Raw genomic sequence first — 115,343 nt, 5'->3', positions numbered from 1 at the left:
ATCTCAAAAATTAATATCTTTTTGTCCCAGCCTCTTTATCTATGATATCAGTCCTATTTGAGGAGACCTCTTTGACTAAGTTGGATAAGTTTATCGTTTTCGAATAGGAGGTTAATATGACTTCCTTGAGCATTTGCTTTTAAGCCGCTGATCCATACAGCTTGTCGTTGTATTTTGTCGCTAGAACTCGCATGAGTATAATCATCTGGCTCTGTCAATATTCTTGTCACTTGGTTATAGGTCATGCCTTTTTGAAGTTTGTTGTAGTCTTTTAGAGAAATTTTAGGTTTTCTATTAAAGGCAAAATTGGCAATAGATTTGACAATGGTAGAGTTTTGATACATATTTGCTTGAATAGTGACCTTATCAAATGTCCAAGTGTAATGATCAAGGGTAACATTACCAGCAGGTTTTTTTTCATGTTTACTTGGGCTTCCAAACAAGTTAGTTAAATCTTCAATAGAGGATCCTCCTTTGAATTCTTGATCAGCACTAGCAATGTGAATGTTTTCAAAAGCGAGTCGCTTGTCTTGATGAGGAGCTGCTTCTTGAGATTTGGCGATTAGAGATGGTTTATCCTTAGATGAAGGTTTACTGTCGGAACTTTTGCCACAGGCCACCATACTAAAGCAAAGGACGGGAAGAAGTGCTGTCAGAATGAATGAACGTTTTTTCATAGTTTAAATTATTTCTCCGTTAATAAAGTCACTGTTATAAGATATTTTGATCAAGTTTAAGTTAAGTGATAGTGAAGGTCTAAAAAATAAAACCCTTAGGTAAGGGTTTTAGTAAGTTTTAATGGAGCTGGTGGGAGTCGAACCCACGTCCAAACACCTGCCAACATATTCGTCTACAACCATAGGTTATGTCTTGATTTAACAAGGTAAGGACACATAACTCAAGCCATTACCTTGCGAGTCTAGAAATCTCTTTTTAAGGTAGTAGACAATACCTTAAATGTAGCTTGCTATTTTGAGACTTCTAACAGGACACAAGCAATCTTGTAGAAGTCACGCTAACTGGTTTTTAGGCAGCTAAAGCGTAAGAGTTTGTATTTTTTGCAGTTATATTTAACTGGCATTTTACATCTGCCGATGGGTCGCAGAACATGTCTCATAATGCCTGTCGAATCCGTAACAACCCCTTTGTTAAAAGGGTAAGAAAAACTTACAAGAATTATTATATCAGAAAATGTTTCGTATGGCAAAATTATCTATCTTATGGTATGATAAAAGCATGAAAATCAAGAATCCAAAAGCCTATGCCTTTTTTCAGCAACTATTTAAAGTTTTGGGAATTATAGCTCTCATAGGGTCCTTTGTTTTAGCTTTCTGGTTGTATAAGATGGGTATATTTAATGATAAAAATGTTTTGAAAGATGTTATCAACCAGTATAAATTTTGGGGTCCATTTATCTTTATTATTATCCAAATTTTTCAAATTGTTTTTCCAGTCATTCCTGGTGGTATAACAACTGTTTTTGGATTTCTTATTTTTGGTCCCATCAAAGGTTTCTTGCTCAATTATTTTGGGATATTGATTGGGAGTTACATCTTATTTATATTGGTTAGAATTTATGGGAAAAAGTTTATTCTCCTTTTTCTTGATAAAAAAACCTTCTACAAGTATGAAAAAAAACTGGAGACTCCTGGTTATGAAAAGCTGTTTATTTTTTGTATGGTCTCTCCGATAGCTCCAGCAGATATTATGGTTATGATTACTGCTCTAACCAATATGTCTGTTAAACGCTTTATGACGATTATGATGATTGCAAAGCCGATATCGATCATTGGTTACAGTTACCTTTTCATTTTTGGAAAAGATATCATTAAATTTTTCTTTAACTAATTAAAAAAAGGTTGGGCCAGATGCCCACCTTTTTCGTTTGTAAATGGTTTTAGGATTATTGTAAATTGAGTTTGTATTTCATGATAAAATGGGTTCCGAAATAATAGAGAATGATTTGGAAGAGTCCTTCTAGAGAAGTGACTAAGAAGTAATAATTGGTTGTAAAGTCAATCTCTTGATCAAACTCAAGTCCTAAAATGTTTGTGTTGATGTATGTGAAGATAATGCTGAGAGTAAGTTGGATAATAAAGTATGCCATAAAGGCTTTTAAGCCACGGCGATTTGAAAATAACTGACCGATTGAAATGGCGAAATAGATAGCAAGGATACTAGATAGGGTTGATAATACTATTGTCACGCAAAGAAAGGCGATAAGGTTCATATGTTGCGGAGCAACTTTTAATAGTTGGTTCATGCCATTTAGAAGATCTGATTTATTGAATTGAGGTAGGATTAAAATAGCGAAGGCTGCTACTAAGACCAGAAAGTTAAAGAAACTGCAAGTAACTGAGGATAATAATTTTGCTAGAATTAGTTTATGTTCTGACACAGGTAAGGTCATTGTTAAATAACCTTCGCGGCCATAAATGTTTTTGTTAAACCGATTAATAATAATTAATAAAGTAGCTAGGAGAGAGCCGGCAATTAGAGCTCCAAAAATAAGGATAAGTGAAAAAGGTAAGAATTTTGATAAAAGGCTAACATCAGGATTTTTCTTGATTACTATTTTAATAACCAAGGATAGAATGGCAGCAATTGCAACTATGCCAGCGTTCAATCCAAAGTACCACTTACCTATTGACCTGAATTCATATTTTAATAATTTACCAAACATTGCTTCCTCCTATACTTTATATGTGTTTCTAAAGAGAGTGTCAATGGACATCGCGTGATTTTCTCTCAACTCATCTACTGAACCGGTAATAGCAACCTGTCCATCTTTAAGAAAAATGACTTCATCAAGAATAGGTTCAATATCAGAAATAAGGTGAGTTGAAATAAGAACGGTAGCATCTTCACTGTAGTTATTAATAATTGTTTTCAAAATATAATCACGTGCAGCAGGATCCACGCCACCAATAGGTTCATCAAGAATGTAAAGTTTTGCTTTACGGCTCATCACAAGTATCAATTGTACTTTTTCCTTGTTCCCTTTCGAGAGATTTTTAAGGTGGTCATTTAGGTTTAAATGAAGATCACGAAGTAAGCTATGAGCTTTTGTAGCATCAAAATCTTCGTAAAAATCACTGAAGTAGTCAATGATATCTGAAATTTTCATGTCTTCTCGCAAATAAGAGGTATCAGGTAAATAAGAAATAATTTTCTTTGTATCAATTGAGGGACGGTAGCCATCAATGACAATATCCCCTTTATTAGGCTGGATTAGACCATTAATTAACTTAATCAAAGTTGTTTTTCCTGAGCCATTAGGTCCAAGTAAGCCAACGATTTTTCCAGATGGGATTGTCAGTGTTAGATCATCTATAACCTTTTTCCCTTTGAAAGCTTTTGAAACATGGTGTAGCTGTAAAAGTTGTGACATCTTAAGAACCCTCCTTTAGAAAATTTTCAAGTTCTGGTATAATTTGTGACTTATCAAAGCCAATTTTTACCATATTGCTAACGAAGGACTCAAGTTCGCTTCGAGACAATTCACGACGTTTTTCTGCAATTAATGCTTGATTATCTGTTACAAAACGACCAGCTGTGCGTTGGGAATAAACAATGCCCTCACGTTCTAATTCGGTAAAAGCTCGTTGCATGGTATTAGGGTTAACACCAGCCGTTTCTGCATATTCTCGTACAGTTGGTAATTGTTGCCCAATAGTGATCTCATGACTGACAATTTGCATTTTGATATGTTGTGCAATCTGAGCATAAATCGGCGATTTTTCATCAAAATTCCAAGACATACGGTCTCCTCTCTTCGTGATTAATTATCACTTGTACTATATAAATAGTACAGAAAAAAGTAGTAAAAGTCAACTTATTAATTTCTAAAAAACGAGATTGAGGCAGGGATTGAGGATAAAAAGAAAGCACGAGGGCCATTTTCATAGTATAATAGAAGAAATCATGTAGAGGAGAAGCCATGTTTGTACAATTAGATACCAAAACGGTATATTCATTTATGGATAGTTTAATTGATTTAGATCATTACATCTCAGAAGCTAAAAGGATTGGTTATCAATCAATTGGTATCATGGATAAAGATTGTTTATATGCTGCTTATCATTTTATCCTAAAAGCTCAAAAAGCCGGTTTACAGCCTATTTTAGGATTAGCAATTGAATATCCAATCCAAGGCAAGGAAGAGTCTTTATATCTCCTTGCTAAAAATAATTTAGGCTATCAAAACCTCTTGAAGCTTTCCACTCTGCGGATGTCGGCTGAGTTTACCCCAGAGCACATCAAGGATTTTCTTGATGGCCTTATGGTTATATTACCTTATCAGCCACATTTACACGGTATAGAGCTTGGTTTTCCTTATTTTACTGGTGTTTTTGAGGAGACTAAATTGGTTCAGCCGCTCCCTCTGCAAAATCTAATACCCTTGCGAACTGTGCGGTATTTTTCTGATTCTGAAAGGGAGACCTTGCAAGTATTGCATGCTATCCGAGATAATGTAACGTTGTCAGAAACGAAAGTTGTAGAAGCTGGGCAATATCTGAAAGATCCAAAAGAAATTGCTCAAAAGTTTGAGGAGCTTTATCCAGGTATTAATGACCATTTGGCTGATTTATTAAAAGATATTCGTTACGAGTTTGACCATGAGTTCAAATTACCACGCTTTAATCGCCAAAGAGCAGCTAAGGAAGAGCTGAAGGAATTAACTGAAGATGGTTTAAAGAAAAAAGGACTCTGGCAAGATATTTATCAGGAACGTTTGGAAAAGGAACTTCAAATTATCTCGGATATGGGGTTTGATGACTATTTTTTGATTGTTTGGGATTTACTCCGGTTTGGACGTAGTAAAGGCTATTATATGGGCATGGGCCGTGGCTCAGCTGCTGGTAGTTTGGTTGCTTATGCTTTAAATATTACTGGAATTGATCCTGTTAAGCATAATTTACTTTTTGAGCGTTTTTTAAATAAAGAACGCTATAGTATGCCCGATATTGATATTGATCTACCGGATATTTATCGTTCTGAGTTCTTACACTATGTTCGAAATCGTTATGGTAGTGATCATTCTGCTCAAATTGTCACTTTTTCAACTTTTGGAGCTAAACAGGCTATTAGAGATGTCTTTAAACGGTTTGGGGTTCCAGAATATGAGATTAGCAATCTAAGTAAAAAAATTGCTTTTAAAGACACTTTAACCTCTATCTACGAAAAAAATATTAGTTTCCGCCAAACGATCAATAGCCGTTTAGAATTACAAAAAGCTTTTGAAATAGCTAAGCGAATTGAAGGCAACCCTAGGCAAACGTCCATTCATGCTGCCGGAATAGTCATGAGTGATGATCTTTTGACAGACCATATTCCTTTGAAAGAAGGGATAGAAATGATGGTGACGCAGTATGATGCGCCAGCAGTTGAAGCAAATGGTCTTTTGAAGATGGATTTTCTCGGTTTAAGAAATTTAACATTTGTGCAAAAGATGAAAGAGAAAGTCGCTAAGGACTTTGGTAAAGACATTATCATTGAAGAGATTGACTTGGAAGATCCCAAAACACTCGAACTCTTTGCTAAAGGAGATACTAAGGGCATTTTTCAATTTGAGCAAAGCGGTGCCATTAGTTTACTAAAACGCATTAAACCTAAGCGATTTGAAGAAATTGTTGCGACAACAAGTTTAAATAGGCCAGGGGCTAGCGACTATACTAATAATTTCATTAAGCGGAGAAGAGGGCAAGAAAAAATTGATTTAATTGATCCGGTTATTGCTCCTATTTTAGAGCCAACTTATGGTATTATGCTTTATCAAGAGCAAGTTATGCAAATTGCACAAGTTTTTGCCGGTTTTACCTTAGGTAAAGCCGATCTCTTGCGCAGGGCTATGTCCAAAAAGAACCTAGCAGAAATGAAAAAAATGGAAAATGACTTTCTGGAAGGTGCTGCTAGGCTTGGTCGTTCTGAAGAAACAGCTAGGCTTTTATTTAATAGAATGGAAAAGTTTGCAGGTTACGGTTTTAACAGAAGTCATGCTTTTGCTTATTCTGCTCTTGCTTTTCAGTTGGCCTATTTCAAGGCACATTATCCTGCGGTTTTCTTTGATGTCATTATGAATTACTCCAATAGTGACTACATCAGTGATGCCTTAGAATCAGATTTTAAAGTGGTACCATTGACCATTAATAACATTCCATATAATGATAAAATTGATAGCAACAAGATTTATATGGGCTTAAAAAATATTAAGGGGCTTCCACGTGATTTGGCTTATTGGATTATTGAAAAGCGGCCTTTTTCGAGTATTGAATCCTTTTTAAGTGCCTTACCAACTAAGTATCAGAAAAAAGACTTGCTGGAACCTTTGTTTGCTGTTGGTTTATTTGATCTATTTGAGTCCAATCGTAGGAAAGTTTTAAACAATCTAGATGGATTACTGATTTTTGTTTCAGAACTTGGCTCTCTCTTTGCTGATTCCTCTTTTAGCTGGTCGGACTGTGATGATTTTTCAAATAGGGAAAAGTACCAGTTAGAAGAAAATTATATTGGTATTGGTCTTAGTCCACATCCTTTACTGGAAATTGCTGAAAAAACAGACCAAGCATTTACTCCAATAACAAAACTTCTTAAAGACAGTGAACATACTATCCTTGTTCAAATTGAAAAGGTGAGGATTATCCGCACGAAAAGTAGTGGGCAACAAATGGCTTTCTTAACTGTAACTGATACCAAGAAAAAAATTGATGTCACGGTATTTCCTCAAGAATTTTTGCAGTTTAATTATCTTTTGACAGAGGGTCAGATGGTATTTATCCAAGGAAGGGTAAAGGAACGTGACAATCGTCTACAGATTGTTGCTCAAACGATTACAGTAGCTAATCAAAAGAAATACTGGATTCTCCTTGACACCCATGAAAATGATCAAAGGGTTGCTAAAATTTTAGAGGAGTTTACAGGTCAATACCCTGTTGTTATTCATTACCAAAAAACCAAGGAAACGCTTCAATTAAACCATATTCTTGTAGATGGTAGTTTAGAATTAGAGGAGGCTCTTAAAGAATTAGTCGTGAAAACGGTTTTTCGATAATTTTAGCCCAATAGTGAAGAAATTTGCAAGGGAATATGCTATAATGGGAACGTTAAATTAATTAAAGGAGTACCAAAAAAATGAAACGTATTGCTGTTTTATCAAGTGGTGGTGATGCCCCTGGTATGAACGCTGCTATCCGCGCGGTTGTTCGTAAAGCAATCTCAGAAGGTATGGAAGTTTATGGAGTTAACCATGGTTATGCAGGCTTGGTTGCTGGTGATATTTTCCCTATCAGTTCTAGAGACGTTGGTGACAAAATTTCCCGTGGAGGAACTTTCCTATACTCTGCTCGTTATCCAGAATTTGCGCAATTAGAAGGTCAACTAGCTGGTATTGAACAACTTAAGAAAAATAACATCGAAGGAGTGGTTGTTATTGGTGGAGATGGTTCATATCATGGAGCAATGCGCTTGACAGAACACGGCTTCCCTGCAGTAGGAGTTCCTGGAACAATTGATAATGATATTGCTGGCACTGATTTCACAATTGGTTTTGATACCGCTGTAAATACTGCCGTTGAAGCTATTGACAAATTACGTGATACTTCTTCAAGTCATGGCCGTACATTTGTTGTTGAAGTGATGGGGCGTAACGCAGGGGATATTGCTCTTTGGGCGGGTATCTCAAGTGGTGCTGATCAGATTATTGTACCTGAAGAAGGTTTTGATATTAAACAAGTTGCTGAAACCATTGAGAATGACTTCAAAAAACAAGGTAAAAACCATCATATTATTGTTCTTGCAGAAGGTGTTATGAGTGGTGCTGAATTTGCTGAAAAACTCAAAGCTGCCGGTGATAAGAGCGATTTACGTGTAACAAACCTAGGACATATTTTACGTGGTGGTTCACCAACTGCGCGTGATCGTGTTCTGGCTTCACGATTGGGAGCACATGCTGTGAAACTTCTTAAAGAAGGCCGTGGTGGTTTGGCAGTGGGTATTCACAATGAGGAACTAGTCGAAAGCCCAATCCTTGGAACTGCCGAAGAAGGTGCTTTATTCACTTTAGCTGAAGATGGTAAGATTATTGTTAATAATCCTCATAAAGCACGTCTTGATTTTGCTAAATTAAATCGTTCACTTTCAAGATAAAAGCAATCTGTAAGCTATAGTTAATTTTTGTTAAATGTCGATAGTCGACAAAAAAATAAGGAGTTTCATAATATTATGAGTAAACGTGTAAAAATTGTTGCAACACTTGGTCCTGCGGTAGAAATCCGTGGTGGAAAAAGATTTGGTGAAGATGGCTACTGGGCTGGTCAACTTGACGTTGAAGAGTCAGCAAAAAAAATTGCTGAATTAATCGAAGCTGGTGCAAATGTTTTCCGTTTCAATTTCTCACACGGTGATCATCAAGAACAAGGTGACCGTATGGCAACTGTACGTCGCGCAGAAGAAATTGCGCGCAAAAAAGTTGGTTTCCTTTTAGATACTAAAGGGCCAGAAATGCGTACAGAATTGTTTGAAGAAGATGCTAAAGAATATAGTTACCTAACTGGTGAACGTATTCGTGTTGCTACTGAACAAGGTATAAAGTCTACTCGTGATGTCATCGCTTTGAGTGTAGCCGGTAACTTAGATATCTATGATGAAGTTGAAGTGGGGCATACGATTCTTATTGACGATGGTAAGTTAGGATTGAAAGTCGTTGAAAAAGACATTGCGACACGTCAATTTATCGTTACCGTTGAAAACGATGGCACTATTGCAAAACAAAAAGGTGTTAATATTCCGAACACTAAGATTCCATTCCCTGCTCTAGCTGAGCGTGATAATGCTGATATCCGTTTTGGTTTAGAACAAGGTTTGAACTTTATTGCGATTTCATTTGTGCGTACTGCTAAAGATGTTGAAGAAGTACGTGAGATTTGTCGTGAAACTGGAAATGACCACGTTCAATTATTTGCTAAAATTGAAAACCAACAAGGTATTGATAACCTTGACGAAATCATCGAAGCAGCAGATGGTATCATGATTGCTCGTGGTGACATGGGAATTGAAGTGCCATTTGAAATGGTACCAGTTTTCCAAAAAATGATTATTACAAAAGTAAACGCAGCTGGTAAAGCAGTTATTACAGCGACAAACATGCTTGAAACAATGACTGAAAAACCACGTGCAACACGTTCAGAAGTTTCGGACGTCTTTAATGCAGTTATTGATGGTACTGATGCAACGATGCTTTCAGGTGAATCAGCAAACGGTAAGTATCCTGTAGAAGCAGTACGTACTATGGCGACAATTGATAAAAATGCGCAAACACTTCTTAATGAGTATGGTCGTTTAGACTCTTCTACTTTCCCACGTACTAATAAGACTGATGTTATTGCTTCTGCAGTTAAAGATGCAACGCATTCTATGGACATCAAACTTGTTGTAACAATTACTGAAACTGGTAATACAGCCCGTGCTATCTCAAAATTCCGTCCGGATTCAGATATTTTAGCTGTTACTTTTGATGAAAAAGTGCAAAAAGCTCTTATGATTTATTGGGGAGTAACTCCAATTGTTGCAGATAAACCATCTTCTACCGATGATATGTTTGAAGTAGCTGAAAAATTGGCTCTTAAGTCAGGAATGGTTAGCTCAGGTGATAACATCATTATTGTTGCTGGTGTCCCAGTTGGTTCTGGTGGAACTAATACCATGCGAGTTCGTACTGTTAAATAAAACGTCTAAAAGACTCTGAGACAACAGTCTAAGCTCAAATATAAAAAGCCAACAAAATTAGTTTTCTGATACTCAGAATGCTGTCTTGTTGGCTTTTTATATCTCATTTATTAATTTGTAAAATTGATGATAATGACCCACAAAAATGACTATCTTTTTGTCCATTGAATAGACTTCTTCTAAGTTCTAGTCTTTTGTTATCAAGCATAACATGCTATAATAGACCTAAGATTAGGAGCAAATATGGTAAAAAGAGATTTTATTCGAAATATTATTATTGTTTTAATTGTGGCTATTGTTGCAGCACTTTTAAGTATTTTTGTCTTTTCTACATTTGAAGTTACGAAAGAATCAGAAAATCCTTATCTCAAAGCAGGTGACTTGGTTACCATTAAACACAATGTAGAGCCTCAATATAAAGATTTTGTGGTCTATAAAGTTGATAAAAAAGAATATGTCAGTCGTGTGATTGCGACCGCAGGTCAGAGGGCAACTTATATGGACGATATTTTTTATTTAAATAATCGTATCAAAGACCAACCTTACATTGAAAAGTTGAAAAATGATTACTTAAGACATTCACCTGTGGGAAGTCTTTTTACAGATGATTTTAATATATCTACGATTTCAAAAGGAAAGAGTACGGTTATCCCTAGTGGGAAATATCTTTTGTTAAATGATAATCGGCGTAACCGTGCTGATAGCCGTCAGTTTGGCTTGATTGATAAAAAACAAATTAAAGGTGTTGTCACTTTCCGAGTACTACCTATTGATGAATTTGGGTTTGTAGAGGTTGATTAAAGCAGTGCAAAGCAAGTTCTTATAAATAGACTAAAAGGCATGGTCTCTATTTTTTACTGAGGCTCATGCCTTTTCAAATCTCCCAAAGAGAGGAATAGTCAGGAAAACATTTGAGGTCTACTCTTCTTTGCTTGACAAGGCTTATCTGATATCCCTCTAAATCAGACTATACCAATATAATATTTGACAACAAAAATTCATTATTATATACTAATAACATAGCTTTTCTAATAAGGAAAGCAGACTATACCAATTTAAAAAACAAGAAGAAAGAAGTAAGCTAGCTTACTTGGTGTTTATTTATGTGTGGAATTGTTGGAGTAATAGGGAATCGTAATGCAACAGATATTTTGATGCAAGGACTGGAAAAATTGGAATATCGCGGTTACGACTCAGCTGGTATTTTTGTAGCAAACGGAGAACAATCAAGCCTAGTTAAATCTGTTGGTCGCATTGCTGATCTGCGTGCTAAAATCGGAATTGACGTAGCTGGTAGTACGGGAATTGGTCATACACGTTGGGCGACTCACGGGCAAGCAACGGTTGAGAATGCTCATCCCCATACTTCAGCCACAGGGCGTTTTGTTTTAGTCCACAATGGTGTTATCGAAAACTATCTCCAAATAAAAGAAGAGTTTTTGGCTGATCATAACTTTAAGGGGCAAACAGATACAGAAATTGCTGTTCACCTGATTGGAAAATTTGTGGAAGAAGATCAGCTTACAGTATTGGAAGCCTTTCAAAAAGCTTTGTCAATTATTGAAGGCTCTTATGCCTTTGCTTTGATTGATAGAGAAGATGCAGATACCATTTATGTAGCAAAAAATAAATCTCCCTTACTAATTGGTCTTGGCCAAGGCTACAATATGGTTTGCTCAGATGCTATGGCTATGATCCGTGAAACAAGTGAATTTATGGAAATCCATGACAAAGAGCTTGTTATCTTAACAAAAGACTCCGCTAAAGTTCTTGATTATGAGGGGAATGTTCTTGAACGTGAGTCCTACACTGCTGAACTAGATTTATCTGATATCGGTAAGGGAACTTATCCTTTCTACATGCTAAAAGAAATTGATGAACAGCCAACCGTAATGCGTAAGTTAATTTCAACTTATGCAAGTGAAGATGGTCAAATGGCTATTGATCCAGCAATTGTAAAATCAGTGCAAGAAGCTGACCGCATTTATATTCTTGCAGCGGGAACATCATACAATGCTGGCTTTGCTGCTAAATCAATGATTGAGCAACTTACAGATACTCCAGTTGAATTAGGAGTTGCCTCTGAGTGGGGCTACAATATGCCTTTATTGAGTCAAAAACCCATGTTTATCTTATTGAGTCAATCTGGTGAAACTGCAGATAGCCGTCAAGTATTGGTAAAGGCTAACCAAATGGGAATTCCAAGTTTAACTGTGACAAATGTTCCTGGTTCAACTTTATCTCGTGAAGCAACCTATACTATGCTTTTACATGCAGGTCCTGAAATAGCAGTGGCTTCAACTAAAGCCTATACTGCTCAGGTAGCTGCATTAGCATTCTTGTCGAAAGCGGTTGGTGAAGCAAATGGTAAGAAGGAAGCTATTGAATTTGATTTAGTTCATGAGTTGTCACTTGTTGCCCAATCAATAGAAGCAACCTTATCAGAAAAAGACATGATTGCCTCAAAAGTTGAAAATTTATTAGCAACAACACGCAATGCTTTCTATATTGGTCGCGGTAATGATTACTATGTTGCTATGGAAGCCTCACTTAAATTAAAAGAGATTTCTTACATTCAATGTGAAGGTTTCGCTGCAGGTGAATTAAAACACGGTACGATTTCGCTGATTGAAGATAAAACACCAGTTATTGGCTTGATTTCGTCAAGTGAACTGGTTGCAGCACATACACGTGGGAATATTCAGGAAGTTGCAGCGCGTGGTGCAAGTGTCTTAACGGTCGTTGAAGAAGGACTTGAACGTGAAGGTGATGATATCGTCGTTAACAAGGTTCATCCCTACCTTGCAACAATTGGAATGGTTATTCCAACGCAATTGATTGCTTATTATGCGTCACTACAACGTGGACTAGATGTTGACAAGCCGCGTAATTTGGCAAAAGCTGTAACAGTAGAATAAAAGATTAAAAGATATCTATTTTTTAGATATCTTTTTTTGTCACAAATTCTGTGCCAAAGTTTGAGTTTCCCTGATAGCCCTTACATGATATGATAAAACTGTAAATAAACTAGGAGGCGGTTCTGATGGAACAAAAATCTTCACTTAAAGTTAAAATTCAAAAGTTAGGTACAGCCTTATCTAACATGGTCATGCCTAACATCGGGGCATTTATTGCTTGGGGAATTCTAACGGCTCTCTTTATTCCAACTGGTTGGATGCCAAATAAAGAATTTGGTGCTGCGGTTGGACCAATGATTACCTATTTGTTACCACTACTAATTGGTTATACTGGTGGCTATGTTGTTCATGGGCAACGTGGCGCAGTAGTTGGTGCTATTGCAACCTTTGGTGCTATTGCAGGTTCAACAGTACCAATGTTTATTGGTGCTATGGCTATGGGACCTTTAGGTGGATGGGTTATCAAAAAATTTGATGACACTTTCCAAGAAAAAATTCGTCCTGGCTTTGAGATGTTGGTAAATAACTTTTCTGCCGGTTTAATTGGATTTGGGCTATTATTATTGGCTTTTAAAATTGTAGGACCCTTTGTTGCTGTTTTTACCACTGCGGTTGGTCACGGTGTACAAAGCATTATTGATATGAAACTTTTGCCTTTAGCAAATATTCTTATTGAACCAGCTAAAATTTTGTTCCTTAATAATGCACTTAACCATGGTATCTTTACACCACTTGGAGCGGAACAAGTTGCTAAAACTGGTAAGTCAATTCTTTTCTTACTGGAAGCCAACCCTGGCCCAGGTCTTGGTATTTTATTAGCTTACTTAATATTTGGTAAAGGAGCAGCGAAATCATCTTCTTGGGGTGCTTTAATCATTCATTTCTTTGGCGGGATCCATGAAATTTACTTCCCATATGTGATGATGAAGCCAGCTTTATTCTTAGCTGTTATCGGTGGTGGTGTGACAGGTACATTTACTAACCAATTATTGGGTTCAGGTCTTGGAGGGCCAGCATCACCAGGTTCTATCATTGCTATTTGGGGAATGGTGCCAAAAGGGGATAATTACTTGTATAATTTAAGTTCGGTATTGGCAGGTGTCTTCTCAGCAGCCATTGTTTCCTTCTTAATTGCATCTGTTATCCTGAAAGCAGATAAAACAGAAGATGATGAAAGTGCTTTAGTAGAAGCGCAAGCAGCAAGTAAGTTAGCAAAAGCAGAGGCAAAAGGTCAGTCTGTATCAGATATACAAGAAAGGTTCTCAGGTGATGCTATTCAACAAATCATCTTCGCCTGTGATGCTGGTATGGGAAGCTCTGCTATGGGAGCTTCAATCCTTCGTGATAAGGTCAAAAAGGCCGGACTATCAATCCCAGTAACCAATAAAGCAATCTCTAATTTGACTGATGTGACAAATACCTTGATTGTGACGCAACAAGAGCTTGCTCCACGTGCAGCCCAAAAAACGCCACGTGCTAACCATGTTTCAGTTGATAATTTCTTAGCTACTCCAAAATATGATGAAATAGTGGCACAGCTTGTAAAAAAGCCTCATCCAGAAACTCCTAAGTCTGAGACCAACTTGGTCACAAATCAAGAAGTGATTGATTTACATAATATTGATGAGGTGGTCTTTGCTTACGGTGATGCTAAGGGTTCGGCTACTATGGGACAAGCGACTTTACAAGAAATTTTCAAAGCAAGAACTATTAGTATCCCAGTAACAAAGGTCGAAAATCATAAACTCGCTGACCATAACTCAAGTCATATTCTGATTATTACAAGTATTGATAATCAGGCTCAGGTACAAGAAGTGGCACCAGCTGCGACATTACTTGCTGTGGACAGTTTGGTAACGACTAGTGAATACGATAAAATGGTGGAGAGAATCTCTAAATAAGTTAGAAATGGTGTATAATTAATTTATGCAACTAACAAGACGAGAAGAAGAACTTTTGAAAGCTTTCCTGAACTATGGAAAGCTTTCAATTGATAATATGAGTGATATTCTAAAGGTTTCAAAGCGGACAGTTTATCGGGTTTTAAACGATTTAACCGATAGTTTAGAGCCATTACATATAGTCATCTATAAAGATGACCAAAAATATTATTTAAGCGGTAATTTGGAAGCCTTACAGTCTTTTACTAGCCAGGAATCATTTACTAAATGTGAACGCTTAAATCTGATCACTTATCATTTATTAATCAATGAACAAGGGGTGACAAATGACTATCTACAAGTTATTTTAGGGGTTAGTAATGTCACTGTTATTCAAGATATTGCCTTGATTGAAGAGCGTTTGGCGGATTTTAATATCCCTATCAATCGTCAAAAAGGCTATCAGCTTGGACCAATTCCGATCTCAAGAAGACGTTTTCTAGCCATACTTTTATCTAACACTATTAATCTATCTGATTTTTATCAGTTACAACTGGGCCATTATTCCCTCATTCCCAAGAAAACTTTAGCTAAAGCTTGTCAGATTTTTCAAAGCTACCAGTCTGAATTACCAGAGATGGATTCAAAATTATTTCAGTTTTTTGTCTTCTTATTGGCCTTAAGTAATTGGGGGCAGGTTCCTCAGGAGAAGCAACAAGTCAGTAAACTGTCCCTTGATTTTTCTCAAAAAGTATTTGCTGAGCTTTCAAGGGAATTACAAACTTTTTACCCATTACAAGAAATTTTATATTTTGCTAGAATGCTTGATCAATTAGTGCTCAAGCGGCAAGAAACACCGCTTTTTCAAGAGAATTTTGACAGTGAATTTTTTTACAATGTCACCAATTTGATTGATAAAGTAGCCCTCTATACTAAGATTAATTTTACAAAAGACCCCAAATTATTTAAATTTTTATTTAACCATATTCGTCTTAGCTTAGCTGTACCTCTTATTTTCACTGATAGCCATACTACTGATTTAGCTCATCAAGCTCTAAACCATAGTGACTATCTCCATCGCCTGATCAAATTACTGGTTATGGAAATTTTTCCGCAATTCCTTCGAACTGAAAGTGAGTTGGAGCTCATTACCCTCCACTTCGCGTCAAGTTTGCGGCGTAGTCCACACATTTATCCGATTCGTTTATTGTTGTTGACTGATGAGAGACCATTAGCAACTGAGCTATTAATTACCCGGTTGAAGAACATTGCTCCTTTTATTGAAAGTATCCAAACAAAAGGAACTGACAGTCTTTCAAAGAGTGATTTTGAGGTATTCGATGCTGTTTTATCGACAAAATTACTAGCCAATAACCAGGTTCATTTAGTCTCGACCTTTCCTAGTCCAAATGAACTGATTGACTTAGAAAAGTTTTTTAATCAGGTACAAATTAGTCGAGACTTTAAACCAAGAGACAATATCGTTTTACCGTCTGATCTTTCTTTTAAAGATTATTTCGAGGCCAGTCAGTTTCTCTTAGAAAGCTTTGCAGTCACTTATATCTATAATAGCTCGCGCTTTGAACAAACAATTGTCGAAATTATGGCTGATATCCCTCAGGTAAAGGATAAGGATTATCTAGCTCACAAACTTATTGAGCGATTCCATGAAAGCCCAATGGCAATTCCAGAGACTAATCTTGCTCTTGTTCATACTCAGTCAAGCCAGGTAGAGCATTCGACCTTTATGGTTTTTGAATTGGCCCAGCCAGTAAAGGCCAAGTCTATGAATGGGCAAGATGAGGTGGTTAACCGGATTTTGGTCATGCTGACGCGACTCAATGAAAGTGATGAGATTAGAGATTTAATGACTGCCATAAGCCAATCTTTAATTGAAAACCACCTTTATACAGAAATCTATCGTAAGGGAAATGATGACATTATTTATCAATTATTAAATCACATTTTTACTGAAAAAATTAAAAAATTGGAGAATTAACATGGAATTTCAAAAAGAACTCATAAAACTCAACCAATCTTTTCATAGCTATGAAGAGGCCATTCGTTATTGTGGTCAGATACTCTACCAAAATGGCTATGTTGAAGAGGCTTATATCCAATCAATGCTTGATCGTAACCAAGAACTATCTGTCTATATGGGAAACTTTATTGCTATTCCCCATGGAACAGATGCAGCTAAAACCAAAGTAAAAAAATCAGGTTTAACAGTAGTGCAGGTCCCGGACGGTGTCAACTTTGGAACACAAGAGAATCCTCAAATAGTTACGGTGTTGTTTGGAATTGCAGGCCTTGGTGATGAACATTTGCAATTAATCCAAAAAATTTCAATCTTCTGTGCCGATGTTAATAATGTGGTTAAATTAGCTGATGCTAAAACAGAAGAAGAAATCATTACCTTATTAAATTCAGTTGATTAATGAGCTATTCGTAGTAAAAGGAGTAAGTCATGAAAAAAGCAGTTCATTTTGGAGCAGGAAATATTGGTCGAGGGTTTATTGGGGAAATTTTAGCAGCAAATAATTTTTCCATTCAATTTGTAGATGTTAATGAAGCAATTATTAATGCTTTAAACGATAGACGAGCTTATGAGATTGAGATTGCAGAAGATGGTAAAGGTCGTATTAGGATAGAAAATGTGGCTGGTATTAATAACCAGTTAAATCCCACAGCAGTTGTTGAAGCTATTGCTGATGCTGATATTGTCACAACAGCTATTGGACCTAATATCCTTCCCTTTATTGCAGAACTAATTGCTGATGGTATTCAAAAACGTCAAACAAATGGTGTTCAAACTCCTCTTGATGTGCTAGCATGTGAGAACATGATTGGTGGTTCTCAGTTCTTGCTTGAGGAAGTCAGAAAGTATTTATCAGAAGAAACAGAAGCTTATCTAGATACCTATATAGGTTTTCCCAATACAGCTGTTGATAGAATTGTTCCAGCCCAGACGCATGAAGACCCCTTATTTGTTATTGTTGAACCTTTTAATGAATGGGTAGTTGAAACAAGTCGAATGAAAAATAAAGAATTACGGCTTGCTGGTGTTCACTACGAAGAGGATCTCCAACCTTTTATTGAACGTAAATTATTCTCAGTCAATACTGGTCATGCTACCTCAGCTTACACAGGGGCACACGCAGGTGCTAAGACAATCTTAGAAGCTTTGCAATTACCAGAAGTCAAAGAAATGTTAGAGGCTGTTTTAGCTGAAATTAGATCTCTGTTAGTGGCCAAATGGAATTTTGATTTAGTAGAATTAGAAGCTTATCATGATGTGATCATTAGTCGGTTTGAAAATCCCTATATTGTTGATGATGTGGTTCGGGTAGCTAGAACACCAATTCGTAAACTTGGTTATGACGAACGCTTTATCCGTCCAATTCGTGAGCTTAAAGAGCGCCAACTTCCCTATGACAAGCTTTTAAAAACAGTTGCCTATGTTTTTAACTATAAAGATCCTAACGATGAACAGAGCAATCAACTGCAAGTCATGCTATCAGAAAACAATTTAGAAAAAGTTGTTGCAGACGTAACCTCGCTTGAAGATAGTGAGCTTATTCAAGAAATAGTTACAAGTATTGAGACCAGAGTTTAATTAATTTTTCCCCTCTTATTTGACAGAGGGGCTTTTTCTTTAAAAAATTCATTTTTTAAAACGCATTCAACTTGTCAAATAGGCTTATCTACAGTAGAATAGTTAAAACACAGAATAGTTATACTATAGGAGATAATACGATGTCACTACCAAATTGTTTACAATGTCAATCTGAATATGTTTATGAAGACGGTCTGATGCTCATTTGTCCAATGTGCAGCTTTGAATGGCCAGCAGATCAAACTGATGCCTTAGAAGATGCGGATACTTTAAAAGTACTTGATAGCAATGGAACTCAGCTTCAAGATGGGGATACTGTTACGGTTATTAAGGATCTTAAAGTAAAAGGCGCACCTAAGGATATTAAACAGGGAACGCGTGTGAAAAATATTCGTCTGGTTGAAGGGGATCATAATATTGATTGCAAAATTGACGGTTTTGGAGCTATGAAATTAAAGTCAGAATTTGTTAAAAAATTGTAGTATTTTAGTACTGATTATTTTGTATTTTTATTCAAAGTTCTCCCGAAATTTCAGATAATTTGGTATAATGAGAACAACTATTTTCACTATTGGAGTATAAATGTCATATATTTTACAAGTTCTTCCCAGCTTATTGGATGGTGCTAAGGTTACCTTACAAGTTTTTTTCATTGTTATTATGCTATCCATTCCATTAGGTGCTTTATTGGCATTTTTGATGAAGCTACCTTTTAAGCCCTTACAGTGGCTTCTAACACTCTATGTCTGGATAATGCGAGGCACGCCTTTGCTTTTGCAATTGATCTTTTTCTATTATGTTTTACCCAGTGTAGGTATTACCTTTGATAGAATGCCAGCAGCCATTTTAGCTTTTACCATGAATTACGCAGCTTATTTTGCTGAGATATTCCGTGGTGGTATCGAAGCCATTCCTAAAGGACAATACGAAGCTGCAAAAGTACTGAGACTGAATCATTTGCAAACTATCCGTTACATCATTTTGCCACAAGTTTTTAAAATTGTACTACCAAGTGTTTTTAACGAAGTGATTAATTTGGTTAAAGATTCCTCCTTAGTCTATGTCTTAGGTGTGGGAGACTTGTTACTGGCAAGTAAAACGGCGGCTAATCGTGATGCAACCTTAGCACCCATGTTTATTGCAGGGATGATATATCTTTTGTTAATTGGACTCGTTACTATCTTGTCACGTCATATCGAAAAGAAATTTAACTATTATAAATAAGGAGGCCATATGTTAGAACTTAAAAATATATCCAAACAATTTGGCCATAAACAGATATTTGATCATTTCAGTTTAAGAGTTGCCGACGGTCAAATTCTTTCTTTGGTGGGGCCTTCGGGAGGTGGCAAGACAACTCTTTTAAGGATGTTAGCTGGCCTAGAACCTATTGATTCTGGTGAAATCATTTATAATGGTGAATCAGTTCCTATTGATCATTTAGAAAACCGTCATTTATTGGGTTTTGTGTTTCAGGATTTTCAACTTTTCCCACACTTAAAAGTTTTGGATAATTTGATTTTATCACCAACCCTTACCATGGGCTTAGGAAAAAAGGAAGCAGTAGCAAAGGCTCAGGACATACTGGGACGACTAGGGCTTAAAGATCATCTTGAAGATTATCCCTTCTCTTTATCAGGAGGGCAAAAACAGAGGGTGGCATTAGCAAGAGCCATGATGATTAATCCTCAAATTATTGGTTACGACGAGCCAACTAGTGCTTTAGATCCAGAATTACGTGATGAAGTTGCTAAGTTGATTTTACAAAATCGGGAGATGGGGGTTACGCAAATTGTTGTCACCCATGATCTTCAGTTTGCTGAAACCATCTCAGATCAGATTATAAGGGTTAATCCTAAATAATGAGGGAAAGGTAAGGAATGGATTTATGAAAAAGCTAGTCATAACCTTAACGACAGTAGTAGTCAGTATTTCTTTGGTGGCTTGTGGTAAAAGCCAAGCACCCAAAGGTGATTCCTGGAAGACTTACAAGAAAGAAAAAACAATTACGCTAGGATTTGATAATACCTTTGTCCCAATGGGCTATAAAGATGAATCAGGTAAGAATACTGGCTTTGATGTTGAGTTAGCTAAAGCAGTTTTTGCAGAGTATGGGATTAGGGTTAAATTTCAAGCCATTAATTGGGATTTAAAAGAAACAGAACTAAAAAATGGTAAAATTGATATGATTTGGAATGGTTATTCCGTGACCAAAGAACGCCAAGCTAAGGTTGCTTTTTCAAATCCTTATATGAAAAATGAACAAGTCCTCGTATCAAAAAACGCAGCCCATATCAAGAGTTTTTCGGATATGAAGGGGAAAACATTAGGGGCACAATCAGCTTCTTCTGGTTATGATGCCTTTACGCGTTATCCGAAAGTTTTAAAGGATAGCGTTAAAGGCCAAGATGCAACTCAGTACGAAACCTTCACCCAAGGCTTTATTGATTTGAAAAACAATAGGATAGATGCTTTGTTAATTGATAAAGTGTATGCTAACTATTATCTTAAGCAAGAAGGTGACTTAGAGAAATACCATATGACCAAGAGTGACTATGCAGGGGAGGCCTTTGCCGTCGGTGTTCGTAAAGAGGATAAAACCTTAGTAAAAATGATAAATAAGGGCTTTAAAACCCTTTACAAAAATGGAAAATTTCAAGAGATTTCTAACAAATGGTTCGGCGAGGATGTTGCTACCGACCAAGTAAAATAGTTTTAGTCTAATCATTTTATACTCCTGATCTGTCTGGGAAAATTGGACGAATCAGGAGTATTTTTTTGGATTTCTTAATATTTTAATAATTATAATAAAAATTATTTAAGTCTCATATATATCTGTAGACAAAAAGTAGACCATAGTTAAAATTTTAGATAATTTAAGCATGCTTAATCATTTATTTCAGCCCCCTTTGCTATCACAAAGATAAGTTTGTTTAATAATTCAAAAAATTAGAAAACCGGTCTTTATTCTGCCATTTTAAAATTTAATCTAATAATATGATGATTAGACTAACTTTATAAGCTTCTTCTGTTGCCGTTAGGATACTCAAATTATATTTGACGAAGAAATTGATAAGTAGTATGATACATGCGTAAGTACTTATTAACATATATTGCAATATATCATCAATTTAGAAGAGGAATCACCATGGATATTAAAAAAATACTTTATCTATCAGGTTCAGTTGCAAGTATAGCTTTATTTTCACCAGTTCTTACTACTGTAAGTGCAGATCAAGTTAATGGGGCCCAAAATACAACTGCAGTAACTAGTATCAACACTCAAGAAAAAGCACAACTAGCTAATAGGCTAACTCAGGAGGGTGACCAATTACGTGCTTTGAAAGAAGAAGTTAAGGGAACACCTAGTGAACAAACAGTTAATACAGCCATTACGACTGTGAACAAACTTGAAACATCTCTAGGAGCTAACCCAGTAACTATCTACGATTTAAACTCAATCGGTGTCAGAGTTGAAGCACTTTCTGATGTTGTTCAAGCTATTGTCTTTTCAACAAATCATTTGGCAAATAAAGTAGAACAAGCACATATTGATATGGGGTTTGCCATTACCAAATTGCTTATTCGAATTGCTGATCCATTTGCGTCTGTAGATTCTATAAAAGCGCAAGTAGAAGCACTTAAACAATTAGAAGTAGCTGTTCTCAAATACCCTGATTTAAAACCAACTGACAGAGCTACTATTTATACTAAAGCAAAACTAAACAAGGCTATTTGGCACACACGGATTGTTCGGGATCAAAAAGTTTTGAATGTCAAGAGTTTTGAAGTTTATAAAACCTTGAATAAAGCTATTACTCATGCGGTCGGAGTAGAGCTTAATCCAAGCGTAACAGTAGCACAAGTTGATCAGGAAATTGTAACTTTACAAAAAGCTTTAGATACTGCTTTAAAATAAAAACATTACATTCTATACGATATCGTTTCTTCATAATATTAAAAAGCTGAGTAAGTTGAACCCTAGCTAATAGTTAGGGGGCAATTTACTCAGTCTTTTAGTTTCTTTTAGAAATCTTATACTGCTTTGCTGTTAGTCGGTGTCTTTCTTTAGGTGTGATTTGATGAAAAATCAAGTACCAAAGCTCATTGCGACGCCAAATGCTTGTATGAAGATTGCCCTCAAGTTCGTAGGTAATGAGCTTCGTCTTTTGGCTAATTGATTGCAAATGGAAGTTTTTAAAATTGCTAGGATAAAAAATCGGGTTATCAAGTAGACTTTGTCGATGAAGGAGTTTTCCTGTATGATCAATTAAGGTAAAGTGATCAGCAATATGTTCTTCATAGCCAGGTATTTTTGAAAGAATTATTTTTTCGTTGCGGTAAATTTTTAGGGTAACATTTTCAATCAATTCATCGTCAGGAATTTTTGCTGGTTCGACATGAATATCAATATCATAAACGGAGAACTTTTCACTTAAGAGAGCTTCTACTTGCTCAGTAATAGCGTGACTTTCATATACTGATAAATCGGGATTCATCTCTAAAACGATATCTAGGTAGACATTACTACCGTAGGTGCGGCCTCTTTGGGACTTGACAGCTTTTATTTTTGGAATTTCTAAGATTGCTTCCTCATACTGCTTTAAATGCTTGTTATCAAAGCCATCTGATAAGCTAAAGGCACTTTGCATAAAAATATCATAGGCCGTTTTTAAAATAAAAAAAGTAATGATGATGGCAGCAATCCTATCAACAATTGGCAAATTTAGGGAAGCAGCAATAATTGCAATAGAAGTTCCAATTGATGTTACTGCATCTGACAAATTATCTTTAGAAGCAGCAACTAGAGCACTGGATTTTACTTTTTTTGAGAGGCTCTTGTTGTAGAAATAGACCAGTAGCATGACTATTGCAGAAATAACTCCAACGATTGCACCTAAGGGATCTACAGGAGCTTGCTTACCTAAAATCATATTTTGGATTGTTTGAATAAGCACTTGAAAGCCTACAATAAACATAATAAAAGAGGTTATTAAACTGGATAAGTCTTCAAATTTCCAGTGACCAAATTTATGGTTAGCGTCAGCAGGCTGACTCGCAAGCTGGAGACCAATCAGGAGCGCTACGTTTCCAACAATATCTGATAGATTATTAAAGCCATCGGCAATTAAAGAGTTAGAGTTAAGGAAGTAACCACTTAGCAACTTTGCAATACTAATGATAAAGTAGGCCACAATACTAACAATAGGACCTCGTTTAGCAAGTTTTAGGTTAATAATAGGATCTTGGGTCATTACTTCTCCTTAAATATCAATGGTTTTATTATATCACATTCCAACCTATAGTGGCGTGAGACATGTCTTCAAGTCTTTTGTGTTTATTTTTAAATTTGCTGGGAAAGTGGTATAATTTTAAAGTTAATAGATGTATAGAGTGATGAGGAGTAAAAATGAATCCCTTATTGGATGGAATGAATGATAAACAAACAGAAGCAGTTCAAACAACAGAAGGACCGCTTTTAATTATGGCTGGTGCAGGTTCTGGAAAAACACGGGTCTTAACCCATCGAATAGCTTATTTGATTGATGAAAAATGTATCAACCCTTGGAATATTTTGGCCATTACGTTTACGAATAAAGCGGCACATGAGATGCGAGAAAGAGCACTGGCTTTAAACCCAGCAACACAAGATACCTTAATTGCTACATTTCACTCAATGTGTGTCAGGATTTTGAGGCGAGAAGCTGATCATATAGGTTATAATCGCAATTTTACCATTGTTGACCCCGGTGAGCAGCGCACTCTAATGAAACGTATTTTAAAGTCTTTAAATATTGATTCTAAAAAATGGAGTGAGCGTTCAATCCTGGCTACTATCTCTAATGCTAAAAATGACTTATTAGATGAGAAGGCCTATGAAGCACAAGCTTCTGATATTTATACTCAAATTGTTGCACGTTCTTATAAAGCTTATCAGGAAGAGTTACGACGGAGTGAATCCATGGATTTCGATGATCTAATCATGATGACTCTAAGGCTTTTTGATCAAAATCCAGATGTTTTAGCCTATTACCAGCAACGTTATCAGTATATCCACGTAGATGAGTATCAGGATACCAATCATGCCCAATATCAGTTGGTGAAATTGCTAGCTTCACGATTCCAAAATATCTGTGTAGTTGGTGATGCTGATCAGTCTATTTATGGGTGGCGGGGCGCTGATATGCAGAATATACTAGATTTTGAAAAAGATTACCCCCAGGCAAAAGTCGTCTTATTAGAAGAAAACTATCGTTCGACAAAGACAATTTTGCAAGCTGCTAATGATGTTATTAAGCATAATCAAAATAGACGTGATAAAAAACTATGGACCCAAAATAGCAGTGGTGAACCAATTGTATACTACCGAGCAAATGATGAAAGAGAAGAAGCAGTCTTTATTGCGTCAATGGTCTCAAGTATGTGTATGGAAAGGGGAAAAAGTTTTAAAGATTTTGCAGTTTTATATCGGACAAATGCCCAATCTCGTACAATAGAAGAAGCCTTCCTCAAATCAAATATCCCTTACACAATGGTTGGAGGTACAAAATTCTATAGTCGTAAAGAAATTCGTGATGTGATTTCCTATTTAAATATCGTGGCCAACCCATCTGATAACCTTTCTTTTGAGAGGATTGTCAACGAACCTAAACGTGGTGTAGGCCCTGGTACACTTGAGAAATTAAGGGTGTTTGCTTATGACCAAGGGATGTCATTATTAGAAGCGTCTAGCCATTTATTCCTCTCTCCTTTGAAAGGTAAAGCTGCTCAAGCTATTATGGATTTAGCCAGTCTTCTAAGTGATTTGCGCAATCGTTTAGACCAGTTGACAATTACTGACTTGGCACAAGAATTACTTGATAGATCAGGTTATTTACAGGCTCTAACCATTCAAAATACATTAGAAAGTCAAGCACGGATTGAGAATATTGAAGAATTCTTATCTGTTACTAAAAACTTTGATGAGGCAAGTGCAACTAGTAATGAAGAAAACGGACTTGATAAACTAGGTAGGTTTCTAAATGACCTTGCCTTAATAGCTGACACTGATGATTCCAAGGCAGACGTAGCTGAAGTGACTTTGATGACGCTGCATGCCGCTAAAGGCTTAGAATTTCCAATAGTATTTTTAATCGGGATGGAAGAAGGCGTGTTTCCCTTATCACGATCTAGTGAAGAGCAGAGTGAATTAGAAGAAGAAAGACGATTAGCTTATGTAGGTATTACTAGGGCGGAAGAGGTTCTCTTTTTGACAAATGCTAATACACGAACTTTGTTTGGTAAAACCAACTACAATCAGCCAACTCGTTTTTTACGCGAAATTTCTGATGAATTGCTTACTTACAAGGGCTTAGCGCGCCCGACTAGCACTTCTTTTGGAGTGAAAATGACCCACCAAAACCAGACACACTTTGCCCAAGGGATGAGTTTATCTCAAGCTATTCAAGGGCGTAAGTCGCAGGCTCAACCTCAAGCTATTAAGTCGACTGTTTTACCTTTTGGTAAAAATAAGCCAAGTAGCGAAGTGCAGTGGGAAATTGGGGATATTGCTCAGCACAAAAAGTGGGGGAAGGGTACAGTTCTGGAGGTATCTGGAAGGGGTAAAACGATGGAATTGAAAATTAAATTTCCAGAAGTTGGTTTGAAAAAGTTACTAGCAAGCGTAGCTCCTATTGAAAAAGTAAATTAAGATAAAAGGCTAGAAATCTCATCAGATTGGGATTCCTAGCCTTTTACTATTTCAAAAATAAAAAAATTTAAAAATCCAGTGCTTTTTCCTTGCAATTAAAAACATAAGAGGTATAATAACAATATAAATAAAAAAACGGGTGGTCACTACTAAAAAACCTTTAAATATATGATTTAAATGAATAATTACACTATTATATATTTCTATTTTTAATTATTGACACTTGATTTTAAATTTATGTAGTCACTTATTATTCAACCAAAATTAGTAATAGAGTGATGAAGCATTCTTGCAACAAATACATGGTGCAATGCACTAATAGAAGGAGAAATACTATGGGTATTATTTGGACATTATTAGTTGGAGCCTTGATTGGTTTAATCGCTGGAGCACTTACAAAGGGAGGCTCAATGGGCTGGATTGCTAATATCGTAGCAGGTCTTATAGGGTCTTGGTTAGGTCAAGCATTATTTGGAACATGGGGACCATCACTAGCAGGTATGGCATTATTTCCATCCATTATAGGTGCTGTGATTGTTGTCTTGATTGCTTCCTTTATCCTAAGAAAAGTTCATTAATCTCTCAAGGTGAGGATTGATGAAGTGAAGTAAAATAGTTATCAAATATTAAGGGGAAATAACATGGGACTTATTTGGACATTAATCGTTGGAGGCCTCATTGGTCTAATTGCCGGAGCACTCACAAAAGAAGGTAGCTCAATGGGCTGGATTGCTAATATCGTAGCAGGTCTAATCGGATCTTGGCTAGGTCAGGCATTATTTGGAACATGGGGACCATCACTGGCAGGTATGGCATTGATCCCATCAATTATAGGTGCTGTGATTGTTGTTGCTGTAACATCATTTATGTTACGTAAGATTGGCTAATTACAAAACCTTAGGGTTAGTGAATAGTTAGTTGGATAAAGTAAAAATTGTCTATTATCATTTTCGTAAAGAAGGAGAAAAATTATGGGACTTATTTGGACATTAATCGTTGGAGGCCTTATTGGTCTAATCGCTGGAGCACTTACAAAACGTGGTGGCTCAATGGGCTGGATCGCTAATATTGTGGCAGGTCTTGTTGGTGCATGGGTCGGTCAGGCTTTACTAGGAACATGGGGTCCATCACTAGCAGGTATGGCACTGATTCCGTCAATTATTGGTGCGGTTATTGTAGTTATTGTAACTTCTTTTGTACTAAGTAAACTTAATTAATACATTAACAATTTCAAGAAGTATTAACAAAGCTATTGAAAAGTAAGAAAGAGGTAGGTATGGCAAAGATACTAAAAATATTTTATAGTTTATTTGGCCTTATCCTCCTATCCATCTTTATTATGGTAATGGGAGTGACTCAAGGCTATCTGGAAATGCCTTCAAGTTATGACTGGTTTGGCTGGGATTTAGACAGGGTTCCTGGCTTCCTTAATCCAGGATTGTATTACTATTTTTACTGGGTAGCTGTTGCTTTAGCAGCTTTAACAATTATAGCTATTTTAGTAGTTATTTTTTACCCTCGTACTTATACTGAGGTACGACTTAGTAAAAACCAAGGCTCCTTGCTTCTTAAAAAATCAGCAATTGAATCCTATGTCCGCACTGCCATTCAAAATGCTGGTTTAATGACTAAACCAAATGTCACAGCAACTCTTTACAAGCGGAAGTTTAAAATTGATGTGACGGGACGTTTAGACTCACGGGTAGCTGTGAGTGACCAAATCCGTGGCATAAAAGAAGGTATTGATACTGGTTTTAAAGAATTTTTCGGAATTGATAAGCCAGTCAACTTCAAAGTTTATGTAAAAGACATTGCTCAAACTGAAAAAAAACACGGTAAAGGTAACCGTGTAGAATAGGAGATAAAGATGGAGTTTTTTGAAAAATATAAATATCCCATTATTGGTGGCATTATTGGTTTGATACTTGCTATTTTACTAATGACTTTCGGACTATTTAAAACCCTTCTAGCTCTCATTTTTATTGTATTGGGTGTCTATGGTGGTTTATTCGCAAAGAGAACAGGCATTTTTGACCAATTTATCGGCCGTCGTTGAGAGAAATAGCTTATTATTTCCTCTTAAAACGATTATTTCTAAATAACTTATCTAAAAAAGGAGAATAATTATGACTGACACATTTATCAAAAATACTCAAGTAGCAGACACACCGACTATTCGTGGTGAACTAACTTACGAAAATAAAGTCATTGAAAAAATTGTTGGCTTAGCAGTAGCTCATATTGATGGTCTATTAGCGGTTAGTGGTGGCTATCTTGCTAATATCAAAAATAAATTAGTTAACACCGATACAGTTCGTGAAGGTGTTTCAGTTGAAGTGGGTAAAAAACAAGTAGCTGTTGATTTGGATATTATTGCTGAATACCAAAAACACGTACCAACTATTTTTGATGACATTAAGAAAACCATTGAGACTGAAGTGAAAAAGATGACTGATTTAGATGTTATTGAAGTCAACGTTAACGTTGTTGACATCAAAACTAAAGCTCAACATGAAGCTGATACTGTTAGCCTTCAAGATAAAGTGGCTGATGCAGCACATGCAACAAGCGAATTTACTAGTAAACAAGTGGGAAATGTTAAATCCACAGTAAACGAAAACATGCAAACTGAACCACGTGTTAAATAGTTTAAAAGTATTAAATATGTAGAAGAGGTGTAGATATGTCAGACGAAAAATTAAAAGCAAAAATGGAACAAGTTACTGGATCTGTTAAAGAATCTTTAGGTAAACTTTCTGGAGACAAATCATTGGAAACCGAAGGTAAAGTCAATAAAACCACTGGTAAGGTTGATGAAGTTGCTGCTGATACCAAAGATGCACTTGATGGTCTAGCGAAAGGCCTAAAAAATAAGACTAAAGAGTAGAGGAGAGCTTATGAGTACTAACGATATAAAAAGTACATTAACTTACGATGATAAAGTGATTGAAAAAATTGTTGGGCATGCCCTTGAAAAGGTAGATGGGCTTCTAGCCGTTAGTGGTGGATTTTTCTCAAATCTTAAAAACAATGTTGTAAACACTGATTCAGTGACTGATGGGGTAAATGTAGAGGTCGGTACTGAGGAAGTTGCAGTTGATCTTAACGTGATTGTTGAATATGGTAAAGATATTCCAAAAATTGTTGATCAGATAAAAGCAATTGTGGCGCAAAATGTTGACCTTATGACTCACCTTAAGGTTGTGGAGGTCAATGTCAATGTTGTTGATATTAGAACTAAAGAAGAGCAAAAAGCAGCAGAAGTAACCATCCAAGATCGTGTGGAAAGTGCTGCAAGCTCTACCTCTGAATATGTAAATTCAAAGACAGAGCAAGTTAAAGAAGCCGTTTCTAATAATACTAATACTGAGAAAACAGTTAACTAGTTTTTTAGATGACTCTTAATGGTAAGACAAGAGAGCTGGTTTAAAACCGCTCTCTGTTTTATGTTAGATATTGTAAACGCTATTGAAATCTTTTCTGAAATGTGATTTAATTAGACTGTTTGAGTAAGATAGTAAGGAAGTGAAAAATGACTACAGCTAGTAAAAATGAAGTAACAACTTCAAAGTACCAAAAAATTGCTATCTCTGTTGCTCAGAGAATAGCAAGTGGTGAATATGAAGTTGGAGATAAGTTAAAATCACGGACAACAATAGCATCAACTTTTAACGTATCACCTGAAACTGCAAGAAAAGGCCTTAATATTTTAGCTGATTTAAAAATATTAACCCTCAAGCATGGTAGCGGTGCTATTGTTTTATCTAAAGAAAAAGCTATAGAATTTATTAATCAATATGAGTCAACACATTCTATAGCCGTGATTAAAGAAAAAATTCGGGAAAATATCAAAAAGCAAAATGATGAATTAAATGATTTATCCCTACTAGTCAACGATTTCTTAATGCAGAGTCAAAATATTAGTAAACAATTCCCTTTGGCCCCTTATGAAATTATTGTCAACAAAGATACGGTTCATTTTGGTAAATCAATTGGTGTTTTAAATTTATGGCATCAAACAGGGGCAACAGTTGTTGCTATAGAACATGATGGGAAGTTCCTTATTTCCCCTGGGCCTTATGCTGTTATTGAAAAAGGGGACCATATCTATTTTGTTGGGGATGAAGCAGCCTATTCTAGGATGAAAAATTATTTTAATTTATCAATGGGCCTCTAAAAGAGCTTATCTGTCATGAGTACTTTTTTAAAGGCCTCGTCTGATGATAGTAATGTAGGGTCTCGAGCTATTTTGAAGGAGGTATAAGCCAATGATAACTTTTATCGGTAAACCTGTAACGTTAGCTGGTCAACGGTTTCAAGTCGGGCAGATAGCACCAGACTTTACCTTGATGTCTACGAATTTAGAGAAAAAGTCCTTATCCGACTTTAAGGGGAAAAAAGTCATCAGTGTCGTTCCCTCAATTGATACAGGTATCTGTTCTACCCAGACGCGTACCTTTAATCACGAATTAGCTAAATTGGAAGATACCTATGTGATAACAATCTCTGTTGACTTGCCTTTTGCACAAGCACGTTGGTGTGGTGCAGAAGGTCTTGACAAGGCAATCATGTTATCCGATTATTATGATTATTCATTTGGTAAGTCCTATGGCTTATTGATGGAAGAGTGGCATTTGCTTGCCCGCGCGGTTCTTGTACTGGATAGTAACAATAAAATCGTTTATACACAATATTTAGAAAATGTAAACTCTGAGCCAGATTATATTTCAGCAATCACTGCTCTAAAAGCAATTCAATAGAGCTCACAAAAAGCCAAGAAGAGTCTTTCTTGGCTTTTTGTGAGCTTATATGCCAACAGTTTTCAGAATAATATCTGTTAGTTCTTCGGGCGATTGCTGACCACCTGTTTTTATCCAATAGGAGATGATACTTTCAATGCTGGCTAAGTAGACCTCTAAGGCATATTCAAAGGGAATACCGCCATATTGTTGCCTGACAATCTTTTGGTAATCTTCTAAGGTTAAGAGTACTTTATAGATAAAATCTTTGAGAGTCTCTTTGACATGTAAACTTTGGGACTGTGCAATAGCTGCAATAAAATCAAATTGATCAGCTAAAACGGTTAAGGTTTGAACTAATAACTCTCTAGTATTAGTCGCGATTTCAGGAGCATCTAAAACCTGAAAAAGCTTATCAAAATGTTCCTCTTTGAAGTAGTTAATCATATCATATTTATCTCGAAAATGGAGATAGAAGGTTCCGCGGTTAAGTCCTGCTTTTTTGGTTAAGTCCGCTACCGAAATCGTTTCAAAGTCTTTGTCAGCTAATAAAGCAATTAGAGCCTCTCTTAGATAGTTTAGGGTATCCGTTTGTCTCTTCCTCATTAGATTACCTCCTCTTAAATCAACACTTGCTTCAGTTTTGTTCTTGTTCGCTAATTAGCAACATTATATAATAGAGCTAAAATTAAATCAACAGTCTGTTCAGATAAAAGGAGTATGTCTTTTGGCTTATATTGAAATGATTAAATCTAGTAAGGTTTACCAGATTGGAGACAATACCATAAATGCGAATGATAAGGTAAGTTTTGAGATTGAAAAAGGAGAGTTAGTCGTTATTCTTGGAGCTTCTGGGGCAGGAAAATCCACCGTTTTGAATATCTTGGGCGGAATGGATACCAATGATTCTGGTCAGGTTATCATTGATGGTCAAGATATTTCGCAGTACTCTGCTAAAGAATTAACTCATTACCGGCGTTGCGATATTGGTTTTGTCTTTCAATTTTATAATTTAGTTCCAAATTTGACGGCAAAAGAAAATGTTGAATTAGCCGTTGAAATTGTTGATGAGGCACTTGATCCTAGTCAGGTTCTTTCTGAAGTCGGTCTAGACAAACGAATGGATCATTTTCCCAGTCAGCTATCTGGCGGTGAGCAGCAACGTGTCTCTATTGCACGGGCAATTGCAAAGAAACCTAAGTTGCTACTTTGTGATGAACCAACAGGGGCTTTAGACTATAAAACCGGTAAACAGATATTGCAATTGCTTCAAGATATGGCTCAGACAAAAGGGGCAACAGTTGTTATTGTGACTCATAACTCCGCTTTAGCGGGCATAGCTAATCGCGTCATTTATATGCATGATGCCCAGGTTATTAAGACAGTACTTAATAGGAAGCCTCTACCAATTGATGCTATTGATTATTAGGAGAGGAGACTTGTGAATGAATAAAACCTTATGGAAAGAGCTTTGGCGTACCATTTGGTCAACTAAAACGCGTTTTATCTCACTGTTTTTATTAATGGCTTTAGGTTCTTTTGCTTTGATTGGCCTTAAAGTGACCAGTCCAGACCTAGCTAAGACAGCTAATCATTTCATTGATAAAAACAAGGTGATGGACCTAAGTCTAGTCGCCTCCTATGGTTTTTCGGCTGAGGATCTTAAAGATTTAAGAAGTATTCCGGATATGGACTATGAATTGGGACGGCTTTTAGATGCAGAAATAATAGAGACACAAAAATCTATTCGACTCTTTTCAATACCTAAAAAGATTTCCAAGTTATCTATTACCAAAGGAAGATTACCTCAAAAAGAATCTGAAATTGCGATTTCAAGTTGGCAAGCAAAAAACTATCGTTTAGGACAGATGATAGAAGTGAAAACCTCTAAAAAGAAACTTATAAGGTCTAAGAGCTTAAAAATTGTTGGTTTTGTTAATGCATCAGAGATATGGTCCAAGCAAAATTTGGGAAGTTCACAGGCTGGTGATGGTAATTTAGCCTTATATGGCTTTCTAAGCTCTTCTAACTTTGAAATGGATAATAACATTGCTAGGATAACTTTTAAAGGTTTGAAAGGCTTAGATGCCTTCTCAAAGGCTTACAAATTAAAGTTAGAAGAAAAAGAGAAAAGGCTTGAGCGTGTCTTTGCTGATAATGCTGAGAAAAGACTTTCTTCTCTGAAAGAAGAGTCTTTAAAGAAAATAAGGAGTTCTGAAGAACAGATTGCTAAGGCCCAAAAAGAGATTGCCATTAAAGAAAAATCTTTGCAATCACTACCACAAGTAGGACAAGTTAAGGCCGCCATGAATGAGCTCCTTGTAGCTAAAGCTAAGCTTGAAGAAGAAGGTAAGCAGATTAAAGAAAGTCAAAAAAGCATCAAGCAATTAGCCAAGCCCAGTTATACTATTTATAACAGAGAAACAATACCCGGTGGCGATGGCTATAACATCTATGATACTTCAATGACCAGTATTTCACAGGTAGGTAATATTTTCCCTGTTGTTCTTTATTTAGTAGCTGCTTTGGTAACCTTTACAACGATGACACGTTTTGTTGATGAAGAGAGAACCAACTCAGGACTTTATTTAGCCCTGGGATATAAGAAAAATGCTATTTTCACTAAGTTTCTGACTTATGGATTTTTAGCAAGCTTTTTGGGAACTAGTCTGGGCGTCTTGGGAGGGACTTACTTCCTTTCGTCTATGATTGCTGAGATTGTTACCAAACCGTTGGTCATTGGAAGGGTTCAGATGGATTTCTATTGGACTTATACACTTTTAGCCTATTTATTAGCGTCTTTATCTGCTTTACTTCCAGTTTATATTATTGTTCGCCGTGAACTTTTTCAAAAACCTGCTCAGCTATTGTTACCAAAGCCACCAAGTAAGGGAGGGCAAATCTTTCTGGAGAGAATACCTTTGATTTGGCAAAGACTGTCTTTTACTTACAAAGTCACTGTTAGAAATATTTTCCGCTATAAACTTAGAATGTCCATGACAATTTTCGGTGTTGCTGGTTCTGTAGCTCTTTTATTTTCAGGTCTAGGGATTCAGTCTTCCTTATCAAAAGTAGTTGATCACCAGTTTAGGACACTAACGCCCTATGATATTATGGTGATTGGCAAAACTAGTCAAGAAGGAGCAGATCGTGATCTCAGTCAATCTTTATTGACAGATAAGGAGATAAAGGAGAAAGAAAGGATTACTGTCTTTAGCACTAATCTTGTTATAAAAGGTCAAAGTAGTAAAAGGGCAGTTACTTTAATAGCGACCTCTGATTCAAACTTGTCTCCTCTTATTAATCTGCGCGATAGTAAAACTCAAAAAACACTGAGTCTTCCTAAAGAAGGGGTTATTTTATCAAAAAAACTAGCTTCTTTTTATGGGGTTAGTCCTGGTCATAATCTGTCTTTGAAAACAGAGACAAATCAGACTTATAAAGTTAAGGTAGTCGCGATAGCTGATATGAACGTAGGTCATTACCTGTTTATGTCACAAGCTTATCAGAAAAAACGGTTTAGTCAGGCAGAGTTTCGTCCAGGGTATCTTCTTAGCTTAGATAAAGGAGATGCTTGGTCTGTAAAATCTTACGCGAAAAAACTACTAAATCGATCAACTGTTCAAGCTGTGTCACAAAACACTCTTATTGTAGAAACTGTGAAGTCTGTCGTGTCCTCCCTAAGAGAAGTTATGACATTGTTGGTTGTGCTGTCACTCATGTTGGCTTTGGTTATTTTGTATAATTTGACTGCTATTAATATTGCTGAACGGCTCAGAGAGCTATCAACGGTAAAAGTTCTAGGTTTTTATGATTATGAAGTGACCTTATACATTTACCGAGAGACAGCATTCTTAAGTGTTATTGGTATGATCCTTGGTTTGTTTGCTGGTAAGTATTTACACCAATTATTAATGAGTCTTATGGGGTCATCTAATATGAGCTTCGGCCATCAGGTGGATAGCTATGTTTATTTTATTCCTCTTATAGCGATTTCGTTGATTGTTATGCTACTTGGGCTTATGGTACATTATCAGTTACAAAAGTTAGCTATGCTAGAAGCACTGAAATCGGTAGATTAATGATGAAGGTTAGATTTGAATTTCTGAATCTAGCCTTTTTTAACTTGAACAATTATAAAAATAATGGTAGTATTAAAATACTATAATATAATAGAAAGATACTAGAAAATGGATGAATGTCTAGAAAGTTACCTCAATAACGATATAAAAAAGATTATCTTGGGTGAGGTCGTTGAGTGTTTTAAGGGTAAGGCCGTAAGTAGTAAAGTTGGAGATGGAGAATTTGCCTTGATTAACCTCTCTGACATGACTTTAGCAGGTATCAATTATCAGAACCTCCGTACTTTTCATTTAGAACGTAGACAACTGTTACGTTATTTTTTAGAAGACGGCGATGTTCTCATTGCTTCTAAAGGAACAGTCAAAAAAGTTTGTGTCTTTCAAAAACAAAAGCGAGAGGTTGTAGCCTCATCAAACATTACAGTCTTACGGCCACTGGATAAACTGAGAGGATATTATATCAAATTCTTCTTAGATTCCGATATTGGTCAGGGACTTCTTGATCGTGCGGATCATGGTAAAGATGTTATTAATTTATCTACCAAGGAACTGTTAGAAATACCTGTTCCCGCAATGCCTTTGGTTAAACAAGATTATTTGATTAATCAGTATTTAAGAGGATTAAGCGAATATCAGCGTAAAATTAAACGTGCTGAGCAAGAATGGCATCATTTACAAAATGACATTGAAAAAAGTATATATTAATAAAGGATGAGCCAATGCCCCTATTAGAACGAACTATTAAAATGGTTATCACTACCATTTTAGCTATTTTCATTGCTGAAAGTCTACACTTGACTTATGCCATTTCTGCGGGCATTATTGCTTTATTGAGTTTGCATGATACAAGGAAAACAAGTTTAAAGGTGGCACGAGAACGTTTATTTGCTTTCTTTTTGGCGTTTTGCATTGCTTTTTTTTCTTTCACAGTATGTGGCTTTTCAATGCTAGCGTTCACAGTTTATTTGAGTTTTAGTATTCCCATACTTTATTTGTTGAAACTAGAATCGGGCTTAGTTCCGATAACCGTTTTGGTCACTCATCTTTTAGCTTTTAAAAGTCTTAACTTTCAGGTTTTGAGTAATGAATTTTTGCTATTCATTGTGGGAACAAGCACTGCTTTGTTAGGAAATGCCTATATGAGGGCTCCCAAAAAAGAGATACAACACTACCATGTGATTATTGAAAGAGAGCTCAAAGACTTGCTTTTTCAACTCGAGTCATCCTTATTAACGACCTTTGATAATCAGCTCTATAACTCTTTAGAACGATTAGAAATCCTATTAGGGCAAGCATTAGCCTTGGTTTATAGGGATAGTCATAATCAAGTTTTTCAGCAAACTAATTACCACGTTCATTACTTTGAAATGAGGCGTCACCAGCTAAGAATAGTAGATAAGATGGTTAAGAGTTGCCAAAAAATAACGGAACGCAACCGTCAAAGTATCTTGTTAGCCCATTTCATTCATGAAACAGCTGAACAACTTAGTAAAACAAACTCTGCATTAACGTTGCGTGAAGATATTTCTCTTTTATTAGAAACTTATAGACAGGGAGAACTACCGAAAACGCGTCTTGAATTTGAAAATCGGTCGCAAATTTTTCAAATCTTGCAAGATTTAGAGCAGTTTATTCTTGAAAAAACAGAATTTTATGAAGACTACAAAGAATACCATTAATTTCATTTTTAATCTTATCTTGGAAGACCTAGTTCAGGTCTTTTTTGGTATAATAGGAACACTATAAGCTTAGGATGGGAAACGAGTATGAAAGAAATCAAATGTCCTCATTGCCAGACCGTATTCACTATTAATGAGTCAGAGTATAGTCAACTATTAGCACAAGTTCGTGGTCAAGAATTTGAAAAAGAAATTACAGAGCGACTCTATAAGGAGCTGGCACTACATGATCAAAAAGCCCAAAACACCTTACAAGAAGAATTAAGTCAAAAAGACTTGCTTATTCATCAACTAAAAAATCAATTGGAGCAAACTTTAAAAGAAGAAACATATAAACAAGAAAAAGAATTGGCTAAAAAAGATCAAGAAATTGTGTCGCTTCAGGGAAAATTGGATAAGATTGCTTCACAAAAGGCACTGGAACTTGCTAATACTTTGTCAGATAAGGATAAAGAACTTACTGACCTCAAAAATAAGCTAGAAAAACTGGAGCTGGAGAATCAGGCCAAGCTACAATCTGCCCTTAACAGTGTGGAAAAGGAGCGGGATTGCTTGAAGAATGCATTATTACTGCAAGAAAAAGAAAGTGCCCTGTCTCTCTCTTCTTTAAAGAGTGATTTCCAATCTCAATTAAAGGCAGCCAATGAGCAAGTTGAGTTTTATAAAAACTTCAAGGCGCAGCAATCAACAAAAGCAATTGGTGAAAGTTTAGAACTTTATGCTGAAACAGAATTCAATAAAGTTCGCAGTTATGCTTTTCCCAATGCGCATTTTGCGAAAGATAATGAGCTTTCTAGTCGCGGCTCCAAAGGAGATTATATCTATCGGGAGTTGGATGCTAATGGGGTAGAAATCTTATCAATAATGTTTGAAATGAAAAATGAAGCTGACACGACTAAAACAAAACATAAAAACAGTGACTTTTTTAAGGAGCTTGACCGTGATCGTCGTGAAAAAAACTGTGAGTATGCTGTTTTAGTGACAATGCTTGAAGCAGACAATGACTATTACAATACCGGAATTGTTGATGTGAGTCACGAGTATGAGAAAATGTATGTGGTACGTCCGCAATTTTTTGTACAATTAATTGGGCTCTTGCGAAATGCTTCGATGAATGCACTGCGATATAAGCAAGAGCTTGCTTTGGTCAAAGAGCAGAATATTGATATTACACATTTTGAAGAAGATTTGAATAGTTTTAAAACAGCTTTTGCTAAGAATTACAACTCAGCAAGCACCAATTTCAAAAAGGCTATTGAGGAAATTGATAAATCAATTAAAAGAATGGAAGAGGTTAAGCGCTTCTTGACGACTAGTGAAAATCAGCTCCGCCTTGCTAATAATAAACTTGATGATGTTTCTGTCAAGAAACTTACCCGCCATAATCCAACAATGGCTGATAAATTTAAGGAACTAGAAGGATAACATGTGACGATTTTGGGGAGTTGCCCCTTTAAAGAAAGTGAAACTCCGAATTTGGAGTTTTTTCTCTTGGCAATTAAGTTTTAAAACAGTTATAATGATGTGAGTGTAGGTCCCATATTAGAAAGATTGAGAAATGAACGGAATTATTAATGTCAAAAAAGAAGCAGGAATGACGTCGCATGATGTTGTTTTTAGATTAAGACGTCTTCTTAGAGAAAAGAAAATTGGCCACGGTGGAACCTTGGACCCCGATGTTGTAGGTGTTTTACCAATTGCGGTCGGCAAAGCGACAAGGGTTTTGGAGTTTATGACTGATGCTGGCAAAGTTTATGAAGGACGGGTAACCTTAGGTTTTTCAACAGATACTGAAGATGCCTCAGGTTCTCTAGTTGAGCAGACGCCGGTGACCAGACCTCTGGAAGAGGAACTTGTTGATGAGGTGATGGCGTCTTTTCAAGGGGAAATTATCCAGACTCCACCCATGTATTCAGCTGTTAAAGTTAAGGGACGTAAATTATATGAGTATGCGCGTGCAGGTGAGGAAGTTGAACGACCACAAAGACAGGTTACCATTAGTGAATTCAAGAGGACTAGTCCTTTAATCTATGAGAATAATCTATGCCACTTTAGTTTTAAAGTTGCTTGTAGTAAAGGCACTTATGTCAGAACTTTAGCGGTCGATTTGGGTCAAAAACTAGGGTATGCCAGCCACATGTCTTATTTAGAACGAACGGCTTCTGCGGGTTTGCAGCTTGAAGATGCCTTCACTTTGGCAGCTATTGATAAAATGCTTACGGAGGATGATCATTCCTTTTTATTACCTATTGAATATGGTGTTGCAGAATTAGCCAAACTAATGATTAGTGAACAAGAAGCAAAAGAACTGTCTTTTGGTCGACGCATCCAATTACCAAGTTCGGAAGATAGTTTAGCTGTTTTTCATCAAGAGCAATTAGTCGCTATTGTTGAAAAATGTAAAGAGGGTTATAAACCGAGAAAAGTCTTTCTCTAAACTGTAGAGAGAGTAGAAGTAGTGAGAAAAATGAATATAAAACACATTAAAGTTGCAGAGGATATTTTTGAGCCAGAAGAAACTGTTCTAGTTTTAGGTTATTTCGACGGCTTACACCTTGGTCATAAAGCACTTTTTGATAAGGCCCAAGCCATTGCTCAAAAAGAATCGCTCAAGATTGTTACACTCACATTCACTGAGTCACCAAAGCTAGCATTTGCACGTTTTGAGCCAGAATTGTTACTACATATCGCTTATCCAGAAAAAAGGTTTGAGAAATTTGCTGACTATGGTGTGGACAATCTCTATCTTGTTGATTTTACAACTGCCTTTTCAAACATTACTTCTGATGACTTTATCAAAAATTATATTGGTCGGCTAAATGCAAAGTATATTGTTGTAGGCTTTGATTATAAATTTGGCCACAATAGAACCAACTCTGATTATTTGCGCCGAAATTTTAAAGGAACAGTTTTTACTATTGAAGAAATCTCTTATGAAAACCGAAAAATTTCTTCAACTTGGATAAGAGAGCTGATTAAAGAAGGTAATGTTGCCAAGGTTAATCAATTGTTAGGTTATGAATTTTCCACAAGAGGAATGGTTGTTCATGGAGATGCGCGTGGACGTACATTGGGATTTCCGACAGCTAACCTAGCTCCCATTGATCGAACCTATTTGCCTGCCGATGGGGTTTATGTCACAGATGTTATTGTCAATGGTCAGCGCTACAGATCAATGACAAGTATTGGTAAAAATGTTACTTTTGGCGGTACAGAATTAAGACTAGAGGCTAATATTTTTGATTTTGATAGGGAAATCTATGGGGAATCAATTGAAATCATCTGGCTACAAAAGATACGAGAAATGACAAAATTTGAAGGTATTGAAGACTTAGTAGAGCAGTTAAGGGTGGATAAAGAAATAGCATTAAACTGGAAGTGAGATGTCTTTATATGCTAAATAGTGATGAATTATACTTAAAAAAAGGATAGCCAATTTTATTAAATTTTTGTATAATAAAGTAAGTATATTGATAGAGGGAAAATATGGTTACCTTATTTTTATCACCTAGCTGTACTTCTTGCCGTAAAGCAAGGGCATGGCTTATAAAACACGAAGTGAATTTTCAAGAACATAATATTATTACTAGTCCACTAAGTCGTGATGAGTTAATGGCTATTTTGGCTTTTACTGAAAATGGTACAGAGGATATCATTTCTACAAGGTCAAAGGTTTTCCAAAAACTTAATGTTGATGTTGATGAATTGTCTATTTCTGACTTGATTACTTTAATTGCCGAAAATCCAAGTTTATTGCGTCGTCCGATCATCATGGATACAAAAAGGATGCAAATTGGTTTTAATGAAGATGAGATACGCGCTTTTTTACCAAGGGATTATCGTAAACAGGAATTGCGTCAAGCAACGATTAAAGCTGAAACTGAGGGATAACATGTCAGATAATTATACTTATCCACTTGACATAAATTGGAGCACTGACGAAATTACATCAGTGCTTTCTTTTTTAAATCAGGTTGAAAAAGCCTATGAAGCAAAGGTAGAAGCTAGCCAACTTCTGAGAAGCTATGCTACTTTTAAAAAAATTGTTCCTAGCAAATCGCAAGAGAAGCAGATTGATAGGGATTTTGAAAAAAGCAGTGGTTATTCGACTTACCAGGTAGTCAAGAAGGCTAAAGAACTTGAGAAGGGGTATTTTTCACTTGGAAGATAAATATTCATTTGCCAAAAAATTAATTAAAGAAGCTGCAGACTTTATTAAGAATAAGATGTCTGAAAGTCTTGCTATTCAAGTTAAAAGTAAACATGATGATTTAGTTACCAATGTTGACCAAGAAACACAGGATTTTCTTATCTCAAGTATATTAAAGCATTATCCAAATGATTATATTCTAGCTGAAGAAGGTGAGGTTCATCATTCAATTTCAGATGGGAATGTATGGGTAATTGATCCTATTGATGGGACGGTCAATTTTGTGGTTCAAAAAAATCATTTTGCCATAATGATCGCCTATTACGAAGAAGGGATTGGCCGTTTTGGCCTCATCTATGATGTTATGAATGATTTGCTCCTTTCGGGAGGGGGCTCTTTTGATGTCTATCTTAACGAGCAAAAAATAGAGCCATATCGTCATAAACCCTTGGATAGATCCTTAATTGGCTGTAATGCGGGCTTGTATCTGAACAATGATTATGGCGTTACTCACTTAATCAGTCATAGTCTAGGGGTTAGAATATACGGTGGAGCAGGGATTTCAATGCTAAAAGTCATGACACAGGAACTAATAGCTTATATCTCATATATTCAACCGTGGGATTATGCAGCAGCCTTAGTAATTGGTCAAAAGTTAGGATATAAAATTCAAACGTTTGAGGGAAGGGCCCCAGATTTTCAAAGGAGACAAAAGTTGATGTTTTTCCCTGAGTCTGAATGGAAGTATTTTGAAAGTTATTTAGATATTTAAGGTTTCAATATGCTTTTTTTTATCTTAATTTTTATGTAAAGACCAGACTAAAAATCTGGAAAAAATATCATCCTTTTGGAGTTAAAGCTCTTTAAATGGCTACTTAGATATGTTACTATTATGGTTGAGTTTATTATTAAAAGCTCCTCTACTTTTTAATGAATAGGAAATTTAAAATGAGTATGAAGAAGAAGTTCTTTTTTGTAAGTGTGTTAGCATTAACCACAGTTTTTCTAACGGCATGTTCTAGTTGGATTCAAAAGGGAGAATCCATTACAGCAGTTGGTTCTACTGCCTTGCAGCCCTTGGTGGAAGCGACAGCAGATGAATTCGGAAAGCATCATTTAGGGAAGACTATTAATGTCCAAGGTGGCGGTTCTGGAACAGGACTTTCGCAAGTACAATCAAAGTCAGTTCAAATTGGGAACAGTGACCTCTTTGCTGAAGAAAAAGATGGTATTGATGCCAGTAAACTGATGGATCATCAAGTGGCTGTTGCTGGTTTAGCAGTAATTGTTAATCCGAAAATAAAAGTTTCAAATTTAACAACTGAGCAACTTCGTCGCATTTTCTCAGGTGAATACACCAACTGGAAAGAAGTCGGTGGGCAGGATTTGAATATCTCAGTCATCAATCGTGCAGCAAGTTCGGGCTCTCGTGCCACCTTTGATAACGTTATTATGGGTGATGTTAATGCCAAGCAAAGTCAAGAACAAGATTCAAACGGAATGGTGAAATCAATTGTTTCTCAAACACCAGGAGCTATTTCCTATCTGGCCTTCTCTTATGTTGATGATTCAGTGAAAGCTCTCAAGTTAAATGGTTTTTCACCAACGGCTAAACATGTAAAAACAAATGATTGGCCAATTTGGTCTTATGAACATATGTATACTTACGGAAAACCTGATGGTCTAACACAAGAATTTTTAGATTATATGTTATCTGAAAGTGTTCAGCAAAAAATTGTAACACACATGGGTTATATTCCAATGACTGAAATGAAAGTCGTTAAGTCACACGATGGAAAAGTAACTAAAAAGTAATGAGGGAATTATGAATAATCAGGATTTAGCGAAAAAACTAGTCTCACCTTCTAAAAATTCACGTTTAGAAAAATTTGGTAGAATTCTTACCTTTCTGTGTTTGGGACTAATTGTATTTATAGTTGCAATGATATTAATTTTTGTTGCACAAAAAGGTCTATCTACCTTCTTTGTTGATAAGGTCAACATTTTTGATTTTCTGTTTGGAAATAGATGGGAACCGAGTGTCAAAGGTAAGAATGGTCTTCCAATTTTAGGTGCTTTACCGATGATTAGTGGTTCATTTTTGGTTACCATTTTATCAGCTTTAGTGGCTACGCCCTTTGCCATCGGGGCAGCAGTATTCATGACTGAAATCTCACCAAAATATGGAGCTAAATTATTACAACCAGCGGTTGAATTATTAGTCGGTATTCCATCAGTTGTGTATGGATTTATTGGTTTACAAGTTATTGTACCTTTTATCAGAACCCTTTTTGGTGGTACTGGATTTGGTATTTTATCTGGCGTTTGTGTTTTGTTTGTCATGATTTTACCAACTGTAACGTTTATGACTGTTGATAGCTTGAAAGCTGTTCCTAGACACTACCGTGAAGCCAGTATGGCTATGGGAGCTACAAGGTGGCAAACGATTTGGCGTGTTGTTCTGAACGCTGCTCGTCCAGGCATTTTCACAGCTATCATCTTTGGTATGGCTAGAGCATTTGGGGAAGCACTGGCTATTCAAATGGTTGTTGGGAATTCTGCTGTTATGCCGACGTCCTTAACAACGCCAGCAGCTACTTTGACATCAGTATTAACAATGGGGATTGGTAATACTGTTATGGGAACGGTTCAAAATAATGTTCTTTGGTCCCTTGCATTGGTTCTATTATTAATGAGCTTAGCTTTTAACTCATTGGTAAAATTAATTACGAAAGAGAGAAAGAGAAACTATGAACGCTAAGAAAGTCGATAAATTAGCAACTGGTACCTTATACACCATTGCTGGAATCATTGTAGCTATTCTAGCTTCATTAATTCTTTTCATTTTGTTACGTGGTCTGCCACACATTAGTTGGCATTTTCTAACGGGCAATTCATCGTCATATGAAGCTGGCGGTGGTATTGGTATTCAGCTCTATAATTCATTTTTCCTCTTGATCATCACTTTGATTATCTCAATTCCATTATCTACAGGAGCAGGTATTTATCTCGCGGAATATGCTAAAAAGGGTCCACTTACGAATTTTATTCGGACCTGTATAGAGATTCTTTCATCTTTACCTTCAGTTGTAGTTGGTTTGTTTGGTTATTTAATTTTTGTTGTTCAATTTCAATATGGTTTTTCAATCATTTCCGGAGCACTAGCCTTAACGGTATTTAATCTTCCGCAGATGACTCGAAATGTTGAAGACAGCCTCTTACATGTTCACCATACCCAAAGAGAAGCAGGTCTAGCATTAGGCCTATCACGTTGGGAAACTGTTTTTTATGTTGTTATTCCCGAAGCCTTACCAAGTATTGTAACAGGTATCGTCTTAGCTTCAGGTCGTATCTTTGGTGAAGCAGCTGCCTTGATTTACACAGCTGGGCAATCCGCTCCGGCATTAGATTGGGGAAATTGGAATCCACTTAGTGTGACTAGTCCAATTTCAATTTTCCGTCAATCAGAAACCTTGGCGGTTCACATTTGGAAGGTTAATAGTGAAGGTACTATCCCTGATGGCACTTTAGTATCTGCTGGTAGTGCAGCAGTCTTATTAATCTTCATTTTAATTTTCAACTTATCTGCTCGCTTCATTGGTAAGAAATTACATTCAAAAATGACTGCGGCAAAATAAGCTAGAGGAGAAAACATGACAGAATATAATTGGGAAGAACGCTATATTAAAACCTTTTCTGATGCTAACCTTGCCTTATCAACTAAGGATTTACATGTTTATTATGGCAGTAAGGAAGCTATCAAAGGCATTGATATGCAGTTTGAAAAGAATAAAATTACAGCATTAATAGGACCCTCTGGATGTGGTAAATCAACTTATTTAAGAAGCTTAAATCGTATGAATGATACGATTGATATAGCAAAAGTAACAGGTGAGATCATCTATCAAGGTATTGATATTAATCGACCTGAAATGAATGTTTTTGAAGTTCGAAAACACATTGGTATGGTTTTCCAACGACCTAATCCTTTTGCTAAATCTATTTATCGTAATATTACCTTCGCTCATGAACGTGCTGGTCTGAAAGATAAAAAAGTATTAGATGAGATTGTGGAAACCTCTTTGAAGCAGGCTGCTTTGTGGGATCAAGTGAAAGATGATTTGCACAAATCTGCCTTCACTCTTTCTAGTGGTCAACAACAACGTTTGTGTATTGCTCGCGCCATCTCGGTTAAACCGGATATTCTTTTAATGGATGAACCGGCGTCGGCCCTAGATCCAATTGCGACTATGCAGTTAGAAGAAACAATGTTTGACTTGAAGAAAAACTATACCATTATTATAGTAACTCATAACATGCAACAAGCTGCTCGTGCTAGTGATTATACAGCCTTCTTTTATTTGGGAGACTTGATTGAATATGATAAGACACGAAATATTTTTCAGAATGCCAAATGTCAATCAACAAATGATTATGTTTCAGGTCACTTTGGATAGAAAGGAATAGCATGTCAAACCCTATTTTGAAAATAAATGATCTTTCTGTTTACTATAACAAAAAGAAAACCTTGAAAAATGTCTCACTTGATATCTATCCAAATGAAATCACCTCTTTTATTGGACCTTCAGGATCTGGTAAATCAACCTTATTACGCGCTATTAATCGGATGAGCGATTTAAATCCAGAAGTTACTGTTACTGGTACAATTACCTATAATGGGCATAATATTTATAGTCCAAGAACAGATACAGTTGATTTGCGTAAAGAGATTGGAATGGTCTTTCAGCAGCCTAATCCCTTTCCCATGTCTATTTATGAGAACGTTGTCTTTGGTTTACGGATTAAAGGTGTTAAAGACAAGCAAGTCTTGGATCAAGCTGTTGAGTTTTCATTGAAAGGGGCATCTATTTGGGATGAAGTGAAAGATCGTTTGCATGATTCAGCTCTAGGACTATCTGGAGGTCAGCAACAACGTGTTTGTGTTGCTCGTGTGTTAGCGACGAGTCCTCAAATTATCCTGCTAGATGAACCAACCTCAGCCTTAGATCCTATTTCAGCTGGTAAAATTGAGGAGACTCTTTTTGCTTTGAAAAAAGATTATACAATGGTTGTTGTTACGCGTTCAATGCAACAAGCTTCCCGCTTATCTGATCGGACTGGATTTTTCTTAGCAGGTGATTTGTTGGAATTTGGCAATACTAAGAAAATGTTTATGAATCCTGAACGTAAAGAGACAGAAGATTACATTTCTGGTAAATTTGGTTAATGTTACCACTATTGATAAGGAGAAAGAATGTTAAGAACGAAATTTGAAGAAGAATTAGATAAATTACATAATCAATTCTATTCAATGGGAACTGAAGTTTTAGCACAACTAAACAAGTCAGTTCGAGCTTTTGTTAGCCATGATCGTGATTTAGCAAAAGAAGTCATTGAAGCAGATGTTATTATTAATGAATTTGAAACAAAGTTAGAAAAAAAATCACTTGAAATTATTGCTTTACAGCAGCCTGTTTCTAATGATTTAAGGACAGTGATTACTGTTCTTAAGGCTTCTAGTGATATTGAAAGAATTGGTGACCATGCTTCATCTATTTCAAAAGCAACTATCCGCATGAAGGGTGAAGAACGGATTCCTTTAGTTGAGGAGCAAATTAATCTTATGGGTAAAGCAGTCAAACACATGGTTGAAGATGCCTTGAATGCTTATATTACCAGTGATGATGTCAAAGCCTACGAAATTGCTGCTCATGATGAAGTTATTGACAATTATTACCGTGAAATTCAAACATTAGCAGTAGAAGAAATTAAGAAAACTCCTGATGCAGCTTTTGCAGGCAAAGAGTATTTCCAAGTCTTAATGTATCTTGAACGAATTGGTGATTATGCTCGTAATCTGTGCGAATGGATAGTCTACTTAAAGACTGGAAAGATTATTGAATTGTAATAAAGTATGATATAATAGTGGTTAGAAAGTTTTTTTCTAATCACTATTTTTCTAATCATAAATAAAGGAGTTTTATGAAGACAGTAGAACATCTTATTGAGAAATTTGTTCCAGAAAACTACAATATCTTTCTAGATATTAATCGTGAAAGCAAAACATTTAGTGGTAACGTTGCCATTAACGGAGAAGCACTTGATCATAATGTTTCGTTTCATCAAAAAAACTTAACCATTCATTCTGTTTTATTGGATAACGAAGATGTTCATTTTCATAAAAACGATGAAAATGAAGCGCTTCATATAGAGCTACCAGTAACCGGCTTGATGACGCTAGTTATTGAATTTTCAGGGCATATCACTGATAATATGACTGGTATTTACCCATCTTATTACACAGTTGATGGCCAAGCAAAAGAGGTTATTTCTACCCAATTTGAAAGCCATTTTGCAAGAGAAGCTTTTCCATGTATTGATGAGCCAGAAGCAAAGGCAACGTTTGATCTTAGCATTAAATTTGATCAAACTGAAGGTGAAATAGTTCTGTCAAATATGCCAGAAATTAATGTGGACCTAAGAAAAGAAACTGGCTTATGGACTTTTGATACCACCCCCAAGATGTCTTCTTATCTCTTAGCTTTTGGTTTAGGGGAATTGCAGGGCATCACAGCAAAGACTAAAAATGGTACAGAGGTTGGGATTTTCTCAACAAAAGCGCACCCTAGCAGTGCTTTGGAATTTTCATTAGATATCGCTGTGCGGGTTATTGACTTTTATGAAGATTATTTTGGTGTCAAATACCCCATTCCACAATCCTATAACTTAGCTTTGCCTGATTTTTCTGCTGGGGCGATGGAAAATTGGGGCTTAATCACCTATCGTGAGATCTATCTCCTAGTTGATAAAAATTCTACTGCCTCAAGTCGACAACAAGTAGCATTAGTTGTCGCGCACGAGTTAGCTCATCAATGGTTTGGTAACCTAGTAACAATGAAATGGTGGGATGACCTTTGGTTAAATGAAAGCTTTGCTAATATGATGGAATATGTATCCGTTGATGCTATTGAACCATCATGGAAAATATTTGAGGACTTCCAAACAGGAGGTGTCCCATTAGCTTTAAAACGTGATGCAACTGATGGTGTTCAATCGGTTCATGTAGCTGTTAATCATCCTGACGAAATCAATACCTTATTTGATCCAGCAATTGTTTATGCAAAAGGAAGTCGATTGATGCATATGTTAAGACGCTGGATTGGTGATGCTGATTTTGCTAAAGGATTAGCTCTCTATTTCGAAAAACATCAGTATGGTAATACTGTCGGCCGCGATTTGTGGAATGCATTAAGTGAAAGTTCAGGTAAAGATGTCGCAAGCTTTATGGATGCTTGGTTAGAACAACCGGGTTATCCAGTTGTGACCTTATCAGTTGAAAATGATCACCTTCATATTCGCCAAGAACAATTCTTTATCGGTGAACATGATGAAAAAGACCGTATTTGGCCTATTCCTCTTAATGCAACTTGGGAAGCAATACCAGATATGCTGACTGAAAAAGAACTCCTTATTCCAAATTTCAGTCAATTACAAGCAGAAAATACAGTTCCATTACGTTTAAATACCGAAAATACAGCACACTATATTAGCAACTATCAAGGGCCTGTTTTTGATGCTATAGAAGCTGACCTTAAACACCTAGATCAAACGAGTTTACTCCAAATTATTCAAGAGCGTCGTCTGTTGGCAGAAGGTGGCCAAATTTCCTATGCAGAATTGGTAAGCTTAATTGCTAAGCTAGCTGAAGAAAAGACCTATATGGTGGCTTCTGCTATTGACCAAGTTCTCCTTGGATTAGACACTTTTGTTGATGAGGAGTCAACTGCGCAGTCAGATTATAACCAATTGGTAACTGCTATTTTTAAAGCCGATTATCAAGCGCACGGCTTTGAGAAAGTAAAAGGTGAAACAGATGAAGCAGAAATGGTTCGTCAAATTGCACTAGGTCACCTGATTGCTGCGGGTAATGAAGATGCTGTCCAAGTAGCGAAAGGAATCTTTGAAGCACATGCTGATGATCTAACTAAGTTACCAGCTGCTACGAGACGATTTGTTCTCCTTAACCAGATGAAGTATTTTGAAACAGAAGAACTGGTTAACCATTATTTTGATACTTATATAGCCACAACGGATAATAATATCCGGGTTGATTTAGCCTATGCTATGTCTAGAACCCATAGCCAAGCAGCCCTCCGTCGGATCCTAGTTAGCCTTAAAGACAAGTCGATAGTGAAACCACAAGATTTGGCAATGTGGTATCGTTTCTTGCTTTCTCAAGAATTTACACAAGAAGCGACCTGGGAATGGGCGCGTGAAGATTGGCAGTGGATTAAAGCAGCCTTAGGTGGAGATATGAGTTTTGATAAGTTTGTTATTTATCCTGCCAATAGTTTCAAAACGAAAAAACGCCTTGATGAGTACCAAGCCTTCTTTGAGCCTAAGTTAGACGATATGGCAATCAATCGGAATATTAAAATGGGTATTAATGAAATTTCAGCTCGACTTACTCTCATTGAAAGGGAAAAGCTAGCTGTTCATCAAGCTTTATCAGAAGTTAACCACAAAAACTAGAAATTTCTTGTTCTCTTTAAAGGAAACAGCTTGATTGATGAAAAGGAAAGTTTAAGATTTAAAGATTTCTCAATGCCAGAAACGATAAGTTTCTGGTATTTTTGCTAACTTCTAAGCTATCGGTCTGTGCTCCTCTCACTCGCAAGCTTTGCTAAAGGACAGAATCAAGAGTGTTATTATTGTATGATAAAGAGAGTCGGTAGTGGGTAAAAATCTATTTTGTCTACGTTCAGAGGTCTTCCTATCTTTGCAATTACTTTTTTAGAAAATATTAAGCAAAATATGATATGATTTAAAGTAATAGTACTGAACGGAATGAGAACCTTCGGTGATGCTAAATAGGAGAAGTGCAATGATAAAAATATTACTAGTTGAAGATGATTTAAGTTTATCGAATTCTATTTTTGACTTTCTCGATGATTTTGCTGATGTTATGCAAGTTTTTGATGGAGATGAAGGTTTATATGAAGCAGAAAGTGGGGTTTATGATTTAATTCTTTTAGATTTAATGCTCCCAGAAAAAAATGGCTTTCAAGTTCTAAAAGAGCTTAGAGAAAAGGATATTAAGACCCCTGTTTTAATTATGACTGCTAAAGAAGGGTTAGATGATAAGGGACATGGTTTTGAATTAGGTGCTGATGACTATTTAACCAAGCCTTTTTACTTGGAAGAACTTAAAATGCGCATTCAAGCCCTTCTTAAACGAACTGGTAAGTTTAACGAAAACAGTATTACGTTTGGTAATCTCAGAGTTGACCTTGATCGGAATGCTGTGAAAGTGAATGGTAGTGCCGTTGAACTATTAGGGAAAGAATATGATCTGCTCATCTATTTACTTCAAAATCAGAATGTTATTTTACCGAAATCCCAAATTTTTGATCGGATTTGGGGTTTTGATAGTGATACCACTATCTCGGTCGTGGAAGTTTATGTGTCTAAAATTCGAAAGAAATTAAAAGATACTGATTTTGCAACAAACTTACAGACCTTACGTAGCGTTGGCTACATTTTAAAAGCCAATGACTAAATACAGAGCTATTATTACATCAGATAATTTTGACCGTTTCTTTCATTTCTTTGCCGTTTTTACAGGTATATTTGTTGTTATGACGGTTATTATTCTGCAAATTATGAAAGTGGGCGTTTACTCATCAGTAGATACAAGCTTGACAGCTGTTGCGACTCATTCAACCCTCTATGCTAATCGAACTATGGAAAGGATTTCCTCTTTCTATTTTGATGGTCAAGACTTCAATTTTAAAACAAATCTAGATGATTTAAAGGGGAAAAATAGTGATCAACCCGTCGCAAATACTGATATTATTTTATTTAATGCTAATGGTATGGTGATTAATACCTTTGATGCGCTTTCTAATTTTCAAAATTTCTCTTTTAAAAAGAGTGATTTAAACGAAATTAAAACCAGGAAATTGGTTAATTATTACGGTCATGAGGAAAAATTTCATACTATTACGGTTAGAGTTCATTCTAACAACTACCCAGCTGTTGCTTATTTAATGGCTGTTGTGAACGTAGAGCAATCTGAAAAAACGAATGAACGCTATGAAAAAATAATCATTATCATTATGATTCTATTTTGGCTTATTTCTATTTTGGCAAGTATCTATTTAGCCAATTGGAGTAACAAACCAATTCTCGAAAGCTATGAAAAACAGAAGATGTTTGTTGAAAATGCCAGTCATGAATTAAGAACGCCTTTGGCTGTGCTCCAAAATCGTTTAGAAACCCTTTTTCGCAAGCCCAATGAGAGTATTTTGGATAATAGCGAAGCAATTGCCTCAAGCTTGGAAGAGGTTCGAAACATGAGAATATTAACAACTAATCTTCTGAACTTAGCTCGTCGGGATGATGGTATTAAACCTGAAATTGTAGAAATATCGAGTCACTTTTTTGATGGTATTTTTGACAATTATAAACTCATTGCTGAAGATTATGGAAAAGGTTTTGAGTCTGTTAATGGCGTTACTAAGCCAATTAGAATGGATAAGTCCCTTCTAAAACAATTAATGACAATTTTATTCGATAATGCAATTAAATATACAGATGAATCAGGTTTTATTAAAATCACTGTTAGAAATACAGATAAATATTTCTTTATTACTGTTGAAGATAATGGACCGGGGATTAGAGATGCTGATAAAAAGAAAATATTTGACCGTTTTTATCGAGTAGATAAAGCAAGAACAAGAAGTCATGGTGGCTTTGGATTAGGTTTGTCACTGGCTCAACAAATTGTCACTTCCTTAAAGGGGACTATTCTTGTTAATGATAATAAAGGCAAGGGGAGTGTCTTTGAGGTTAAACTTCCTCTAAATTAAAGTGGTTAGAACCAGGGGTTCTAACCACTTTTGCGTAAAGAAAAAACTCCTTGTGGAGTTTTCATTGGATATTTATTAGCCAAGTTTAGCAGCAAGACGTGCTTTATCGCGGCTAGCTTTGTTAGCGTGAATCAAACCTTTAGATTCTGCTCTATCGATGCTTGAAGAAGCAGCGCGGAAAAGCTCTTCAGATGGATTTGCTTCAAATGCCTTGATAGCAGTACGCATAGCTGATTTTTGTGCAGAATTTTTTTCATTTGCTTTAGCATTAAGTTCTGCACGTTTGATAGCTGATTTAATATTTGCCAATGTTTTCACCTCCGTATTAATCTAACTACACTATTATATAGGAATAATACTTGTTTGGCAAGTCATATTTATTTTTTGATAAAGATTTCATCAATTTTGTGATCTTGTGCTTTATGCAAGATGATTTGTGCACGGTTTCGAGTTGGCTCAATATAGTTTTCTAAATTAACTAAGTTAACATTTTTCCAAACTTCTTTAGCAAAAGCAATTGCTTCATCTCTAGGCATGGACGCATATTCAGTGTAAAAATTACTAGCATCATTTTTGGCTAATTCAAGAATACTTTCAAACCGTTCGATATACCAGTTTTCAATATGGTTTCTATCAGCATCAATGTATATTGAAAAATCAAAATAATCATTCATATAAAGGCGATTATTTTGTTGATTTTGAAAAACATTTATTCCTTCGACGATTAAAAAGTCAGGACTTTCAATAGTTTGCAAGTGGTTAGGGATAATATCATAAATTTCATGAGAATAAACTGGAACTTCTGTGGTAACACCGTTTTTCATGGCGTCTAAGAAATTCAAAAGCAATTCCATATTATAAGATTCAGGGAATCCTTTACGATTTAAGATATTATGTTTTGATAAATAGGCGTTAGGATAAAGAAAGCCATCGGTTGTCACTAATTCTACTTTACTGGACTTGAAAGTCCTGGCTAGGAGCAGTTGAAGCAGACGGCTTGTGGTTGATTTTCCAACTGCAACTGAACCTGATATACCAATGATAAAAGGCCGATAATGAGCATCTTTTTTTAAAAAAAGGCTTTTAGAAAAAGACAGGTTTTCTTGGTTAATTTTATAAATCTGTATGAGGTTTAGAAGAGGGAGATAGACTTCAATAACATCAGTGATATTGATATTATCATTTAGACTGGTGATTGTTTCTAGTTCATCTTCGGTTAGCAATGGGCGGGACTGCTGGTGAAGATCTTTCCATGATTGACGAGACATTTTTATAAAATTAATAAATTCATTGCTCATAATAGCTCCTTATTGAATGACAATAGTGCTATTATACCATTTTAAAAAAAATATAGAAAAAAATATTGACTATTATATAGAAATAATCCCTTTAAAATAAGGTATGTAAGCGTTTTATTAGGTTATTCGTAATAGTCAGATAGTTATCATCTTGAAAGTTCGTAAAAAGCGAACAATATGAAGGAAAGGGTTAAAAACAAGCGTCTTGTAAACCATTTCAAAGTATGTTAGAATGGATAAGCATCGAAAATAGATAGGAAAAAGCATGTCGAAAATGTATTATGATGAAAATCCAGATAGTCAACATGACGTTCATAAATTAGATGTTAAACTCTTAGGCCAAGAGTTCACTTTTTTTTCAGATTCTGGTGTTTTCTCAAAAAAAATGATTGATTTTGGAAGCCAAGTTCTTCTCAATAACTTATCTTTTGGAGAAGGGGAAAGCTTACTTGATGTGGGGTGCGGCTATGGACCTTTAGGAATCAGTCTTGCCAAAGCTCAAGGGGTGATTGCGACATTAATTGATATTAATAACCGTGCTATTGAGCTTGCCCAAAAAAATGCAACCTATAATAAAGTTGAGGTGGCGATATATCAGTCGAATATTTATGAAAATGTCACTGGTCAGTTTGACCATATTATCAGTAATCCTCCTATCCGAGCAGGTAAGAAAGTTGTGCATGAGATTATCGAAAAAGCCTTCGATTTTCTTCACTCAAATGGTGACCTCACAATTGTCATTCAGAAAAAACAAGGAGCACCAAGCGCTAAAGAAAAAATGGCATCAATCTTTGGCAATGTGGAAATTCTAAAAAAAGAAAAAGGCTATTATATTTTAAGGAGTATTAAAGGATGAGAGCCGTTGATTTAATTCAGAAAAAAAGAGATGGGCAAGAACTTTCCACTCAGGAAATTGAATGGTTAGTTTCTAATTATGCTCAAGGCATTGTACCAGATTACCAAATGTCTGCATTTGCTATGGCAGTTTATTTTAAGGGGATGACAACCCGTGAGACTAAAGATTTGACTATGGCAATGGTTAAATCTGGCGAGCAGATTGATTTATCAGCAATTCCAGGAGTTAAGACAGATAAACACTCAACTGGAGGTGTTGGCGATAAGGTAACCTTAAACCTTGCACCTTTAGTAGCAAGTTTCGGTGTACCTGTTGCCAAAATGAGCGGTAGAGGTTTAGGTCACACAGGTGGAACACTGGATAAATTAGAATCTATAAAAGGTTATAATATTAACATTAGCCAGGATGATTTTATCAAACAAGTTCAAGAAATTGGGCTCTCAGTCATTGGTCAATCTGATAAGTTGGTTAAAGCCGATAAAATGCTTTATGCTTTGCGTGATGTCACTGCTACCGTTGATATTATCCCTCTCATTGCTAGCTCTGTTATGAGTAAAAAAATTGCTGCTGGTGCCGACAGTATCTTATTAGATGTTACCGTTGGTGATGGCGCTTTTATGAAGACTATTGAAGATGCTGAAAAGTTGTCACGTTTAATGGTTGATTTAGGTAAAGAAGTAGGACGTAAAACAATTGCGGTTATTACTAATATGAGTCAGCCTCTAGGCCGGTCAATTGGGAATCGTTTAGAAGTATTGGAAGCAATTCAGATTATGCAAGGAGAAGGTCGTGAGGATGTGACAAACTTCATTTGTGACCTGGGTCAATTAATGCTAGAACTTGCAGGTGTTTCAAAGTCAAAAGAAGAGATTAAAGAACATCTGGTTTCAGGTCATGCTTTAGCCAAGTTTGAAGAGATGATTAATCGACAGGGCGGTGATTTAATTGATCTTTACAGACCGTCAAGTGCAGAAGTACAGACTGAAATTTTTGCAAAAACAGATGGCTATATTACAGCCTTACCAGCATTAGAATTTGGCTTATTTGCAATGAAACTAGGAGCTGGTAGAGCTGTTAAAACTGATCAACTTGATTACGAAACTGGTATTATTTTTGATAAGAAGGTCGGTGATTCAGTTCTTGCTGGAGAGCGTATCGCAGTCATTTATTCTAGTGAAGATTTAAGTGAAAATGTGATTACAGAATTCGAAAAAAATGTTAAAATAGGAAAAGAGCAAATTGCTCCTGAAGAGATCATAAAAGTCATATCTTGAGGTGTTTTAATGGAAATAAATAAGTATATTGACCACACTTTGTTGAAAGCAGATAGTGTGAAAGAACAATTGAACCAATTATTATCAGAAGCAAAAGAATACGATTTTGCTAGTGTTTGTGTTAATCCATCTTGGGTATCTTACTGTGCACAGGCTTTAAGAGATTCTGACGTTAAAGTTTGCACAGTAGTTGGTTTTCCGCTTGGAGCAACTACATCAGAAACAAAGGCTTTTGAAACTAAAAATGCTATTGAAAATGGTGCAGATGAAATTGATATGGTTATCAATATTGGTCGTATGAAAGAGGGCGATTATGATTATGTAGAGAATGACATTAGAGCAGTAGTGGAAGCAAGTGGAGACAAGCTTGTGAAAGTCATCATTGAAACATGTTTGTTAACTGATGAGGAAAAAGTTAAAGCTTGTACTTTAGCAGTAAATGCTGGCGCTGATTTTGTTAAAACTTCAACAGGATTTTCAACAGGTGGTGCTACTGTATCAGATGTTAAATTGATGCGCCAAACTGTTGGTCCTAACGTTGGTGTGAAGGCTGCTGGTGGTGCTCGCTCATTGGATGATGCATTAGCCTTTATTGAAGCAGGTGCTACTAGAATAGGTACCTCTGCTGGTGTGAAAATTATCAATGGGGAGACATCTAATGGTGGCTACTAAGCTAGAGTCTGCTGCTATTGAGGCTAGTAAATATGCTTATGTTCCCTATTCAAAATTTCCGGTAGGCGCGGCTCTATTGACCAGTGATGGTAAACTCTTTACTGGATGTAATATTGAAAATGCTAGCTTTGGATTAACAAACTGTGCAGAGCGCACAGCCATATTTAAAGCGGTATCGGAGGGACATAAAGAATTGTCTGAAATTGCCATTTTTGGAGAAACGCAAGAACCAGTTTCTCCCTGTGGGGCATGTCGCCAAGTAATGGCTGAATTTTTTGAACCCACTGCCAAAGTAACGCTTATTGCTAAAGATGGTCGTACTACTTTGACAACAGTGAGGGATTTGCTTCCATATTCTTTTACAGATTTATCTTAAAATCTGACTTTAACTTGTTATTTAGCCATAAGGCTATATATATTTTTTCAGCAAGGGATTGCTAGAAACATTTTTAGGAGGGTTCATTTTCATGAACAAGAAATTTATCGGTCTTGGTTTAGCTTCTGTAGCTTTAGTAAGTTTAGCTGCATGTGGACATCGCGGTCCTTCAAAATCTGATAGCAAAAATGCTAAAACAGATTTAAAAGTAGCAATTGTTACTGATACTGGTGGTGTTGATGATAAATCTTTCAACCAATCAGCTTGGGAAGGTTTACAATCTTGGGGTAAAAAAATGGGTCTTAAGAAAGGGGCTGGTTTTAACTACTTCCAATCAAATAGTGAATCTGAATATGCAACTAATCTGGATACAGCAGCAGCTGACGGTTACAAAGTTGTTTATGGTATTGGTTTTGCTCTTAAAGATGCTATTGCTAAAGCAGCAACAGATAATAAAGAAACTAAATATGTTATCATCGATGATGTTATTGAAGGTAAAGACAATGTTGCTAGCGTAACGTTTGCTGATAATGAGGCGGCTTACCTCGCCGGTATTGCAGCTGCTAAAACGACAAAGACAAAAGTGGTTGGCTTTATCGGTGGTATGAAGGGGACAGTCATTACACGTTTTGAAAAAGGTTTCCAAGAAGGTGTTAAATCTGTTGATAGTTCAATCAAAGTAAAAGTCGATTATGCTGGATCGTTTGGCGATGCTGCTAAAGGAAAGACAATTGCTGCTGCACAATATGCTAGTGGTGCAGACATCATTTATCAAGCGGCTGGTGGAACTGGTGCAGGTGTCTTCAACGAAGCCAAAGCTCGTAACGAGAAAAAAACTGACGCTGAGAAAGTTTGGGTTATCGGCGTTGACCGTGACCAAAAAGACGAAGGAAACTTCACATCTAAAGATGGTAAAAAATCAAACTTTGTGCTTGCATCCTCAATCAAAAAAGTTGGTAAATCCGTTCAACTCATCAATAAACTTGTTGTTGATAAAAAATTCCCCGGTGGCAAAACAACTGTTTATGGTTTAAAAGATGGTGGTGTTGATATTGCAACAACTAACCTTTCAGATGATACTATAAAAGCAATCAAAGAAGCTAAAGAAAAAATTATTTCTGGCAATATTACTGTTCCAGATAAATAAACCTAAAGTTTGAGCGACCTTTGTCGGTCGCTCTTTTAGACTGAGATAATTTTTGTCTCAGTAAAGCTTGCGATTGCTGGCAAGCTTTGCTGAAATAAAAGTGTGAATTGAAAGGAAGCGCGATCCTATGACTCAACATGTCATTGAAATGAAAGAGATTACAAAAAAATTTGGTGATTTTGTCGCAAATGATCATATTAATTTGACCGTCAAAAAAGGTGAAATTCATGCCTTACTAGGAGAAAATGGAGCTGGTAAGTCTACTTTGATGAACATGCTGGCTGGATTACTTGAGCCCACAGAAGGTGAAATTTTGATTAACGGTAAACCTGTTCAAATTGATTCTCCTTCTAAGTCTTCTCGCTTAGGAATTGGTATGGTTCACCAACATTTTATGTTGGTTGAAGCCTTTACTGTTGCTGAAAATATTATTTTAGGAAATGAAACGGTTAAAAATGGTTGTTTAGATTTAAAGAAAGCAAGTAAAGAAATTCGAGATTTATCAACAAAATACGGCTTATCCGTTGATCCTGATGCTAAAGTTGCTGATATATCAGTCGGAGCTCAGCAACGTGTTGAGATTTTAAAAACCCTTTACCGTGGCGCAGATATTCTAATTTTTGATGAACCAACTGCTGTTTTAACACCTTCTGAGATCCAAGAATTAATGGTGATTATGAAAAACTTGGTTAAAGAAGGCAAGTCTATCGTCCTTATCACACATAAATTAGATGAAATCCGTGCCGTCGCTGATCGTGTAACGGTTATTCGCAGAGGAAAATCAATTGAAACAGCTAATGTTTTAGGGGTTAGTTCAAAGGAATTAGCAGAAATGATGGTTGGACGCTCTATTTCTTTTACAACCGCTAAAAATCCTTCAGAACCAAAGGAAGTTGTTTTATCAATTAAGGATTTATTTGTTGATGAAAACCGTGGTGTTCCTGCTGTCAAAGGCCTGTCACTAGATGTTAGGGCTGGTGAAATTATTGGTATTGCTGGTATTGACGGTAATGGACAAAGTGAATTGATTCAAGCGATTACTGGTTTACGTAAAATAAAATCTGGTACGCTTACAATAAAAGGTAAAGACGTTACTCAGTATTCCTCACGTAAAATTACTGAATTGTCAGTTGGCCACGTTCCAGAAGATAGACATCGTGATGGCTTAATTTTAGATCTTTCTTTAGCAGAGAATATAGCCTTACAAACCTATTATAAAGAACCTTTAAGCAAAAATGGTATTTTAAATTATGCTAAAATCAATAATTATGCTCGTCAGTTGATGGCCGAATTTGATGTACGTGGTGCTAGTGAATTAGTTCCAGCTAGAGGCTTTTCTGGAGGTAATCAGCAAAAAGCTATTATTGCCCGTGAAGTTGATCGCAATCCTGATTTACTAATTGTTAGTCAGCCAACTCGAGGCCTTGACGTTGGTGCAATTGAATATATTCATAAACGTCTGATTGAAGAGCGTGATAAAGGAAAAGCTGTCTTAGTAGTTAGCTTTGAACTTGATGAAATTTTGAATTTATCTGATCGAATTGCTGTTATCCATGATGGAAAAATCCAAGGCATTGTTATGCCAGAAACGACTAATAAACAGGAGTTAGGAATTCTTATGGCTGGTGGTTCAATTGATAAGGAGGAAGAAAATGTCTAAAAAGGCACAAAAAATTGCAGTTCCTGTCATTTCCGTCTTATTAGGTTTTGTACTTGGCGCAATTATTATGTTTATCTTTGGCTATGATCCAATATGGGGTTACGAAGGCTTATTTAATGTTGCTTTTGGTAGTGTGAAAAATATCGGTGAGATATTAAGAGCAATGGGGCCACTGATTCTTATAGCCCTTGGCTTTACAGTTGCAAGTCGGGCAGGTTTTTTTAACATTGGTCTTTCTGGGCAAGCTTTGGCAGGATGGATTTCTTCCACTTGGTTTGCCCTCTCACATCCAGACATGTCTCGTCCCTTGCTGATCGTATTGACAGTAATAATTGGGATGGTCGCTGGGGGGATCGCTGGAGCAATACCTGGTATTTTACGTGCTTTTCTAGGGACCAGTGAAGTTATTGTAACCATTATGATGAACTATATTATTTTGTATACTGGTAACGCTGTTATTCAAAATGGCTTCGCAAAAAATATTAAACAAAGTATTGATTCCTCTGTTCAAGTTAGTCGTAATGCTAGTTATCAAACGCCGTGGCTATCAGAATTAACAAATAACTCAAGACTTAATATTGGTATCTTCTTTGCATTAATAGCTATCCTCCTTATTTGGTTTTTACTAAATAAAACAACCTTAGGATTTGAAATCCGCTCAGTTGGTTTAAATCCTCATGCTAGTGAATATGCTGGTATGTCTGCCAAAAGAACTATCATTCTTTCAATGATTATTTCAGGTGCACTAGCCGGCCTAGGTGGTGTTGTTGAAGGATTAGGTACGTTTGGAAATGTTTTTGTTCAATCAAGTTCTCTAGCTGTTGGTTTTGATGGTATGGCAGTAAGCCTTCTCGCAGCCAATAATCCACTTGGTATCTTTTTCTCAGCTTTCCTTTTTGGTGTCCTAAATGTTGGCGCACCTGGTATGAACGTTGCTGGAATTCCTCCAGAACTGGTCAAAATTGTGACAGCCTCAATTATTTTCTTTGTAGGGGCCCACTACTTAATTGAACGTTATATGATTAGAAGTAAAAAAACAACTGTGAAAGGTGGTAAATAAGATGTCATTAGTTACAATTCTTTCATTGTTAATATCTTCAATGTTGATTTATGCTACCCCTCTTATTTTCACAAGTATTGGAGGTACCTTCTCAGAAAGATCTGGTGTTGTTAATGTCGGATTAGAAGGGATTATGGTCATGGGAGCATTTTCAGGTATTGTATTCAACTTAGAATTTGTTGATACTTTTGGAAAAGCGACTCCTTGGCTTGCTGTTTTAGTCGGCGGTTTAGTAGGACTAATCTTCTCATTGCTCCATGCTGTAGCTACTATTAATTTTAGAGCAGATCACATTGTTTCTGGTACAGTCTTAAATCTATTAGCTCCTTCCCTCGCAGTCTTTTTAGTAAAAGTCTTCTACGGGAAAGGTCAAACTGATAATATTCAAGCCTCTTTTGGAAAATTCGACTTTCCTATTTTGAGTGATATTCCTATCATTGGTCATATTTTCTTTAAAGATACAACCTTAGTTGGCTATTTAGCTGTTGCTTTTTCCTTCCTTGCTTGGTTTGTTCTTTATAAAACACGATTTGGCCTACGCTTACGTTCAGTTGGTGAACACCCTCAAGCAGCTGATACACTAGGGATAAATGTCTACCTAATGAAATATTATGGTGTTATGATCTCCGGCTTCCTTGGCGGTATTGGAGGAGCAGTTTATGCACAATCCATTTCAGTTAACTTTGCTGTAACGACAATTTTAGGTCCTGGATTTATTTCACTTGCTGCAATGATTTTTGGTAAGTGGAACCCAGTAGGAGCAATGTTATCTAGTTTATTCTTTGGATTATCACAAAGTTTAGCAGTCATTGGTGCTCAACTACCTTTGTTGGAGAAAATTCCAACAGTGTATTTAGAGATAGCACCTTATCTCTTTACCATCATCATTCTTGCCGCTTTCTTTGGACAAGCAGTGGCGCCTAAAGCAGATGGTGTTAACTATATCAAATCTAAATAAAAGATTAAATCTTAAATAAGCAAAAAGCTCTGGATTTCCAGGGCTTTTTGCTTATTTAAGATTATATTTTGATCTATAAAAGTGTTAATATTTTATGAAAAATCTAATCTATTTAAAATCTATTGCTAAATAAATGATAATAATGTATCATTATTAACGGACATTCTATTGGAGGAACATATTGTGAAAAGTAACATTCGCTCGAAAAAATTAATTATGCTTCAGTTATCACTTGCTGCGACAAGTGTTTTATTAACCCAAGTAAGCAGTATATCAGCTGATGAATCATCTTCAGAAGCAGTCGTTGCAAAGCAGGTAGAGCAAGCTGTTGCCGCTAACGCAACAACTGAGTCTGTAGAAGCTACTGGGCCAGTTGGTAAGAAAGAAGAAGTGGCTAAAGAAACGATTACTGAACCAGTTTCTGGAGAACAAGAAAAACCACTGATTGATCAAGTTGACCCCTCAAACCTTAAAGATCTTTGGGAAAAAGCCGGTAAAGGTAAGGGAGCATTAATTGCTGTCATCGATTCTGGAATTGAAGAGACACATGATATGTTAAAGCCTAGTGATAGCAGCGATTTAAAATATAAAAGTGAAGAAGAACTAGAAGCTAAGAAAAAAGAGCGTGGAATTGACAGAGGAAAATGGGTAAATAACAAGCTTGTTTTTTATCATGATTATAACTCAGGAGTAAATTCATCAAAAACTAATAGTGATCATTTATATCATGGAACACACGTTGCTGGTATTGCAACAGGTTCAATGAAAAGTGAAAAAAATGAACTTTTAATGGAGGGAGTTGCTCCAGAAGCCCAACTGATGTTCTTAAAAATTGGGGAAACGAAAGTCATGTCTGAAAAAGAAAATCTGTATGCTTTAGCAATTGAGGATGCGATTGCTCTTGGGGCTACAGCTATTAACATGAGTTTTGGGAATGTCGGAAAAGCCAGTGATGAATTAAAAGAAAGTGTTCATAGAGCTCTAAATGCTGCTAGGGAAAAAGGGGTTGCAGTTGTTGTTGCAGCTGGAAATGATTTTGCAATGGGAGGCTCTTCCCTAAAACCTCTAGCTAAGAATCCTGATTTTGGCGTTATTGGGACACCTGCAACGACAGATGATGTTATTACTATCGCAGCATATGTTGCTCCGGAAACCGTAAGTGAAGTTTTTACTGTTACAGCTAACAATGAATCAAAAGAGTTAGCAGTAACCGTGGCTAGTCCTTTCCCTAAAGGAAAAAAACTGAATTTTGTTAACATTGGAGATGGTTTAGAAGATGATTACCGTGATAAAGACGTTAAAGATAAGATTGTCATTGTAAACTATGGTGGTGTTAAAACTTCAAAAGCAACTGCTGAACTTGCTCAATCTAAAGGAGCAGCGGGTGTTCTTGTTCACCATAAGGATTATAAGCGACCTCTTTTACCTTTAAACTATCATGGACAATTACCTGTGGGCTTTATCAGTTTTGAAGACTTTGATTACCTTAAGTCTTTAGACAAGGCTACTTTAAGCTTTGACTGGAAGAAAAAACGTGTAGCAGTTCCTGGTGGTAGACAAATGGCAAACTTCTCAAGTTGGGGCCTATCTGCAGATGGCAATATGAAACCTGACCTATCTGCTCCGGGTTATGAAATTTATTCCCCATCACCTGGCAATACATACGATTCGATGTCTGGAACAAGTACAGCTAGTCCGCATGCGATGGGAATTGTTAGTCTGGTGCAAGAATATGTTAAGAAAAAATTCCCTCAGTATAGCCCTCAAGAGCAATTAAGATTAGTTAAAAATATCTTAATGTCTACAGCAAGCCCAATTATTAGTCCAGATGATCATACCTATTACTCACCGAGACTTCAAGGTGCGGGTGCTATTGATGCCAAGAAAGCTATTGCTACAGAAGTCTTTGTAACAGGAACAAATGGTTTAGCAAAAATCAATTTAGGTGATGTCTCAGATACATTTGAGTTAAAAGTCAAATTACATAATATGAGTAATCAAGCTAAGCAGTTTAAGTATTATGCTACAGTACTTACAGATAAAGCTGAAGGTGGCAAAATAACACTTGGCCCTAGAGAATTATACAAAACGAACAAGCAAGACATTAACCTTGCACCTAATGAGGTAAAAGAGGTCACAATCACAATTGACATTAGTAAGTTTGATGCTGAATTAAGTAGTGAAATGATTAATGGTTACTTTGTGGATGGTTTTGTTCATTTTGACACAAATGATGGCCTTCAAAATGCACTTTCCATTCCGTTTCTTGGCTTTAAAGGAAAATTTGCTGATTTGGAAGCTCTAGATAGCCCAATTTATAAGAGCCTTGAAGGTACTTTCTATTACAGTCCAGAAGAAGGTCAAGATAAACTAGACTTTAAAGTTGATAGTATTCAACAAATTAAAAATAGCCACTTTACAGGATTGATGACAGATTTTACACCATGGTCAATAGTGGAAGGAAGTAAGTCGGAAGAGTTTTCAGCTGAACTTTCTCCAGAAATTTCTATTGAAGATTTCCTTGGTTCCTACATAAAAGAAGGTGATGATACAGTTAGACGCTTCTATTTCCAAGATGGCAAACCTTATCTTGCTATATCACCAAATGGTGATAATAATATGGATAGCCTTGTCTTTAAAGGGATTTTCTTAAGAAATGCTAAAGATATTAAAGCACAGGTCTTTAAAAATGATGATTTAACAACACCAATTTGGGAAAGCCAGGTTACACCGTTTGCCCAAAAACATGTCAATACTAATGAATTAAAACAAGGTATTTTAGAGAAAACAAAATGGGATGGTAAAGATTCTTCTGGTAATATCGTGAAAGAAGGAAACTATATTTATCGTGTTATCTATACCCCGATTGCAAAGGGAGCTAGTGAGCAGTCTGTGGACTTCAATATTTTAGTTGATTTGACTTTACCAGAACTTCCTAAGAATATTAGTTTTGATTCAGAGACAAGAAGTTTGACGATTCCAAAAGTGTTTAGTGATCATTCAAATGATGCTTATCGTGATCGTCTCTATTATAAATATGGTGATGAAGTAGTTAACTTTATTTTCTTTGATAGAGATGAAAATGGTCAATTTATCATACCAACAGAAATTGAAGATGAGTTGAGTGGAGAAATGATTACAATTGATATCAGCAAAATGGATCGCTTATACTATGTTCTAGAGGATAGAGCTGGTAATTATAGCGCTATTACACTTGAAGAGTTACTTAAAAATAAAGGAAACGATAAAGTAGATGAGATTCTTCTTGGTGAGCAAGCTCCAGTTTTACCTGATAAAGAAAATCAATTAAATAAGGAAAAAATTGTTGTAAAACCACTTATCCATGGAGATGAGGATGAGCAAAAGAATCAGGATGCTACAGAATTAGTTACCAAAAAAGCAACTACCACTAAACAAGATCTTAACTTTAAAGCAGCTAAGGTCGTAAAAGGACAAGAAAAAGAAAAGTCATTACCGATCACGAATGACTCACAAAAAACGCATAAACTTTTAGGAGCTCTATCTCTTATTTCAGCTTTAGTCTTAAGTTTGATACCCTTCTTTAAAAGAAAATCAAATTAATTCAAAAAAAGAAAGTTCTAAAAACTAGAACTTTCTTTTTTTGATTAATCTTTTACAAAGGAATTGATTTCAGCTTCGATATTTTTAATTTTTACCTCAGCATCAGAAAGAGTTGCCCCTACAGTAGCGATGTAAAATTTGATTTTAGGTTCTGTTCCAGAAGGTCTCACAGCAATCCAAGAGTCATCAGCTAAGGTATACTTAAGCACATTACTTGGTGGTGTTGTCAGCTTTTCAATACCGTCTTTAGTTGTTGACGTTTGTTCTTGAAAATCTTCTGTTTGGATAATATTAGTAGTATTAAATTGGCTTGGGGCATTATTTCGGAACTTATCCATAATCTTCTTAATTTCTGCGGCACCATCAACACCTGATAAGGTAACAGAAATTGTTTTTTCAGCAAAATAGCCATATTCTTTGTAAATCTCATCAATACCATCAGCTAACGTTAGGCCTCTAGAGCGGTAGTAGGCAGCAATTTCAGCAACAATTAAAACGGCTTGGATAGCATCTTTATCACGAACAAATGGTCTGATAAGATAACCAAAGCTTTCTTCAAAGCCGAACATGTAAGTGTAATTATGTTTTTCTTCAAATTCTTGGATTTTTTCTGCAATAAATTTAAAGCCAGTAAGGACACTAAACATGGTTGCCCCATAACTTTCTGCAATCTTTGTTACTAATTCAGTTGAAACAATAGATTTTGCAAGTGCAGAATTTTTAGGTAAGGTTCCTGCCTGTTTATGAGCTTCAAGGATATATTTTGCAATGATTGCACCAATTTGATTACCTGATAAGTTTTGATAGGAACCATCAGCTTGGCAAATTTCAACGCCTAGTCGATCGGCATCTGGATCGGTAGCAACAAGAACGTCAGCATTGACCTGACGACCAAGTTCCTCAGCAAGGGCGAAAGCTTCCTGACTCTCAGGGTTGGGTGATGCAACTGTTGAAAAATCAGGATCTGGTTTAGCTTGTGCTTCAACAACTTCAACGGACTCAAATCCAGCCTGTTCTAAGGCGCGACGAGTTAACATTTCTCCAGTCCCATGTAACGGTGTATAAACAATTTTCATATCCTTACCAAATTCTTTGATAAGTTCATGGTTAATGTTAACTTTTTTAACTTCTTTAAGATACTCAGTGTCAACTGCTTCACCAATAACCTCAATTAATCCATTTGCTTTTGAATCCTCTAAGTCAGCTAAGGTGATAGAGAAAGGGTTTTCAATGGAGCGAATAAATGCTGTTAAGGCATCGGCATCAGCAGGAGGCATTTGCCCTCCATCAGCACCGTACACTTTATATCCGTTAAAAGGGGCAGGATTATGGCTAGCTGTTATCATGATTCCAGCGAAAGCATTTAGGTGACGAACAGCAAATGAAAGCTCAGGTGTTGGTCTAAGACTCTCAAAAACATAGGATTTGATTCCGTGTGCTGCTAAAACCTGAGCAGACTCAAAGGCGAACTCAGATGAAAAATGTCGAGAATCATAAGCAATAGCGACACCACGATTTTTGACCTCTTGTCCTTTTGATTCTAATAATTTTGCTAAACCTTCAGTGGCCTGGCGAACAACGATAACATTGATACGATTTGTACCCGCTCCGATAAGGCCACGCATGCCCGCAGTTCCGAATTCAAGATTTGTATAGAAGGCGTCTTCTTTTGTTTTTTCGTCCATCTGTGTTAATTCATCATGTAAATAATCTGGAAGATTAGGGACATTTAGCCATTTTTCAAAGTTTTCTGTATAGGTCATTCATTATCTCCTTATTAGTTTTTAAACGCTTACAGTATACCATTTTCGTGGCGAAAAATCACTTTTTTTTGTGGAAATTTGCAAATTTCTTTCAATTGAAATCTTTCAGAAAAAACCTTGCTTATCTCATTAAGCGAGGTTTTTGGTCTTATTTTTTTATTTTGCTTAAGGTTGGAACGATAGCCATAACAACGATAGCAGAGATAAGCATTTCTGCAAGTGCGTTTGAGGATACAATTCCCGCTAAAAGAGCCTTTATATTACCATCAAATACTCTGCCAAAGAAGATAAATATTCCGCTAAGAACAAAGATAGTATTGGTTAGTGAGCCAATAATTCCTGACATTATTAAACCGACTTTATTGGCAAGGTATTTATAACACAAATAAGGTGTCACACCGATAAGTACACGTGGTACAATGGCAATTACCAATGAAAAAATATTACCGTGATCTACAAATGGTGAGAAGAGATAGTTTGTAGGGAGTAAGATAATAGTATTTGTGATGACACTGATAATGCCCATAAGCCCCCCAAGGATACTACCGATTCGTGGACCATATAGTACTGAAGCAACGATAACTGGGATATGAACAAGGGTTGGTTTGATGGGAAGTGGCCAAATATTGAAGACAAAAGAACTGATAAAATGTATCAGTAACATAATCGCAAAAAAGATTGAAATAGTTGCGACTTCAGAGGATTTTCGACGATTCATTAAGTAAACTCTCCATAAAATTTTTCTGTAAGGTTATGAATTTAGATCTAAAAACTGCTAACTCTTTAAAAAGTCAAGGATTACAGTGTAGATATCTTTAATATCAGCGAGTGCCCCCATTCCCGTATCTCCACAAGCTAATAAGGACGACTGGGGTAGGATTTGTTGGTACCCAGTACGCTCAAGGCGCTTGATATTTTCTTGAGTAATAGGGTTAGTATACATTTTAGTATTCATTGCAGGGGCAATTATTTTTGGGGTGGTTTGGGGAAGAGCAAGGGCAACACTCGTGACAATAGTATCAGCGAAGCCATAGGCTAAGTGCGCAATAGTATTAGCAGAAGCTGGCGCGACTAGAAATAGATCTGTCTTTTTGGCCAATTCAATATGGTTGACAATAGTCACATCATCTTCTTGCATAGTATCAAGATGAACAGAGTTCTTAGATAGTACTTGTAGGGTTAGTGGAGTTATAAATGCTTGCGCTGCCTCAGTCATAAGTACTGTCACATTCAAACCTGCTTTAGTTAGCATACTTGTTAAATCAGCAGCTTTATAAGCTGAGATACTACCTGTAACGGCTAATGTAATATTTTTAGTCATTGTCAATAATCTTTCTACAAATTAGTTTAGCAATTTCTGCTTTTGTTTTTAACTCAATGCAATCATCAGAACTAACTAAGTAAGCGTGGTGTTGCTGTTCATTTATTTGGCTTAAATCGTTTGCCAAAATGTAAGCAGCTTCATTTTTTAGTAAACTTTCTTTCGCTACTGAGAGCAACTGTTCTTTTTCAACATTAACCAGAAGCTTAAAGCCGATTAATGTTATTGCAGGATTCCACTTTTTAACCAAAGAAATTAATTTGGGTGTTTTTTTAAGAAAGAGAACTTGGTAATCCGATTGCGACGAAATTTTGCTTTCTGTATTTGTTTTAGTTAGTAGTGAATCTAAATCAGAAACTTCTTTGACACTGTCAAGATCTGTCATATAGACAGGCGTGTAGTCTGAAACTGCCATGCTATGAATCAAAACATCATGAGATTTTACTAAGGGTTCTAAGGTTTCTGCTAGGCTAGCAACAGTTGTAACCTGATAAATGGCTAAGTGCTCATGTTGTTGAGGTTTCAGGGCAGCAGCTGTAGTAACTAAAGTAACGTCAAACCCTTTTTCTAAAAAAGTTTCGGCAATCATTTTACCCAGTCTACCTGTAGAATGGTTGGTAATACTTCGGACAGAATCAATTTTTTCAGTTGTTCCACCGGATGTAATTAAAATTTTCATAAGTTTATTTTAACATATTTTAGAGAGCTAAGTAACGGTTTATATTCTTATCGGTTTTAATAGCATAATGCTTCTAATTAAGCTAAAATAGATGGAGATAAAAAACAATCACTTAAAGTGAGGAAAACATGACGAGCTTAAATCTTTTTCATCAATTGCCATTAACTGTGTTGGATGATAGCAGGAAGTCCCCTACTGTTGAGTCAGCTTTATCAAGCTCACAAAGCATACTAGAGCTAGTTAATAATGATCCCAATCATGTATTTCTGCATTTTTGGCCTCTGGAAAATACGGTTATTCTAGGCATGATAGATCGGCAGCTCCCTTCTTTTGAAAATGCTAAAAAATACTTAGAGGACCAAGGTTATCAGGTCGCTATTCGGAATATCGGCGGCTTAGCAGTTGTTTCAGATAGTGGTGTTCTTAATTTTTCTCTTTGTCTACCAATTGGTCAAAATGATGACTCAAGTTTTCGAATTGCAGATGGTTATTTAATAATGGTAGATTTGATAAAAGAAGCTCTCAAGTCAAGTGGAAAAGTTATTGATGTTGAGGAAATTAGTCAATCCTATTGCCCTGGTAAGTATGATCTCAGTATTGATGGTAAAAAATTTGCTGGTATTGCCCAGCGTCGCAAGAAAAATGCTGTTCTGATTTCAATCTATCTGAGTGTCAGCGGTGATCAGGAAGAGAGATGTCGCTTATTGTCTCATTTTTACAAAGAAGGCAAATCTCAAGAATCAAGAATAGCTTTTCCTAATATTAACAGTCAGTGCATGGCCAATCTTTCTGATTTATTAGAAACTCCTCTTACCGTTGATCAACTTATTGAGATGATAAAAGTGGCCTTAAGTCAAAATTGCTTTCAAATTAAGCAGTTATAAATAAAGAGCCCTCCAATATTGGAGTCATTATCACTTGTGTTATAATAAATGTATCTAATGACATGTATAAAAAGGAGTCCTATGAAATCAGACATTGAAATTGCCCAAAGTGTTACCCTTAAACCAATTACAGAAGTTGTTGAAAAGGTTGGTATTGATTTTGACGATATTGAACTTTATGGAAAATATAAGGCTAAATTGTCATTTGATAAAATCAATGCCATCAGAGAAAATAAAATCGGGAAATTAATTTTAGTAACAGCAATTAACCCAACACCCGCAGGTGAAGGAAAGTCTACAATGAGTATTGGACTTGCGGATGCCTTAAATAAAATTGGTAAGAAAACTATGCTTGCTTTAAGAGAGCCATCTTTAGGACCCGTCATGGGAATTAAAGGAGGAGCCGCCGGAGGTGGCTACGCTCAAGTCTTACCAATGGAGGATATTAATCTTCACTTTACAGGTGATATGCATGCCATTACCACAGCGAACAATGCACTGTCAGCCTTAATTGATAATCATCTGCAACAGGGGAATGAGCTTGGTATTGACCAACGTCGTATTATTTGGAAACGAGTTGTGGATCTCAATGATCGTGCCTTACGTCAGGTTATAGTTGGCCTTGGAAGTCCAGTTAATGGTGTTCCAAGAGAAGATGGTTTTGATATTACCGTTGCATCGGAAATTATGGCTATTCTATGCTTAGCAACTGATCTTAAGGATCTAAAAGAACGCCTTGCCAATATTGTTGTGGCTTACAGTTATGACCGTCAGCCGATTTATGTGCGTGACTTAAAAGTAGAAGGCGCGCTGACCCTTATCCTTAAAGATGCTATCAAGCCTAACTTGGTACAAACAATCTATGGGACACCTGCCTTAGTTCACGGAGGACCATTTGCTAATATTGCACATGGCTGTAATTCTATTCTAGCTACTGCGACAGCGCTGCGCTTAGCTGATTATACAGTAACTGAAGCGGGTTTTGGTGCAGATTTAGGAGCCGAAAAATTCCTAGATATCAAAGTACCTAATCTGTCAAAAGCACCTGATGCGATTGTTGTTGTTGCGACTTTGCGTGCCTTAAAAATGCATGGGGGAGTTAGCAAAAGTCAACTCAGTGAGGAAAATGTCGAGGCTGTAAAAAATGGTTTTGCCAACCTGAAGCGTCACGTTGAAAATATGCGTCAATATGGAATCCCTGTCGTTGTCGCCATCAATGAGTTCCTAGCTGACACTGATGCTGAAATCGCTATTTTAAAAGACTTATGTCGGGAGATTGCTGTTCCAGTTGAACTGGCTAGTGTCTGGGCAAAGGGGGCTGAAGGTGGAGTGGCTCTAGCAGAGACAGTCGTCAAGGTTATCCAAGAAGAAAAGGCAACTTATCAAGCTTTATATACTGAGCAAGATAGCGTAGAAGAGAAAATCACTAAAATCGTCAAAAATATTTACGGCGGACAGGCGGTTAACTTGTCACCAAAAGCAGAGCTTCAACTGAGACAATTTGCGGAATTTGGGTGGGATAAACTACCTATTTGTATGGCTAAGACGCAGTATAGCTTTTCAGATGATCAAACTCTGCTAGGAGCACCTAAAGGTTTTGATATTACGATTCGTGAATTTGTGCCCAAAACTGGAGCGGGATTCATTGTTGCTCTTACAGGCGAGGTTATGACCATGCCTGGTTTACCGAAAGCACCTGCGGCTCTAAAGATGGATGTTTCGGAAAATGGTACTGCAATTGGATTATTTTAAAGCCCTAAAATGTAATGTCTAGTCCGTTTTTTCTGTTTTTCTTAAGCTGATAAAGTGCCTTCCTTTACTATCAGAGCGTGCTTTACTCTATTCTAAATCAAACCTAAACTAAGAGACAAAGCAGGCAATTTTTGATAAACTATAAAAGTAGAGGTTAGCAAAAAATGGCCCCAATGGGGACGATTAGTGGTATTAAATGGTTATCATAAAAGCGAGTCGCCTATAACCTTATTCCTCTAAGAATGATTAAGAGTTTAGAAAGTTAACAGAAAAAAACTGGCCACTTGGAAAACGCCAGTCCTTAATAAGGACAAGGACATAGAAAAGTATTTCTAATGGCGACACATGTAAGGGAAGGTAAAATGTAGGCTATAATATCAGGGTTACTATTTTGCAGAGCATTGGTTGAAACCATTCTAGTAGTCCTAGTAGCATTTTAGAGGAGGACTGAATAATAAATAATAAAATCAAAGTGAAACATTTGCTACATAAAAGTAAGCGGGGGTTTTTGCGAGGTCTCTTTAGTCGCGTCACCCTGATTATCCTTTTAATTCTCTTGCAAATATTATTTTTAGTACTGTCTTATGCCTGGATGGAACAATATCGTTTTTTACTAACAATTGTTGAAATCATCTTTGCCATTTGTATTGTTCTTTACCTTGTTAATAGTGAGATGGATGCTATCTCTAGAGTAACTTGGCTGATTTTAATTATGGTTGCGCCTTTATTTGGTTCCTTACTACTTATCTATACTAAATTTGATTGGGGCTACCGCGATTTAAAGAAAAGGATCCATCATCTAGTGGAACTAAGTGAACCCTATTTAAAAGATGATGAAGCTGTTGTTGAGATACTGAAGGATAATACCTCAACAACTTATCATTTAGTGCAATATTTACAGAGAAGTCGAGCCAGTTTTCCTGTTTACAATAATAGTCAGACAAGATATTTTTCTGGCGGGGAAACTTTTTTTGAACAGTTAAAAGAAGATTTACTTAAAGCTGAAAAATATATTTTTTTAGAGTTCTTTATTATTGCCGAAGGTTTGATGTGGGGAGAAATTCTCGGAATATTAGAGAGAAAAGTAAAAGAAGGCGTGGAAGTTCGTGTTTTATATGATGGTATGATAGAGTTATCTACGTTATCTTCAGACTATTCCAAACTACTTGCAGGCCTTGGTATAAAAGCCAAAGCATTCCTTCCCTTATCCCCCTTTATTTCAACTTATTATAATTATCGTGATCACCGTAAAATTGTGGTTATTGATGGTGATATTGCCTATACAGGTGGCATTAATTTAGCTGATGAATATATTAATGAAATAGAACGTTTTGGGCACTGGAAAGATGCTGGTCTCAGAGTGGTAGGTGAAGCTGTAGATAGTTTTCTCATCTTATTTTTACAAATGTGGTCTATCACAGAGAAAGAACTTACTATTGAACCCTATTTATCAAAACATGAACAAGAACTTGCTTCTGATGGTTTTTTGATTCCTTATGGTGATTCTCCCTTAGATACGGATAAGATTGGGGAAAATGTTTATATCGATATTCTTAATCATGCTAAGGAATACGTCTATATAATGACCCCCTACTTAATTTTAGATAGTGAAATGGAGCATGCTATTCGCTTTGCATCTGAACGTGGTGTCGATATTCGCATCATTATGCCTGGAAAACCTGATAAGGCAGTTCCTTATGCTTTGGCGAAAACCTACTATAAAGCTTTAATGGACTCAGGAGTCAGTATATATGAGTATAGCCCTGGATTTGTTCACTCTAAAATTTTTGTCAGTGATGGCATAAAAGCCGTTGTTGGTTCCATAAATTTAGACTATCGTAGTTTATATCATCATTTCGAATGTGCCACTTATTTATATCGTGTATCAGCTATTGCAGATATTGTTAAAGACTTTCAAGAGACGCAAAAGGAGTCAAAGCTTGTAACCTACGATTACTTAAAGAGACGGCCATGGATTCAAAAGCTAGTGGGGCTTTTAGTTAAAACGATTGCCCCCCTCTTGTAATATGATCATTTTTTTGCTATGATAGGATCATGCGATGAGTCGATTATGGTTTTTAACCATATTTGCGCAGGGGAGGTCATTAAGGCAGGAGCCGACTTTGATAAATTGTGTGAACCTTTTTATCACATTCTTTGGGTGCCCCTGATTCCTGTCAAATTGACAGGAATCTTTTTTTATCTTGATATGATTTAAAGGTAAAAAAGAACCCTGACTATTTTATATATTTATATAAAATTTAGAAAATTCAAATATATCAAAAAATTTAAAAATGAGGTTTCCTATGGGATATACAATTGCAGTCGTTGGTGCTACTGGAGCAGTAGGTACACAAATGATAAAAATGCTTGAAGAATCCAATTTGCCAATTGATAAGCTACGTTTACTGGCATCTGCTCGTTCTGCCGGTGAGACGTTGACCTTTAAAGAGCAAGCAATCATAATCGAAGAAACAAGAGAGAGCTCTTTTGCTGATGTTGATTTGGCATTATTTTCTGCTGGTGGGTCGACATCTGCCAAGTATGTTCCATACGCAGTACAAGCCGGAGCAGTTGTTGTAGATAATACTTCCTATTTTAGACAAAATCCGCAGGTCCCTTTAGTTGTTCCAGAAGTTAATGCTGATGCTCTTGAACAACATCAGGGTGTTGTCGCTTGTCCAAATTGTTCGACAATTCAAATGATGATTGCCTTAGAACCAATTCGTCAAAAGTGGGGATTGGAGCGGATTATCGTTTCCACTTATCAAGCCGTTTCTGGAGCAGGACAGTCTGCTATTAATGAGATGAAAAAGCAATATTGCCAAGTCATTAATGAAGAACTAGATCCTAAAAATGTGACGGCTTCTATCTTACCTTCAGCTGGAGACAAAAAACATTATCCAATTGCTTTTAATGCCTTACCTCAAATTGACTTGTTTACTGATAACGATTATACCTATGAGGAGATGAAGATGACAAGGGAAACCAAGAAAATTATGTCTGATGATAACATTAAGGTTTCTGCAACATGTGTTCGTATCCCAGTCTTATCTGCTCATTCAGAGTCCGTTTATATTGAAACCGCAACAGTAGCTCCGATTGAAGAAGTCAAAGCAGCCATTCAAGCTTTTCCTGGAGCTGTTCTTGAAGATGATACGAAGGAGCAAGTCTATCCGCAGGCGGTTAATGCTGTTGGCAGTAAGGAGACTTTTATCGGTCGTGTTCGCAAGGACTTAGATATTGAAAATGGCATTCATATGTGGGTAGTTTCTGACAACCTTCTTAAGGGTGCCGCATGGAACTCCGTTCAGATTGCTGAAGCTTTGCACCAACGGGGATTGGTTAAGCCAAGTAAGCAATTACTTTTTGAATTAAAATAAAGAAGAGTTAAAACAGGAATGCGAAGAAGTCAAATGTTTAATTAAAACTTATTAAATTAGTTTTTCTAATCGCTAAAACTTGACAAAATTAGAAAAGATTAGCATAATGTAAGTAAATTGAAAAGAGATGAAAAGAGGGAAAAAGATGCAAATTATCAAGCGTGATGGTCAGGTTGCTGAATTTGATCCAGATAAGATTTATCAAGCAATCATTAAAGCTGCTCGAACAGTCTATGTTATTGATGAAACATGGCGTCAAAACCTAGCACAAGTTACCAAAAAGGTTGTTATAGACTTAGAAGAAGCAAAAGTTGAGAAACCAACTATTAATATGATTCAATCATTGGTTGAAAATCGTTTAATGGATGCAGGATTTATCAATATTGCTGAACATTATATTTCTTATCGTCTACAAAGAGATCTGGAAAGAAACGGTTATGGTGATAGTATCATTGTTCATCTCCGCTTTGAGCAAACAAAATAAAGCAGGGCTTGTTTTCAAGAATAGTTTAAAATAGATAGGCTATACTATAAGAAAAAGACTTAGTTCTAGACTGTCTAAAACTAAGTCTTTTTTGATTCTAACCTTAAATTTTCTCTTTGCTTTGTTCCCATTTCCAAGTCTGACAAAAGAGAAGTTAAGAGTTCTGGATTTACCTTTAATAAAGGAAATTTAAGGTAGGAGGAGCCTTGTAAGCGTTGAAAATCATAACTTCCCTCCTGCAAGGTTTTAATCATAGGGACCTGTGAGGGAAGGGAAAGAATAACAAATTGAGGTGTTAGTCGATAATTAACTTGTGGGTAGTTTTTTGAAAAATAGTCACTCAGTGTTAACATTTTCTCTTGAAAATAATGATATAACCTTTCAAAGTTCCGTTCGAACATGCCATTTGTCAAATAAAGTGAGAGAGCCCTTTGCATGATAATATTGGTGTCTAAATCAATCATTGATTTATGGTTAAGAAATGGCTTACGTAGCCTTTCAGGTAAGACTAAAGCAGCAATTCGCAAAGATGGAAAGACACTCATTGAGAAAGACTTAAGGTAGATTACTTTTTGATCAGTATCAAAATAGTGAAGAGGCATTTCATTCTTGGCAGTAAAATCTCCCAAATAATCATCTTCAATAATATAGACATCATAGCGTTTGGCTAAAGTAACAATAGCCTGTTTTTCTTCTTTAGTATAAGAAAGTCCTAAAGGATTTGAAAATCGTGAGATTGTGTAGAAGAATTTAAACTTACCACTTTTAAAAAATGATTCTAACCGATCTAGGTCTAGTCCCTGGAAGGTGCGATCAATTGTTTCAAAAGGGACACCTAGACCTTTCACCATGTTTTCCATACGGCTATAGGTTGGTTTTTCTAGTAAGATTGACTTTTTATACTCTGAAGAAACTAACTGAGTCAAGATGTAGAGGGCTTGCTGAGTTCCAGAGGTGATGATAATCTCACTGGCTTTGCAATAGACAGTATGGTTTGCTAAATGTTTTTCAAGGGCTCTCAATAATTCATCTAAGCCCTCGATTTTAGAGTAGTAACTAAAGAGATAGTCTTCATCTTGAGTCATCGTCTCATTTAAGCATAATTTGAAGTTTTTGTAGGCGAGGCTATTATAATCAGCTAAATTAAAATCAAGGAGGGGGATTTCTTTCACTTTACCAATCACATAGTAACCACTTTTAGGAACAGAGTAGATGTAGCAACGATGCTTAAGCTCCAGCAAGGCTCTTTGTACGCTATCTTTACTACAGCCATATTCTGTGCTTAGCTGACGTATAGAAGGAATTTTAGCCCCTTTTTGAAGTGTTTCTTGTTCAATTGCCCTTACAAGATCATCGATAATTTTTTGGTAAATACTCGTCATCATTATGATTCCTATGTCGCTTTATATTTTTCTTTCTATTGTAACGTATCTGGCCTTTTACAACAATGGCATAGATTGACAAATATCCCGATTTTTGCCATAATGGCAGTAAGTTGATGCCGTGTTAACGGCTTTTTTAGTGAAGTAAAGGATGAATAGATGAGTATATTAGAAGTAAAAAATTTAAGTCACGGATTTGGAGATAGGGCGATTTTTGAAAATGTCTCCTTTAGGCTGTTGAAAGGAGAGCACATCGGCTTAGTTGGAGCAAATGGTGAAGGAAAATCAACCTTTATGAGTATCGTTACTGGACATTTACAACCTGATGAAGGGAAGATTGAATGGTCTAAGTATGTTACAGCTGGTTACTTAGACCAACATACTGTCTTAGAAGAAGGACAAACTGTTCGTGAAGTTTTAAGGACTGCTTTTGATGATTTGTTTAAAACTGAAGACCGTATTAATGCTATCTATTTATCAATGGCAGAAGAAGGAGCTGATGTCGATGGTCTCATGGAAGAAGTCGGTGAATTGCAAGATCGCCTAGAATCACGAGATTTTTATACCTTAGACGCAAAGATTGATGAAGTAGCAAGAGCTCTAGGTGTTATGGCCTTTGGCATGGAGTCTGATGTGACAGAATTATCTGGTGGCCAGAGAACAAAAATTCTACTTGCAAAGCTATTGTTGGAAAAGCCAGATATTCTTCTCTTAGACGAGCCAACAAACTATCTTGATGCGGAGCATATTGAGTGGCTTAAACGTTACCTTCAAAATTATGAAAATGCTTTTGTTCTCATTTCACACGATATTCCATTTCTTAATGACGTTATTAATATTGTCTACCATGTTGAAAATCAGGATTTAGTAAGGTATTCAGGCAACTATTATCAGTTTAAAGAGGTTCATGAAATGAAGAAAGCTCAATTAGAGGCTGCCTATGAACGTCAACAAAAAGAAATTGCTGATTTGCAAGATTTTGTTAATCGTAACAAGGCGCGTGTTGCTACGCGGAATATGGCTATGTCCCGACAGAAGAAATTAGATAAAATGGACATTATTGAGTTACAGGCAGAGAAGCCTAAACCAAGCTTTTCATTTAAGGAATCTCGCACCCCTAGTCGCTATATTTTTCAGGCAAAGGAATTAGTAATTGGATATGATCGTCCTTTAACAAAAAATCCTTTAAATCTTAATTTTGAGCGAAATCAAAAAATTGCTATTACAGGTGCTAATGGTATTGGGAAATCAACTTTATTAAAGAGTTTACTCGGTATTATCAAGCCATTGGCAGGACAAGTTGAGCAGGGAGATTTCATTGAATTAGGTTACTTTGAACAAGAAGTTTCAGGAGGAAATCGTCAAACACCGTTAGAAGCAGTTTGGGATGCTTTCCCAGCTTTAAATCAAGCCGAAGTAAGAGCAGCTCTTGCACGTTGCGGCTTAACTTCAAAACATATTGAAAGTCAGATTCAGGTCCTATCTGGGGGAGAACAGGCTAAAGTGCGCTTTTGTCTTCTTATGAATCGGGAAAATAATGTTTTGGTATTGGATGAACCAACTAACCATTTAGATGTTGATGCTAAAGAGGAACTAAAAAGAGCCTTACAAGCTTACAAAGGGTCTATCTTAATGGTATGTCATGAACCTGATTTTTATGAAGGTTGGGTAACAGATGTCTGGGATTTCAATCAATTAACCTCATTTGATTCTAACCTATAGAGATAGGGAAGTTGGCCATTTGTGTCAACTTTTTTTCTATATAGCAGCAAAATTCTTGACGAGTATTCAAAATAAAAGTATAATGACAATATAAATAATTAATTGAGTAGTCTCTTTAAAATAAGGTTATAACAATAGCTTTGTTAAGGAAATTACAAAGAAGTTGTTTCACCTATTAACAAAAGTAACTACAATAAATTAATTATCATGGTCACTTTAGAGAGGAACTGACACTCGGTAAAATACAAAGTGATGACTGTTAAAAAGTAACTGTGGTTTCAGATGGAAGAGGAGTCTAGTATGAATTTAAAGGGAAATAACATTAAAGCAGGAAGTGCTGTCAACACTAAACATCGTAAAGTAAAGATAGCTGAAGTTCTTCAATTATTATTATTACTTGTCCCTGTCTTCAAATTAAGTCGAAAAATTTTGAAAGATCGCAAAATGAAATAGGAGATAGATATGATGAATACAAGACAAAAAGGTATAACTATTGCATTGATTGCCGGAGCTGCAGCAGCAGCTGTTGCTTATCTTAGCCTATCAGAAACGGACAAACAAGACTTACTTGAGGAAAGTAACGAGAAAATAGGTGAATTAAATGAAACCATTAAGGGCCTTAGTGAACGTTTTTTAGGAACAGTTTCTGAGAAGTTAGAGGACTCAAAATCGAAGATAGACCACTATTCAGGTTTGGCTGGTGATAAAATTGAGGATTCTCTCTCAAAGGCAAAGGGAACTATTGACCATTACTCAGATGTGGCAGGTGATAAGATTGATGAACAATTAAATCATTTTAAAGCTAAATAAATGAAGGTTTGTCATTAAAAAAACTACTTGATAAGACACAAAAGGGGCTTTTGGCCCTTTTTTTACACGCTTGGGTAGATTTTAAGAATGAGGAACACGAACGGTGACTGCTTCGTTTAAGACTGTGAGAGACACCGGCACCATGTCACTTTTATCACCATCAATACGTGTTCTAGGTAAAATCAAGGTTTTAATTCTCGATGGGGTGATGCTTAACTTCTTAGTTGAAAAGTGTGTAATCTCCTCAGCCATAGAAAAATCCCCTTTACGAAAATCATTAATATGTAATAAAAATTTCATAAAAGAAACTTTTTTCATAGTGTAGACTTGCAACAGACCATCATTAACTGTAGCTGAAGGTGAGAAAGAGGGAAAACCAGCAATGGAATTGGTCATGGTCACAAGTAAGAATTTTGTTTTAATAGCAAATTGTCCATTATCATCAACAAGGGTGAGATAATAAGAACGGTTGCGTTTTAAAATCCGATAGCTATCCTTTAAAAAAGCTAAGGGCCCGAATTTTCGTTTTTCTTCTGTAGTTACATTAGCTGCTATATCTGCTAAAAGTCCAAGAGTTAGACTACTAATCATATAATGTTCGTTGACTTTACAAAGATCCACTTTTTTATCTTGCCCATTTAAAATGGTATCAATGGCTAAATCAGGATCTAATGGAATGGACAGAGATTTTGCAAAATTATTAACAGTACCAGAGGGGATGAGTCCAATTTTAGTATGATGACCACCCTCGTGTACGCCACCTATTATTTTATTAATGGTGCCATCTCCTCCAAGTGGAATAACCAAGTCAATCCCCTTACGAGAAGCTGCTTTAGCCTTTTCAAATGCATCGGACGCTGATTCAGGGGTGACAATAGTGATATTCTGCTCAAGAAAACCATGCTGGAGGAAAGACTCTTTAATGTGTTGCGTAAGGTCTTTTTCATTTTTCTTTCCGGAAAAAGGATTGACAAACAAGTATACTGTCTCCATAACGAATTACCTTTCTTTCTAGTCATCCTTATTATAACACTAGTCCATGTATTTGTAAGCAATAAATAAGAGTCTGGGACAAAAAGAGTTCTCAGCTATAAAAACAGAGATTCACATTTAGAGTGAGTCTCTGTTTTTAATTTTTGTCATTCTCCTATTGTATTTCAGTAGATTATTGGCCATGAGGACCAATCCCATATCAATCTTAACCTGACGTTCCCTCTCAGGTTACACCGTTTGTAACCCAAACAAGCCTTTATCTGACCAAAGACAGGTTCCACATCAACTTTCCGTTGTGCGAAGATTCGCCCTCCTTCTTCAGATAAAAGCGCTTGACTCTCTTTTCTTTTCAACTCTTGGTATCTCTGGTTTACATAGAGACACTTTTGAGGGGCTAAATCAGGATAATCCGCCTGATAAACCCTGATGTCTTGTTGGAATCCAGTGGCTGTTCTGCTATGTTTGATAGATTCAAAATGATAATCCCAACCATCAGGATGTGTGTAGGTATCACTGACGTCATCGTAGAGCCAATTATCGAGATGCTTTTGGAGAGTGTTTCTGCTTTCTTTTCTGCTCCTTATCAAACATACTGTATTTAATCAGGTGCTCAACTCCAAATTTGTCTAGTGTGGTTAAGTTTTCTTCACTCCCATACCCCGCATCTGCAACAACCCTCTTAAGATTATGTGGGTAACTATCTAATAGTGGGATCAATGTTTTAGTATCGGTTGGGTTTGGAAAGATATCATAATGAAGGACAAACTGATTTTCCGTAGCGATTTGAAGATTGTAGCCTGCTTTAAGCTGCCCATTCCTCATATGGTCATCTTTCATCCGCATAAAGGTAGCGTCTGTATCTGTTTTGGAAAAACTATTGCGACCATCGAAGATAGAATGATAGGTCTCATATTTCTCAGCTCGCACTGAAAAATCATCCTTAACCTTTCGTAGGACCTTCTTGAGTTTTCGACGTTTAACTTTGCGTGTATCCTGACCTTTAACAGGTTCCTCCTCAATGTCTTGAGTTAAGTCTGCCAATTCTTCCTCGATGATTTGAGCAAATGCGGTTAACTGCTCAGCAGTTACTGGTTCTTGTTCATCCAGAACAATGGCCTCGTGAATCAGAGGGCTGACTTCTTCTTGAAAATAGCGGCGTAGGTCAGTTTGAAGCTTGGCAGAGAATTTAGCTGTTGCTTTCTTCCAGACAAAGCTATATTTATTGGCATTGGCTTCAATCTTGGTACCGTCAATATAGAGACAGTCCAGAGAGACTAGGTCCTCCATCTTGAGACGAAGGTTTAGTCAATGAATAAATCTCTAATTAAGTTTTCCATGCCTTTGGCCACACGGAAACGATTAATGGTTCGATAACTGACCACCAGCTGACCAGTCAGATACTGCATAGCTATATTTTCTATCATTAATTTCTCGATTTTGCGACCAGAGAAGACTCCTCGAGTATAAGCAAATAAGAGAGCAGATAATAAGAGTTTAGGGTGATAAGAAGGACGACCAAAGGTAGAGTAGAAGCCAGCGAAACAGTTTTCTTCCAATTCATTTACCACTTTTTCAATGGTGAAGACAATGTGGTCTTGTGGTAAGCAAGAGGTAAGTTCAAGTGGCAATGTGGTTTGATTTGTGTTATAGTGAATATGCATGGGGATAGCCTTTCTAAAGTGTTTCTGGACAATTCTATTTTATCAAGACTATCGCAACCATGCAAAAAGCAACGGCAAAAACCGTTGCTTTTTTGTTTTAGTCAAGAAGACTTTTGTCCCAGACTCATTTAATTATAGCATGTAGAAAACAATGGCAGTAAATTGCAGAGCTGATGCTAGCAGAATAAAAAGATGCCAAATCATGTGGAAATAGGGCTTTTTATTGGCATAAAATATAGCACCAATCGTGTAAGCTAAGCCTCCCAAAAGCATCAGGATAGCAAAAGACAATCTCGTATGAGTAATGATGACCGGTAAAATAAAGATAACTAACCACCCCATAAAAAGGTAGAGCAATAAACTGAATTTTTCATTAATAGTTTTAGCAAAAATTTTATAGAGAATACCAAATAGGGTTATTCCCCACTGTAGAATGATAATAAGATAACCTAGCCAACCTCCGACCAAAGAGAGTGCAATGGGTGTGTAACTGCCAGCAATAGCAATATAAATCATACTATGGTCAATAATCCGGAGAACATATTTTTGGGGTGTTCCATGAGCCATTGAGTGATAAATAGTTGATGAAAGAAACATCAAAAATAAACTAATGACAAAAATTGAGATGCCAACAGCAGCTTTAAGTTGGTAAGTGTGATAACTATAGATAGCAACAAATGGTAAAATAAAGAGCATGACTAGAGAACCAATAGCATGTGTTATGGCATTTGCAAGCTCTTCTCCAAATGACAGGGGAAGACTTTGTTTAAACGTTTGATTCAAGGCAACGACCTCCTTATTCATTTTCCATTAATGAAAATGTTAGGCAATAATACTTAACGGTTTTACATGCTGCAATGATAATGTCATCAACTCCATCAGTTTGTCCACTGTTCCAATAATTAACAAAAGCAGTATAGAGTTGCTCAGAATCTTTCTTACCTCTTAATCCTTGTAGAACCTGGCTAATATCTTGAATGGGAAAGCTATGTTTTAGAATAGCTATTGCAATGAGTCGTGCCAACTGATGCCTAGCATATTTTTTTTTAAAGGGCTTTTCAAGATAGCCGTGTTTTACATAGTTATTGACCATAGAGGCAGTTAACGGTTTTTGCTGACTTGGTTCTATAATAGTTGCTACTTGATTAACATACAGTAGAACTTGATCAAGGTACAAGTCAATCTCGGGCAAATTTTCCCAATTAGGAAGAATATTATATTTCATTTTATCAACCTTCTCATCTAGTTATGATAACTATATGTTACAATAATTAAAATAAAAATGCAATAAAAAATATCAGTTTTAAAATATGACAATAGGATAAGGAACCATTTCATGATATAATAAGCAGAAATACTATCAACCAGTCTCATATTTGAAACTAGGAAAGGAGAGCCGATAAATGGCTATTATTCAATGGTTCCCTGGACATATGTCTAAAGCACGTAGACAAGTACAAGAAAATTTAAAACACGTTGACTTTGTGACAATATTAGTTGACGCACGTTTACCTTTATCCAGCCAGAACCCAATGTTAACAAAGATTGTTGGTGATAAGCCCAAATTGATGATACTTAATAAAGCTGACCTTGCCGACCAAAGTAGGACAAAGGAGTGGCAACAATTCTATGAGTCTAAAGGAATCAAAACACTAGCTATCAATTCAAAGGAGCAATCTACTGTCAAAAAAGTGACAGATGCTGCCAAAGCACTGATGTCCGATAAAATTACTAAATTACGTCAACGGGGTATTCAAAAAGAAACCTTACGAACAATGATTATTGGCATCCCAAATGCTGGTAAGTCAACTTTAATGAACAGGTTAGCTGGTAAAAAAGTAGCTGTTGTTGGTAATAAACCAGGCGTCACTAAAGGTCAACAGTGGTTGAAATCTAATAAAGACCTTGAGATTTTAGATACTCCTGGTATTTTATGGCCCAAATTTGAAGACCAAGGAGTTGGTTTGAAACTAGCCTTAACAGGTGCTATCAAAGATCAACTCTTACCTTTAGATGACGTTACTATATTTGGCATCAATTACTTTAAAGAGTATTATCCTAAACGTCTGCTCGAAAGATTTAAAGGGATAAACCTTGAAGCAGAAGCGCCTGATATCATCGTAACAATGACACAAAAACTAGGTTTCAGAGATGATTATGATCGCTTCTATACCCTATTTATCAAAGAAGTTCGTGATGGAAAATTAGGAACCTTTACTTTAGACCAAGTGGAGGAAGCATATGACTCAGACAATCAAGGAAATTAAAGACAATCTTGAGGCTGTTACGGACCTTTCTGATCCTCTTTGGAGAAAACTCGAGCAGGATGAGCGACAAGGTGTAAAAAAAGCAATAGCCCGTCGAAAAAAAGTGATAGAAGCCAATCGTAAGGAAGAGCAGCGACTTGAAAATATGTTTCGCTATGAACGAGACATCTACCAACAAGGTTATCATTGTATTGCTGGAATTGATGAAGTTGGGCGCGGGCCATTAGCTGGTCCTGTTGTAGCTGCTTGTGTTGTTCTTCCCAAAAATTGTAAAATTAAGGGACTGAATGATTCGAAAAAAATTCCGAAATCTAAACACATTACTCTCTTTGAACAAATTAAAAAACAAGCTATGGGTATTGGGATAGGTATTGTTGATAATGAAATGATAGATACTATAAATATCTACCAAGCGACTAAACTAGCAATGCTAGAAGCCATTAACAACTTGAAAAAGGTAGAGGTTATTCCTGATTATTTGCTTATTGATGCGATGACTTTAGATATTTCAATACCGCAAATGCCACTTATTAAAGGTGATGCAAACTCCTTATCCATAGCTGCTGCCTCTATAATTGCTAAAGTAACGAGGGATCAGTTAATGATGAGTTACGATCAAACTTATCCAGGCTATGATTTTGCCCAAAATGCAGGTTATGGTACTAAAAAACACTTGCAGGGCTTAAAAAACTACGGTGTCACACCAATTCATCGAAAAAGTTTTGAACCTATTAAATCAATGTTATGATCACAATAGTCTCGGTACTATTTTAGATTGAGATATGGAGATTAATATGACTGAATTAGAAAAAATGCTTGCTGGTGACTTATACGATGCAAGTGATGTAGAGTTAAAAGAAATGCGTAATAGAGCACGGCAACTCATTGCTGATTTTAATGCTGAGATAGATGGTCAAAAAAGGAGTCATCTTTTAAAAAATTGGTTCGGTAAAACAGGTGAAACTATTTATATGGAAACTGGCTTTGTTTGTGATTATGGTTCCAATATTTTTGTAGGTGAAAATTTCTATGCCAATTTTAATACAACCATGTTGGATGTTTGTAAGATTAAAATCGGTGATAATGCCATGTTTGGACCAAACTGTCAGTTATTGACCCCTCTACATCCTCTTGATGCACAAGAACGCATCGCTGGACTAGAATATGGAGCTCCCATAACACTTGGTGATAATGTCTGGCTAGGGGGAGGAGTTACTATTTTACCTGGAGTATCACTTGGTGACAATGTTGTTGTAGGAGCAGGGAGCGTCGTCACTAAGTCTTTTGGAAATAATGTTGTCTTGGCTGGTAACCCAGCAAAAATTATTAAATGGCTAGATTAATTAAAAAACTTTTACTGTTTTAGTAAAAGTTTTTTTATTTTTTGCGAATAGTAGAAGTAGAGAGGTATAGCTATGAATAATTTTGAACTTTACAAACTTCGAAAAGCAGGTTTGAAAAACCATCACATTTTAAATGTCATTAATTATTACCAAACTTATGGTAAATCCCTATCTTTACGGAATATGGCGGTCGCTTCTGAGACATCAGATCCTATACAATTTATTGAAACTTATAAAACAATTGATAGTAAAGCTCTGCGGAAAGAATTTAATCAGTATCCTAGTATTTCCCTCCTTGATAAAAATTATCCCTCGCTTTTAAAAGAAATCTATAATCCACCGGTTTTGCTTTTTTATCAAGGAGATTTAGAACTTTTAAATTATCCAAAACTAGCGGTGGTAGGCTCCCGCAAATCTAGTCCATTAGGTTTAAAAGTAACTCAAAAAATAATAGAAGAATTAAATAATAAACTTATTATTGTCAGTGGACTTGCTAGAGGTGTCGATACTGCGGCACACTGTTGTGCGCTTAAAACGGGTGGTCGTACAATTGCTGTCATTGGCTCGGGTTTCAATCATTATTACCCTAAAGAAAACCAGAGGTTGCAAAAATTTATTGCGTCTAATCACCTTTTATTAACAGAATATGGCCCAAATGATCCTCCTTTATCTATTCATTTTCCAGAGAGGAATCGGATTATTGCTGGCCTAGTTAAAGCAGTGCTAGTTATTGAAGCTAAAAGCCGGTCTGGAAGTTTAATAACATGCCGGTACGCCCTTGAAAATGGTCGCGAAGTTTTTGCTGTTCCTGGAAATATTAGCGATAGTTTTTCCGATGGTTGTAATCAACTTATCCAAGAAGGTGCAAAGTGCATCATGAGTGGTTTGGATGTGCTTACAGAACTTTTTTAACTAATAACTTTCTTCCTATATGGAATTTTTTTATTGACAGTTATCTAAAAATGGGATATTATTCTATAAGCTTTAACCATTAAGTTATAGGAAGTGTGACACATTGGTAACAAAAACCGCATCTAAGACTAAAACAAATTCAAAAAAAAACACTCACAAGAAAAAAGCGACAACAAAGAAGAATTTGGTCATTGTAGAATCCCCTGCAAAGGCCAAAACAATTGAAAAATACTTAGGTCGCAACTACAAAGTTGTTGCATCAGTTGGTCATATTCGTGATTTAAAAAAATCATCTATGTCAATTGATTTTGATAATAATTATCAGCCTGAGTATATCAATATTAGAGGCAAGGGGCCACTTATTAATTCCTTAAAAAAGGAAGCTAAAAATGCTAAAAAAGTTTTCCTGGCAAGTGACCCTGACCGAGAAGGGGAAGCTATCTCATGGCATCTTTCTCATATTCTAGGTCTTGATATTACTGATAAGAACCGTGTGGTTTTTAACGAGATCACAAAAGATGCTGTAAAAAATGCTTTTATTGAACCAAGGGAAATTGATATGGACCTAGTTGATTCTCAACAAGCAAGGCGTGTTCTAGATCGAATCGTTGGGTATTCAATATCACCAATCCTTTGGAAAAAGGTTAAGAAAGGGCTATCAGCTGGACGTGTGCAATCAGTAGCCTTGAAATTGATTATTGATCGTGAAAATGAAATTAAATCTTTTATCCCTGAAGAGTACTGGACAATTGATGGTCTTTTTAAAAAAGGCAAACATAAATTTCAAGCTAACTTTTATAGCCTAGATGGCAAAAAGATGAAGTTACATACTAATGAGGATGTTCAATTAGTATTGTCAAGGATTACCAGTGATGATTTTGAAGTCACTAATGTTGAAAAGAAAGAAAGACGTCGTAATGCACCATTACCTTACACGACGTCCTCCCTACAACAGGATGCAGCTAACAAAATAAATTTCAGAACACGAAAAACCATGATGGTTGCTCAACAACTCTATGAGGGTATTAATTTAGGGAGCAAGGGAACTCAAGGATTGATCACCTATATGCGTACAGATTCGACGCGTATTAGCCCCGTTGCTCAAAATGATGCCGCCACTTTTATTAGTCAAAAATTTGGTAGTCATTATTCAAAACACGGAAATCGCATTAAGAATGCAAGTAGTTCACAAGATGCCCATGAGGCAATCAGACCCTCAAGTGTTTTTCATACGCCCGAATCAATTGCTAAATACCTTAATAAAGATCAGTTAAAACTTTATACTTTAATTTGGAATCGCTTTGTTGCTAGCCAGATGACTGCTGCTGTCTTTGACACTGTCAAAGTAACCCTGGAACAAAATAAGGTTGTCTTTACTTCTCATGGTAGTCAAATCAAATTTGACGGTTATATGGCGGTCTATAATGATTCTGATAAGAATAAAATGCTACCTGAGATGTCAGAAGGAGAAGTGGTTAAAAAGGAGAAAACAAGTCCCGAACAACACTTCACCCAACCACCAGCTCGTTATTCTGAAGCAACATTAATCAAAACCTTGGAAGAAAATGGAGTGGGACGCCCGTCTACTTATGCGCCTACTCTAGAAGTCATTCAAAGACGCTATTATGTTAAGTTAGCGGCCAAACGTTTTGAACCAACTGAGCTTGGTGAAATTGTTAATACCTTAATTGTTGAATTTTTCCCTGATATTGTTGATGTTACCTTTACTGCGGATATGGAATCAAAACTAGACCAGGTAGAAACAGGAGATCGTCAATGGCAAACGGTCATTGATAGCTTTTACCAACCTTTTGTTAAAGATTTGGAAAAAGCTGAAGATGAAATTGAAAAAATCCAGATTAAAGATGAACCTGCAGGTTTTGATTGTGACCTTTGTGGTCATCCTATGGTGATTAAACTCGGTCGTTTTGGAAAATTTTATGCCTGTAGTAATTTTCCAGATTGTCGCAATACCAAAGCAATCACTAAAGAAATTGGCGTGACGTGTCCAATATGTGGTAAGGGTCAAGTCATTGAAAGAAAAACAAAACGCAACCGTATTTTCTACGGATGTGATCGTTACCCAGAATGTGAATTTACTTCTTGGGATATTCCTATCGGAAGAGATTGTCCTAAATCTGGTGATTACTTAGTTGAGAAGAAAATTCGGGGTGGCGGTAAACAAGTAGTATGTAGCAACGAAGCTTGTGATTATAAAGAAGATAAAGTCAAATAGAGACTAAGCTTTACTGATTTTGAATTGAAGAAAAAGCTAATGAGCTAACTTTTATTTTTTAGTTAGTACAGATATAACTGACATCTGTCACAAGTTTTTGGTTAGGACGGAATACTTTAAATTTACGGGCAAGCACGTTGTAGTGAACGCGCTTGCTTTTTTTTTGCTTAGTTTGTGCTGGTTACAAGTCTGTACCCTTTCTTTTTGAATATTACTGTTAGATTTTAATCTAAAATATTTTTTAACAGAATCTAGACTATCATATGTCCCACTTAAAAAATGCCTCAATTACTTGGCATTTGGACTCGCAACATAAGTATAGTTATTGAATTGACTTTCTTTTTTCGCACTCCTAATAAAAGAACCTCCCTATAGGGAGGTCTTGTTCATTTTAAGTATGCCTTTAATTAGTTTTTAAGGTCGATAAGAGTTCCTCAATCATTGGACTAAAGGAGTAGTCGTGACGATAGGCAATTCCAATCGGGTAAAAATCATTTTTGTCTTGGAAAGGAATCCAAACTAAGTCATCTACTTTACTTAGACTTTCAAATTCACTAGGGAGTATGGCAACCGCATTAAGACTTTTTAGACTATGAATAATAACTTCCCAGTCATTGTGTTTAAAAACAATATTAGGTTCAAAACCTAGTGCTCGACTTCGTCTAGGAAGCATTTCACCTAGCATAAAGTGTTCATTTAAAGACGCAAATTTACAATCTTTTAAATCTGCTAATCTTAAGTGGCTATGATGAGCCAATTGGTGATCTTTAGGCAGGACAATGCTTACTTTATAGCCTTTTGTGGATGTTTGTAGTGGTTCAATCACGATATCTTTACGAAGGCTTGGAAAGGAGAGTAACCCGATATCAATTTCACCTTTTGCCAGTAAATCTTGTAATTTTCGAGATCCGTCTTGGATTAAAGACACTTCAACATTCGAATGTGTGGCCATGAAAGTAGAAATTTGTTTCATAAATTGAATAGCAAAAAGCGCTGTCAAACCCACTCGGATAACTTCTTTCTTTTCCTGATTAAGTTGTTGAATTTCCGCGACAATCTGATTGAAGTCAGCCATTAAAATTTTGCCTCGTTCATACAAAATATCACCAGCTTCTGTTAGAAGAAGTTGACGACCATTCTGTGAAAACAGGGTTGTATTCAATTCTAATTCTAGTTTTTTGATTGATTGTGATAGTGTCGGCTGTGTGACAAAAAGACTTTTAGCAGCATGAGAGTAATTTTTTGTCTCGGCAACAGCAATAAAATAAGTTAGTTGTCTGATATCCATAATGAATCCTTTTCTAAAGTTAGTATACCATAAAACACTATCTTTTTTTAGGGCTGTCTCTATCTTTCTAGGCTGACAAGATAAATTTGTGAAATCTATTACAAAAAGTTATAGTATTATAATTTTTACTAATTTTTATTTTTACTTTGTCTATGTTATAGTTTATATAGTTAGTGAAATCACAAACAATATTTTGAGGAGGCATTTTAATGTCAGAAACAATTCAAAAACAGTCTGCTAAACTTTTTACAATGAATGTATTAAATGGTATAGCCTTAGGAACTGTTATCGTTCTTATTCCCGGAGCAATTTTGGGGGAATTGATGAAAGCTTTGCTACCAATGTGGTCCGGATTTGCTACGCTTATTGCAGCAACAGGGCTTGCGACAAGTATGATGGGGCTAGTTATAGGTATGCTTGTTGGGATTAATTTTAAATTTGCTCCCATTCAATCAGCATCTTTAGGATTAGCTGTGATGTTCGCAGGTGGTGCTGCTAACTTTAATAATGGTATAATGGTACTCAAAGGAACTGGTGATATTATCAATATGGGGATTACAGCTGCACTTGGTGTGCTTTTAATCCAATTTTTATCTGATAAAACCAAATCCTTTACTTTGATTGTCGTTCCAACCGTGACCTTATTATTAATTGGGGGTGTCGGTCGTTTCCTATTACCATATGTGAAGTTGATTACGGCCATGATTGGGCAGGGAATTGCCGGCTTACTAGGTTTACAACCAATTTTTATGTCAATTTTAATTGCTATGATTTTCTGTTTCTTAATTGTTTCACCAATTACAACTGTTGGTATTGCCTTGGCTATTAGTCTGTCAGGTATTGGTTCTGGGGCAGCTAATTTAGGAATTTGTGCGGCAAGTTTTGGCTTATGTATAGCTGGTTGGACAGTTAATTCTAAAGGAACTTCCCTAGCTCATGTGCTTGGTTCACCAAAAATTTCCATGGCAAACGTCCTTTCTAAACCAATTATTATGTTGCCAATGCTTTCTACAGCTGCTGTTCTTGGGCTTCTTACAGCTATCTTTAATATCCAGGGGACTCCTGCCAGTGCAGGATTTGGTATTAGTGGTTTGATTGGGCCTATCAATGCATTAAATCTAGCAAAAGGTGGATGGTCATTCGTAAATATTGTGATTGTGATGCTTATCTTTGTTATAGCTCCAATTGTTTTAAGCTTCGTCTTCAACTATGTCTTTATTAAAGTACTTAAAATCATTAAGCCAGAGGATTATAAACTAGACATCTAATTAAGGATTAAGGAGAAGAAAAATGAAAATAAAATTATTCAATGTTCGTGGTGAAGAAGCTGTTTTAGCAGAACAGTGGGCTAAAGTTAATCAGGTTGAACTGTCACTTGATCAAGGCCCTCTAACTCCGGATACAGTCAAAGAAGTGCAAGGTTTCGATGGGATTGCTAATGCTCAAATTGAACCCCTTGATGATTCTATTTATCCTATTTTAAAAGAAATGGGAATTAAGCAAATTGCCCAACGTAGTGCGGGAGTTGATATGTATAATCTCGAATTAGCTAAAGAAAATGGGATTATTATTAGTAACGTCCCAAGCTATTCACCAGAATCGATAGCTGAATTTACCGTAACGATTGCTTTAAACTTGATTCGTAAAGTAGAACTCATCCGGTCAAATGTTAAAGAACATAACTTTACTTGGGATCTTCCAATTAGAGGACGTGTGCTTGGCGATATGACTGTTGCCATAATTGGTACGGGTCGTATCGGACTTGCAACTGCAAAAATCTTTAAAGGATTCGGTTGTAAAGTAGTAGGATATGATATTTATCAAAGCCCAGCTGCTAAAGAGGTATTAGAGTATAAAGACTCGGTTTTAGAAGCTATCCAAGTCGCCGATGTGGTTTCGCTGCATATGCCACCTACATCTGATAATAGTCACTATTTCAATGCTGAATTATTTAAACAATTTAAAAAAGGAGCTATTCTTTTAAATATGGCTCGAGGTGCCTTGGTTGATACGGCTGATTTGCTCGCTGCCTTAGATCAAGGGCTTCTTGATGGTGCTGGAATTGATACTTATGAGTTTGAGGGTCCTTATGTTCCTAAAAACTTCCAAGGAAAAGACATTACTGATGAGCTCTTTCTTGATTTAATTCACCATCCAAAGGTCATCTATACTCCTCATGCTGCCTATTATACAGACGAGGCTGTTAAAAACTTAGTTGAAGGAGCCTTAAACGCAACTGTTGATGTCATTAAGACTGGCACTACAGCAATGCGCGTTAATTAATACTATATCCGTTAAATAGACTAATATTGTCCAGTTTAACGGATATTTTTAGTTGTTTCCATTAAAATGGACTTTTTTAGTAATTTCCTTTATAATGGACTTACCTCTTTTTTCTGTTATAATGGAACTTAAGAAAGGAAAAACTAATGGCCTATTTAGCACTTATTGGAGATATTATCCAATCCAAGCAACTTTCTCAACGTTCAGAAGTACAAGAACAATTGAAGATTTGTTTAAATCGCTTAAATGAGTTCTTTGAACCTTATATTATTTCTAATTTTTCACTTACACTTGGAGATGAATTTCAAGGACTAATGAAAATTGATGCCCCTATCTTTTATCTAATTGATTTAATTAATGATCAGATGCGGGATATTCCAATGAGATACGGAATCGGAGTTGGCGAAATTCTGACTCATATTAATCCAGAAGTTAGTATGGGAGCAGATGGCCCAGCTTATTGGCACGCTCGCGAGGCTATTAAGTTCGTTCATCAAAAAAATGACTATGGCACTACCCAAATTGCTATACGAACAGGAGAAATAGAAGATGATATTCTCCTGAATAGCTTGTTATCAGCTGGCGAGGCCATCAAATATAATTGGCGAACTAGTCAGCTTGAGGTTTTTCATGCGCTATTAATATCTGATATTTACCAAGAACATTTTAATCAACAGCAATTAGGTAATCTTCTAGGTTTGTCTTCAAGCGCCTTATCGAAACGTCTGAAAAGCAGTAACCTCAAAATATATTTAAGGAGTCGTCACACTACCCAGCAATATATCAAGCAAAGATTTGGAAAGGAAACAGACAATGATTGAAGGTCTAGCCCCGTTTTTACAATCTCATCCACTACTTACTCTATTGTTGATTTGTCATTTTTTATCTGACTTTCATTTTCAAACTCCTAAAATAGCTGATAAGAAAGACACTAATAGTCTTTATCTTGCTTATCACATCCTTGGTGTCACAGTTCCCTTAGTTATTCTGACTTGCTTGATTCCTAAGATATGGTTAATTACTTTTCTTATAGTGACTAGTCATGGTCTCATTGATTTCTGCAAACCTAAAGTGATTACATTATTACAATGGAAGCAAGAGTGGATTTTTTTGTTGGACCAGTTTTTCCATATCATGATTATTGTTTATACAAGTATCGTTTTGGCACCTGCTCCCTTACCTCAATGGGTAAGTCCTAAGTCACTATTAACAATTCTCTTCCTTATTCTCATAACAAAACCGACTAATATTTTCTTTAAAATCTTTTTTAGTAAATATCAACCTGAACAGGGACAAAAGATGGATACGATTCGTGGAGCTGGAGCAACAATTGGTATTTTAGAAAGAATAGTGATTGGTATTTGTATGATAATGGGACAATTTGCTTCTATAGGACTTGTTTTTACTGCTAAATCAATTGCTCGGTATAATAAAATTTCAGAAAGTCCAGCTTTCGCAGAGTATTATTTAATCGGTTCACTTTTTAGTATATTAAGTGTTTTCTTGGCAGCTTGGATCTGTTTCTTTTAACGTAACTATAGTTATGTTAAAAGAAACTCTCGGTTTTTGCTTTTGCTGAAAATTCTGCTATAATATAGCAAGTAAAATTAAAGAAAGATTTGTGGAAAGAAAACTTTCCAAAGAGGTATTAGTCTATTGTCTCAATCTTATATTAACGTTATTGGAGCGGGCTTAGCCGGCTCAGAAGCTGCCTACCAAATTGCGAAACGTGGTATTCCTGTAAAGCTCTACGAAATGCGAGGAGTCAAACCAACTCCTCAACATAAAACAGAAAACTTTGCCGAACTGGTTTGTTCAAATTCTTTCCGTGGCGATAGTCTTACTAATGCAGTGGGGCTATTGAAGGAAGAGATGCGTCGTCTAGATTCCATTATTATGCGCGCTGGAGAGGCTCATCGCGTTCCAGCAGGTGGCGCTATGGCAGTTGACCGCCTTGCTTATGCAGAAGCTGTCACTGCTGAGCTGGAGAATCATCCCCTCATTGAGGTTATCCGTGGTGAAATCACAGACATACCTAAAGATGCTGTTACAGTCATTGCAACAGGTCCGTTAACATCAGATGCTTTGGCTGAAAAAATTCATGCTCTAAACGGCGGTGATGGTTTTTATTTTTACGATGCCGCGGCACCTATCATTGATAAATCAACTATTAATATGGACAAAGTCTACCTCAAGTCTCGCTATGATAAGGGAGAGGCTGCCTACCTTAACTGCCCGATGACCAAGGAAGAATTCATGGCCTTCCATGAAGCTTTAACAACAGCAGAAGAAGCACCGCTCAATTCCTTTGAAAAAGAAAAATACTTTGAAGGCTGTATGCCAATCGAGGTTATGGCTAAACGTGGGATCAAAACAATGTTATATGGACCAATGAAGCCTGTTGGTTTAGAGTATCCTGAAGACTATACCGGACCACGCGATGGTCATTTCAAAACACCTTATGCAGTGGTCCAATTGCGACAGGATAATGCTGCCGGAAGTCTCTACAATATGGTTGGTTTCCAAACACATTTGAAGTGGGGTGAGCAGAAACGAGTTTTCCAGATGATTCCTGGGCTTGAAAATGCTGAGTTTGTCCGTTACGGGGTGATGCATCGTAATTCTTATATGGACTCTCCAAATCTACTCAAACAAACTTTCCAATCACGCGCCAATGAGAATTTATTCTTTGCAGGTCAAATGACGGGGGTTGAAGGGTATGTTGAATCCGCCGCATCAGGCTTAGTAGCTGGTATCAATGCAGTTAAGAAATTTAAGGGACAAGCAGAAGTTATCTTCCCAGAAACAACAGCTATTGGTTCTTTACCACATTATGTAACGCATGCTGATAGCAAACATTTTCAACCAATGAATATTAACTTTGGGATTATTAAAGAATTAGAAGGTCCTCGTATTCGTGATAAAAAGGAACGTTATGAAGCTATTGCTGCAAGATCGCTTAGAGAGTTAGAAACTTTCCTAGCATACTAAAAATAGGTTTTGGAATTTTTCCAAAACCTATTTTTTATGAAGAGGAAACTTGGCATGCTTAAGACTTTCAAAGATACTAGCTATTTTTTGGTTTCTTTCTACAATACGGAGATTCTCTTGATCAAGGATTTCTTGACTTTTTTCTAAAACATCATAGGTGATATAGTAAAGCTTAACCAAACTTCCGAGAGGTAATTTACCTGATTTTGGTGACATGATAACAACTTCATCAAGAGAGGCTTTTAACCATTTTTTATTAGGACGTGCGGGAATAGTAGCAACAACAAAACCTTGTTTTTCCAGATGTGAACGAGCTTGGGCAAGAGGTAGACTGATAACATTGTCTAGACTTTTTAAACTTTCTTCGCGTTGTTGTTTCTGGTCCATATATTTTTCTACAATTGGTCGACCATTATCTATCCCTTTACCAATTAATTCAGTTGTGTCTGGAATAATAGATATCACCTTGGCCAACCTTCCCAATGATTTTGATAGTTTAACTTTTCTAGCCATAACTCTCTTCTCCTTGAATTTTTCTTAAGTCTATTATAGCAGACGGAGGCCTTTTTTCAGTTAGAGAAACTTACAAAACTGTAAGTTTTCAGGCATAGCTTGTAAGTATACCGCATTTTACAAAGGTTATAATAAAAGAGAAATAAGGGAATACATAAGGCACATTCCCCTTGAAAAAGGTATAATGAGACAAGGAGTAAAAGTTATGCTATTAGATATACAACATTTGGAAAAAGTTTATCGGACGCGATTTTCAAAGGAAGAGACTAAAGCCTTACAAGATATTGATTTTAAAATTGATAATGGTGAGTTTATTGCAATTATGGGTGAGTCTGGTTCAGGAAAAACAACGCTTTTAAATATTTTAGCTACTTTAGAGAAACCAACTCGTGGAGCAGTTTTTCTAAATGGAGAAGATATTACCAAAATAAAGGAAAACCATTTAGCTCGTTTTCGTTTACATAACCTAGGCTTTGTTTTCCAAGAATTTAATTTATTAGATACTTTATCTATTAAGGATAATATTTTTTTACCTTTAGTTCTTGATCGCCAATCTTACAAAGAGATGAATAAGAGACTTGATTATATTGCCCCTAAATTACGTATAGAGTCGCTTTTGGAGAAACGTCCTTTTGAAATTTCGGGTGGGCAAAAGCAAAGGGTAGCTATTGCAAGAAGCTTAATTACCAACCCTAAATTACTTTTAGCTGATGAACCGACGGCAGCTTTAGACTATCGTAATTCAGAGGATTTATTGAATCTTTTTGAAGATATTAATAGGGATGGACAGACAATCTTAATGGTAACTCATTCAGCAAATGCAGCTAGTCATGCTAAACGGGTGCTCTTTATTAAGGATGGCCGTATTTTCCATCAAATATATCGTGGAACTAAAGATAAGGTTCAATTCAGTAAAGATATCTCCCTTACCATGACTGGTCTATTAGGGGGTGAATAACATGTTCTATCTCAAATTAGCTTGGAATAATCTCAAAAAATCAAAAGTGGTAGTGGCTCCTTTTTTACTAGCCAGTACAGTCCTTTTTATGCTGAATAATATTGTGACTATTATAATGACAAGTCCTCTTTCTATAGATATGCAAAATGGAAAGATTCTATTAGGTCTAGCAGCAGTAGTATTGACGCTTTTTGCTATTATTATGGAAATATATAGTTATCAGTTTCTTTTAAAACAGCGTAGTCGTGAATTCGGACTTTATAATATTCTAGGTATGAATAAGAAACAAATAGGATTGGTGTTAAGCTTTGAATTATGGATGATGTATCTAGCCATCGTAGTGATTGGCTGTCTTAGTTCCTTTGTCTTTTCACATCTTTTTTATCTCATCTTTGCTAATTTAATTCACTATAATCAGCTACAATTGCAAGTTAACAGTAGTGCTTTTGCCATGACAAGTATGGCCTTTGCTGCCATTTTTATGCTACTTACGCTAATTGGTCTGGTAAAAATTAGAAAAACCTCCCCATTAATGCTATTTAGAGATCAAGAGCAAGGTGAAATGGAACCAAAAGGGAATGTCATTTTAGCAAGTTTAGCTATTATTTCTCTTAGTATTGGTTATTATCTATCAATAACATCAACCAAACTAGCGGCTTTAGCTGTCATTTACCGTTTTTTTATTGCTGTCGTCTTTGTTATTATCGGAACCTATTTGTTTTATATTTCTTTTCTGACATGGTACTTAAAATATAAGAAAAAGCAGAAGGCTTATTTTTATAAACCAGAACACTTTGTTTCAACATCACAAATGATTTTCCGAATGAAGCAAAACGCTGTTGGTCTGGCCAATATTACCCTACTAGCAGTAATGACTTTTATTGCAATAGCTACGACAACGGCTTTATACAGTAATATCGACTATCAAACAAAAATGATTTTTCCTAAAAATACTAAAGTAACCCTTATAGGTAAAAATGAAAAAGAATTACAAAAGAACTTTGATCAAGCATTTATAAAACCCTTAAATCGTCAAGCTAAGGACTTTACTCGTTATACTAGTGCTATGATTAATTTCCCACTAGGCAAGGGTAAAGAGATGACAGTTACAGAGACTGACCTGAAAAATCCTAATTATGGTAACTTATCTTATTCTTACCTTATTACGGCTGATGATTTTAAAGCACTTGGCAATCAAGCGCCTGCCCTTAAGCAAGACCAGATTCTCTTTTATAAGCAAAAAGGCGATAGTCAATTTAAGAAAATTACGTTACTTGGACAAACTTTTGATGTTAAAGAAAATCTCAAATCAGTTTCTCACCCGGAAACCGTGAATACCTATAACCCTTCTGTTGTTGTGGTAAAGAATCAACTAGTATTTGATAAAATTCTTAAGCGTTATGGTCAAATAACCAAGTATCCCGTTGAACCTAATTATATTGTGATGGGAGACTTGTCAAAAAAGGAAATATCGAGCATTTTGGATAAGCAAGGTGTATTAAGCCTTAAAGGCCATTATGTGGGACATTTGGAAGAAAGAGCGCAATTTAAAAAAGATTTTTATGCTATGTTTGGTAGCTTCCTATTTACCGGTTTTATTTTAGGTTTAAGCTTTATACTTGGAGCAACTTTGATTATCTATTATAAACAATTTACTGAGGGTCATCTTGATCAAAAAGCTTATAAGATTCTTCAAGAGGTGGGAATGAGTGCCAAGCAGGTAAAGCATACGATCAATTCTCAACTATTTTTAGTCTTTTTTACACCGCTCGCCTTTGCTGTCCTTCATTTTATTGTGGCTCTTGTTATGTTAAAACAGATGTTGCTTCTCTTTGGTGTGACAAATAATCCAATGATTTATATGGTTAGTACCATAACGATTACTGTTATTATCTGTCTTTATTTTATAATCTATCGTTTAACGAGTCGGACTTATTATAATATCGTTGAAAGATAGGAGAAGTAGCGAAATTTCGCTACTTTTTTGGTAAAATAAAATTATGAAAGACCTTGCAAAAATTTATATCGTGGAAGATGATGCTACTATCATCTCTCTTCTAACATCACATCTGCAAAAAGATTACCAAGTATTGGGTGTCAGCAATTTTCGAGATATCAAAGAGGAAATTTTAAGTTATAAACCAGATCTTATCCTAATGGATATTACCTTACCTTTTTTTAACGGTTTTTATTGGACGACAGAGATTCGTAAACATGTAACGACTCCTATTATCTTTATTTCTAGTTCTAATGATGAGATGGACGCTGTTATGGCCTTAAATATGGGGGGAGATGACTATATTACTAAGCCATTTTCCTTAACCATATTGGATGCTAAAATCACTGCCTTTTTACGAAGAGCAAATCAATTTGCGAATGATAGTCTTTCTTATAAAGGTTACCATTTACATTTTGATGGTTCATTAACTAAGGAGGATCAGAAAATTTTTCTGTCACCAACTGAACACAAGATTCTTTCCTTGTTATTGACTAATCAAGAATCGGTTGTTAGCAAAGAAAAGCTGTTAAGGACTTTGTGGGAAAGTGACCAATTTATTGACCAAAATACTTTAAACGTTAATATGACCCGACTACGAAAAAAATTATCAGATATTAATTTTAATTATATCCATACAGTGAGGGGAGTAGGCTATCTATTGCAATGATTAGATCATTTTTTAAAGAATACAGAATTTGGTACCTGCAATTTTTGCTATTGATAGGACTATATTTGCTGGTTTTTTACCTTTATCATCTACCACTTATCTATTTTCTTACTGCCAGCCTCATTTCTCTAAGTGTGATAGCGGTGGTAACTATTCTCACTTATCTTAAATTTCGAAAGAAAATAGAAATATTACAAGAATTTATTTATGTAACAGAACTTGAAGGATTAGAGAAACCTAGCGAAAAAGCTTACCGTAAATTAATTAAGACTCTCATGTTAAATCACCATGAGAGTCTCCATCAAGAAAAAAGAAAGTATGAAGAACTAGATGCAATCATTAAAATTTGGTCCCACCAAATGAAAATACCTCTATCCGCACTTTCTTTAATGGTTCAAACAAATCAAGTAAGCTCACACGACCTACAGAATCAGCTCCTCTATCTTGAAAATTATTTGAATCAACTATTAAGCTATTTTAAATTTACCCAAAATAAAGATGATTTTCGGTTTGAACTGATTGAGGTCAGTAGCATCATCAAAAGTATTCTAAAAGAGATGAGCCCCATTTGTTTCAGTAAAGATATAAGCATTAAATTAACCGGCAATTGGCAAGTTGTATCGGATAAAAAGTGGTTACGTTTTGCATTACTGCAGGTAATTGACAATGCCATTAAATATTCCTATCGGGGTGGCCAGATTCGAATCGAATTAAAATATAGTGTTACCATATCAGATAATGGTATTGGAATACTAGAAGAAGATTTACCTCGTTTATTCGAAGAAGGTTTTACTGGCTATAATGGCCACGAACATCAAAAAGCTACTGGTTTAGGCCTCTTTATGACTAAAAATATTCTCAACCAATTAAATCTCGATATTAAGATTGATAGCAGAATTGACAAGGGGACCGATGTTGTGATTTCTCCTGCGGAAAGGTTTTAGAGAGCTTATGGTTATAACTCAACTATTTAAAAGAGGGATTTCTCAAGTGGCTTTTCCTGTTTAGTCTCCGTCCGTAATCTAAATGTAACTGATTAAACTCATATGGGTGAAAGTGCAGGGGAAAAAGACGTTGACACCAAATTGATTTTTAGTGGTAGACTTTAATCATTTTTAATAAATAATGACCCCCAAGTATATTTGGTGGTCATTATTTATTTTTGATTGCATAACTATAGATATGTAAATAATTACAGCTTGTCTAGGGCATCTTTTTGTTCGTCATTGACAATATGGGTATAGAGGTCAGTAACCTGTGTAGAGGCGTGGCCCAGTTGATGGCTGACAAGCACTTGAGACTTGGTTGCATCGTATAAACGAGTTGCTAAGGTGTGTCTTAATTTATGGGGAGTCACACGAATTTTGAAATCTTGTGAATATTTGGCTACCATTTTTTCGACACTTGATGCATCGATGCGGTTGGGAACTCCGCCATATTCGGTTAAAAAGAAGGCTGTGTCTTGCTTTTCTGCTTTGTAACGCTTTTGTCGTATAGCGAGATAGCTTTCCAAATAAGATTTGGCAAAAGTGGCAACGTTTACAGAATCTCTTTTTCCACCTTTTCTGATCACTTCAATAACCATCATATTAAGGTTAACATCCTTTAAATCCAAGTTTACAGCTTCTGAAAGGCGGACTCCTGAAGCAAGTAGTAGGGCAATAAGAGCTAAATCCCGTTCTTTATTTTTTCGGAAAGACGATTTGGCTCGATTTGATAGTTTATTTTCATAGTCGCAATCGATATAGTCGAGGAACTCCATGGTTTCATCACCTAAAAAGAGCTTTTGCTTGATATTTTCTGCTCTAGATGCTAAGGTTTCCTTTTTCTTTTTAGTAGCAACTTTTTTCATCACGTTACGGTAAAAATAGGGTTCACCTTGATCATTTTCAACTTCCTCTGTTAAATATTTAAAGAGAGATGAGAGGGCTGATAAAGTACGATTAATAGTTGTCTGTGAGACCCCTTCCTTAGTTGAGTAGGTATTGAGAGAAGGTCTCTCTCGTAAGTAGAGGACGAATGATTCCATATCTTTTTTGCTTAGTTGTTCCAGAGTATGAAGTTCAATATCAGCAATTCTAGGTACATCTGAGATGCCAGAGTCCATTAACCAATCAAAAAAGCGTTTGTATTCCTTAAGGTATTCATATAAGGTTGTAAAACTGTATGGTACAGATAGTTTTGATTGATAATACTCTAAAACAAACCAGGGCATCATGGTTTTATATTCTTCAATTTTTTCTAAAAGCAGTTCACGTCTCATTGCTTGCTAACCTCTTTTGGCATTTGTTCTTAGTCTTAGTAAGAATTTCCTATAATAGGAGTATAGCATAGGTTTATATGTTTTTCAAGAAAATTATAGTTTTTCGGAAAGAAGTTATAAGAATCTAATTACTTAAATTGATCTCGACTAACTCAACTAACTGTTTGCTCTATGATAAGATGCACACCTTTAAACTAAAATATCAAGACACTTGGCATCAATAGCCGTGTCTTGATTAATCACTTTTAAAACCTTTAGTTTTTAAAGTATTGTAGATTTCTAGGAATGAATCAACTAAGAAAACTGATAAGGCAATTGCTCCCGAGACCAGCATGGATTCGATAAAGTTTTTTCCGGCTAGATGACTATTTCCTTGGATATAAAAATAAGCAATTTTATAGACTCCAGCTCCTGGCACTAAGGGAAAGTAACTTGGAATATAAAAAACTGTCACTGGAGACTTTAAGATCCTTGCTGCCAGTTGTGATAAAAAGGCGATGACTATGCCACCACATAAAGTCGCTAAAGCATTATCAGAATAGGGTAAAACCACTAAATAAATAGTGTAGCCCAAAGCGCCAATGAATCCTGTTTGAAAAACAAGGTGACGTGGGATTTCCAAAATAATACCGGATGTTATCGTTGCCACATAAGCCCCTATAATTTGTAAAATCATAGCCATGACAAAATTCCTTTCGCAATAAAGAGTCCCAATGCTACTCCCACTCCCAGACTAATAGCAATGATTAAGGCTTCCACAATTTTTGAAACACCTGCACCATAATCCCCCTTAAAGGAATCTCTGAAACCATTTGTAAATGCTGTCCCTGGGAATAGAGGCATTAGTACTGAGATAACAACAATATCAAAGGAGCTATTATTTTTTCCTAACAAATGAATAATAAGCGGAATGAGCGTTGCTACAATTAAGGTTGCTACTGTCCCGAAAATAAAGTCGTTAAGTTGGAAAAAATCTTTTAAACGGTAAGAAAATAAGAGTAAAACGGCCGCAACCAATGAAAGTAAAATTTCGGTTGTTTGTCCCCCAAGTAAAATAGCAAAAGCTAATACTAATAACAAGGTTGAATAAGAAATAAGCTTAGGAGAATAATTTTTTCCATCAATATGCTGGAGTTGTTTATAGGCATCTTCAATCCTTATTTTTCCACTAGTTAAATCTCTAGAAATTTGATTGACAATGTGAATTTTCCGGAGGTTTGTATCTCTTCGGGTAATGCGTTTAATAAAAGTTATCGGCTCATCTAAGTCTGGACCATCTAGGGTAATAAAAAGGCCAGTTGTATTAGCAAAAACTTCTGTTATCGGTTGGTGACTAACCTGTAAAATGCGAGATACAGTATTCTCAACACGATAGCATTCAGCATTTGCTTCAAGCATTGTAATTCCAGCTAGCGTCGCAACTTCTAAAACATGTTTGTTGTATTTATCTGTCGTCATTAATATTGAATTTCCTAAAATAAGATTGTCATTAGGATAGATTTTGGATTTAGCAAAAACCTCTTTTTTAGCCTTTACAGGTATTATAGGTATAGGATTGCCTTTTTCGTGATATCCTTGTTTTTAGTATATCATGACTTTGTCTTATTGAGGCTAAATTTTCATGTAAAGTCACGAAAATAATTACCAAGTTAATATTAAAAAACTGAATTAGTCAAGAACTAACCCAGTTTTTTAATATTTAGGATTTATAGATGAATTGGTTGTTAATCTTCGTTTGGATCATTTTTAGCGTCATCGTGTGTTTGATGAATAGTTCCAGGCACGTGATCAGGACCAGCGTAGATTGAATAGATTTTCAAAGGTTTATCACCTGTATTAGTGACATTATGCCAAGTATTAGCTGGTACCAAAATCACATCATCATCTGAAACTTCTTGTTCAAAGCTTAAGTTATCTTCGGCATCACCCATTTGACAAAGCCCCTTACCTTCTTCAATGCGTAAGAATTGATCAATGCCCTTGTGAACTTCAAGACCAATATCATCACCTGGTTGGATAGCCATTAAGGTAACTTGAAGTTTTTCGCCAGTCCAAATAGTTGTCCGGTAGTTTTCATTTTCTTTGGTATAATCTTCAATATTGACGATATACTTTTCTTTTCCGTGATCCTTATAGTCAAATGTCATTGTGAATGCCTCCTTTTAGTTTTCTTAATTAGATTTATTCTAATTAACTTACACCTCTATCATGCCATAAGAGCTCTTACAAGTCAAGGAAAAAACCTCAATTACTCTTGATTACTAATGGTTTTTCTGCTTTCTTAACTGCAATGAGCTAGCCCATAAAGAAATAACTCTTGAAACAACTGGCACTTTTGTCAAGAAAAGTATCCAAGCTAGGGCCGATAAAACATCTAGTGAGGCTTTTGCAAAAGCAGAGCAAGCATCAGGAACAGCCAAACGTATCATTATTTTTGACTTAAGTCCTGAGGACTCCATTGCCCATTCCATCGTATATGCTGGCGCTAAGAGAAATAGCTGAGATTACTTATAGTAGCGGGTTTAGTGTGATAATAACTTCCCTTATCACTAGAGAGAGGCATTTTTTCATTGGTCTATCTAGTCAGTTTGACAACTATCTGAAAAATATTTTGTTCTCGTGAAGATCAAGATAAAAAATTGCTAATTTTCAAGTCAAGTGAAGAATCCATAGTCTTCATCTTAAATTGCTTTTATGCTATTTACTTTCACTCCGATTCTATGTGACATGATATCCGTAAACTAAATTTATCCAGAGAATTAGAAAAAACGATAGAGAAAGATTTCCCTACCATTCTTTTTTAGGTTATGTGATTAGAGTAATTGTTTGAGGTCAGAGACCTTAACTTGCAAAACACTTCTAATAAAAGGGTATTCTTCTTTCATCTCTTCAAAGTAGGCTCCTTTTGTCAGAAAGCTGGCGCTCCCCTTAATTCTAAACCCAGTTCCTTGATAACCGTTGAACCCCTCAACATCACGGGCAGCTAGGGTTAGAATTAGCTGATTGTTAAAGGCGACATCTTCTTCAGTGCTTCTCATACCGGCAGCAGGTATAAGAATAATATCATCCTCTTTAAGAACTAAATAACTATTCCAGGTGCAGGTAACGTGAGGTTCTTCCTTACCCCAAGAAGTAATAGAAACGGGACCTTCGTACTTGAGTACTTCTAAAAATGTATCTGTGAACATTGTTTTCTCCTTTAAGTTGTTCTGTATTTTCAAGGTTAGCAAGCACCTTTCTCTAAATATCTTGACTCTATTTCCAAGCTACTTTTTAGTGGCTTCTTGGTCAGCTTTGGTTCATATGACGAATACCTTCCTCAATAATTTCAATTTGGCGAATGGTTTCTTCATCTTTGATAACTTTTTCTTTGCCGAGGACAATACTATCATGGACAGCTTGATACATACGAGCGTAATTCCCTACTTCTGAAATAACTTTTTCTTCATGATAGAGTCCATGGTCATCAATATAGGTTAAGGTACCATAGTGCTCAGGACTGTCCATACCAAAGTCAGGATTAGTAGGCATATAGAAACGCTTTAAATCATCTTCTTGACGGTCTTTGCTTTCTTTGATAAACATTCCTTTTTTGCCATAAACAACAAAACTTGGCCGCTCTTTAATACGGAAGTAACTTGATTTAATAGAAACCTTTTTAGGCCCGTAGTAAAAGTCTAAATCAAAGTAATCGTTCATACGACCTTTGCCTAATAATTGACGAACATCATAATGAACAGACTCTGGCATACCAAAGTAGGAAAGAACTTGATCAATGGTGTGACAAGCATGCCCGTAAAGATAGCTCGTGTTAATCGAATATTCCTTTATATTTTCAGGAATTTCTGGACGAAAATAATCAAAGTGCATTTCTACTTCAAGAATATCTCCTAAAACACCGCTATCAATGATTTTTTGAACGGTTAAGAAGTCCGAGTCAAAACGTCGGTTCTGATAAGCTTGAATAAAAAGTCCTTTTTCTTTAGCGAGACTGAATAATTCTTTAGCTTCAGCGGCAGTTTCAGTAAAGGGTTTTTCTACTAAAGTATTTTTACCAGCTAATAAACACTGTTTAGCAAGGCTATAATGGGCTGAAGGAGGAACTGAGAGGACAACTAATTGGATGTCTGGATCTTCTAAGACATTCTCAATTTTATCTGTGTAAACGACTCCGGGAATAGGTTCCCAAGGGCTTGGAGTTGGAGAAAAAATCGTTTTTATTTTGATATATTTCAATTGTCTTGAAAAGGGCATGTGGTAACGATTAGCACTTTTTCCATTCCCAATGTAAGCAATAGTCAGCATAATGGACTCCTTCTATTTGACTACATCAATTTTTCATAAATATGATGAAATAATTCACAAAAATATGCTACGTTCATCATACGACTAATTAGTGAAATTGTCAAAATATACTCATTTTTATTTCTAAAAACTTGTCATGCAAAAAAAGATTTGTTATACTTAGTAAAGTTATAACTTTACTAAAAGGAGTCACTCAGCTATGTTTGCAGGAGAACAATTAAAAGCTATTCGTCAAAAAGAAAAAATGAGTCAAGAAGAACTCGGGCACCAAATAGGAGTCAATAAAATGACTATTTCTAATTGGGAACAAGGAAAAAATAGCCCTAATCAGAAACACTTGGCAAAATTAGTTGATATTTTTCAAGTTTCAGAAGATTATTTCAATCTCTACCACGCTATCCTTGTGCCCTACAAGCAATTGAATACCCATAATCAAAAAAAGGTAGTAAGTTTTTCACAAAAGTTATTAGCAAAAGAAACTAAAGTTATTGCTATACCGACTTCTAAAAAGAAACTTTACCCTTATCGTGTCTATGAGAGTCTTTCTGCTGGAGGTGGTTTCTCATACTTTGGTGATGGCAACTATGATGAAGTCTTCTACGATGAGCAATTAGACTATGATTTTGCATCTTGGGTGTTTGGAGATTCTATGGAACCCACTTATCTCAATGGCGAAGTTGTTCTTATTAAACAGGAAGGCTTTGATTATGACGGAGCAATCTATGCTGTTGAATGGGACGGACAGACCTATATCAAAAAAGTCTACCGAGAAGAGAATGGTTTGCGGCTGGTTTCTCTAAATAAAAAATATTCAGACAAGTTTGCTCCTTTTGATGAAAATCCACGTATTATTGGGAAGATTATTGCTAATTTTATGCCTCTAGAGGTCTAGGCCTAAAAATTTCTGTTATGAATGACCTGACTACTAGCTAATACTAGCTTCTTCTCCTCCTCTTTTGACCAGAATATAAATAAGGCTTTACCTTGCGTAAAGCCTTATTTATATTGTCTTACCAAGAAAACTCTTCAAAATAAATGCGGTCAGGATCAACACCACTGGCTTGAATGACCTTTTGCCAATACCTTCCCATACTGATAGGGCCACCTATGAGAAAAACGTAATCTTTAGTATTTTTAGAGAAAGATTCTAGAATCTGTTCTTTGCTAAAGCGCCCAACTTGGTAGTAGACATTAGTGTTAGGACGTTTTTGTAACTCCAGCAGTTTATCTTGATAAAGCAATTGCTCTTGGCTTTTGACTGTGTAAAAAAAGCTAGCCGGGATATTAGGATTGCCTTGGACCACTGAAAATAAGGGGACTACTCCTATGCCTCCACCTATAAGAATTAGTTGCGTGGGCTTAAAATAATTAATGATAGATTGGTATTTTCCAAAGCCACCATCGACACGAACTAGTGAATTGTTTGGAATAAGAGATAACTGTTTGGTAAAATCGCCATCGCCTCGAATAGCAAAAAACAATTTTCCATCTTTTCCTGGTGCTTTGACCAGAGAAAAAGGGTGAGGCTCTGCCATCTGGGAAATTTTAGGAAAGGAAATAAAAGCAAAGTCACCTGGTCGAAACTTCAAACCAGACTTTGTGGGAAGTTGAATAATCAGCTCTCTAATACTTGGCGCAATTTCCCGGTTGCTCAGTAAATTTGCTCTGACTCCGTGAGCATTTGGTCTAAAATGAAACCACATATAAGAACCAAAAACAAAAATAGTGTAAATCCAAATTAAAATGATAAAGGGACTAATGTTGACAATATAATCGATTAATTGGATATGGATAAAAATAAGTGCTGTTGCTATTATATTAAGTCGGTGTAACCAAACTGAAAGCTCATGCTTAAACAATTGTTCTAAGAATGTTTTGATGCTTTGTAATAAGGGAATACGAGTTGTTAACCAACCAGCCATAAATACCAGAGAATAAGTTGCTAATCCTAAGAAAATAATAAAAGAAAAATCTCCAGTCCACTTAATTAATCCTTCCGATGAATCCAATTCTTTATGGAAAAAAGCTAGGAAAAGTGCTAAGAGAGCTATCACTCCATGGATCATGTAAGCACTAGGAAGTCCTACCCAGCGATCGATCCATTTAGGTTTGGTAGCAATATAAATGGCCGTTAGCATCCATACATAAGCTAAGGCACCAAATAGTATCCCAAGACTACTATGAACCTGTACTTGTCTTAAGCCATTGTTCAAAGTATATAGGAAGGGAAGGGGGAGAATAAACAGAATGGTTAACCAAGAAATTCCTAAATGGCTCGTAAATTTTTTAAGCATAATATCATCTTCCTTTAGTAATAGTCGTCCTTTACATCTGAGGTTTAAAGACTAGAGGGTTAACGTCATTCTTTTAATGTAATGCATCAAACCTATAATGACCTCAAGAGCTTAAAGAGAGATCAAACAGGCTTTGGTTCCCTTCTTTACATTGACTATAAAGAAAATAACCAAATTTTCTTAAAAAAAACTAAACAGACTAACAATTTAACAAATCTACGCTTTTTAGCAAAAAACCTTCCTTCAGAGATAAACACATGTTAAGCAATCAAAAAAAAGAGAAGGGCTAGTTGACTCCTCAAAAGCTAAACTTTTGAGAATTAAGTTCCCTATCTCTTTTCAATTTTAATGATTCAAAAACTGTCTAAATTTCTTATGACATGGAAATTTATTTTCGTTTTTTCTTAGCTTTTTTGATTTTATTAGCTTGACGTTTCATAACCTGCTTCATAGCAAATTCATTAACTTTACCTTTGAGGCCACCACCAAACAGTTGACTCATGTCCATATCGGGCATTGCATTTCCACCCATCATGCCCTCTAATGCTGACATATCGGGTATGTTAGTACCACCACTATTTGGCATGTTTTTTGGCATGCGATTAGGGTCAATTCCCATTTGTTTCATAGCTTTATTCATATCACCAGACATCACCCCTTGCATCATCGCCTTAGCTTGATTGAAGTCTTTGATAAATTTGTTAACATCAACAAAGCTGTTACCAGAACCTGCTGCGATGCGACGACGGCGGCTTGGATTGAGCAGGTCAGGATTTTCCCGCTCTGCTTTTGTCATGGAAGAAACGATGGCACGTTTACGAGCAATTTGCTTCTCATCAATCTTGATATTAGCAAGGGCAGGATTTCCAGCCATACCTGGAATCATTTTTAGTAAATCTTCCATTGGTCCCATATTTTGAACCTGATCCAATTGATCAATAAAATCATTGAAATCAAAGGTATTTTCCCGCATTTTTTCAGCTAATTCAAGTGACTTTTGTTCATCATACTCTTGACTAGCTTTTTCAATTAAGGTTAGAAGATCTCCCATTCCCAAAATCCGACTTGACATCCGGTCCGGGTGAAATGTTTCGATATCGGTGATTTTTTCGCCAGTACCTGTAAATTTTATCGGTTTACCAGTAATTTCGCGAACCGATAAAGCTGCTCCACCACGGGTATCCCCGTCAATCTTGGTTAATACAACACCTGTTATTTCTAATTGTTTGTTGAATTCATCAGCGACATTTGCTGCTTCCTGACCAATCATACTATCAACAACTAGGAGAATTTCATTTGGATTGGCCAGTGCTTTAACATCTCGTAACTCAGTCATGAGTTTCTCATCAATTTGTAGGCGACCTGCTGTATCAATCAGGACATAATCGTTGCGATTTTCCCGCGCTAAAGTAAGACCTTGACGAACAATCTCAACCGCTGGGTAGTCTGTTCCCATATCAAAAACCGGAACATTGATTTGTTGACCTAAGGTTTTTAATTGATCAATGGCTGCAGGACGATAAATATCGGCTGCAATCATCAAGGGACGCGCATTCTCCTCTTTTATCAATTTGTTGGCCAATTTGCCTGCGAAAGTCGTTTTACCAGCTCCTTGTAACCCCACCATCATAATGATTGTTGGGATTTTAGGTGCTTTTTCAATTGTCGCTGTTTCTGACCCCAGGATATCGGTTAACTCTTCATTAACAATTTTGACAATTTGTTGGGTTGGGTCTAAAGTATCAATGATTTCATGACCAACTGCACGTTCACGTACCTGTTTGATAAACGTTTTAACGACTGGTAGGGCGACATCCGCTTCAAGTAAGGCAAGGCGAATTTCTTTAGTGACTTCTTGAACATCCTTCTCAGATAATTTTCTCTTGCCACGAATATTTTTAAAGACGCCCTGTAGACGTTCCGTTAAACTTTCAAAAGCCATAACTACTCCTCTTAATCTCTATTATCAATACTTGTTAATATGGAAATTTTCTCTTGTAAATAACTATCAGCAGGATACTTTGTTATTATCTCATCAAAAATTTCACTACGAACGATATAATCTGAATACATATGTAGTTTCATCTCATAGGTTTCAAGGATCTTTTCTGTTCGCTTGATATTATCATAAACCGCCTGACGACTAACCCCAAATTCCTCTGCAATTTCAGCCAGACTATAGTCGTCAGCATAATAAAGCTCAATATAGTTCATTTGCTTATCGGTTAATAGCGCAGCGTAAAATTCAAAAAGGGCATTCATTCGATTTGTTTTTTCAATTTCCATAATTTTCATTTTACCATATCTTAGTGCATAATAACAGTAGGATATCAGTTAATAGCTGACCTTTATGCCAGGTAAATAAAAAAGAGTTTGTGACCAAACTCTTACTTAATTATTTTCCAGATAGAATTCAAAGCGATCACCAACGTATTGACTGCGCACGTACTCAAATGGATTTCCATTAGTAAAATAGGATACTTGAGTTAAGGCTAGTATGGCATGTCCCCGATTCACTGCTAAATAACCAGCAATCCGTTCACTAGCAGTTTTAGCATAAATAGTTTGACGGCTTTTACCGATTTCATAACCATTAGCTACCAAGGTCTTAAAAAAGTGCTCAGTAATAGCTTCACGCTTAACATCTTTAATAAATTTTTCAGGAATAGAAGCCACTTCGTAGACCAAGGGAACATTGTCAGCGTAACGAATCCGCTCCATCCGAATAACATAATCCGTTGCTTCTAATTGAAGCTCTTTGATCTCTGTATCTGATGCTAATTGCTTTTGATAGGTCAATAGTTTTGAAGAAGGCTTCTTACCTTGAGAATTGACAATCTCAGTAAAGGAAGTTGTTCCTCTCATCTTCTCTTGGACTCTTTGACTAGATACATAGGTGCCGCTTCCGATACGTCTTTCCAAAATACCTTCTTCGACCAATAAGGTGATAGCTTGTCTAAGGGTCATTCGGCTAACCTCAAAATGGTCAGCAAGATCACGCTCGCTTGGAAGACGATCACCAATCGCCCACACTTGGTCATCGATATCTTTTTTTATGGCATCATGAATCTTGATATAAGCTGGTAACATGCTCGCATCTCCCTAGGTATGATTTTATGACTGATATAGATATTATTTTACCATATTCTAAGGAGATTATCTGAGTAATTATGGCAAATAGGCCAATTATTCCACTAGTTAAAAAGAAGAGTCTAAAATTCTTCTCAACGGCTTTTTTCGAATGGTATTCCGAAATACTATTCGAACTTAAGAAATTGCCAAAAACGCTAGAGTTTCTCTGGGAATGGAATGCTGATGCCATTTTCTTAAAAATATGCTACAATTAGTTGAAAACCATTAGTCCAGAATCTAGTGGAAATGAAAGGATTACAATGACTGAAATTTCAATTTTGAAAGACCTTCAAAAAATCATCGTACTTGATTATGGTAGTCAATACAATCAGTTAATTGCTAGACGTATTAGAGAGTTTGGCGTTTTTTCTGAACTAAAGAGCCATAAAATTACTGCTCAAGAACTTCGTGAGCTTAAGCCGATAGGCATTGTCCTATCCGGTGGTCCTAACTCTGTCTATGCAGAAAATTCTTTTGGTATTGATCCAGAAATCTTTGAATTAGGTATCCCGATTCTAGGAATTTGTTATGGTATGCAATTGATTACCCACAAACTTGGTGGGAAAGTACTTCCTGCGGGTCAAGCTGGTCATCGTGAATACGGCCAATCTACCTTAAATCTTCGAACAGAATCTAAATTATTTGCGGATACGCCAGAAGAACAACTAGTTCTTATGAGTCATGGTGATGCCGTTACAGCAATCCCTGAAGGTTTTCACTTAGTAGGTGATTCCGTAGATTGTCCTTATGCTGCTATTGAAGATACCGAAAAGAATATCTATGGGATTCAATTCCATCCTGAAGTAAGACATAGTGTTTATGGAAATGATATCCTTAAAAACTTTGCAATTTTCATTTGTGGTGCTCGGGGTGACTGGTCAATGGACAACTTCATTGAAATGGAAATTGAAAAAATTAGAGAAACAGTTGGAGATAAAAAAGTATTATTGGGCCTTTCTGGTGGTGTCGATTCTTCCGTTGTTGGCGTACTTTTACAAAAAGCTATCGGCGACCAACTGACTTGTATCTTCGTTGATCATGGCCTTCTCCGTAAAGATGAAGGTGATCAAGTAATGGGCATGCTTGGTGGTAAATTTGGTTTAAACATCATTCGTGTGGACGCTAAGGACAGGTTCTTAGATTTATTAGCTGGTGTTGATGATCCGGAGAAAAAACGCAAAATCATCGGAAATGAATTTGTTTATGTTTTTGACGACGAAGCAAGTAAACTAAAAGGGGTAGACTTCCTAGCCCAAGGAACCCTCTATACTGATATTATCGAATCTGGAACAGAAACAGCTGAAACAATTAAATCCCACCATAATGTTGGCGGTCTTCCAGAAGACATGCAATTCCAGTTGATCGAGCCACTTAATACTTTGTTCAAAGATGAGGTGCGTGAGCTTGGAATTGCACTTGGTATGCCTGAGAATATTGTTTGGCGTCAACCATTCCCTGGTCCAGGCTTAGCTATTCGTGTGATGGGGGCTATTACTGAAGAAAAATTGGAAACGGTTCGGGAATCAGATGCTATCCTACGTGAAGAAATTGCCAAAGCTGGCCTTGATCGTGATGTGTGGCAATATTTCACTGTAAATACAGGTGTGCGCTCCGTTGGAGTTATGGGTGATGGTCGTACCTACGACTATACTATTGCTATTCGTGCTATCACTTCAATTGATGGCATGACAGCAGATTTTGCTCAACTTCCATGGGATGTCCTAAAGAAAATCTCAACGCGTATCGTCAATGAAGTTGATCACGTCAACCGTATTGTGTATGATATTACAAGCAAACCACCTGCAACAGTTGAGTGGGAATAGTAGGGAGAGGTGCCTTAATATCATAATTAAGGAGCCTTAAGGTTTCTTTAAGGCTCCTTGATTATATTATAAGCATCCTAATAACCCTTTTCATTTCTCTTAGACTCAAGTCCCAGGACTTGAGTTTTTTTGCTCTAAAAAGCTTTCGGGAACATAGAACTTTGTTTGCTAACAAAGTCATGATATAATAGTAACGATTTATGCAATTTAGGAGATTTATGGAGGATTTATGCAAGAATTATTTCAGATTACTATTATATTAATTTCCAGTTTTTTGGCTATTGAAGCATCAAAAAAGCTAGCGATACCAGCCGTTGTGGGACAGTTATTAGTAGGGATTATCATAGGACCAAGTCTCTTGAACTTAGTCCATCAAGGAGAGATTATTCATTTTCTGTCAGAATTAGGGGTCATCTTACTCATGTTTTTAGCTGGACTTGAAGCTGATTTAGGCTTACTAAAAAGGTATTTAAAACCAAGCTTAGCCGTTGCTATTTCTGGTGTTATCATTCCTGTGGGACTATTTTTTTTGGTCACTAAAATCATGGGATACGAAATGGAGACTTCTATTTTTTACGGTATCGTCTTCGCAGCTACCAGCGTTTCTATAACCGTTGAAGTTCTTCAAGAATATAAAAAAGTTCAAACCAAAACAGGTGCAGTTATTCTCGGTGCAGCTGTGGCTGATGATATTATTGCTGTTCTTCTTTTAAGCTTCTTTGTCTCAAGCATGAAGGGCACTGGATCTAGTAACCATTTAATTTGGCAAATGCTCGGGCAAGCCCTCTTTTTACTATTTTTAATGGTTTTAGTTAAATATATTGTTCCAGCTATTTATCGTCTAACATTTAAGGTTAGTTTCTTTGAAAAGGATAGCTTTTTGGCTCTTTTAATCTGTTTTAGTATGGCTCTATTAGCAACAAGCGTCGGAATGAGTGCTGTTATTGGTTCCTTCTTTGCTGGCCTCGCTATTGGGCAAACTCACAAGGGTGAAGAAATTATGCATGATATTTCGGAACTTTCTTATATGTTCTTTATCCCTATTTTCTTTGCTTCAATAGCACTTCCTTTAAATGTTAATGGTATTCTTTCAAATCTTGGAATTATCCTCTTTTTCACTATTTTAGCTGTTCTTACTAAACTATTGCCTGGCTATTTGGTAGCACGTGGCTTCCAATTTTCTAAAATGGATTCGTTGACAGTTGGTGGAGGTATGGTGAGCCGAGGGGAAATGGCTCTCATTATTGTTCAAATTGGATTAGCTGAAAAATTAATATCTAATCAAATATACTCTACCTTGGTAATAGTTGTTATTTTGTCAACTATTATTGCCCCATTTATTCTAAAAAGGTCATTTAAGTAAAAAGCTTAAAGGCTTTTTTATTTGGGAGGATTATTTAGGTTAACAATAAGATCAGTTTCACTTTTGCTAAACTTATTAATTAATAATTATTAAGTTGATGAGGCTTTATGCAGGAAAAACTTATATTATAAAATTTTCACAAAATTGACATAATTCTTCATTTAAGGTATGCTATAAGATGTTATTATGAAGGAGATAATTGAGATGAATTCAAATGATACAAAATCATTCTTTGGGCATCCTCGTGGGTTGTCCACTCTCTTTTTTACAGAAATGTGGGAAAGATTTTCATACTATGGTATGCGCGCTATTTTACTTTATTATATGTATTATAGTGTCAGTCAAGGCGGTCTAGGTTTTGATAAAGTAACTGCTGCTTCTATTATGGCTATTTATGGTTCCCTGGTTTACCTGTCATCAATTATTGGCGGCTATATTAGTGATAGAATCCTCGGGAGTCGTAAATCGGTCCTCTATGGCGGTATTCTTATCATGTTAGGACATATTGCATTAGCAACACCATTTGGTAAAACAGCACTTTTTGCTTCAATTGCCTTGATCATTTTAGGAACTGGTTTTTTAAAACCTAATGTTTCAGATATGGTTGGTGGTCTGTATGGTGAGAAAGATTTACGTCGTGATGCTGGCTTTAGTATTTTTGTTTTTGGGATTAATCTTGGTGCTTTCATTGCGCCTGCAATTGTTGGTTACCTTGGTCAGGAGATTAACTTCCACTTAGGATTTTCATTAGCAGCTATAGGCATGTTCTTTGGTTTAGTCCAATATGTTCGAGATGGCAAAAAATACCTTTCAGAAGATAGCCTCCATCCAACAGATCCCCTGTCAGATGCTGAGAAACAAAATTTAAAGAAAAAATCCTTAATAGCTGCTATTCTAGTTGTCTTACTAGTGATTATTCTTAAATTACTAAACCTTTTAACCATCAATAGTATTATTAATATCTTTACATTTATTGCTATTGTTATTCCAATCTACTATTTTTTCAAAATTTTAAGTAGTCAAAAAATTTCAAAGACTGAGCGGTCGCGGGTTTGGGCCTATATTCCACTCTTCATTGCCTCAATCCTGTTCTGGTCAATTGAGGAGCAAGGTTCTGTAGTCTTGGCTCTTTTCGCAGATGACCAAACACGTCTCTACTTTAACCTGTTTGGTCAACATATCAACTTCCCATCATCATATTTCCAAAGTATTAACCCATTGTTTATCATGCTTTATGTTCCTTTCTTTGCATGGATTTGGGCGAAATTGGGAAGTAAACAACCCTCTTCACCTAAGAAATTTGCTTATGGATTAATTGCAGCTGGTCTATCCTTTGTTTGGATGATGTTACCAGGTATGTTATTTGGAGTTCATGCTAAGGTTAGTCCAATGTGGTTAATTGTTAGTTGGGCTATCGTCATTGTTGGTGAAATGCTTATTTCTCCAATCGGCCTATCAGTCACAACTAAATTGGCTCCAAAAGCTTTCCAAGCACAAATGATGTCAATTTGGTTCTTGAGTAACGCATCAGCACAAGCTATTAACGCACAAATTGTGAAGTTTTACACTCCGGGAAATGAAGTGGCCTATTATGGTATTGTAGGTACTATAACAATCGTCTTTGGTTTCCTCTTATTCTTC

General features: G+C 36.2%; 108 protein-coding genes, 1 other RNA gene and 1 pseudogene (1 of these 110 running past the window's edge). 80 read left to right on the top strand and 30 right to left on the bottom strand.

The window, feature by feature from the left end; all coding sequences use genetic code 11:
• Nucleotides 1-53: 53 nt before the first annotated feature.
• Nucleotides 54-677 (bottom strand): DUF3862 domain-containing protein, encoded by a 624-nt coding sequence (locus STRPS_RS09285; protein ID WP_007893005.1) that lies wholly within the window; start codon nucleotides 675-677, stop codon nucleotides 54-56.
• A 119-nt stretch (nucleotides 678-796) separates the two neighbouring features.
• Nucleotides 797-1,144: a transfer-messenger RNA gene (ssrA, locus tag STRPS_RS10495) on the bottom strand.
• Between the two features lie 92 nt (nucleotides 1,145-1,236).
• On the opposite strand from ssrA, the gene STRPS_RS09280 reads away from it, so the two are divergent.
• Nucleotides 1,237-1,848, top strand: coding sequence for a TVP38/TMEM64 family protein (locus STRPS_RS09280; protein WP_037599031.1), 612 nt, complete (start codon nucleotides 1,237-1,239; stop codon nucleotides 1,846-1,848).
• Between the two features lie 55 nt (nucleotides 1,849-1,903).
• On the opposite strand, the gene STRPS_RS09275 is transcribed toward STRPS_RS09280, so the two are convergent.
• The 3 genes from STRPS_RS09275 to STRPS_RS09265 are packed head-to-tail and all read right to left on the bottom strand — an operon-like array spanning nucleotide 1,904 to nucleotide 3,761.
• Nucleotides 1,904-2,683, bottom strand: a complete 780-nt coding sequence (locus STRPS_RS09275) for a hypothetical protein (protein WP_007893264.1) — start codon at nucleotides 2,681-2,683, stop codon at nucleotides 1,904-1,906.
• A gap of 9 nt (nucleotides 2,684-2,692) precedes the next feature.
• A complete protein-coding gene (locus STRPS_RS09270) occupies nucleotides 2,693-3,391 on the bottom strand; it encodes an ABC transporter ATP-binding protein (protein WP_007893080.1) in 699 nt (232 codons plus the stop codon).
• Between the two features lies 1 nt (nucleotide 3,392).
• Complete coding sequence (locus tag STRPS_RS09265) at nucleotides 3,393-3,761, bottom strand: GntR family transcriptional regulator (protein WP_007893244.1); 369 nt, start codon at nucleotides 3,759-3,761, stop codon at nucleotides 3,393-3,395.
• A gap of 179 nt (nucleotides 3,762-3,940) precedes the next feature.
• Here STRPS_RS09265 and STRPS_RS09260 point away from each other — a divergent pair, with 179 nt between their 5' ends.
• The 14 genes from STRPS_RS09260 (at nucleotide 3,941) to STRPS_RS09195 (ending at nucleotide 22,056) form a co-directional block, all read left to right on the top strand.
• Nucleotides 3,941-7,051, top strand: coding sequence for a DNA polymerase III subunit alpha (locus tag STRPS_RS09260; protein WP_007893190.1), 3,111 nt, complete (start codon nucleotides 3,941-3,943; stop codon nucleotides 7,049-7,051).
• Nucleotides 7,052-7,131: 80 nt separating this feature from the next.
• Nucleotides 7,132-8,145, top strand: a complete 1,014-nt coding sequence (pfkA, locus tag STRPS_RS09255; RefSeq protein WP_003083631.1) for a 6-phosphofructokinase — start codon at nucleotides 7,132-7,134, stop codon at nucleotides 8,143-8,145.
• 75 nt (nucleotides 8,146-8,220) lie between these two features.
• Nucleotides 8,221-9,723 (top strand): pyruvate kinase, encoded by a 1,503-nt coding sequence (gene pyk, locus STRPS_RS09250; protein WP_007893011.1) that lies wholly within the window; start codon nucleotides 8,221-8,223, stop codon nucleotides 9,721-9,723.
• Nucleotides 9,724-9,966: 243 nt separating this feature from the next.
• Nucleotides 9,967-10,524 carry a signal peptidase I gene (gene lepB / locus STRPS_RS09245; RefSeq protein WP_007893283.1) on the top strand — a complete coding sequence of 186 codons (558 nt, stop codon included), beginning with the start codon at nucleotides 9,967-9,969 and terminating at the stop codon, nucleotides 10,522-10,524.
• A 302-nt stretch (nucleotides 10,525-10,826) separates the two neighbouring features.
• Nucleotides 10,827-12,641: a glutamine--fructose-6-phosphate transaminase (isomerizing) gene (gene glmS, locus STRPS_RS09240; RefSeq protein ID WP_007893059.1), complete on the top strand. Its 1,815-nt coding sequence runs from the start codon at nucleotides 10,827-10,829 to the stop codon at nucleotides 12,639-12,641.
• Nucleotides 12,642-12,766: 125 nt separating this feature from the next.
• A complete protein-coding gene (locus STRPS_RS09235) occupies nucleotides 12,767-14,542 on the top strand; it encodes a PTS mannitol-specific transporter subunit IIBC (protein ID WP_007893232.1) in 1,776 nt (591 codons plus the stop codon).
• Nucleotides 14,543-14,567: 25 nt separating this feature from the next.
• Nucleotides 14,568-16,520, top strand: coding sequence for a BglG family transcription antiterminator (locus STRPS_RS09230; protein WP_007893129.1), 1,953 nt, complete (start codon nucleotides 14,568-14,570; stop codon nucleotides 16,518-16,520).
• A gap of 1 nt (nucleotide 16,521) precedes the next feature.
• Nucleotides 16,522-16,959, top strand: a complete 438-nt coding sequence (locus STRPS_RS09225; protein ID WP_007893069.1) for a PTS sugar transporter subunit IIA — start codon at nucleotides 16,522-16,524, stop codon at nucleotides 16,957-16,959.
• 29 nt (nucleotides 16,960-16,988) lie between these two features.
• A complete protein-coding gene (locus STRPS_RS09220) occupies nucleotides 16,989-18,137 on the top strand; it encodes a mannitol-1-phosphate 5-dehydrogenase (RefSeq protein ID WP_007893432.1) in 1,149 nt (382 codons plus the stop codon).
• 140 nt (nucleotides 18,138-18,277) lie between these two features.
• Complete coding sequence (locus STRPS_RS09215; RefSeq protein ID WP_007893135.1) at nucleotides 18,278-18,619, top strand: zinc ribbon domain-containing protein YjdM; 342 nt, start codon at nucleotides 18,278-18,280, stop codon at nucleotides 18,617-18,619.
• Nucleotides 18,620-18,719: 100 nt separating this feature from the next.
• On the top strand, nucleotides 18,720-19,361 hold the full coding sequence (locus tag STRPS_RS09210; protein ID WP_007893239.1) for an amino acid ABC transporter permease: 642 nt from the start codon (nucleotides 18,720-18,722) through the stop codon (nucleotides 19,359-19,361).
• Between the two features lie 9 nt (nucleotides 19,362-19,370).
• Complete coding sequence (locus STRPS_RS09205; protein WP_007893103.1) at nucleotides 19,371-20,000, top strand: amino acid ABC transporter ATP-binding protein; 630 nt, start codon at nucleotides 19,371-19,373, stop codon at nucleotides 19,998-20,000.
• A gap of 25 nt (nucleotides 20,001-20,025) precedes the next feature.
• Nucleotides 20,026-20,850, top strand: coding sequence for an amino acid ABC transporter substrate-binding protein (locus STRPS_RS09200; protein WP_007893027.1), 825 nt, complete (start codon nucleotides 20,026-20,028; stop codon nucleotides 20,848-20,850).
• A gap of 435 nt (nucleotides 20,851-21,285) precedes the next feature.
• Nucleotides 21,286-22,056 carry a CAMP factor family pore-forming toxin gene (locus tag STRPS_RS09195; protein WP_007893229.1) on the top strand — a complete coding sequence of 257 codons (771 nt, stop codon included), beginning with the start codon at nucleotides 21,286-21,288 and terminating at the stop codon, nucleotides 22,054-22,056.
• Between the two features lie 97 nt (nucleotides 22,057-22,153).
• Here the strand turns inward: STRPS_RS09195 and STRPS_RS09190 are convergent, their stop codons facing one another.
• Nucleotides 22,154-23,392, bottom strand: a complete 1,239-nt coding sequence (locus STRPS_RS09190) for a cation diffusion facilitator family transporter (protein WP_007893105.1) — start codon at nucleotides 23,390-23,392, stop codon at nucleotides 22,154-22,156.
• Between the two features lie 155 nt (nucleotides 23,393-23,547).
• On the opposite strand from STRPS_RS09190, the gene pcrA reads away from it, so the two are divergent.
• The 11 genes from pcrA to tpx all read left to right on the top strand — a co-directional run bounded on the left by pcrA (nucleotide 23,548) and on the right by tpx (nucleotide 30,587).
• Nucleotides 23,548-25,827 carry a DNA helicase PcrA gene (gene pcrA / locus STRPS_RS09185; protein ID WP_007893125.1) on the top strand — a complete coding sequence of 760 codons (2,280 nt, stop codon included), beginning with the start codon at nucleotides 23,548-23,550 and terminating at the stop codon, nucleotides 25,825-25,827.
• 335 nt (nucleotides 25,828-26,162) lie between these two features.
• Nucleotides 26,163-26,405, top strand: coding sequence for a GlsB/YeaQ/YmgE family stress response membrane protein (locus tag STRPS_RS09180; RefSeq protein ID WP_007893127.1), 243 nt, complete (start codon nucleotides 26,163-26,165; stop codon nucleotides 26,403-26,405).
• 63 nt (nucleotides 26,406-26,468) lie between these two features.
• Nucleotides 26,469-26,714: a GlsB/YeaQ/YmgE family stress response membrane protein gene (locus tag STRPS_RS09175; protein ID WP_007893331.1), complete on the top strand. Its 246-nt coding sequence runs from the start codon at nucleotides 26,469-26,471 to the stop codon at nucleotides 26,712-26,714.
• An 84-nt stretch (nucleotides 26,715-26,798) separates the two neighbouring features.
• The gene (locus STRPS_RS09170) at nucleotides 26,799-27,044 is read left to right on the top strand and encodes a GlsB/YeaQ/YmgE family stress response membrane protein (RefSeq protein WP_007893258.1); all 246 of its coding nucleotides are present in this window, start codon (nucleotides 26,799-26,801) and stop codon (nucleotides 27,042-27,044) included.
• Nucleotides 27,045-27,103: 59 nt separating this feature from the next.
• Entirely contained in the window at nucleotides 27,104-27,685 is a 582-nt protein-coding gene (gene amaP / locus STRPS_RS09165) for an alkaline shock response membrane anchor protein AmaP (protein WP_007893336.1), read from the top strand.
• 9 nt (nucleotides 27,686-27,694) lie between these two features.
• On the top strand, nucleotides 27,695-27,883 hold the full coding sequence (locus STRPS_RS09160; protein ID WP_007893304.1) for a DUF2273 domain-containing protein: 189 nt from the start codon (nucleotides 27,695-27,697) through the stop codon (nucleotides 27,881-27,883).
• A 70-nt stretch (nucleotides 27,884-27,953) separates the two neighbouring features.
• Nucleotides 27,954-28,475, top strand: coding sequence for an Asp23/Gls24 family envelope stress response protein (locus STRPS_RS09155; RefSeq protein WP_007893143.1), 522 nt, complete (start codon nucleotides 27,954-27,956; stop codon nucleotides 28,473-28,475).
• Between the two features lie 35 nt (nucleotides 28,476-28,510).
• A complete protein-coding gene (locus STRPS_RS09150; protein ID WP_007893410.1) occupies nucleotides 28,511-28,714 on the top strand; it encodes a CsbD family protein in 204 nt (67 codons plus the stop codon).
• 10 nt (nucleotides 28,715-28,724) lie between these two features.
• Complete coding sequence (locus STRPS_RS09145) at nucleotides 28,725-29,213, top strand: Asp23/Gls24 family envelope stress response protein (protein WP_007893126.1); 489 nt, start codon at nucleotides 28,725-28,727, stop codon at nucleotides 29,211-29,213.
• Between the two features lie 146 nt (nucleotides 29,214-29,359).
• A complete protein-coding gene (locus STRPS_RS09140) occupies nucleotides 29,360-30,004 on the top strand; it encodes a TrkA C-terminal domain-containing protein (protein ID WP_007893328.1) in 645 nt (214 codons plus the stop codon).
• Nucleotides 30,005-30,095: 91 nt separating this feature from the next.
• The gene (tpx, locus tag STRPS_RS09135; protein ID WP_007893149.1) at nucleotides 30,096-30,587 is read left to right on the top strand and encodes a thiol peroxidase; all 492 of its coding nucleotides are present in this window, start codon (nucleotides 30,096-30,098) and stop codon (nucleotides 30,585-30,587) included.
• Between the two features lie 45 nt (nucleotides 30,588-30,632).
• Here tpx and STRPS_RS09130 read toward each other — a convergent pair whose 3' ends face one another.
• Nucleotides 30,633-31,172 (bottom strand): TetR/AcrR family transcriptional regulator, encoded by a 540-nt coding sequence (locus STRPS_RS09130; RefSeq protein WP_007893340.1) that lies wholly within the window; start codon nucleotides 31,170-31,172, stop codon nucleotides 30,633-30,635.
• Between the two features lie 121 nt (nucleotides 31,173-31,293).
• On the opposite strand from STRPS_RS09130, the gene STRPS_RS09125 reads away from it, so the two are divergent.
• From STRPS_RS09125 to STRPS_RS09035, 19 genes are all read left to right on the top strand, one after another.
• A complete protein-coding gene (locus tag STRPS_RS09125) occupies nucleotides 31,294-31,995 on the top strand; it encodes an ABC transporter ATP-binding protein (RefSeq protein WP_007893187.1) in 702 nt (233 codons plus the stop codon).
• Nucleotides 31,996-32,011: 16 nt separating this feature from the next.
• Nucleotides 32,012-34,648, top strand: coding sequence for an ABC transporter permease (locus STRPS_RS09120; protein ID WP_007893320.1), 2,637 nt, complete (start codon nucleotides 32,012-32,014; stop codon nucleotides 34,646-34,648).
• Between the two features lie 108 nt (nucleotides 34,649-34,756).
• Nucleotides 34,757-35,353, top strand: a complete 597-nt coding sequence (locus STRPS_RS09115; RefSeq protein ID WP_007893168.1) for a restriction endonuclease subunit S domain-containing protein — start codon at nucleotides 34,757-34,759, stop codon at nucleotides 35,351-35,353.
• Nucleotides 35,354-35,367: 14 nt separating this feature from the next.
• Nucleotides 35,368-36,327: an aromatic acid exporter family protein gene (locus STRPS_RS09110; protein ID WP_007893296.1), complete on the top strand. Its 960-nt coding sequence runs from the start codon at nucleotides 35,368-35,370 to the stop codon at nucleotides 36,325-36,327.
• A gap of 87 nt (nucleotides 36,328-36,414) precedes the next feature.
• Entirely contained in the window at nucleotides 36,415-37,752 is a 1,338-nt protein-coding gene (locus STRPS_RS09105; protein ID WP_007893123.1) for a DUF2130 domain-containing protein, read from the top strand.
• A gap of 133 nt (nucleotides 37,753-37,885) precedes the next feature.
• Nucleotides 37,886-38,764 carry a tRNA pseudouridine(55) synthase TruB gene (gene truB, locus STRPS_RS09100; RefSeq protein ID WP_007893081.1) on the top strand — a complete coding sequence of 293 codons (879 nt, stop codon included), beginning with the start codon at nucleotides 37,886-37,888 and terminating at the stop codon, nucleotides 38,762-38,764.
• 30 nt (nucleotides 38,765-38,794) lie between these two features.
• Nucleotides 38,795-39,709 carry a bifunctional riboflavin kinase/FAD synthetase gene (locus STRPS_RS09095; RefSeq protein ID WP_007893147.1) on the top strand — a complete coding sequence of 305 codons (915 nt, stop codon included), beginning with the start codon at nucleotides 38,795-38,797 and terminating at the stop codon, nucleotides 39,707-39,709.
• Nucleotides 39,710-39,813: 104 nt separating this feature from the next.
• On the top strand, nucleotides 39,814-40,218 hold the full coding sequence (locus tag STRPS_RS09090; protein ID WP_003083419.1) for a Spx/MgsR family RNA polymerase-binding regulatory protein: 405 nt from the start codon (nucleotides 39,814-39,816) through the stop codon (nucleotides 40,216-40,218).
• A 1-nt stretch (nucleotide 40,219) separates the two neighbouring features.
• Nucleotides 40,220-40,498, top strand: a complete 279-nt coding sequence (locus STRPS_RS09085) for a UPF0223 family protein (RefSeq protein ID WP_007893145.1) — start codon at nucleotides 40,220-40,222, stop codon at nucleotides 40,496-40,498.
• Nucleotides 40,488-41,249, top strand: coding sequence for an inositol monophosphatase family protein (locus STRPS_RS09080; RefSeq protein ID WP_007893033.1), 762 nt, complete (start codon nucleotides 40,488-40,490; stop codon nucleotides 41,247-41,249). Before STRPS_RS09085 ends, STRPS_RS09080 begins: the two co-directional genes overlap by 11 nt.
• A 176-nt stretch (nucleotides 41,250-41,425) precedes the next feature.
• The gene (locus STRPS_RS09075; RefSeq protein ID WP_007893388.1) at nucleotides 41,426-42,292 is read left to right on the top strand and encodes a phosphate ABC transporter substrate-binding protein PstS family protein; all 867 of its coding nucleotides are present in this window, start codon (nucleotides 41,426-41,428) and stop codon (nucleotides 42,290-42,292) included.
• A 10-nt stretch (nucleotides 42,293-42,302) separates the two neighbouring features.
• Nucleotides 42,303-43,238 (top strand): phosphate ABC transporter permease subunit PstC, encoded by a 936-nt coding sequence (pstC, locus tag STRPS_RS09070; RefSeq protein ID WP_007893197.1) that lies wholly within the window; start codon nucleotides 42,303-42,305, stop codon nucleotides 43,236-43,238.
• Nucleotides 43,228-44,115 carry a phosphate ABC transporter permease PstA gene (pstA, locus tag STRPS_RS09065; RefSeq protein WP_003082851.1) on the top strand — a complete coding sequence of 296 codons (888 nt, stop codon included), beginning with the start codon at nucleotides 43,228-43,230 and terminating at the stop codon, nucleotides 44,113-44,115. Before pstC ends, pstA begins: the two co-directional genes overlap by 11 nt.
• Before the next feature lie 15 nt (nucleotides 44,116-44,130).
• Nucleotides 44,131-44,934, top strand: coding sequence for a phosphate ABC transporter ATP-binding protein PstB (pstB, locus tag STRPS_RS09060; protein WP_007893141.1), 804 nt, complete (start codon nucleotides 44,131-44,133; stop codon nucleotides 44,932-44,934).
• A gap of 11 nt (nucleotides 44,935-44,945) precedes the next feature.
• Nucleotides 44,946-45,704, top strand: a complete 759-nt coding sequence (gene pstB / locus STRPS_RS09055) for a phosphate ABC transporter ATP-binding protein PstB (RefSeq protein ID WP_007893365.1) — start codon at nucleotides 44,946-44,948, stop codon at nucleotides 45,702-45,704.
• 27 nt (nucleotides 45,705-45,731) lie between these two features.
• Nucleotides 45,732-46,385, top strand: coding sequence for a phosphate signaling complex protein PhoU (gene phoU, locus STRPS_RS09050; RefSeq protein ID WP_007893157.1), 654 nt, complete (start codon nucleotides 45,732-45,734; stop codon nucleotides 46,383-46,385).
• A gap of 74 nt (nucleotides 46,386-46,459) precedes the next feature.
• On the top strand, nucleotides 46,460-49,009 hold the full coding sequence (locus tag STRPS_RS09045; RefSeq protein ID WP_007893092.1) for a M1 family metallopeptidase: 2,550 nt from the start codon (nucleotides 46,460-46,462) through the stop codon (nucleotides 49,007-49,009).
• A 352-nt stretch (nucleotides 49,010-49,361) separates the two neighbouring features.
• The gene (locus STRPS_RS09040) at nucleotides 49,362-50,036 is read left to right on the top strand and encodes a response regulator transcription factor (protein WP_007893281.1); all 675 of its coding nucleotides are present in this window, start codon (nucleotides 49,362-49,364) and stop codon (nucleotides 50,034-50,036) included.
• On the top strand, nucleotides 50,029-51,348 hold the full coding sequence (locus STRPS_RS09035) for a sensor histidine kinase (protein WP_007893273.1): 1,320 nt from the start codon (nucleotides 50,029-50,031) through the stop codon (nucleotides 51,346-51,348). The genes STRPS_RS09040 and STRPS_RS09035 overlap by 8 nt, the downstream gene beginning before the upstream one ends.
• Before the next feature lie 75 nt (nucleotides 51,349-51,423).
• On the opposite strand, the gene rpsT is transcribed toward STRPS_RS09035, so the two are convergent.
• Both rpsT and coaA read right to left on the bottom strand, forming a co-directional pair.
• Nucleotides 51,424-51,666 carry a 30S ribosomal protein S20 gene (rpsT, locus tag STRPS_RS09030; RefSeq protein ID WP_077321972.1) on the bottom strand — a complete coding sequence of 81 codons (243 nt, stop codon included), beginning with the start codon at nucleotides 51,664-51,666 and terminating at the stop codon, nucleotides 51,424-51,426.
• Nucleotides 51,667-51,725: 59 nt separating this feature from the next.
• On the bottom strand, nucleotides 51,726-52,646 hold the full coding sequence (gene coaA / locus STRPS_RS09025) for a type I pantothenate kinase (protein WP_007893324.1): 921 nt from the start codon (nucleotides 52,644-52,646) through the stop codon (nucleotides 51,726-51,728).
• Nucleotides 52,647-52,911: 265 nt separating this feature from the next.
• Between coaA and STRPS_RS09020 the strand changes: the two genes are divergently transcribed.
• The 9 genes from STRPS_RS09020 (at nucleotide 52,912) to STRPS_RS08980 (ending at nucleotide 64,231) form a co-directional block, all read left to right on the top strand.
• Nucleotides 52,912-53,502, top strand: a complete 591-nt coding sequence (locus STRPS_RS09020) for a class I SAM-dependent methyltransferase (RefSeq protein WP_007893359.1) — start codon at nucleotides 52,912-52,914, stop codon at nucleotides 53,500-53,502.
• Entirely contained in the window at nucleotides 53,499-54,776 is a 1,278-nt protein-coding gene (locus tag STRPS_RS09015) for a pyrimidine-nucleoside phosphorylase (RefSeq protein WP_007893025.1), read from the top strand. The genes STRPS_RS09020 and STRPS_RS09015 overlap by 4 nt, the downstream gene beginning before the upstream one ends.
• A gap of 9 nt (nucleotides 54,777-54,785) precedes the next feature.
• The gene (gene deoC / locus STRPS_RS09010) at nucleotides 54,786-55,448 is read left to right on the top strand and encodes a deoxyribose-phosphate aldolase (protein WP_007893385.1); all 663 of its coding nucleotides are present in this window, start codon (nucleotides 54,786-54,788) and stop codon (nucleotides 55,446-55,448) included.
• The gene (locus STRPS_RS09005; protein ID WP_007893088.1) at nucleotides 55,435-55,824 is read left to right on the top strand and encodes a cytidine deaminase; all 390 of its coding nucleotides are present in this window, start codon (nucleotides 55,435-55,437) and stop codon (nucleotides 55,822-55,824) included. Before deoC ends, STRPS_RS09005 begins: the two co-directional genes overlap by 14 nt.
• Before the next feature lie 91 nt (nucleotides 55,825-55,915).
• Nucleotides 55,916-56,971 carry a BMP family lipoprotein gene (locus STRPS_RS09000; protein WP_007893329.1) on the top strand — a complete coding sequence of 352 codons (1,056 nt, stop codon included), beginning with the start codon at nucleotides 55,916-55,918 and terminating at the stop codon, nucleotides 56,969-56,971.
• Between the two features lie 127 nt (nucleotides 56,972-57,098).
• Nucleotides 57,099-58,631 (top strand): ABC transporter ATP-binding protein, encoded by a 1,533-nt coding sequence (locus tag STRPS_RS08995; RefSeq protein WP_007893210.1) that lies wholly within the window; start codon nucleotides 57,099-57,101, stop codon nucleotides 58,629-58,631.
• Complete coding sequence (locus STRPS_RS08990) at nucleotides 58,624-59,691, top strand: ABC transporter permease (RefSeq protein WP_007893345.1); 1,068 nt, start codon at nucleotides 58,624-58,626, stop codon at nucleotides 59,689-59,691. The genes STRPS_RS08995 and STRPS_RS08990 overlap by 8 nt, the downstream gene beginning before the upstream one ends.
• Before the next feature lies 1 nt (nucleotide 59,692).
• Nucleotides 59,693-60,649, top strand: coding sequence for an ABC transporter permease (locus STRPS_RS08985; protein WP_007893138.1), 957 nt, complete (start codon nucleotides 59,693-59,695; stop codon nucleotides 60,647-60,649).
• Nucleotides 60,650-60,832: 183 nt separating this feature from the next.
• Nucleotides 60,833-64,231 (top strand): S8 family serine peptidase, encoded by a 3,399-nt coding sequence (locus STRPS_RS08980; protein ID WP_007893297.1) that lies wholly within the window; start codon nucleotides 60,833-60,835, stop codon nucleotides 64,229-64,231.
• A gap of 44 nt (nucleotides 64,232-64,275) precedes the next feature.
• Here STRPS_RS08980 and STRPS_RS08975 read toward each other — a convergent pair whose 3' ends face one another.
• The 4 genes from STRPS_RS08975 to STRPS_RS08960 all read right to left on the bottom strand — a co-directional run bounded on the left by STRPS_RS08975 (nucleotide 64,276) and on the right by STRPS_RS08960 (nucleotide 67,994).
• Nucleotides 64,276-65,994, bottom strand: a complete 1,719-nt coding sequence (locus tag STRPS_RS08975; RefSeq protein ID WP_007893973.1) for a phospho-sugar mutase — start codon at nucleotides 65,992-65,994, stop codon at nucleotides 64,276-64,278.
• A gap of 148 nt (nucleotides 65,995-66,142) precedes the next feature.
• On the bottom strand, nucleotides 66,143-66,712 hold the full coding sequence (locus STRPS_RS08970) for an ECF transporter S component (RefSeq protein ID WP_007893959.1): 570 nt from the start codon (nucleotides 66,710-66,712) through the stop codon (nucleotides 66,143-66,145).
• Nucleotides 66,713-66,769: 57 nt separating this feature from the next.
• Nucleotides 66,770-67,315, bottom strand: a complete 546-nt coding sequence (gene coaC, locus STRPS_RS08965) for a phosphopantothenoylcysteine decarboxylase (RefSeq protein WP_007893962.1) — start codon at nucleotides 67,313-67,315, stop codon at nucleotides 66,770-66,772.
• Complete coding sequence (locus STRPS_RS08960) at nucleotides 67,308-67,994, bottom strand: phosphopantothenate--cysteine ligase (protein ID WP_007893953.1); 687 nt, start codon at nucleotides 67,992-67,994, stop codon at nucleotides 67,308-67,310. The genes coaC and STRPS_RS08960 overlap by 8 nt, the downstream gene beginning before the upstream one ends.
• A gap of 128 nt (nucleotides 67,995-68,122) precedes the next feature.
• Between STRPS_RS08960 and STRPS_RS08955 the strand changes: the two genes are divergently transcribed.
• From STRPS_RS08955 to STRPS_RS08935, 5 genes are all read left to right on the top strand, one after another.
• Nucleotides 68,123-68,878 (top strand): lipoate--protein ligase family protein, encoded by a 756-nt coding sequence (locus STRPS_RS08955; protein ID WP_007893975.1) that lies wholly within the window; start codon nucleotides 68,123-68,125, stop codon nucleotides 68,876-68,878.
• An 81-nt stretch (nucleotides 68,879-68,959) separates the two neighbouring features.
• A complete protein-coding gene (locus STRPS_RS08950) occupies nucleotides 68,960-70,630 on the top strand; it encodes a formate--tetrahydrofolate ligase (RefSeq protein WP_007893932.1) in 1,671 nt (556 codons plus the stop codon).
• Between the two features lie 451 nt (nucleotides 70,631-71,081).
• On the top strand, nucleotides 71,082-72,656 hold the full coding sequence (gene cls, locus STRPS_RS08945) for a cardiolipin synthase (RefSeq protein WP_176602245.1): 1,575 nt from the start codon (nucleotides 71,082-71,084) through the stop codon (nucleotides 72,654-72,656).
• Between the two features lie 280 nt (nucleotides 72,657-72,936).
• Nucleotides 72,937-74,013 carry an aspartate-semialdehyde dehydrogenase gene (locus STRPS_RS08940; protein WP_007893967.1) on the top strand — a complete coding sequence of 359 codons (1,077 nt, stop codon included), beginning with the start codon at nucleotides 72,937-72,939 and terminating at the stop codon, nucleotides 74,011-74,013.
• A gap of 145 nt (nucleotides 74,014-74,158) precedes the next feature.
• Nucleotides 74,159-74,497, top strand: a complete 339-nt coding sequence (locus STRPS_RS08935) for an ATP cone domain-containing protein (RefSeq protein ID WP_003083992.1) — start codon at nucleotides 74,159-74,161, stop codon at nucleotides 74,495-74,497.
• Between the two features lie 80 nt (nucleotides 74,498-74,577).
• Here the strand turns inward: STRPS_RS08935 and STRPS_RS08930 are convergent, their stop codons facing one another.
• Nucleotides 74,578-75,879, bottom strand: a complete 1,302-nt coding sequence (locus tag STRPS_RS08930) for an aminotransferase-like domain-containing protein (RefSeq protein WP_037599029.1) — start codon at nucleotides 75,877-75,879, stop codon at nucleotides 74,578-74,580.
• A 159-nt stretch (nucleotides 75,880-76,038) separates the two neighbouring features.
• Here STRPS_RS08930 and STRPS_RS08925 point away from each other — a divergent pair, with 159 nt between their 5' ends.
• The 3 genes from STRPS_RS08925 (at nucleotide 76,039) to STRPS_RS08920 (ending at nucleotide 78,411) form a co-directional block, all read left to right on the top strand.
• Nucleotides 76,039-77,601 carry an ABC-F family ATP-binding cassette domain-containing protein gene (locus STRPS_RS08925; RefSeq protein WP_007896372.1) on the top strand — a complete coding sequence of 521 codons (1,563 nt, stop codon included), beginning with the start codon at nucleotides 76,039-76,041 and terminating at the stop codon, nucleotides 77,599-77,601.
• A 300-nt stretch (nucleotides 77,602-77,901) separates the two neighbouring features.
• On the top strand, nucleotides 77,902-78,054 hold the full coding sequence (locus STRPS_RS10705) for a hypothetical protein (RefSeq protein ID WP_007893970.1): 153 nt from the start codon (nucleotides 77,902-77,904) through the stop codon (nucleotides 78,052-78,054).
• A 9-nt stretch (nucleotides 78,055-78,063) separates the two neighbouring features.
• Nucleotides 78,064-78,411, top strand: a complete 348-nt coding sequence (locus STRPS_RS08920; protein ID WP_007893950.1) for a hypothetical protein — start codon at nucleotides 78,064-78,066, stop codon at nucleotides 78,409-78,411.
• An 81-nt stretch (nucleotides 78,412-78,492) separates the two neighbouring features.
• Here the strand turns inward: STRPS_RS08920 and STRPS_RS08915 are convergent, their stop codons facing one another.
• From STRPS_RS08915 to STRPS_RS08890, 4 genes and pseudogenes are all read right to left on the bottom strand, one after another.
• On the bottom strand, nucleotides 78,493-79,404 hold the full coding sequence (locus STRPS_RS08915; protein ID WP_007893935.1) for a diacylglycerol/lipid kinase family protein: 912 nt from the start codon (nucleotides 79,402-79,404) through the stop codon (nucleotides 78,493-78,495).
• 117 nt (nucleotides 79,405-79,521) lie between these two features.
• Nucleotides 79,522-81,065 (bottom strand): annotated as a pseudogene (locus STRPS_RS10980) (IS1182 family transposase).
• 132 nt (nucleotides 81,066-81,197) lie between these two features.
• Nucleotides 81,198-81,848: a PAQR family membrane homeostasis protein TrhA gene (gene trhA / locus STRPS_RS08895; protein ID WP_007891140.1), complete on the bottom strand. Its 651-nt coding sequence runs from the start codon at nucleotides 81,846-81,848 to the stop codon at nucleotides 81,198-81,200.
• 13 nt (nucleotides 81,849-81,861) lie between these two features.
• The gene (locus STRPS_RS08890; RefSeq protein ID WP_007891337.1) at nucleotides 81,862-82,290 is read right to left on the bottom strand and encodes a DUF1836 domain-containing protein; all 429 of its coding nucleotides are present in this window, start codon (nucleotides 82,288-82,290) and stop codon (nucleotides 81,862-81,864) included.
• 178 nt (nucleotides 82,291-82,468) lie between these two features.
• On the opposite strand from STRPS_RS08890, the gene ylqF reads away from it, so the two are divergent.
• The 5 genes from ylqF to topA all read left to right on the top strand — a co-directional run bounded on the left by ylqF (nucleotide 82,469) and on the right by topA (nucleotide 87,823).
• Nucleotides 82,469-83,332 (top strand): ribosome biogenesis GTPase YlqF, encoded by an 864-nt coding sequence (gene ylqF / locus STRPS_RS08885; protein WP_007891343.1) that lies wholly within the window; start codon nucleotides 82,469-82,471, stop codon nucleotides 83,330-83,332.
• Complete coding sequence (locus STRPS_RS08880) at nucleotides 83,307-84,080, top strand: ribonuclease HII (RefSeq protein WP_007891277.1); 774 nt, start codon at nucleotides 83,307-83,309, stop codon at nucleotides 84,078-84,080. The genes ylqF and STRPS_RS08880 overlap by 26 nt, the downstream gene beginning before the upstream one ends.
• Before the next feature lie 46 nt (nucleotides 84,081-84,126).
• A complete protein-coding gene (locus tag STRPS_RS08875; RefSeq protein ID WP_007891429.1) occupies nucleotides 84,127-84,675 on the top strand; it encodes a sugar O-acetyltransferase in 549 nt (182 codons plus the stop codon).
• A 72-nt stretch (nucleotides 84,676-84,747) separates the two neighbouring features.
• Nucleotides 84,748-85,587 (top strand): DNA-processing protein DprA, encoded by an 840-nt coding sequence (dprA, locus tag STRPS_RS08870; RefSeq protein WP_007891462.1) that lies wholly within the window; start codon nucleotides 84,748-84,750, stop codon nucleotides 85,585-85,587.
• 103 nt (nucleotides 85,588-85,690) lie between these two features.
• Nucleotides 85,691-87,823 carry a type I DNA topoisomerase gene (gene topA, locus STRPS_RS08865; protein ID WP_007891355.1) on the top strand — a complete coding sequence of 711 codons (2,133 nt, stop codon included), beginning with the start codon at nucleotides 85,691-85,693 and terminating at the stop codon, nucleotides 87,821-87,823.
• Between the two features lie 403 nt (nucleotides 87,824-88,226).
• On the opposite strand, the gene STRPS_RS08860 is transcribed toward topA, so the two are convergent.
• Nucleotides 88,227-89,111, bottom strand: coding sequence for a LysR family transcriptional regulator (locus STRPS_RS08860; protein WP_007891151.1), 885 nt, complete (start codon nucleotides 89,109-89,111; stop codon nucleotides 88,227-88,229).
• Nucleotides 89,112-89,320: 209 nt separating this feature from the next.
• Here STRPS_RS08860 and STRPS_RS08855 point away from each other — a divergent pair, with 209 nt between their 5' ends.
• The 5 genes from STRPS_RS08855 to trmFO all read left to right on the top strand — a co-directional run bounded on the left by STRPS_RS08855 (nucleotide 89,321) and on the right by trmFO (nucleotide 94,385).
• Complete coding sequence (locus STRPS_RS08855) at nucleotides 89,321-90,379, top strand: PTS transporter subunit IIC (protein WP_007891351.1); 1,059 nt, start codon at nucleotides 89,321-89,323, stop codon at nucleotides 90,377-90,379.
• A 22-nt stretch (nucleotides 90,380-90,401) separates the two neighbouring features.
• A complete protein-coding gene (locus tag STRPS_RS08850; RefSeq protein ID WP_007891314.1) occupies nucleotides 90,402-91,394 on the top strand; it encodes a D-lactate dehydrogenase in 993 nt (330 codons plus the stop codon).
• 146 nt (nucleotides 91,395-91,540) lie between these two features.
• Nucleotides 91,541-92,215 carry a SatD family protein gene (locus STRPS_RS08845; RefSeq protein WP_007891365.1) on the top strand — a complete coding sequence of 225 codons (675 nt, stop codon included), beginning with the start codon at nucleotides 91,541-91,543 and terminating at the stop codon, nucleotides 92,213-92,215.
• The gene (locus STRPS_RS08840; protein ID WP_007891446.1) at nucleotides 92,208-92,924 is read left to right on the top strand and encodes a DUF3307 domain-containing protein; all 717 of its coding nucleotides are present in this window, start codon (nucleotides 92,208-92,210) and stop codon (nucleotides 92,922-92,924) included. Before STRPS_RS08845 ends, STRPS_RS08840 begins: the two co-directional genes overlap by 8 nt.
• A gap of 126 nt (nucleotides 92,925-93,050) precedes the next feature.
• A complete protein-coding gene (gene trmFO / locus STRPS_RS08835; protein WP_007891259.1) occupies nucleotides 93,051-94,385 on the top strand; it encodes a methylenetetrahydrofolate--tRNA-(uracil(54)-C(5))-methyltransferase (FADH(2)-oxidizing) TrmFO in 1,335 nt (444 codons plus the stop codon).
• A 27-nt stretch (nucleotides 94,386-94,412) separates the two neighbouring features.
• On the opposite strand, the gene STRPS_RS08830 is transcribed toward trmFO, so the two are convergent.
• Complete coding sequence (locus STRPS_RS08830; protein ID WP_007891494.1) at nucleotides 94,413-94,898, bottom strand: PASTA domain-containing protein; 486 nt, start codon at nucleotides 94,896-94,898, stop codon at nucleotides 94,413-94,415.
• Between the two features lie 205 nt (nucleotides 94,899-95,103).
• Here STRPS_RS08830 and STRPS_RS08825 point away from each other — a divergent pair, with 205 nt between their 5' ends.
• From STRPS_RS08825 to STRPS_RS08810, 4 genes are read left to right on the top strand one after another with little or no spacing between them, the layout of a single operon-like run.
• The gene (locus tag STRPS_RS08825) at nucleotides 95,104-95,856 is read left to right on the top strand and encodes an ABC transporter ATP-binding protein (RefSeq protein ID WP_007891133.1); all 753 of its coding nucleotides are present in this window, start codon (nucleotides 95,104-95,106) and stop codon (nucleotides 95,854-95,856) included.
• Between the two features lies 1 nt (nucleotide 95,857).
• Nucleotides 95,858-97,813: an FtsX-like permease family protein gene (locus STRPS_RS08820; protein ID WP_007891347.1), complete on the top strand. Its 1,956-nt coding sequence runs from the start codon at nucleotides 95,858-95,860 to the stop codon at nucleotides 97,811-97,813.
• Nucleotides 97,814-97,856: 43 nt separating this feature from the next.
• The gene (locus STRPS_RS08815) at nucleotides 97,857-98,522 is read left to right on the top strand and encodes a response regulator transcription factor (protein ID WP_007891183.1); all 666 of its coding nucleotides are present in this window, start codon (nucleotides 97,857-97,859) and stop codon (nucleotides 98,520-98,522) included.
• Nucleotides 98,519-99,466, top strand: a complete 948-nt coding sequence (locus STRPS_RS08810; protein WP_007891434.1) for a sensor histidine kinase — start codon at nucleotides 98,519-98,521, stop codon at nucleotides 99,464-99,466. Before STRPS_RS08815 ends, STRPS_RS08810 begins: the two co-directional genes overlap by 4 nt.
• A gap of 248 nt (nucleotides 99,467-99,714) precedes the next feature.
• Here STRPS_RS08810 and xerS read toward each other — a convergent pair whose 3' ends face one another.
• The 6 genes from xerS to STRPS_RS08775 all read right to left on the bottom strand — a co-directional run bounded on the left by xerS (nucleotide 99,715) and on the right by STRPS_RS08775 (nucleotide 105,090).
• Complete coding sequence (xerS, locus tag STRPS_RS08805; protein WP_007891247.1) at nucleotides 99,715-100,785, bottom strand: tyrosine recombinase XerS; 1,071 nt, start codon at nucleotides 100,783-100,785, stop codon at nucleotides 99,715-99,717.
• 235 nt (nucleotides 100,786-101,020) lie between these two features.
• Complete coding sequence (locus STRPS_RS08800; RefSeq protein ID WP_007891436.1) at nucleotides 101,021-101,467, bottom strand: threonine/serine exporter family protein; 447 nt, start codon at nucleotides 101,465-101,467, stop codon at nucleotides 101,021-101,023.
• The gene (locus tag STRPS_RS08795; protein ID WP_007891359.1) at nucleotides 101,458-102,243 is read right to left on the bottom strand and encodes a threonine/serine exporter family protein; all 786 of its coding nucleotides are present in this window, start codon (nucleotides 102,241-102,243) and stop codon (nucleotides 101,458-101,460) included. Before STRPS_RS08795 ends, STRPS_RS08800 begins: the two co-directional genes overlap by 10 nt.
• 266 nt (nucleotides 102,244-102,509) lie before the next feature.
• Nucleotides 102,510-102,932 (bottom strand): cupin domain-containing protein, encoded by a 423-nt coding sequence (locus tag STRPS_RS08790; RefSeq protein ID WP_007891427.1) that lies wholly within the window; start codon nucleotides 102,930-102,932, stop codon nucleotides 102,510-102,512.
• Between the two features lie 666 nt (nucleotides 102,933-103,598).
• Nucleotides 103,599-103,973, bottom strand: a complete 375-nt coding sequence (locus tag STRPS_RS08780; protein WP_007891185.1) for a pyridoxamine 5'-phosphate oxidase family protein — start codon at nucleotides 103,971-103,973, stop codon at nucleotides 103,599-103,601.
• 100 nt (nucleotides 103,974-104,073) lie between these two features.
• Complete coding sequence (locus tag STRPS_RS08775; RefSeq protein ID WP_007891149.1) at nucleotides 104,074-105,090, bottom strand: Gfo/Idh/MocA family oxidoreductase; 1,017 nt, start codon at nucleotides 105,088-105,090, stop codon at nucleotides 104,074-104,076.
• Between the two features lie 199 nt (nucleotides 105,091-105,289).
• Here STRPS_RS08775 and STRPS_RS08770 point away from each other — a divergent pair, with 199 nt between their 5' ends.
• Nucleotides 105,290-105,982: a LexA family transcriptional regulator gene (locus STRPS_RS08770; RefSeq protein WP_007891412.1), complete on the top strand. Its 693-nt coding sequence runs from the start codon at nucleotides 105,290-105,292 to the stop codon at nucleotides 105,980-105,982.
• Nucleotides 105,983-106,100: 118 nt separating this feature from the next.
• Here the strand turns inward: STRPS_RS08770 and STRPS_RS08765 are convergent, their stop codons facing one another.
• The 4 genes from STRPS_RS08765 to STRPS_RS08745 all read right to left on the bottom strand — a co-directional run bounded on the left by STRPS_RS08765 (nucleotide 106,101) and on the right by STRPS_RS08745 (nucleotide 110,474).
• A complete protein-coding gene (locus tag STRPS_RS08765; RefSeq protein ID WP_007891353.1) occupies nucleotides 106,101-107,384 on the bottom strand; it encodes an iron reductase in 1,284 nt (427 codons plus the stop codon).
• A 388-nt stretch (nucleotides 107,385-107,772) separates the two neighbouring features.
• Entirely contained in the window at nucleotides 107,773-109,326 is a 1,554-nt protein-coding gene (ffh, locus tag STRPS_RS08755; RefSeq protein WP_007891501.1) for a signal recognition particle protein, read from the bottom strand.
• An 11-nt stretch (nucleotides 109,327-109,337) separates the two neighbouring features.
• Nucleotides 109,338-109,670 carry a putative DNA-binding protein gene (locus STRPS_RS08750; RefSeq protein WP_007891294.1) on the bottom strand — a complete coding sequence of 111 codons (333 nt, stop codon included), beginning with the start codon at nucleotides 109,668-109,670 and terminating at the stop codon, nucleotides 109,338-109,340.
• A gap of 105 nt (nucleotides 109,671-109,775) precedes the next feature.
• Nucleotides 109,776-110,474 carry a GntR family transcriptional regulator gene (locus STRPS_RS08745; RefSeq protein WP_007891411.1) on the bottom strand — a complete coding sequence of 233 codons (699 nt, stop codon included), beginning with the start codon at nucleotides 110,472-110,474 and terminating at the stop codon, nucleotides 109,776-109,778.
• A gap of 302 nt (nucleotides 110,475-110,776) precedes the next feature.
• On the opposite strand from STRPS_RS08745, the gene guaA reads away from it, so the two are divergent.
• The 3 genes from guaA to STRPS_RS08730 form a co-directional block, all read left to right on the top strand.
• Nucleotides 110,777-112,339, top strand: a complete 1,563-nt coding sequence (gene guaA, locus STRPS_RS08740) for a glutamine-hydrolyzing GMP synthase (RefSeq protein WP_007891288.1) — start codon at nucleotides 110,777-110,779, stop codon at nucleotides 112,337-112,339.
• A gap of 229 nt (nucleotides 112,340-112,568) precedes the next feature.
• The gene (locus tag STRPS_RS08735) at nucleotides 112,569-113,702 is read left to right on the top strand and encodes a cation:proton antiporter (protein ID WP_007891242.1); all 1,134 of its coding nucleotides are present in this window, start codon (nucleotides 112,569-112,571) and stop codon (nucleotides 113,700-113,702) included.
• Between the two features lie 204 nt (nucleotides 113,703-113,906).
• A protein-coding gene (locus tag STRPS_RS08730) for a peptide MFS transporter (RefSeq protein ID WP_007891498.1) crosses the window boundary here: on the top strand, nucleotides 113,907-115,343 show its 5' portion. 42 nt of this gene lie beyond the right edge of the window; the window shows 1,437 of its 1,479 coding nt (coding positions 1-1,437); its start codon is at nucleotides 113,907-113,909; the stop codon falls past the right edge of the window.

It is taken from the genome of Streptococcus pseudoporcinus LQ 940-04 (genome assembly GCF_000188035.1).
In the GTDB taxonomy this organism is placed as follows: Bacteria; Bacillota; Bacilli; order Lactobacillales; family Streptococcaceae; genus Streptococcus; species Streptococcus pseudoporcinus.
Note: the sequence above shows the minus strand (reverse complement) of the source record. Positions and strands in the feature narration are given on the sequence as shown.

Bases quoted from the DNA above. Each gene is read 5' to 3' on its own strand.
- pstB (WP_007893365.1), top strand. From the start codon at position 44,946: ATGTCAAACCCTATTTTGAAAATAAATGATCTTTCTGTTTACTATAAC.
- guaA (WP_007891288.1), top strand. From the start codon at position 110,777: ATGACTGAAATTTCAATTTTGAAAGACCTTCAAAAAATCATCGTACTT.
- STRPS_RS09215 (WP_007893135.1), top strand. From the start codon at position 18,278: ATGTCACTACCAAATTGTTTACAATGTCAATCTGAATATGTTTATGAA.
- STRPS_RS09015 (WP_007893025.1), top strand. From the start codon at position 53,499: ATGAGAGCCGTTGATTTAATTCAGAAAAAAAGAGATGGGCAAGAACTT.
- STRPS_RS08775 (WP_007891149.1), bottom strand. From the start codon at position 105,090: ATGCTGACTATTGCTTACATTGGGAATGGAAAAAGTGCTAATCGTTAC.
- STRPS_RS08830 (WP_007891494.1), bottom strand. From the start codon at position 94,898: ATGGCTAGAAAAGTTAAACTATCAAAATCATTGGGAAGGTTGGCCAAG.
- STRPS_RS08825 (WP_007891133.1), top strand. From the start codon at position 95,104: ATGCTATTAGATATACAACATTTGGAAAAAGTTTATCGGACGCGATTT.
- STRPS_RS08815 (WP_007891183.1), top strand. From the start codon at position 97,857: ATGAAAGACCTTGCAAAAATTTATATCGTGGAAGATGATGCTACTATC.
- STRPS_RS09225 (WP_007893069.1), top strand. From the start codon at position 16,522: ATGGAATTTCAAAAAGAACTCATAAAACTCAACCAATCTTTTCATAGC.
- STRPS_RS09085 (WP_007893145.1), top strand. From the start codon at position 40,220: ATGTCAGATAATTATACTTATCCACTTGACATAAATTGGAGCACTGAC.
- STRPS_RS08925 (WP_007896372.1), top strand. From the start codon at position 76,039: ATGAGTATATTAGAAGTAAAAAATTTAAGTCACGGATTTGGAGATAGG.
- STRPS_RS09120 (WP_007893320.1), top strand. From the start codon at position 32,012: ATGAATAAAACCTTATGGAAAGAGCTTTGGCGTACCATTTGGTCAACT.
- pfkA (WP_003083631.1), top strand. From the start codon at position 7,132: ATGAAACGTATTGCTGTTTTATCAAGTGGTGGTGATGCCCCTGGTATG.
- STRPS_RS09040 (WP_007893281.1), top strand. From the start codon at position 49,362: ATGATAAAAATATTACTAGTTGAAGATGATTTAAGTTTATCGAATTCT.
- STRPS_RS08800 (WP_007891436.1), bottom strand. From the start codon at position 101,467: ATGGCTATGATTTTACAAATTATAGGGGCTTATGTGGCAACGATAACA.
- STRPS_RS09190 (WP_007893105.1), bottom strand. From the start codon at position 23,392: ATGACCCAAGATCCTATTATTAACCTAAAACTTGCTAAACGAGGTCCT.
- STRPS_RS08810 (WP_007891434.1), top strand. From the start codon at position 98,519: ATGATTAGATCATTTTTTAAAGAATACAGAATTTGGTACCTGCAATTT.
- STRPS_RS09170 (WP_007893258.1), top strand. From the start codon at position 26,799: ATGGGACTTATTTGGACATTAATCGTTGGAGGCCTTATTGGTCTAATC.
- STRPS_RS09235 (WP_007893232.1), top strand. From the start codon at position 12,767: ATGGAACAAAAATCTTCACTTAAAGTTAAAATTCAAAAGTTAGGTACA.
- pstA (WP_003082851.1), top strand. From the start codon at position 43,228: ATGAACGCTAAGAAAGTCGATAAATTAGCAACTGGTACCTTATACACC.
- pyk (WP_007893011.1), top strand. From the start codon at position 8,221: ATGAGTAAACGTGTAAAAATTGTTGCAACACTTGGTCCTGCGGTAGAA.
- STRPS_RS08875 (WP_007891429.1), top strand. From the start codon at position 84,127: ATGACTGAATTAGAAAAAATGCTTGCTGGTGACTTATACGATGCAAGT.
- STRPS_RS08860 (WP_007891151.1), bottom strand. From the start codon at position 89,111: ATGGATATCAGACAACTAACTTATTTTATTGCTGTTGCCGAGACAAAA.
- STRPS_RS08765 (WP_007891353.1), bottom strand. From the start codon at position 107,384: ATGCTTAAAAAATTTACGAGCCATTTAGGAATTTCTTGGTTAACCATT.
- STRPS_RS08850 (WP_007891314.1), top strand. From the start codon at position 90,402: ATGAAAATAAAATTATTCAATGTTCGTGGTGAAGAAGCTGTTTTAGCA.
- glmS (WP_007893059.1), top strand. From the start codon at position 10,827: ATGTGTGGAATTGTTGGAGTAATAGGGAATCGTAATGCAACAGATATT.
- STRPS_RS08780 (WP_007891185.1), bottom strand. From the start codon at position 103,973: ATGTTCACAGATACATTTTTAGAAGTACTCAAGTACGAAGGTCCCGTT.
- pcrA (WP_007893125.1), top strand. From the start codon at position 23,548: ATGAATCCCTTATTGGATGGAATGAATGATAAACAAACAGAAGCAGTT.
- STRPS_RS09205 (WP_007893103.1), top strand. From the start codon at position 19,371: ATGTTAGAACTTAAAAATATATCCAAACAATTTGGCCATAAACAGATA.
- STRPS_RS08955 (WP_007893975.1), top strand. From the start codon at position 68,123: ATGACGAGCTTAAATCTTTTTCATCAATTGCCATTAACTGTGTTGGAT.
- STRPS_RS08930 (WP_037599029.1), bottom strand. From the start codon at position 75,879: ATGACGAGTATTTACCAAAAAATTATCGATGATCTTGTAAGGGCAATT.
- STRPS_RS08890 (WP_007891337.1), bottom strand. From the start codon at position 82,290: ATGAAATATAATATTCTTCCTAATTGGGAAAATTTGCCCGAGATTGAC.
- STRPS_RS09195 (WP_007893229.1), top strand. From the start codon at position 21,286: ATGGATATTAAAAAAATACTTTATCTATCAGGTTCAGTTGCAAGTATA.
- STRPS_RS09270 (WP_007893080.1), bottom strand. From the start codon at position 3,391: ATGTCACAACTTTTACAGCTACACCATGTTTCAAAAGCTTTCAAAGGG.
- STRPS_RS09095 (WP_007893147.1), top strand. From the start codon at position 38,795: ATGAATATAAAACACATTAAAGTTGCAGAGGATATTTTTGAGCCAGAA.
- STRPS_RS09220 (WP_007893432.1), top strand. From the start codon at position 16,989: ATGAAAAAAGCAGTTCATTTTGGAGCAGGAAATATTGGTCGAGGGTTT.
- STRPS_RS08950 (WP_007893932.1), top strand. From the start codon at position 68,960: ATGAAATCAGACATTGAAATTGCCCAAAGTGTTACCCTTAAACCAATT.
- STRPS_RS09110 (WP_007893296.1), top strand. From the start codon at position 35,368: ATGCCCCTATTAGAACGAACTATTAAAATGGTTATCACTACCATTTTA.
- STRPS_RS08770 (WP_007891412.1), top strand. From the start codon at position 105,290: ATGTTTGCAGGAGAACAATTAAAAGCTATTCGTCAAAAAGAAAAAATG.
- STRPS_RS08990 (WP_007893345.1), top strand. From the start codon at position 58,624: ATGTCTAAAAAGGCACAAAAAATTGCAGTTCCTGTCATTTCCGTCTTA.
- STRPS_RS09005 (WP_007893088.1), top strand. From the start codon at position 55,435: ATGGTGGCTACTAAGCTAGAGTCTGCTGCTATTGAGGCTAGTAAATAT.
- STRPS_RS08920 (WP_007893950.1), top strand. From the start codon at position 78,064: ATGATGAATACAAGACAAAAAGGTATAACTATTGCATTGATTGCCGGA.
- STRPS_RS08985 (WP_007893138.1), top strand. From the start codon at position 59,693: ATGTCATTAGTTACAATTCTTTCATTGTTAATATCTTCAATGTTGATT.
- coaA (WP_007893324.1), bottom strand. From the start codon at position 52,646: ATGAGCAATGAATTTATTAATTTTATAAAAATGTCTCGTCAATCATGG.
- STRPS_RS09145 (WP_007893126.1), top strand. From the start codon at position 28,725: ATGAGTACTAACGATATAAAAAGTACATTAACTTACGATGATAAAGTG.
- STRPS_RS08790 (WP_007891427.1), bottom strand. From the start codon at position 102,932: ATGACATTTGACTATAAGGATCACGGAAAAGAAAAGTATATCGTCAAT.
- STRPS_RS08935 (WP_003083992.1), top strand. From the start codon at position 74,159: ATGCAAATTATCAAGCGTGATGGTCAGGTTGCTGAATTTGATCCAGAT.
- STRPS_RS09130 (WP_007893340.1), bottom strand. From the start codon at position 31,172: ATGAGGAAGAGACAAACGGATACCCTAAACTATCTAAGAGAGGCTCTA.
- STRPS_RS08970 (WP_007893959.1), bottom strand. From the start codon at position 66,712: ATGAATCGTCGAAAATCCTCTGAAGTCGCAACTATTTCAATCTTTTTT.
- dprA (WP_007891462.1), top strand. From the start codon at position 84,748: ATGAATAATTTTGAACTTTACAAACTTCGAAAAGCAGGTTTGAAAAAC.
- STRPS_RS08750 (WP_007891294.1), bottom strand. From the start codon at position 109,670: ATGGAAATTGAAAAAACAAATCGAATGAATGCCCTTTTTGAATTTTAC.
- STRPS_RS10705 (WP_007893970.1), top strand. From the start codon at position 77,902: ATGAATTTAAAGGGAAATAACATTAAAGCAGGAAGTGCTGTCAACACT.
- STRPS_RS09180 (WP_007893127.1), top strand. From the start codon at position 26,163: ATGGGTATTATTTGGACATTATTAGTTGGAGCCTTGATTGGTTTAATC.
- STRPS_RS09105 (WP_007893123.1), top strand. From the start codon at position 36,415: ATGAAAGAAATCAAATGTCCTCATTGCCAGACCGTATTCACTATTAAT.
- STRPS_RS08855 (WP_007891351.1), top strand. From the start codon at position 89,321: ATGTCAGAAACAATTCAAAAACAGTCTGCTAAACTTTTTACAATGAAT.
- STRPS_RS08940 (WP_007893967.1), top strand. From the start codon at position 72,937: ATGGGATATACAATTGCAGTCGTTGGTGCTACTGGAGCAGTAGGTACA.
- STRPS_RS09155 (WP_007893143.1), top strand. From the start codon at position 27,954: ATGACTGACACATTTATCAAAAATACTCAAGTAGCAGACACACCGACT.
- lepB (WP_007893283.1), top strand. From the start codon at position 9,967: ATGGTAAAAAGAGATTTTATTCGAAATATTATTATTGTTTTAATTGTG.
- STRPS_RS09150 (WP_007893410.1), top strand. From the start codon at position 28,511: ATGTCAGACGAAAAATTAAAAGCAAAAATGGAACAAGTTACTGGATCT.
- deoC (WP_007893385.1), top strand. From the start codon at position 54,786: ATGGAAATAAATAAGTATATTGACCACACTTTGTTGAAAGCAGATAGT.
- STRPS_RS09115 (WP_007893168.1), top strand. From the start codon at position 34,757: ATGGATGAATGTCTAGAAAGTTACCTCAATAACGATATAAAAAAGATT.
- STRPS_RS08735 (WP_007891242.1), top strand. From the start codon at position 112,569: ATGCAAGAATTATTTCAGATTACTATTATATTAATTTCCAGTTTTTTG.
- STRPS_RS09160 (WP_007893304.1), top strand. From the start codon at position 27,695: ATGGAGTTTTTTGAAAAATATAAATATCCCATTATTGGTGGCATTATT.
- xerS (WP_007891247.1), bottom strand. From the start codon at position 100,785: ATGAGACGTGAACTGCTTTTAGAAAAAATTGAAGAATATAAAACCATG.
- STRPS_RS09200 (WP_007893027.1), top strand. From the start codon at position 20,026: ATGAAAAAGCTAGTCATAACCTTAACGACAGTAGTAGTCAGTATTTCT.
- STRPS_RS09020 (WP_007893359.1), top strand. From the start codon at position 52,912: ATGTCGAAAATGTATTATGATGAAAATCCAGATAGTCAACATGACGTT.
- pstC (WP_007893197.1), top strand. From the start codon at position 42,303: ATGAATAATCAGGATTTAGCGAAAAAACTAGTCTCACCTTCTAAAAAT.
- ffh (WP_007891501.1), bottom strand. From the start codon at position 109,326: ATGGCTTTTGAAAGTTTAACGGAACGTCTACAGGGCGTCTTTAAAAAT.
- pstB (WP_007893141.1), top strand. From the start codon at position 44,131: ATGACAGAATATAATTGGGAAGAACGCTATATTAAAACCTTTTCTGAT.
- STRPS_RS08840 (WP_007891446.1), top strand. From the start codon at position 92,208: ATGATTGAAGGTCTAGCCCCGTTTTTACAATCTCATCCACTACTTACT.
- STRPS_RS08795 (WP_007891359.1), bottom strand. From the start codon at position 102,243: ATGACGACAGATAAATACAACAAACATGTTTTAGAAGTTGCGACGCTA.
- STRPS_RS09285 (WP_007893005.1), bottom strand. From the start codon at position 677: ATGAAAAAACGTTCATTCATTCTGACAGCACTTCTTCCCGTCCTTTGC.
- STRPS_RS09075 (WP_007893388.1), top strand. From the start codon at position 41,426: ATGAGTATGAAGAAGAAGTTCTTTTTTGTAAGTGTGTTAGCATTAACC.
- STRPS_RS08915 (WP_007893935.1), bottom strand. From the start codon at position 79,404: ATGGAGACAGTATACTTGTTTGTCAATCCTTTTTCCGGAAAGAAAAAT.
- STRPS_RS09175 (WP_007893331.1), top strand. From the start codon at position 26,469: ATGGGACTTATTTGGACATTAATCGTTGGAGGCCTCATTGGTCTAATT.
- STRPS_RS09140 (WP_007893328.1), top strand. From the start codon at position 29,360: ATGACTACAGCTAGTAAAAATGAAGTAACAACTTCAAAGTACCAAAAA.
- phoU (WP_007893157.1), top strand. From the start codon at position 45,732: ATGTTAAGAACGAAATTTGAAGAAGAATTAGATAAATTACATAATCAA.
- STRPS_RS08820 (WP_007891347.1), top strand. From the start codon at position 95,858: ATGTTCTATCTCAAATTAGCTTGGAATAATCTCAAAAAATCAAAAGTG.
- STRPS_RS09280 (WP_037599031.1), top strand. From the start codon at position 1,237: ATGAAAATCAAGAATCCAAAAGCCTATGCCTTTTTTCAGCAACTATTT.
- tpx (WP_007893149.1), top strand. From the start codon at position 30,096: ATGATAACTTTTATCGGTAAACCTGTAACGTTAGCTGGTCAACGGTTT.
- STRPS_RS09210 (WP_007893239.1), top strand. From the start codon at position 18,720: ATGTCATATATTTTACAAGTTCTTCCCAGCTTATTGGATGGTGCTAAG.
- STRPS_RS08960 (WP_007893953.1), bottom strand. From the start codon at position 67,994: ATGAAAATTTTAATTACATCCGGTGGAACAACTGAAAAAATTGATTCT.
- STRPS_RS09045 (WP_007893092.1), top strand. From the start codon at position 46,460: ATGAAGACAGTAGAACATCTTATTGAGAAATTTGTTCCAGAAAACTAC.
- STRPS_RS09275 (WP_007893264.1), bottom strand. From the start codon at position 2,683: ATGTTTGGTAAATTATTAAAATATGAATTCAGGTCAATAGGTAAGTGG.
- STRPS_RS08995 (WP_007893210.1), top strand. From the start codon at position 57,099: ATGACTCAACATGTCATTGAAATGAAAGAGATTACAAAAAAATTTGGT.
- STRPS_RS09035 (WP_007893273.1), top strand. From the start codon at position 50,029: ATGACTAAATACAGAGCTATTATTACATCAGATAATTTTGACCGTTTC.
- STRPS_RS09230 (WP_007893129.1), top strand. From the start codon at position 14,568: ATGCAACTAACAAGACGAGAAGAAGAACTTTTGAAAGCTTTCCTGAAC.
- STRPS_RS08745 (WP_007891411.1), bottom strand. From the start codon at position 110,474: ATGTTACCAGCTTATATCAAGATTCATGATGCCATAAAAAAAGATATC.
- coaC (WP_007893962.1), bottom strand. From the start codon at position 67,315: ATGACTAAAAATATTACATTAGCCGTTACAGGTAGTATCTCAGCTTAT.
- STRPS_RS09260 (WP_007893190.1), top strand. From the start codon at position 3,941: ATGTTTGTACAATTAGATACCAAAACGGTATATTCATTTATGGATAGT.
- STRPS_RS09000 (WP_007893329.1), top strand. From the start codon at position 55,916: ATGAACAAGAAATTTATCGGTCTTGGTTTAGCTTCTGTAGCTTTAGTA.
- ylqF (WP_007891343.1), top strand. From the start codon at position 82,469: ATGGCTATTATTCAATGGTTCCCTGGACATATGTCTAAAGCACGTAGA.
- STRPS_RS09090 (WP_003083419.1), top strand. From the start codon at position 39,814: ATGGTTACCTTATTTTTATCACCTAGCTGTACTTCTTGCCGTAAAGCA.
- STRPS_RS09265 (WP_007893244.1), bottom strand. From the start codon at position 3,761: ATGTCTTGGAATTTTGATGAAAAATCGCCGATTTATGCTCAGATTGCA.
- truB (WP_007893081.1), top strand. From the start codon at position 37,886: ATGAACGGAATTATTAATGTCAAAAAAGAAGCAGGAATGACGTCGCAT.
- STRPS_RS08880 (WP_007891277.1), top strand. From the start codon at position 83,307: ATGACTCAGACAATCAAGGAAATTAAAGACAATCTTGAGGCTGTTACG.
- STRPS_RS08975 (WP_007893973.1), bottom strand. From the start codon at position 65,994: ATGACCTATACAGAAAACTTTGAAAAATGGCTAAATGTCCCTAATCTT.
- STRPS_RS08845 (WP_007891365.1), top strand. From the start codon at position 91,541: ATGGCCTATTTAGCACTTATTGGAGATATTATCCAATCCAAGCAACTT.
- amaP (WP_007893336.1), top strand. From the start codon at position 27,104: ATGGCAAAGATACTAAAAATATTTTATAGTTTATTTGGCCTTATCCTC.